Origin of the sequence: Parabacteroides sp. An277, from assembly GCF_002159645.1 — a bacterium.
In the GTDB taxonomy this organism is placed as follows: Bacteria; Bacteroidota; Bacteroidia; order Bacteroidales; family Tannerellaceae; genus Parabacteroides.
Genome location: NZ_NFJB01000008.1, coordinates 1 through 111,103, shown reverse-complemented (window position 1 = coordinate 111,103; position 111,103 = coordinate 1). Strand labels below are relative to the sequence as shown.

85 protein-coding genes and 1 pseudogene are annotated in these 111,103 nt (G+C 44.5%); 37 read left to right on the top strand and 49 right to left on the bottom strand.

Going from position 1 to position 111,103, the window contains the following annotated elements; genetic code table 11:
- The 8 genes from B5F77_RS04940 to B5F77_RS04910 form a co-directional block, all read left to right on the top strand.
- A partial coding sequence (locus B5F77_RS04940) for a DUF1573 domain-containing protein (RefSeq protein WP_162607954.1) occupies positions 1–359 on the top strand: 359 nt, incomplete at its 5' end.
- A gap of 47 nt (positions 360–406) precedes the next feature.
- Positions 407–664: a hypothetical protein gene (locus tag B5F77_RS04935; RefSeq protein WP_087328530.1), complete on the top strand. Its 258-nt coding sequence runs from the start codon at positions 407–409 to the stop codon at positions 662–664.
- A gap of 75 nt (positions 665–739) precedes the next feature.
- Positions 740–1,804, top strand: a complete 1,065-nt coding sequence (locus B5F77_RS04930; protein WP_087328528.1) for a BF3164 family lipoprotein — start codon at positions 740–742, stop codon at positions 1,802–1,804.
- 23 nt (positions 1,805–1,827) lie between these two features.
- Positions 1,828–2,334 carry a hypothetical protein gene (locus tag B5F77_RS15550; protein WP_140392815.1) on the top strand — a complete coding sequence of 169 codons (507 nt, stop codon included), beginning with the start codon at positions 1,828–1,830 and terminating at the stop codon, positions 2,332–2,334.
- 6 nt (positions 2,335–2,340) lie between these two features.
- Positions 2,341–4,290 (top strand): transglutaminase domain-containing protein, encoded by a 1,950-nt coding sequence (locus tag B5F77_RS04925; RefSeq protein WP_087328525.1) that lies wholly within the window; start codon positions 2,341–2,343, stop codon positions 4,288–4,290.
- Between the two features lies 1 nt (position 4,291).
- A complete protein-coding gene (lepB, locus tag B5F77_RS04920; protein ID WP_087328523.1) occupies positions 4,292–5,161 on the top strand; it encodes a signal peptidase I in 870 nt (289 codons plus the stop codon).
- A 3-nt stretch (positions 5,162–5,164) separates the two neighbouring features.
- On the top strand, positions 5,165–6,931 hold the full coding sequence (locus B5F77_RS04915; protein ID WP_087328520.1) for an O-antigen ligase family protein: 1,767 nt from the start codon (positions 5,165–5,167) through the stop codon (positions 6,929–6,931).
- A 115-nt stretch (positions 6,932–7,046) separates the two neighbouring features.
- Entirely contained in the window at positions 7,047–7,634 is a 588-nt protein-coding gene (locus B5F77_RS04910; protein WP_087328517.1) for a TIGR00730 family Rossman fold protein, read from the top strand.
- A 282-nt stretch (positions 7,635–7,916) separates the two neighbouring features.
- Here B5F77_RS04910 and B5F77_RS04905 read toward each other — a convergent pair whose 3' ends face one another.
- The 10 genes from B5F77_RS04905 to B5F77_RS04860 form a co-directional block, all read right to left on the bottom strand.
- Positions 7,917–9,047 carry a cyclically-permuted mutarotase family protein gene (locus B5F77_RS04905; RefSeq protein ID WP_087328514.1) on the bottom strand — a complete coding sequence of 377 codons (1,131 nt, stop codon included), beginning with the start codon at positions 9,045–9,047 and terminating at the stop codon, positions 7,917–7,919.
- Positions 9,044–10,306 (bottom strand): MFS transporter, encoded by a 1,263-nt coding sequence (locus B5F77_RS04900; RefSeq protein ID WP_087328510.1) that lies wholly within the window; start codon positions 10,304–10,306, stop codon positions 9,044–9,046. Before B5F77_RS04900 ends, B5F77_RS04905 begins: the two co-directional genes overlap by 4 nt.
- Before the next feature lie 2 nt (positions 10,307–10,308).
- Positions 10,309–11,226 (bottom strand): dihydrodipicolinate synthase family protein, encoded by a 918-nt coding sequence (locus B5F77_RS04895; protein ID WP_087328507.1) that lies wholly within the window; start codon positions 11,224–11,226, stop codon positions 10,309–10,311.
- A gap of 108 nt (positions 11,227–11,334) precedes the next feature.
- Entirely contained in the window at positions 11,335–11,913 is a 579-nt protein-coding gene (locus B5F77_RS04890; RefSeq protein ID WP_087328504.1) for an FKBP-type peptidyl-prolyl cis-trans isomerase, read from the bottom strand.
- Positions 11,914–11,919: 6 nt separating this feature from the next.
- Complete coding sequence (locus B5F77_RS04885) at positions 11,920–13,464, bottom strand: glycine--tRNA ligase (RefSeq protein ID WP_087328501.1); 1,545 nt, start codon at positions 13,462–13,464, stop codon at positions 11,920–11,922.
- Positions 13,465–13,507: 43 nt separating this feature from the next.
- The gene (locus B5F77_RS04880) at positions 13,508–14,263 is read right to left on the bottom strand and encodes a DUF6261 family protein (protein ID WP_087328498.1); all 756 of its coding nucleotides are present in this window, start codon (positions 14,261–14,263) and stop codon (positions 13,508–13,510) included.
- A gap of 307 nt (positions 14,264–14,570) precedes the next feature.
- The gene (locus tag B5F77_RS04875) at positions 14,571–15,563 is read right to left on the bottom strand and encodes an acyltransferase (RefSeq protein ID WP_087328495.1); all 993 of its coding nucleotides are present in this window, start codon (positions 15,561–15,563) and stop codon (positions 14,571–14,573) included.
- A gap of 18 nt (positions 15,564–15,581) precedes the next feature.
- Positions 15,582–17,861: a two-component regulator propeller domain-containing protein gene (locus B5F77_RS04870; protein ID WP_087328492.1), complete on the bottom strand. Its 2,280-nt coding sequence runs from the start codon at positions 17,859–17,861 to the stop codon at positions 15,582–15,584.
- 11 nt (positions 17,862–17,872) lie between these two features.
- A complete protein-coding gene (locus tag B5F77_RS04865; protein WP_087328488.1) occupies positions 17,873–18,454 on the bottom strand; it encodes a non-canonical purine NTP diphosphatase in 582 nt (193 codons plus the stop codon).
- 88 nt (positions 18,455–18,542) lie between these two features.
- Positions 18,543–21,212 carry a transglutaminase-like domain-containing protein gene (locus B5F77_RS04860; protein WP_087328484.1) on the bottom strand — a complete coding sequence of 890 codons (2,670 nt, stop codon included), beginning with the start codon at positions 21,210–21,212 and terminating at the stop codon, positions 18,543–18,545.
- A 107-nt stretch (positions 21,213–21,319) separates the two neighbouring features.
- On the opposite strand from B5F77_RS04860, the gene B5F77_RS04855 reads away from it, so the two are divergent.
- From B5F77_RS04855 to B5F77_RS04845, 3 genes are read left to right on the top strand one after another with little or no spacing between them, the layout of a single operon-like run.
- Complete coding sequence (locus B5F77_RS04855) at positions 21,320–22,429, top strand: lactonase family protein (protein WP_087328480.1); 1,110 nt, start codon at positions 21,320–21,322, stop codon at positions 22,427–22,429.
- Between the two features lie 9 nt (positions 22,430–22,438).
- A complete protein-coding gene (locus B5F77_RS04850) occupies positions 22,439–23,659 on the top strand; it encodes an MFS transporter (protein ID WP_087328477.1) in 1,221 nt (406 codons plus the stop codon).
- Positions 23,660–23,691: 32 nt separating this feature from the next.
- Positions 23,692–24,225 carry a methylated-DNA--[protein]-cysteine S-methyltransferase gene (locus tag B5F77_RS04845; protein WP_087328559.1) on the top strand — a complete coding sequence of 178 codons (534 nt, stop codon included), beginning with the start codon at positions 23,692–23,694 and terminating at the stop codon, positions 24,223–24,225.
- A gap of 315 nt (positions 24,226–24,540) precedes the next feature.
- On the opposite strand, the gene mtnA is transcribed toward B5F77_RS04845, so the two are convergent.
- The 10 genes from mtnA to B5F77_RS04800 form a co-directional block, all read right to left on the bottom strand.
- Positions 24,541–25,602 carry an S-methyl-5-thioribose-1-phosphate isomerase gene (gene mtnA, locus B5F77_RS04835; RefSeq protein ID WP_087328556.1) on the bottom strand — a complete coding sequence of 354 codons (1,062 nt, stop codon included), beginning with the start codon at positions 25,600–25,602 and terminating at the stop codon, positions 24,541–24,543.
- 5 nt (positions 25,603–25,607) lie between these two features.
- A complete protein-coding gene (locus tag B5F77_RS04830) occupies positions 25,608–26,207 on the bottom strand; it encodes a DUF3109 family protein (RefSeq protein WP_087328549.1) in 600 nt (199 codons plus the stop codon).
- A gap of 174 nt (positions 26,208–26,381) precedes the next feature.
- Positions 26,382–27,896 (bottom strand): 2,3-bisphosphoglycerate-independent phosphoglycerate mutase, encoded by a 1,515-nt coding sequence (gene gpmI, locus B5F77_RS04825; RefSeq protein WP_087328470.1) that lies wholly within the window; start codon positions 27,894–27,896, stop codon positions 26,382–26,384.
- Positions 27,897–28,099: 203 nt separating this feature from the next.
- Positions 28,100–28,264, bottom strand: a complete 165-nt coding sequence (locus tag B5F77_RS04820; RefSeq protein WP_239445733.1) for a hypothetical protein — start codon at positions 28,262–28,264, stop codon at positions 28,100–28,102.
- Positions 28,265–28,278: 14 nt separating this feature from the next.
- A complete protein-coding gene (locus B5F77_RS04815; protein WP_087328465.1) occupies positions 28,279–30,486 on the bottom strand; it encodes a peptidase domain-containing ABC transporter in 2,208 nt (735 codons plus the stop codon).
- 46 nt (positions 30,487–30,532) lie between these two features.
- Complete coding sequence (locus tag B5F77_RS15685; protein ID WP_162607953.1) at positions 30,533–30,670, bottom strand: hypothetical protein; 138 nt, start codon at positions 30,668–30,670, stop codon at positions 30,533–30,535.
- Positions 30,671–30,832: 162 nt separating this feature from the next.
- Positions 30,833–31,078 (bottom strand): outer membrane beta-barrel protein, encoded by a 246-nt coding sequence (locus B5F77_RS04810; protein ID WP_087328461.1) that lies wholly within the window; start codon positions 31,076–31,078, stop codon positions 30,833–30,835.
- Positions 31,072–31,206: a hypothetical protein gene (locus B5F77_RS16095; protein ID WP_255377028.1), complete on the bottom strand. Its 135-nt coding sequence runs from the start codon at positions 31,204–31,206 to the stop codon at positions 31,072–31,074. Before B5F77_RS16095 ends, B5F77_RS04810 begins: the two co-directional genes overlap by 7 nt.
- A 95-nt stretch (positions 31,207–31,301) precedes the next feature.
- Positions 31,302–32,705, bottom strand: a complete 1,404-nt coding sequence (locus B5F77_RS04805; protein ID WP_140392814.1) for an outer membrane beta-barrel protein — start codon at positions 32,703–32,705, stop codon at positions 31,302–31,304.
- The gene (locus B5F77_RS04800) at positions 32,702–33,586 is read right to left on the bottom strand and encodes a carboxypeptidase-like regulatory domain-containing protein (RefSeq protein WP_087328455.1); all 885 of its coding nucleotides are present in this window, start codon (positions 33,584–33,586) and stop codon (positions 32,702–32,704) included. Before B5F77_RS04800 ends, B5F77_RS04805 begins: the two co-directional genes overlap by 4 nt.
- 735 nt (positions 33,587–34,321) lie before the next feature.
- On the opposite strand from B5F77_RS04800, the gene B5F77_RS04790 reads away from it, so the two are divergent.
- From B5F77_RS04790 to B5F77_RS04775, 4 genes are read left to right on the top strand one after another with little or no spacing between them, the layout of a single operon-like run.
- A complete protein-coding gene (locus tag B5F77_RS04790; RefSeq protein WP_087328449.1) occupies positions 34,322–34,657 on the top strand; it encodes a hypothetical protein in 336 nt (111 codons plus the stop codon).
- On the top strand, positions 34,623–35,153 hold the full coding sequence (locus tag B5F77_RS04785; protein ID WP_162607952.1) for a hypothetical protein: 531 nt from the start codon (positions 34,623–34,625) through the stop codon (positions 35,151–35,153). Before B5F77_RS04790 ends, B5F77_RS04785 begins: the two co-directional genes overlap by 35 nt.
- Positions 35,077–35,688, top strand: coding sequence for a HAMP domain-containing sensor histidine kinase (locus B5F77_RS04780; protein WP_087328443.1), 612 nt, complete (start codon positions 35,077–35,079; stop codon positions 35,686–35,688). The genes B5F77_RS04785 and B5F77_RS04780 overlap by 77 nt, the downstream gene beginning before the upstream one ends.
- 1 nt (position 35,689) lies before the next feature.
- A complete protein-coding gene (locus B5F77_RS04775; protein WP_087328440.1) occupies positions 35,690–36,364 on the top strand; it encodes a response regulator transcription factor in 675 nt (224 codons plus the stop codon).
- Positions 36,365–36,474: 110 nt separating this feature from the next.
- On the opposite strand, the gene rnr is transcribed toward B5F77_RS04775, so the two are convergent.
- Positions 36,475–38,640: a ribonuclease R gene (rnr, locus tag B5F77_RS04770; RefSeq protein ID WP_087328438.1), complete on the bottom strand. Its 2,166-nt coding sequence runs from the start codon at positions 38,638–38,640 to the stop codon at positions 36,475–36,477.
- Positions 38,641–38,965: 325 nt separating this feature from the next.
- Here rnr and B5F77_RS04765 point away from each other — a divergent pair, with 325 nt between their 5' ends.
- From B5F77_RS04765 to B5F77_RS04740, 6 genes are all read left to right on the top strand, one after another.
- Positions 38,966–40,102, top strand: coding sequence for a hypothetical protein (locus B5F77_RS04765; protein ID WP_087328435.1), 1,137 nt, complete (start codon positions 38,966–38,968; stop codon positions 40,100–40,102).
- A 15-nt stretch (positions 40,103–40,117) separates the two neighbouring features.
- Positions 40,118–41,986 carry a DNA topoisomerase IV subunit B gene (locus tag B5F77_RS04760; protein ID WP_087328432.1) on the top strand — a complete coding sequence of 623 codons (1,869 nt, stop codon included), beginning with the start codon at positions 40,118–40,120 and terminating at the stop codon, positions 41,984–41,986.
- 307 nt (positions 41,987–42,293) lie between these two features.
- Positions 42,294–42,797 (top strand): pantetheine-phosphate adenylyltransferase, encoded by a 504-nt coding sequence (coaD, locus tag B5F77_RS04755; protein ID WP_087328429.1) that lies wholly within the window; start codon positions 42,294–42,296, stop codon positions 42,795–42,797.
- A 7-nt stretch (positions 42,798–42,804) separates the two neighbouring features.
- On the top strand, positions 42,805–44,397 hold the full coding sequence (locus B5F77_RS04750) for a S41 family peptidase (RefSeq protein WP_087328545.1): 1,593 nt from the start codon (positions 42,805–42,807) through the stop codon (positions 44,395–44,397).
- A 27-nt stretch (positions 44,398–44,424) separates the two neighbouring features.
- Positions 44,425–44,952 (top strand): chromate transporter, encoded by a 528-nt coding sequence (locus B5F77_RS04745; RefSeq protein ID WP_087328427.1) that lies wholly within the window; start codon positions 44,425–44,427, stop codon positions 44,950–44,952.
- Positions 44,949–45,500, top strand: coding sequence for a chromate transporter (locus B5F77_RS04740; protein ID WP_087328424.1), 552 nt, complete (start codon positions 44,949–44,951; stop codon positions 45,498–45,500). Before B5F77_RS04745 ends, B5F77_RS04740 begins: the two co-directional genes overlap by 4 nt.
- A 43-nt stretch (positions 45,501–45,543) precedes the next feature.
- Here the strand turns inward: B5F77_RS04740 and rbr are convergent, their stop codons facing one another.
- Positions 45,544–46,122, bottom strand: a complete 579-nt coding sequence (rbr, locus tag B5F77_RS04735) for a rubrerythrin (RefSeq protein WP_087328422.1) — start codon at positions 46,120–46,122, stop codon at positions 45,544–45,546.
- Positions 46,123–46,411: 289 nt separating this feature from the next.
- On the opposite strand from rbr, the gene B5F77_RS04730 reads away from it, so the two are divergent.
- Complete coding sequence (locus B5F77_RS04730) at positions 46,412–47,857, top strand: radical SAM protein (protein ID WP_087328420.1); 1,446 nt, start codon at positions 46,412–46,414, stop codon at positions 47,855–47,857.
- 2 nt (positions 47,858–47,859) lie between these two features.
- Positions 47,860–48,669: a glycosyltransferase family 2 protein gene (locus tag B5F77_RS04725; protein WP_087328417.1), complete on the top strand. Its 810-nt coding sequence runs from the start codon at positions 47,860–47,862 to the stop codon at positions 48,667–48,669.
- A 244-nt stretch (positions 48,670–48,913) separates the two neighbouring features.
- Here B5F77_RS04725 and B5F77_RS04720 read toward each other — a convergent pair whose 3' ends face one another.
- The 3 genes from B5F77_RS04720 to nadA form a co-directional block, all read right to left on the bottom strand.
- The gene (locus tag B5F77_RS04720; RefSeq protein ID WP_087328414.1) at positions 48,914–49,792 is read right to left on the bottom strand and encodes a YitT family protein; all 879 of its coding nucleotides are present in this window, start codon (positions 49,790–49,792) and stop codon (positions 48,914–48,916) included.
- 89 nt (positions 49,793–49,881) lie between these two features.
- Complete coding sequence (gene leuS, locus B5F77_RS04715; protein ID WP_087328413.1) at positions 49,882–52,716, bottom strand: leucine--tRNA ligase; 2,835 nt, start codon at positions 52,714–52,716, stop codon at positions 49,882–49,884.
- A 73-nt stretch (positions 52,717–52,789) separates the two neighbouring features.
- On the bottom strand, positions 52,790–53,725 hold the full coding sequence (gene nadA / locus B5F77_RS04710; protein WP_087328410.1) for a quinolinate synthase NadA: 936 nt from the start codon (positions 53,723–53,725) through the stop codon (positions 52,790–52,792).
- A 661-nt stretch (positions 53,726–54,386) separates the two neighbouring features.
- On the opposite strand from nadA, the gene B5F77_RS04705 reads away from it, so the two are divergent.
- Positions 54,387–54,920, top strand: coding sequence for an RNA methyltransferase (locus tag B5F77_RS04705; RefSeq protein WP_087328406.1), 534 nt, complete (start codon positions 54,387–54,389; stop codon positions 54,918–54,920).
- Here B5F77_RS04705 and B5F77_RS04700 read toward each other — a convergent pair.
- The gene (locus B5F77_RS04700; protein WP_087328404.1) at positions 54,915–55,529 is read right to left on the bottom strand and encodes a DUF4294 domain-containing protein; all 615 of its coding nucleotides are present in this window, start codon (positions 55,527–55,529) and stop codon (positions 54,915–54,917) included. The genes B5F77_RS04705 and B5F77_RS04700 overlap by 6 nt on opposite strands.
- A gap of 101 nt (positions 55,530–55,630) precedes the next feature.
- Here B5F77_RS04700 and B5F77_RS04695 point away from each other — a divergent pair, with 101 nt between their 5' ends.
- The 7 genes from B5F77_RS04695 (at position 55,631) to B5F77_RS04665 (ending at position 62,481) form a co-directional block, all read left to right on the top strand.
- Positions 55,631–56,437, top strand: a complete 807-nt coding sequence (locus B5F77_RS04695; protein WP_087328400.1) for a hypothetical protein — start codon at positions 55,631–55,633, stop codon at positions 56,435–56,437.
- Between the two features lie 30 nt (positions 56,438–56,467).
- A complete protein-coding gene (locus tag B5F77_RS04690) occupies positions 56,468–58,453 on the top strand; it encodes a helix-hairpin-helix domain-containing protein (RefSeq protein ID WP_239445732.1) in 1,986 nt (661 codons plus the stop codon).
- A gap of 53 nt (positions 58,454–58,506) precedes the next feature.
- On the top strand, positions 58,507–59,280 hold the full coding sequence (locus B5F77_RS04685; protein WP_087328393.1) for a radical SAM protein: 774 nt from the start codon (positions 58,507–58,509) through the stop codon (positions 59,278–59,280).
- 304 nt (positions 59,281–59,584) lie between these two features.
- Positions 59,585–61,132 carry a bifunctional response regulator/alkaline phosphatase family protein gene (locus tag B5F77_RS04680; RefSeq protein ID WP_087328390.1) on the top strand — a complete coding sequence of 516 codons (1,548 nt, stop codon included), beginning with the start codon at positions 59,585–59,587 and terminating at the stop codon, positions 61,130–61,132.
- A 67-nt stretch (positions 61,133–61,199) separates the two neighbouring features.
- Positions 61,200–61,619 (top strand): tRNA (adenosine(37)-N6)-threonylcarbamoyltransferase complex ATPase subunit type 1 TsaE, encoded by a 420-nt coding sequence (gene tsaE / locus B5F77_RS04675; RefSeq protein ID WP_087328384.1) that lies wholly within the window; start codon positions 61,200–61,202, stop codon positions 61,617–61,619.
- A 3-nt stretch (positions 61,620–61,622) separates the two neighbouring features.
- Complete coding sequence (locus B5F77_RS04670) at positions 61,623–61,835, top strand: immunity 17 family protein (RefSeq protein WP_087328380.1); 213 nt, start codon at positions 61,623–61,625, stop codon at positions 61,833–61,835.
- Position 61,836: 1 nt separating this feature from the next.
- Positions 61,837–62,481 (top strand): TatD family hydrolase, encoded by a 645-nt coding sequence (locus B5F77_RS04665; protein WP_087328377.1) that lies wholly within the window; start codon positions 61,837–61,839, stop codon positions 62,479–62,481.
- Positions 62,482–62,773: 292 nt separating this feature from the next.
- On the opposite strand, the gene B5F77_RS04655 is transcribed toward B5F77_RS04665, so the two are convergent.
- On the bottom strand, positions 62,774–64,441 hold the full coding sequence (locus B5F77_RS04655; RefSeq protein ID WP_087328371.1) for a nucleoside kinase: 1,668 nt from the start codon (positions 64,439–64,441) through the stop codon (positions 62,774–62,776).
- A gap of 80 nt (positions 64,442–64,521) precedes the next feature.
- Between B5F77_RS04655 and B5F77_RS04650 the strand changes: the two genes are divergently transcribed.
- Positions 64,522–66,207 carry a Na/Pi cotransporter family protein gene (locus B5F77_RS04650; protein WP_087328368.1) on the top strand — a complete coding sequence of 562 codons (1,686 nt, stop codon included), beginning with the start codon at positions 64,522–64,524 and terminating at the stop codon, positions 66,205–66,207.
- Positions 66,208–66,231: 24 nt separating this feature from the next.
- Here B5F77_RS04650 and B5F77_RS04645 read toward each other — a convergent pair whose 3' ends face one another.
- Positions 66,232–66,930 carry a SprT-like domain-containing protein gene (locus B5F77_RS04645; RefSeq protein ID WP_087328365.1) on the bottom strand — a complete coding sequence of 233 codons (699 nt, stop codon included), beginning with the start codon at positions 66,928–66,930 and terminating at the stop codon, positions 66,232–66,234.
- A gap of 213 nt (positions 66,931–67,143) precedes the next feature.
- Between B5F77_RS04645 and B5F77_RS04640 the strand changes: the two genes are divergently transcribed.
- Positions 67,144–68,643, top strand: a complete 1,500-nt coding sequence (locus B5F77_RS04640) for a potassium/proton antiporter (protein WP_087328362.1) — start codon at positions 67,144–67,146, stop codon at positions 68,641–68,643.
- A gap of 123 nt (positions 68,644–68,766) precedes the next feature.
- Here B5F77_RS04640 and B5F77_RS04635 read toward each other — a convergent pair whose 3' ends face one another.
- The 19 genes and pseudogenes from B5F77_RS04635 to B5F77_RS04550 form a co-directional block, all read right to left on the bottom strand.
- Complete coding sequence (locus tag B5F77_RS04635; protein ID WP_087328359.1) at positions 68,767–71,223, bottom strand: glycoside hydrolase family 95 protein; 2,457 nt, start codon at positions 71,221–71,223, stop codon at positions 68,767–68,769.
- Between the two features lie 150 nt (positions 71,224–71,373).
- Positions 71,374–72,471 (bottom strand): DUF6261 family protein, encoded by a 1,098-nt coding sequence (locus tag B5F77_RS04630; protein ID WP_087328357.1) that lies wholly within the window; start codon positions 72,469–72,471, stop codon positions 71,374–71,376.
- A 484-nt stretch (positions 72,472–72,955) separates the two neighbouring features.
- On the bottom strand, positions 72,956–74,221 hold the full coding sequence (locus tag B5F77_RS04625; RefSeq protein WP_087328353.1) for an alpha/beta hydrolase family protein: 1,266 nt from the start codon (positions 74,219–74,221) through the stop codon (positions 72,956–72,958).
- Positions 74,222–74,271: 50 nt separating this feature from the next.
- On the bottom strand, positions 74,272–74,781 hold the full coding sequence (locus B5F77_RS15965; protein WP_239445731.1) for a hypothetical protein: 510 nt from the start codon (positions 74,779–74,781) through the stop codon (positions 74,272–74,274).
- A 114-nt stretch (positions 74,782–74,895) separates the two neighbouring features.
- Positions 74,896–75,462: a hypothetical protein gene (locus tag B5F77_RS15960; protein WP_239445730.1), complete on the bottom strand. Its 567-nt coding sequence runs from the start codon at positions 75,460–75,462 to the stop codon at positions 74,896–74,898.
- Positions 75,463–76,905: a beta-galactosidase gene (locus tag B5F77_RS15955; RefSeq protein ID WP_239445729.1), complete on the bottom strand. Its 1,443-nt coding sequence runs from the start codon at positions 76,903–76,905 to the stop codon at positions 75,463–75,465.
- 157 nt (positions 76,906–77,062) lie between these two features.
- A pseudogene (locus tag B5F77_RS04615) lies at positions 77,063–80,098 on the bottom strand (glycoside hydrolase domain-containing protein).
- Between the two features lie 22 nt (positions 80,099–80,120).
- Positions 80,121–83,060, bottom strand: coding sequence for a glycoside hydrolase family 2 TIM barrel-domain containing protein (locus tag B5F77_RS04610; RefSeq protein WP_087328350.1), 2,940 nt, complete (start codon positions 83,058–83,060; stop codon positions 80,121–80,123).
- A gap of 6 nt (positions 83,061–83,066) precedes the next feature.
- The gene (locus tag B5F77_RS04605; RefSeq protein ID WP_087328347.1) at positions 83,067–85,724 is read right to left on the bottom strand and encodes a beta-galactosidase; all 2,658 of its coding nucleotides are present in this window, start codon (positions 85,722–85,724) and stop codon (positions 83,067–83,069) included.
- A gap of 85 nt (positions 85,725–85,809) precedes the next feature.
- A complete protein-coding gene (locus B5F77_RS04600; RefSeq protein WP_087328342.1) occupies positions 85,810–88,497 on the bottom strand; it encodes a beta-galactosidase in 2,688 nt (895 codons plus the stop codon).
- A gap of 444 nt (positions 88,498–88,941) precedes the next feature.
- Positions 88,942–89,682 carry a DUF4469 domain-containing protein gene (locus tag B5F77_RS04595; protein ID WP_087328340.1) on the bottom strand — a complete coding sequence of 247 codons (741 nt, stop codon included), beginning with the start codon at positions 89,680–89,682 and terminating at the stop codon, positions 88,942–88,944.
- 48 nt (positions 89,683–89,730) lie between these two features.
- Complete coding sequence (locus B5F77_RS04590; protein WP_162607951.1) at positions 89,731–92,130, bottom strand: glycoside hydrolase family 95 protein; 2,400 nt, start codon at positions 92,128–92,130, stop codon at positions 89,731–89,733.
- A gap of 87 nt (positions 92,131–92,217) precedes the next feature.
- The gene (locus tag B5F77_RS04585; protein WP_087328331.1) at positions 92,218–92,679 is read right to left on the bottom strand and encodes a hypothetical protein; all 462 of its coding nucleotides are present in this window, start codon (positions 92,677–92,679) and stop codon (positions 92,218–92,220) included.
- Between the two features lie 19 nt (positions 92,680–92,698).
- Positions 92,699–94,438 (bottom strand): RagB/SusD family nutrient uptake outer membrane protein, encoded by a 1,740-nt coding sequence (locus B5F77_RS04580; protein ID WP_087328328.1) that lies wholly within the window; start codon positions 94,436–94,438, stop codon positions 92,699–92,701.
- 6 nt (positions 94,439–94,444) lie between these two features.
- The gene (locus B5F77_RS04575; RefSeq protein WP_239445728.1) at positions 94,445–97,741 is read right to left on the bottom strand and encodes a TonB-dependent receptor; all 3,297 of its coding nucleotides are present in this window, start codon (positions 97,739–97,741) and stop codon (positions 94,445–94,447) included.
- A 211-nt stretch (positions 97,742–97,952) separates the two neighbouring features.
- Positions 97,953–99,656 carry a right-handed parallel beta-helix repeat-containing protein gene (locus B5F77_RS04570; RefSeq protein ID WP_087328324.1) on the bottom strand — a complete coding sequence of 568 codons (1,704 nt, stop codon included), beginning with the start codon at positions 99,654–99,656 and terminating at the stop codon, positions 97,953–97,955.
- Positions 99,657–99,685: 29 nt separating this feature from the next.
- Positions 99,686–100,597, bottom strand: a complete 912-nt coding sequence (locus tag B5F77_RS04565; protein ID WP_087328538.1) for a FecR domain-containing protein — start codon at positions 100,595–100,597, stop codon at positions 99,686–99,688.
- 429 nt (positions 100,598–101,026) lie between these two features.
- Positions 101,027–102,682, bottom strand: a complete 1,656-nt coding sequence (locus B5F77_RS04555) for an AMP-binding protein (protein WP_087328319.1) — start codon at positions 102,680–102,682, stop codon at positions 101,027–101,029.
- A gap of 22 nt (positions 102,683–102,704) precedes the next feature.
- Positions 102,705–103,286, bottom strand: a complete 582-nt coding sequence (locus B5F77_RS04550; protein ID WP_087328315.1) for an XRE family transcriptional regulator — start codon at positions 103,284–103,286, stop codon at positions 102,705–102,707.
- 146 nt (positions 103,287–103,432) lie between these two features.
- Between B5F77_RS04550 and xerD the strand changes: the two genes are divergently transcribed.
- The gene (gene xerD, locus B5F77_RS04545) at positions 103,433–104,356 is read left to right on the top strand and encodes a site-specific tyrosine recombinase XerD (protein WP_087328535.1); all 924 of its coding nucleotides are present in this window, start codon (positions 103,433–103,435) and stop codon (positions 104,354–104,356) included.
- Here the strand turns inward: xerD and B5F77_RS04540 are convergent.
- A complete protein-coding gene (locus B5F77_RS04540; protein ID WP_087328312.1) occupies positions 104,335–105,183 on the bottom strand; it encodes an MBL fold metallo-hydrolase in 849 nt (282 codons plus the stop codon). The two genes, xerD and B5F77_RS04540, sit on opposite strands and share 22 nt — an antisense overlap.
- Positions 105,184–105,296: 113 nt before the next feature.
- Between B5F77_RS04540 and efp the strand changes: the two genes are divergently transcribed.
- Positions 105,297–105,860 carry an elongation factor P gene (efp, locus tag B5F77_RS04535; protein WP_087328309.1) on the top strand — a complete coding sequence of 188 codons (564 nt, stop codon included), beginning with the start codon at positions 105,297–105,299 and terminating at the stop codon, positions 105,858–105,860.
- 217 nt (positions 105,861–106,077) lie between these two features.
- On the opposite strand, the gene rpsO is transcribed toward efp, so the two are convergent.
- A complete protein-coding gene (gene rpsO / locus B5F77_RS04530; protein WP_087328305.1) occupies positions 106,078–106,347 on the bottom strand; it encodes a 30S ribosomal protein S15 in 270 nt (89 codons plus the stop codon).
- A 152-nt stretch (positions 106,348–106,499) separates the two neighbouring features.
- On the opposite strand from rpsO, the gene typA reads away from it, so the two are divergent.
- Both typA and B5F77_RS04520 read left to right on the top strand, forming a co-directional pair.
- Positions 106,500–108,296 carry a translational GTPase TypA gene (typA, locus tag B5F77_RS04525; RefSeq protein ID WP_087328302.1) on the top strand — a complete coding sequence of 599 codons (1,797 nt, stop codon included), beginning with the start codon at positions 106,500–106,502 and terminating at the stop codon, positions 108,294–108,296.
- 286 nt (positions 108,297–108,582) lie between these two features.
- Entirely contained in the window at positions 108,583–110,925 is a 2,343-nt protein-coding gene (locus B5F77_RS04520; RefSeq protein WP_087328300.1) for a YCF48-related protein, read from the top strand.
- Positions 110,926–111,103: the final 178 nt, after the last annotated feature.

Sequence of the window (111,103 nt, the reverse complement as noted above, 5' to 3'; positions counted from 1 at the left end):
GTATAACGGTGAGTGAATTACCTGAAACTATCCTCGTTTCCAACCAAGAAGAATATGATATGGGGACAGTTGGAGAGAATGAGACAAAGGCGCAGCAAGTAATCTTGAGCAATAACGGTACGGAGATATTCAAGCTCAAAGGTATCACCACCTCATGCGAATGCACTACGACGAAACAAGAATGGACAGAAATCGCCCCGGGCGAAACGGCTACACTAACGGTCTATTACAAAGCCGAAGAGCCGGGCGATTTCTACCGTACCGTCACGATTTATGGAATGTGCCGGGGGAATCGCTCACTTTGTCGTTGGTGGGGAAGGTTGAATGATGGCAAGAATGCCCAAATAAGAATGAGATAGCCAGAGGAGAATCCGCTGGCATTTAATAACTAAACAACAAAATAATCATGGTAAAAAAAGTAATGGGCGTTATCGGCGTAGTCGCCGTATGCGCAGTAGCTGGTTGGAATTACCAGCAGAGTAGTAAAGACTTGAAAAAATTATTTGTCGAAAACATTGGCTTTAGTGATATAGAAGCTATAGCTATGTGTGAAGTTACAAATAAGAAAGGTGAAGTTCTCTTAAAATGCGATGGAGGAAGTACTTGTTCTACAACTAAATTTGGACACACACTAACTTGCGATGGGACAAAAGTAGCTCTGTAGTGTCCATAAAAAATATCATGTTGTTACAGGATGAGTTGTTTCATCCTGTAACTGTAATTCTATAGCAGATTAAAAATGAAACATATATACACATTATTTGTTGCATTATCTATTTTAACGGCATGTGATTCTTCTCAAAAGAAGGAGAGACTTACTATCTATATGGATAATGAAGTATTGAATAATAGTAAAACCATAGGCATTGACTCTATTCGCTTGCCACAAGAATTTATTTATGCACAATCATTCTTTGTGTATAAAGATAGTATATTGATAGTACAAAATAAGAAGGCAGAAAATGTATATTTCTTGGAATTCTATAATCTCTATTCTCAAGAAAAAGTAACAGAACTATTTCGATATGGGAATGGACCTCAAGAAATGTTAGCAGCCAAGATTAATATCAGCAATGATTTATTAATTGTAGACGATTATGTAAAAAAAGAAGTAGCATTTATTCCAATAGATTCTGTATTAAAAGATAAAAGATATACACCTGAAATTCAAGAATATTATGTAGATGCAAGAAGTGTTGTCCCTCATTTTGACGAAAAGATATTAGTGGATAATCCCAACTATTTCTCAGATCCGAACCTAAAGATAGAAACAGAAAATGAACCACGTTTCTTATTATATACATCCAAAGAATTTCAAAATTTACAAATCAAACAAGGCAAATATTATACCCGAAATGTATCGGCAGGAACCATCATACCAAATTATGATCACGATCGTATTCTTTATTTTAATTATCACCTGTCTGAAATTGAAGTATATAATACCCAATTGACATTGAAAAAACATTTATTAGGGCCTAACCAGTTAGATGCCAATTATACAGTTATAGATAATGAGCTTATATTTAAAAAAGTTATACCCTATTCATATTGGCAGTATTGTTGTGACAAAAATTACATATATATTATTTATGTAGGAGAACTCTGGAATGTAGAAACTGTTAATTTCCAACAGCTGCATGAACATATTCTCAAATTTGATTGGGACGGAAATTTAATACAAACATACAAAGTCCCTTGTTTCATAAACAACATATCCATGGGAAAAGAAAATGAGTATCTATATGCAACAGGATATAATGAAGAAGAAAATCCCATCTTACTTCAATTGTCATTGAAATAGTTCGTATAATAAACAACTTTTATATGAGACATTTCCTCTATGTATTATTGGCTATCGTATCATGTTCTTGTACGAATGATGCTCGAAATAAATTGAATAACAAAAAGATATCTTTTATTCAAGATTTTTATTCGAGTTCAAAAGTATGTGTTAATGTAGAAATAAGAGACTCTATCGCTAAGTATTATTCACAAGAACTAAGCGATTTAGAGAACACTTTGGTTTACATATTAAATGGAGATTGTTCAGTTTGTATTGGAGATTTAATAGATCTTCTCTCGTTATTAAAAGACGCAAATAATACATTGCCTGTCACTATTTTGACAACCGAAGAAAATATAGTGTCTGTACAATATTATATATCTCGTATTAGGTTGAATTTCAAATATGATATATTTTACCAATGTACATCAAAAGATACTGATTGCCTAAGTTTTTATAATGGTTCTGTATTATTCATGAACAAGCATAAAATTGTAAATGCTTTTTCATATATAGATTTTAAATACGATCCTAATTTTGAATATTAATATGGTATGAAAGTCTTTTTAATTTGTATAGGTATCATCATTAATCTCTGTTGGTTAATCTCTTGTCAACCCGACCGGCTTGACATTGCCTTGGAACTGGCGGGCGAGAACCGGGCGGAGTTGGAAAAGGTGCTGGCGCATTACAAAAACGACAAGCCGAAATATAAGGCTGCCCGTTTCCTCATCGAAAATATGCCGCACTGGTACGGATACGAGAATGCCGCGCTCGATTCCATCCAATGCGTATTAGCAAAAATAGAACGGGAGAAAAGGCATAACGGTACGCCAGAAGAATTAGCACGCTGGAAAAATGCGCCCTTCTATTCCGGCAAGCAATATGATGTATGGACGATCAAGGCGGAATACCTTATACGCAATATTGATTTAGCGTTCAAAGTCTATCAGGGAAAAGCGTGGAACCATAATCTATCGTTTGAAGACTTCTGCGAATACATCTTGCCCTACCGGATTGCCGACGAACCGTTAAGCGATTGGCGGGAGACTTACTATAACTATTACAACCACCTGCTCGATTCGCTCTATCCGAATGGGACGGACGTAGTGGAAGCATGCCGCATCCTATCAGAAGAACTGGGGAAACGTGGCTATACTTATTCCACAGACTTTTCGACACCCCATCAAGCTGCCGACTTTCTATTCAAACACCGTGTAGGGACATGCCGAGAAGTGTGCGATGTAACGCTTTATGTCATGCGGGCCTGTGGCATTCCTGTGGCTACGGATATTTTCGTGTATTCACCCGAATACCAACAAAACCATACTTGGACCGTAGTACGCGATACAACAGGGCTTTTCATTCCATTCGAATTTAACGATTACCACGCGGAACGTGGTACACAGGCTGACGGACGAAAACGGGGAAAAGTTTATCGTTCTCTTTATGGATATCAGAAAGAGCCATTCGCTGGCGTGACAAAAGACAAAACCGTCCCTGCACTCTTTCGAGATCGCCATCAAAAAGATGTAACGGTAAATTACTTTGGGGAAAACAAAGTAACCCTAACTATTGCTGATGAAAGCGAGAAGTTCGTTTATTTAGGTGTATTTTCTCCTCAGGAATGGATACCCGTAGATATTGCTCGGACGAAAGGAAAGAGAGCCGAGTTCCACCATTTAGAACCAGAAATAATCTACCAACCTCTCTATTCAGATGGAAAAGAATATCGCCATGCAAGCTATCCCTTTTTATATAAAGCAGGTGATTCGACACATATATTCAAACCATCTGACCAGAAAGAAACAGTAAGGTTATATCGGAAAATGGGTTTGTTCCGCACGTTTCGTATTTGCCTGTATGAACCAATTATCGGTTCACGAATAGAAGGCAGTTTGAATAAAGATTTTACGAATCCTATTCTATTACACGAATTTACAGACACCTTACGCTCTAATTACTATGAATTTACTATGCCTACAGACTTGCCGAAAATACGTTATGTCCGTTATGTCTCTCCACCAGGAAAATGGATGGAATTAGCTGATATAGCGTTCTACGAAGATACTTTGAAAAAGGCTATACCGTTAAAACGGTTAAACGAATTACCTGCACGTCCGCCCAAAGAATGGTATGATGCTATAACAGATGGCAAAATCCTAACTTACTTTAATTCAAGTGATACCAGTTGCTATCTAGCATATGACATGGTAAAGCCCAGAAAGATTCAAAAAATTGAGTTTTATCCACGAACTGACGACAATTTCGTCTGGCCGGGTGATGAATACGAACTGTTCTACAATGACGGTACGGCAGGCTGGAAATCGTTGGGGCGACAAGTGGCGGATGAACGGCGATATGTGGAATACGAAGTACCCCGCAACGCCCTGCTTTGGCTCCGCGACCGGACGAAAGGACGCGAGGAACAGGTCTTTTTCATCCGAGACGGAAAACAAGTTTTTGTAACGGATTTGCCACGGGCTAAGTTAATAGGAGAATAAAATGATACTGAAGAAATGGATAGACCGCCTCTTGGACCTAATCCTCTGGGCGGCAGGGTTAGTGGCGTTATGGATTGCCGCGCAGGTGTTCCTCTTCGCCTCGTTCCGCATCCCGAGCGACTCGATGGAACCGACGCTGGAGGCGGGAGATTTCGTGTTGGTGAACAAGCTGCTGGTGGGGCCGCGGCTCTTCAACCTCTCGGAGGCGATGGCGGGTAAGCGGGTAGAAATCCATCGCCTGCCGGGACTGCACCGGATTGCCCGAAACGATGTGCTGGTGTTTCATTTCCCGCATCCCGAAACGTGGGAACGTATCGAAATGCACCTCCTGAAATACTACGTGAAGCGGTGCATCGCCTTGCCGGGTGACACGCTCTCCATCCGCCAAGGGCACTATCATATTGCAAACTACGACGGCACATTGGGAAACGAGGCTGCACAAAATCGGATGGAACAAATGGACGAAACGGATTTCGCATCAGATGTGTACGCCTGTTTCCCTTACGATTCTATCTTAGGATGGAATATCCGCGAGTTCGGTCCGCTCTACATCCCTCGGGCAGGAGATGAAATCGAGATGAACCGCACGCATTACGTGCTCTATAAGAAAGTGATTGAATGGGAACAACGCGGGACACTTGCCTACCGCGACTCGACTGTTTACCTGAACAACCGCCCGCTTTCCCGCTACCGTTTTGAGCAGAACTACTACTTCATGAGCGGAGACAAAGCTGAAAACTCGCAAGATTCGCGCTACTGGGGTTTGTTGCCGGAGGAATACATCGTGGGAAAAGTCTGGAAGATATGGAAATCCATGGATCCTTATACAGAGGAATTTCGATGGGAACGGTTTATGAAAGGAGTGAAATAGATTATGAAGCGGATCATAGAAATCGGTTGGCTTTTCATCGCCTCGCTCTTTTGCTGCGGGTTGGCGGTTACTCCGCTCATTTCGGATGGGCACTTAGCAGAGGGACTGGTGTCGGGGCGCGTATTTTGGTTTCACTTAATAATGCTGCTAGGTTGTATCGGATTGTTACTGGGTATTTGGCTTGGTAGAGGTATTCGGTTTTCGGGAGCAGATGTAGGAATAATATGTTATGGTTTGACGGTTTGGATACACTACGACGAGGCTGCAAACCTGGCACCCGAGAAATTACTCATGGGCGGGCAACTGTTAGTTTGTTGGTTTGCCTTGCGTGTCTTATTCACGCAGCAACGTTTGCTGCGCCCTTACTTATGGGGATTATGGTTGACCGTCGGATTAGGTGAAGGCATATGGGGGCTGGCCCAACTCTATGGATATACTGCTTCTAATCATGCACTGTTCAACCTCACAGGTACATTTTTTAATCCTGGTCCTTATGCCGGTTATTTGGCTATATTGCTTCCATTAGCCTTCCACGGGACGTATGCCAGACAGCATCTCGTACGTTTATTCTCATGGGGTAGCTTCTTTGTCATCTTGGTCGTATTGCCTGCCAGCATGAGTCGGACGGCGTGGTTGGCAGCTGCGACAGGCGGATTATGGGTGTTCGTGGCGCATCATAGGACTTCTATCCTGGCATATATCGCACACCATCGAACGCGTATGGCTTGGACAAGCGTCTTATTGGTTGGCTTATGTATAACAGCCTCTTGCGCGCTCTATCATTTCAAGAAAGACTCGGCAGACGGTCGTTTCCTGATGTGGCATGTCGCCAGCGAAATTATAGTCGATAACCAGGGTATCGGTACCGGCTTAGGCAGTTTCCCAGCCCAATATGCCGAAACCCAAGCGCGTTATTTGGAGACCGGTATGCCACAAGAACGATACGTCGCTGGTTGCCCGCCGTATGCCTTTAATGAATATTTGCAAATCGGTATAGAGCAAGGTATCATCGGATTGATATGCTTTCTCTTTGTTTTGGGTTATGCAATGTATCAAGGCACGAAACAACAAGCGTATGGTGCAGTGGGTGCATTGGGATCGTTTGCCGTATTCGCATTTGCCTCTTATCCGCTCCAATTGCCGGATTTTTGGGTATTACTGACGGGGGTAACAGTCTTTTGCATTCCACCAGAAACGACCGGAAAAGGTAAGAACCTGTGGACATGGACACAACGCATCGCTTTTACAGGACTCGCTCTTTTCGGAATCTACAATTTCTGCCAAGCGAAACTCTATTATGAGGCTTACCGTTCCTGGAACCAAGTCCGCTCGCTGTATCATAACAAAGCTTACCAAACAGCAGTAACAGGTTATGAAAGATTATACCCGTGGCTGGGGCATCGTCCGGAATATGTATTTGAAACGGCTCGGTGTTTGGAGGAATCAGGTCAAGCTAAAGAAGCTATTCCCTATTTGAAACGAGGCACGCAACTCAGTTCAGACCCCATGATGTATTACGTTTTGGCGCAGTGCGAACAAAAAATCGGGCGCTATCCGGAAGCCGAAACACACTTGCTACATGCCATCCGTATCCTCCCCGAGCGCATCTATCCCTATTATCTTTTGGTTTGGTTATACGCCGAACCGGATTATAATCATCCCGAGAAAATGTCTGCCGCCATTGATACAGTCTTACACAAAAAACCGAAGATTGAAAGTACAGCCATTCGCGAAATGCGAGGAAAGGTTCGGAAACTCATCCAAAAGTAAACAATTAATAATAATAAACAACAAAACAATATACACAAAGTCCATTGGGACTGATTTTGCACATATTCTTTGTTTATCCTTATTTTTCTTTTAACTTTGCGCCCAAAACAAGAATATGAACGATATAAAAACAGTATGCGTATATTGCGCGTCGAGTACAAAAATCGCACCGTGCTATTTCGAGGCGGCACGCAAATTGGGCGAAACGTTGGCGAAAGCGGGTATCCGTATCGTCAATGGCGCGGGAAATATCGGGTTGATGGGTGAGCTTTCGGATGCAGCCTTGGCGGCGGGCGGAGAGGTCGTAGGCGTCATCCCGCATTTTATGGTCGAACAAGGATGGTGCCACACGGGACTGACCGAGGTAATCGAAGTGCACGACATGCACACGCGCAAACAAACAATGGCCCGGCTCGCCGATGCAGTCATAGCCCTTCCTGGCGGATGCGGTACACTCGAGGAATTACTTGAGATCATCACCTGGAAGCAATTGGGATTATATCTCCACCCGATTGTCATCCTCAACGTAAAGGGATATTTTGATCCGCTCCTGGCTATGTTCGACCGGGCAATTGCAGAAAATTTCATGCGGACGGCGCATCGGCAACTTTGGGCGGTGGCTAAAGACATCCCGACAGCCCTTCACCTCATCCATACCCTTCCGGATACAGACCCGGCTGTGCGGAAGATCGCAAAAATCTGAATCAACGTGTCTGTGCATTCACGGAAGCTCCAAACAACCTGTTTCAGCTGTCTGTGCGTTCACAGAAGCTCAAAAAATCATTTTTCAACCGTCTGTGCGTTCACAAATGCTTCGCGCACCATTTTTCGGCCGTTTGTGCGTTCACAAATGCTCCGCGCAACATTTTTCGGCCGTTTGTGCGTTCACAAATGCTCCGCGCAACATTTTTCAGCCGTCTGTGCGTTCACAGAAGCTCTGCGCACTATTTTTCAGCCGTCTGTGCGTTCACAGAAGCTCAAAAAATCATTTTTCGACTGTCTGTGCGTTCACAGAAACCATTTCCGCCGTGCGCACACCGGGTTTTATCTCCCCGTGAAGCACCCAAACCTTCCCATTCCAGACTACACACACCGCGCCTGCCTTGGCATATTGGGGCGAAACATCTACTACGCGCCATACACCGGTAGGAATATGATAGGCCAATAATTCCGGATTGAAACGATACCACGCCACAGGATGTCGCAAATAGTTCGCCGACTCTTCTCGGATTGAATCCGCGCGGGCAGCATCTCCAACTTGCTCAGCCAAGTAAAGTTGACGCGGACGGTCCAGTGCATCCGCAAATCGCTGCCAATTCACCCCACCACCGAAGAGCAGGCATGTATCACCCAATGCCACACCATATCCACCTGTCAATGTGCGCGGTGAATCGGCCAACGGCAACACCTCCCCTACCCGCTCCCATTCTTGTTGGGAAATTGCGTAGCGTAACAAGTCGGCCGAAAGCTGCGGAGGCATATCCCGGTCGCCTGGCTCGAATCCGCCCGCCAGATAAAGCGCATCCGAGGTTGCCAGCAACACAGGTTGTACACGAGCCGCCCCTGGAAAAGCAGGAAGCGCCTCCCACGAGTGCGTCTCCAAATCCAACGCATAGAGCGTCCGCCCTGGCTTTCCTCCTTGATTTCCACCCGTTACATATACCTTTCCCTCCGCATAAGCTGCCGCGAAATTGTCCATCGAGACAGGAAGCGGAGGATAATCCATCCGTGCCAATCGGCCTGAATCCTCTATGCGTAAAAGATATACGGCACGCATCGCTCCGTTCGCATTCAGCCCGCCCAAACACAAGACTCCCTCAGGAAGCGTAATGCTGGTGCCATAAGCCGTCTCTTCCGGAAGCGAACCGACACACCGCCACGCTTGATCCGCCTGTTTTGCCCATACAGCCGTATAATATTGTTTTACACCACCCTCCGACGCAGGAACATCCGGGAAATTACATCCGCCTGCCAAGAGCAAATAATCCCCCGAAACACCCGCAAACGGAGCCGATACAGCCTGGGGTACATTTCCTGAAAAAGAGACGCCTTGCGCCCAACCGCAAGCAGCCAGACACAAAGCGTAACATAAACATGAAAAAGTGCGTATATTCATTCGTCGTCCCTCTTTTCAATGGTTTTCGGGCGGAGGCAACATACTTGCATCACCAAAGCCACAGCCACTACGCCACCCAGCAGCGCGAAGTCTGTCCCCAAATGACCGCCGTCCATCGATTTCCCTAAGAAAGAGGTAATCGCCGCTCCGGCAAAAACACCCGTCATATTCATAATCCCATATGCCGTCGCACGGTAGCGAGGCGATACAAATTGGCAAAGAATCGGCATATTGTTCGCATCGAACATGCCAAATCCAATTCCAAAACAGAGGCCACCGCCCAAAATCATCGGTAAATTATCACCAAATCCCAGCATAAGCAGGGCTGGAATAGTCAATGCCAATCCGATACCACCCGTATAAATGCGTCCTCGGATATTCCGCTGTGCCCATTTATCAGACAAAATGCCTCCAAAAATAACACCGACGAACGACGAGAAAGCAATGGTAAAGGTAGAAAGCGGACCGGCCTCTGCCATCTCGATGTGCAAATTCTCGGCGAAGAGCGTAGGCAACCAGTTCTTCGTCGCCCAGCCGGGTAAACTCGAAGCTGCGAAATAAAACAAAATCACCCAAAAGGCCACATTTCCCAATACGACACCTAAACCGCCAAAGAGATTACGCGCCTTCGTCCCGGACTCCTTTTTCTTCGGCGCATTCCGGAAGAATCCGCTCTGCACGTCATGCAAGAAAATAATCAACACCAAACTATATAGGATACCGACCAAACCAAAGCCAAAAAAGGTGGTTTTCCAATCGTAGGCCGAAGCAATCGTTGCACCAAATCCACCTAAGGCCTGCCCCATATAGAGGCCGGTCATGTGCAACCCGACCGCCAACGAACGTGTCTTTTCGGAATGTGCCTCTGCAATGAGCGACAAAGCGGAAGGGATATACAACGCTTCGCTAATACCCATAATCGCCCGCAGGATGTAAAGTTGATGAAAATCTGAGCAGAAACCCATCATCAAGGTCACGAACGACCAAACAAACAAGCTCCCCACGATAAGCCATTTGCGGTTGATGCGGTCTGCAATCATACCCGCCACCGGACTCATCAATCCATACACCCAAAGGAAAACGGCCATCAGGTAGCCGAAATAGGTAGCCGATTGCAACTCTTCGATGTCGACCATCATCGCCGACTTCATGGTGGATAACATCTGCCTATCCATGTAATTCAGCAAAGCTACCACCCAGAGCAATCCCACGACTACCCACGGATAATAACGGTTATAAACTTTCGTATTTACAGGCATAATTAGAAGCGATTACAACGGTCAAAAAAACGGATTGCCTCTAATTCCTGCCGCATAGCCGCCTCTTCTTCGTCCGTCATATTACGGAAGGGCGTGCGGTTTTTACCTAAGTCTAAGCCAATGAGCTTCATGATACGTTTACCGGCCACGATATTGCCCCGGTAATGGCAAATCACATTAATAACCTCCTGCGCAAAGTTCTGCTTTTCGCGAGCTGTTTCGAGGTCTCCTTGCTTCCACGCTTCCAAGATACCTACTAATTCACGGCCATTATAATTGGTCGTACCACCGATACCTCCTTGCGCACCGCCCATGGCGAGGCATGGGAGAATCGTCTCGTCCTGCCCATGAAGCATATCATACTTCCCGCCTTTATACAAGCGGCATTGGTTGTATTCGTAGAGGCTTTCGTAAGTATATTTAATACCGGCGAAATTGGGAATCCGTCCGTCTACCGCCTTCAAGAAGTCGAACATCGGCAAATAAGCCCCGTTGAATGCCGGGATATGATAGAAATAGAAGGGAAGGGAAGGTGCGGCCGAAGCTATCTCTTCGCAATATGCCACCAACTCTTCCACGCGTCCAACCTTGGGAAAAGGAGTCGCCATCGCCCCGATGCCCCATGCACCTATCTCTTGCGCATGGCGGGCAAGACGCCGACTCGACTCCACGCACGTACTGCCCACATGCACAATCACCTTGAACCCATCCGGCACAGCCGCCATCCAAGCTTCCGCCAACCGGATGCGCTCCTCGTCCGTAAGCAAATATCCTTCGCCCGAAGAACCATTGATGAATACCCCTTTCAAACCATTCTTCGCCAACATCGCCGCATAGCGGGGAATTGGCTCGCACGTCACTTTTCCGTCGGCATCCAACGGTGTAAACGGCGCATCGATAAGTCCTGTTATTTTTTCCATGATATCTAATTTTTGTTCGCTTACAAATTTACACAAAAAAATGCAGAGATATAAAAAAAGCCGCCCATTTTCATCGAAAAACAGGCGGCTTTTTTCAAATATAGGGATTTATTGCTCTACAATATCGGCAACCTCTATCTGGAATACCAATGTCGTGTAGGGTTTGATGGTATCTGTACCATTTACATTGCCATTCACGCCATAACCTAATGAATAAGGAATCCAGACTTCCCAGATATCCCCTTCATGCATGTGCTGAAGAGCCGTGCTCCAACCATCCACAACATCCGAACCTACGGTAAATAAAAAAGGATCGTCATCGTTTTCCCGCAAACGGGAATCAAACACTTCGCCTTGCGAGAGGACGCTATCGCGATTCTGAATGTAGTTTCCATTCTCATCCGCAATAAAGCAACCCTTGTAATAGCATTCCACTTGGCTGGTGTAGTAGATTTGTTCCGTACCTTCACCTTTCTTCAGCACCTTATAAAGAATACGGCCATTGTTGCTTTGGGAATTGATATACTCGATGCCCTCGTCGTTCGCCCGTTGTTCGAACGCATTGACATTCGCCTCCCTCCAGGCTTCATCCACCGGTAGATACCAAGAATTACTATCATCATCACTACAAGCCACCAACGCGAGGCCTGCTATCCACATCACTATGAATCGCCAATACTTCTTCATCTTCACTTATTCTATGATTTTTTTCAACAAACTTCTCATGCTGACCTTTTCGGAGATAATGTCGTGCAGCTTATCGATGGCTACGCGCTCCTGCTCCATCGTATCACGGAAACGAATCGTTACGCAATTATCTTGCAACGTATCGTGGTCTACCGTGATACAGTACGGCGTACCGATAGCATCCTGACGGCGGTAACGCTTGCCGATAGAATCCTTCTCGTCGTACTGGCAACGGAAATCGAGGCGCAACATCTGCATGATTTCTTCCGCCTTTTCGGGCAGTCCGTCTTTCTTTACCAACGGCAATACGGCCAACTTCACCGGAGCCAATGCTGCCGGGAGCTTCAATACCACACGACTCTCGCCATTCTCCAAGGTCTCTTCGCAATAAGCACCCGCCATCACGCTGAGGAACATACGGTCTACACCGATAGAAGTCTCGATAACGTACGGCGTATAGCTCTGGTTCAGTTCCGGGTCGAAGTATTGAATCTTCTTGCCGGAGAACTTCTCATGCTGCGAAAGGTCGAAATTCGTACGGCTGTGGATACCTTCCACCTCCTTGAATCCGAACGGCATCTCGAACTCGATGTCCGTGGCGGCGTTGGCATAGTGCGCCAGCTTCTCGTGGTCGTGGAAACGGTACTTCTCGTCGCCCAAGCCCAATGCCTTATGCCATTTCAAGCGTGTCTCTTTCCATTTCTTGAACCATTCGATTTCTTCGCCCGGACGAACAAAGAACTGCATCTCCATCTGCTCGAACTCACGCATACGGAAAATAAACTGGCGTGCCACGATTTCGTTGCGGAACGCCTTACCGATTTGCGCAATACCGAACGGAATCTTCATGCGTCCTGTCTTCTGTACGTTCAGGAAGTTCACGAAGATACCCTGCGCTGTTTCCGGACGAAGATACACCTTCATCGAGCCATCGGCAGTCGAGCCCATTTCGGTAGAGAACATCAAATTAAACTGACGAACGTCCGTCCAGTTGCGTGTACCGGAAATCGGGCAAACAATCTCGCAATCCAGAATCAACTGGCGGAGGTCTTCGAAGTTCGAATCATTCATGTCTTTCGAGTAGCGCTCATGGATTTCATTCCACTTGGCCTGATGCTCGAGGACGCGCGGATTCGTTTCGCGGAACTTCGCTTCGTCGAACGCATCGCCAAACTTCTTCGCAGCTTTTGCTACCTCTTTATTTATCTTTTCTTCAATCTTTGCCAGATGGTCTTCAATCAACACATCGGCGCGATAACGCTTTTTCGAATCTTTGTTGTCAATCAACGGGTCGTTGAATGCATCCACGTGTCCGGATGCTTTCCAAATCGTCGGGTGCATAAAGATAGCCGAATCCAAGCCTACTACGTTCTCGTGCAGGAGCGTCATGCTATCCCACCAGTATTTTTTGATATTATTTTTCAGCTCCACGCCGTTCTGACCATAGTCGTACACCGCGCCCAAGCCATCATAAATTTCAGAGGAAGGGAATACAAAACCGTATTCTTTACAATGTGAAACTAATTTCTTAAAAACATCTTCTTGTGCCATAATCTATTCTCATTTATATTTTTCCCAAATGAACGGTGCAAAGTTAAGTGATTTTTTCGTCCTCGCCGCCCTCCGGGCCATTTTTTTCGTCCTCGCGGTTCTCTTTCATCGATTGCCGGAACTTCCGGACGCGGGTATGTTCGCGTTGCAAGGCGTTCAGCTGTGAAATCAGGTCTGAAAAATGGCCATCGCTTTCGTAAATTGCTGCTGCATTGATTTGCAAACACACCGTGCGGTAGGCTTGTTCCAACTGAAGACGAAGTTGCATGGCCTTACCCGGTTCCTGCGCGCCCTGCTGTTGCGATACGGCATGGTCGTACGCATCATAGGTTGCACTATGCACCTGCAGACGCACTAACCAAACCTCCAACGCAAGTAACCGGCATACCTCTTCTTGCTCTTCCAACCATTTCGTCAAGATATGCAAGTTCGTGCTCCGCTCCGGTTGCGACAGGGCTGCCACATTGCCTCGTGCCGTAATCTGCTGATACGCTTCTCGTGCCGCAGACGCTACTGCCTCGTCGGGATGCCCCTGCATCGCCTTGACATACGCACGAAGCAGACGCCAAGCCTCCGTGCGCCGCTGGTCCGCTTCCTGGAGCTTCTGCACCCCGTCCCCTTTATCGCGGAAAATAAAAGCATTCAGCGCATCCGAACAGACTTGCAGCCGACGAATAGCTTCCATCAGCCGTGCATGGTGTGTTTCCAACGCAACAAACCATTCCACCACCTGCTGCATCATGGCATTCAGCTCGCGTAGCGGCACCTTTGTAATCCGAAACGGTTCAATCTGTTCCATATACCCTTCTTCCCTGATTATTTTCGCCAAAGATAACCACAATTTTCTTTATTTCAGTCTCAAATCCAAGCTAAAATCACACTTCCTTATGGATTTTTCAAAAAAAGAAGTATTCAAGAACCTATTCTTCTATCCTATTTCAATTAAAAAACAATCAAAGAAGTACTTCTTCAGCTATACATTTTATAAAAAACTATTTTTGCATCCCTTCCTGAGTTGTATTTCAAATGAAATAGAAACGAAGAAGGGTGTTTTGAGATGGAATTAAGCCATAAAGAACGTCTTAAAGAGGCATGACAGATTCTTTTCAGCTTCGTATGAGTTCCTTCTGCGCCGTGAAATAAGGGAAGAAACGGATGGAAAAAGGAATCACCACGAAGCGCATCAGCAATGCGATGGCCACGTATGTCAAAACATATTGTCCGATTTCGCCCGCAAAGGAAAAAACAAAGCGCAACGGGGCGACGAAGAAGGTATGGAAACCCAACACGATGAGCGAATAGCGGCCCAAATAGGAAATAAGCGGAAGACGCTCCAACAGGCGGCAAAAGATAAGCAACAGGGCGATGCCCGCAAAGCCTGCCGCGTAATGCACCAAGAAAATATCGCGTACCTCTTTCGGAAAAAGAGCGCAACCATAGACGAAAGCGAAACAACCCAGACAAAGCAGCCAGCCCGTGCGCCGACGGAAGAGTTCCTTTTCCTGCAATATCCAACCCTTCGTCGCATAACCCACGGCAAAGAAAGGCAACGAGGCCAATGAACGGTCCAGGTAATAGGGCCAGCGTTCGGTCACAGTCCACGCCGTCACCATCGCGCAACCCATAAGGAAACAAACCGTCAGCCGCCATTTCCAATTCCGAATCCAACGATGAAGCAGGAAAAAGAGGATGTTCACTTCGAACAGCGAAAGAAGGAACCAGATAGGGGAATTATAACCAATATCCTCGCCGCGCCCCAGCTTGAAGAAAATGTCACCAATCATGCCCCAGCGAAAAGGTTCTTCCAGCAATCCCTTTTCATAGAAATGCAGAAAGTGGCAAACGATGCCCGCCGCATAGGCTGTCAAGAAGAAAAACAGATAGGGGATGATTAATTTGTTTACCTTCTTGAGGGAAAATTCTTTCAACCCACTATATTCTTTGAAGAAAATACCCGACAAGAAATAATAGAGCGGCATATGAAAAAAGCGCAAGGCCGTCTCCGGCGTAGTTTCAAATTTATGGATATGAATTAAAACGACCAATGAAATGCAAAGCCCCTTCGCCAAATCAATGTATTCTACACGCCGTGTTGCCATTTCTTCCCGCTTATGAATTTATTTAATGACCATAATCTTCGTCACTACGCTTTCTCCGCCCTCTTCCGTCGCAGCCATCACCAAATAAATGCCAGAAGCCACACGGCGGCCTTTCGAATTGCGGCAATCCCACGAAACTTGTCCCCCTACGGAGCGCGTTTGGTAAATCAGGTTGCCTGCCACATCCGTAATCTTCACAGTCGAGTTGGCCATCAAACCCGTAATAATCACTTTGTCGTCGAAATCAGGACGCACCGGATTCGGATAAGCATGGATATTGGAATAATCCTCCGTTCCCTCGGTTGCTTCGCCTTGGTAGGAAAGGACGCCATAACCATCCACGGCAAAGAATACTTGGCCCGTCTGCGGGTCGACAGCAATGCTATTGACTGTATTGCTGGGCAGAGGCGAATTGTCTGTTGTAAAATTCTCAAGGACTTCCGTCCCGTCGGCATTCACCAAGAAAACACCGGAACCATTCGTACCTATCCATTTCTGGTTACTTCCATCTACGGCGATACAATTAACCCGCACACCGTTAAGGAGGTAATCCGATTCGTCGGCCAATACAATACGGTTAAAGCGCAGGTTCTCCACATTGGACGTATTATAACAAACGATAGGTCCCATATTGGTACCTGCCCAAATATTCCCATCTTTATCTTCTACCACCGAGAAGTATTGCGTTGCATTCAAGACATTGCCTTGCGAATCCGAAACGGAAGCATAATAATGCGACACATCATCCGACTGATCCGCTAACGTACCATTATCATCAAAAACATACAATCCAGGCATATTGGTAGCGTGCTGGAGATTCACGAATTTAAGCCCACGGCTCGTAATAAGGACTTTGTCTACAATAGGAGCATTGGCAATTTCCGTTGCAAACCCCAACCATTCGCCCTCGGGCGTAAGTACCTTCACCGAAGTGTTAGCATTACAATTCGTCATCCAGAGATTTCCCTCCGCATCGCGCGTTACACCGCCGACACGGACATACTGATTCGGGTTGGAGGAAGAAGAGGTTTCCAGCCCGCTATTCCCGGAATGATACCAATTGACGACTGTGTCCCCCTCCAATTCCAACACACCATTGCCATAATAGGCCACCCAGATATGATTCGGGTCTGCCGGGTCGATCTCTACATTCAGCGCATCCTGCATGAAAAGTCCTGTTTGGTCTTGTATCTTGGTCTCATCGTAATTTGTCCATTGTCCATTTTCATAATACATAATATAAGTGCGACGCCAATAACGGTCAAGCCACCGTCCGCCGCCCGTAACCCAAAGGCGCCCGTCATGAATCTTCAATTCCCAAGCATAATTGCTCTTGGGACTATTAATCGTCAAGCCATCTACCAGCACAGCATACGAACTTCCATTTCGCTGGATACCCTTCAATCCATCCGTACCACATGCTAACCAATAAGTATCTGCTGTATGCAAAAAGCTGACGTCTCTCAACGAATTGATACCAGAAATAGTTTGAAATCCATTCAAATCAGAAGCAATATAAAGCGTGCTCGTCGAAAAAGCCATCAATCGCCCATTTTCCACTTTCATCCCCGTGAGACCCGTATCGTAAAGCAAACGGCGCACCGAACCATCTTGCAGGTAATATACCCCGTTTCCACCCACATACACACAAAGCGTTTGTTGAAAATCCGCGATTTTACTTATTTCGTCCACTGCAAATTGGTCGGAAGATAGTGGATAATCCTGCCAATTCGCCCTATCCAACAAATTATCGCTCAACGCTCCCCTGCTAACGCCCGAATCGGTAAGGGCATACAAATAACCATCGATGACGCAAACCGAACGAACCCCACCAATACGGTACGTATCTGCTATCTCTCGCTTATTCAGGTTCACCACAAGGATACCAACCTCTGCCGACAAATAAGCATAATCACCATAAAAGTAAATATCATTGATAGATTTATTTTGAATCGAACTGTTGTTTTTCAAATAAGGAAGGTTATAAATGCCGTCTTCACCCCATAAATCAATATTTCCGTTATTATACGCAATGACCAATGAATGCAACGAAGCGTTATAACGCAAAGCTTTGATTTTATTATCACTCAAACCATTCTTTCTTGAATAGGTTGTAAGGCTCTGATCATCTTTTCCATAAACATAAAGCGAACTATCGGCCACCGCAAAGACATAATTATTGGTCTCTTCTACCAACTCTGTTGTCCGATAAGCACGGTATATTTCCCACTTATCAAACTGGGCAAATCCCGGTAAAACCCAGCAAATCCACAACAATAAGATTCCCAATCTTTTCATATCTATCCTATTTACGAAATACTTGCCAAGAATGCCCCTAACTTACCCACTGCTTGAGCCCGATGGCTTATTTGATTCTTGACATCATTTCCTAATTCAGCAAAAGTCTTATCATATCCGTCCGGCATGAAGATAGGGTCATAACCGAAACCACCCTCACCTCTTTTTTCCGTCGTAATTTTCCCAGAAACAATACCCTCAAACGTATATTCCTTTCCTCCTATTGTCAAAGCGATTACCGTACGAAAACGAGCTTTACGATTCTTTTCTCCCGCCAAATTTTGTAACAACTTCTTCATATTAGCTTCCGAATCATGTCCGGAACCGGCATAACGAGCGGAATAAACGCCGGGCGCATTATGAAGGACTTCCACCTCCAATCCCGTATCATCCGCAAAACAATCCATACCATATTTTTCTTGGAGAAAATGTGCTTTTTGCCAAGCATTTCCTTCCAATGTCTCGGCAGTTTCAGGAATCTCCTCTTGGCAATGGATATCAGCTAAACTTACAATTTCTATTCCATAAGGAGCCGTTATCTGGCGGACTTCATCCAGTTTGTGTTGATTATTTGTAGCAAATACTAACTTCATCTTCTTTAACTTTTTATATAGAGAAAGAGAATGTGTACCATAAAACATGTACACATTCTCTTTTATAAACGGATATAACCGCTATTTATTATAACTTATGGATAACTTGCATCATCTGTGCACCCAATCCAATAGTATAACCTTGAGAAACAAATACCACCCGATTAAATGTATCAGCAATAATAAATATGGGTAATGTATTAGCATGTTCCAACTTCATTGCCTTTACCATTTCTTGTTGAATCTTATTGCCCTTGTCGATGCCATACACAATGGTATTCGGTAAATTACCAAATTCTTTCGCATCAAATTTCTTATACCCCTCTTCATCTGGGAAGAGAAGTACCATCTTGCGACCCCAACTTTCGAGATCATCTTTCACAGCAGCTATATCACGCATGGCATGATTGGTCGGTTCCTGGCGCGCACCCAAAATAGCTACTACATAATAACCTCGTCCCGTTGTATTCAAAATACTCGTCTCTTCGCCAGCCTCAATATTGAAGTACTTATTTTCCGAATTGAAGTTTCCTATCACTTGGATATCATCTTGGTTTTCACGCATGGTCAAGTCTACTTTCGTCGTCTCTCCTGGCTTGATGGTAAAGAACACCAACTTACTCAAAACTGTACCACTTGCCATACGAGTACCTGTCACCAATACATACGAACCTGCATCCAGTTTCGTACCTTCCTTCAAGAGGTTACTCCACGTAGCACCACCTCCCATGTCTACATCACCTTCCCGATAGCTCAAGAGTTGCAAACGACCGTCTACAATTTTTGAAATCGTGAAGTGAGAATAATATTTCGGATCTTCCAGCGACTTGATTGGTGTATAAGAAGCTATCAAAGTTCCCGTTTGAGCCGTTGTTTGCTCTGTCGCTTCAAAATCAATGTCCTGAATCTTTTCACCCATCAGTTGCACTTTACCTGTCACTTCATCTACCCGCGCCGGAATACCCAACGCACGAGATAAAGCTACAAAGAATATCTTGCACGAATGCATATCTGCTACACGCGACTTCCAAACGCCTTCCGGGAAGATAGGAGCGGCTCCTAAGTTACACTCCGCATCAATACGAATATTCTTCTTTACCCAATCAACTAGTTTCATCGGATCTTCCTGATAAGCCTTTGCATCAGCTTCCGGAACGGCTTGCTGGAAGAAGGCTTTATAAGGAGTCAACATCTCGTTAGCGACACGTGGATTCCGTATATATTCGCTAAAAATCTTGTCGTCAACACCTTCTGCTTGATGACTATTCTTCAAATGGTCATCCAATACAGCTTTCGAAACATCACGAAGATCTTTTGCCGAGATGCGTTGAAGTAAATCCACTGCTGCATCCAACTGTCCTGCTCCGGCTGCTTCTTTCAAAAACGCTTGAATTGTCGCATAATTACCACGAGATCCTACCAACAATTTCGTAGCCAATTTTTCATCCTTCAAGCCTATCTCTTTTGCCAAAGCCGAAGCTTTTGATTCATTAAAGAAAGTAGCTACATACGCATTACGAATAGAATCTTCTTGCGCCATAAGACGTGTGTTCTCTTCGCGTTGCTCAGGTGTCACTTCCGGCAGATTAGCTTTCTCGGGTGGTGGAACAATATCAAATTGTGTCTCAAAATCAGCTGCACTCGACTTATCCAATGCAATTGTCACCTCTGAATCTGTACCAAAAGAAATTTTCCCAAAACCAAATTTACCCTCTTTTGAAGCCCATACTAACATATCGCCTTTACCAGCACTCAAGAAAGTTTCGCCTTCGATATTCGTATGTTTATTAGCAACCGTATAGAACTCACCATAATTATATACTTTAAATTCAACGCGAGCTTCTGATACAGGCTTATTCGATTCATCAACAATCCGCACCGTCGCTTTAGCCGATTCTGCATAATTGTCAATCACATTGATTTCTGTATAAATAGGAGTTTGTACCATGACCTCCTCTGGCCCTTGATAACGACCGAATACTTTCGTATGCATTAACATACCCCGACTTGCCGGCGCATTAAACCAACCCAAGTTCAATACAGGTTCCGGTTCGCATGCCCCTAAGAAGTACCATTTACCATCTACCCACGCTTCTACCCACGCATGATTATCGTCTGTATGAGCCCAACGCGGCGTATAAACTTGCCGGGCCGGAATGCCAACCGCACGAAGTGCAGCTACGGTAAAAGTAGATTCTTCGCCACAACGTCCATAAGCCGTCTTGACAGAAGCTAACGGCGAACTGGTACGCGCGTCAGAAGGTGTATAAATAACTTTTTCGTGGCACCAATGGTTCACACTCAATACCGCATCTTTCAGTGAAAGACCTTTTACCCGATCTTTCAATTCTTTGTAAAATACCATACGGCTTTCATCGAGGTTCTCATTGTTTACCCGAATCGGAAGCACGAAATGACGGAAAATGTCTTCTGGTATTGTCTTCCCCCAAGGCATTTCCTCGCGAGCTTGAAACGATGCCTTCACGTTCTGCAGGAAATAATCACCCGAATAATCGGCTATATCCCCCACTGGCATGTAGGCATAGAGAAACTCAAGAGCCTCTTTCTCTGCTGGGCTCATGGGTTGGTTAAACACTGCAAACAAATCGCCCTGCGTGAGGTCGGCTTGTCTGGCCTGCAGGTCAGTTTCGACCTGCGTCCTGTACGCTTCGTCTGTAATGAAGTGCGACGACTGATTCTGACAGCTCGTCCACATGAAAAAAACAGACAATAATAGAAGTAACTGCTTTTTGTTCATTTTTAGGTTAATGAAAGTGATTTGTGCAAAGATAGTAAAAGAAACAAAAGATAGGACGCTTTCGGACAAGAAAAATTGTATTTTTGCATCCGTTTAAGGAATAGGTTATGAAATATACATGGATTAGATGGATTTTTCTCATGTCTGGAATCATCGGATTAACAAGCGCATGTACTCTTCGTACAAATCAATCGCCCAACGAAATAGCCCTATTAATAGGTACTTATACAAATGGAGATAGTGAAGGTATTTATTCCTTTCGGTTCAATCAAGAAACAGGAGAGGCAATCGTGCTTGATTCTGTGCAGGCAGACAATCCTTCTTTCTTGATATCCTCCAGCGACGGGACACGAGTGTATGCCGTGAGTGAAAACAATGACTCGACAGACGGCGTCTCGACGTATGCCTTCGATAAAGAAAAAGGAAAGTTAAAGTGGCTGAACAAGCAACTCACAGGCAAAGCGCCCTGTCATATCTCGACGAACGGGCAAATCCTCTTGACCGCTAACTACGAAGGAGGGTCTCTCTTGCTTTTCCCCTTAAGAGAAGATGGATGCGTAGAGGCAGAAGGAAAAACTTATAGAGGTTCGGCAAGTGGAGTAGATAGCCTCCGGCAAACCACGCCACACGTTCATTGCTCGCTTTTCACCCCTGATGGGAAACAAGTCATTATGACGGATTTCAGTGCCGACCGCCTCCTTTGTTTTGACCTATTGAACGATAGCTTACGGTTATGCGACTCTGTATTCGTTGAGGCCGGTTCCGGTCCGCGTCACCTTACCTTTTCTCCTAACGGAAAACAGTTATATTTAATCGGAGAATTAAGCGGAAACGTTTACGTTTATGCCTATAAAGATAGACGTTTACAGGCGATACAAACCATTGAATCCGACGAAGTCCATGCACGAGGTAGTGCTGATATCCATGTAAGTCCGGACGGACGTTTTCTCTACGCCAGCAATCGATTGAAACACGACGGCATTGCTATTTTCTCGGTCAATCCTTCCGATGGGACATTGACTCACATAGGCTATCAACCCACAAGCAAGCATCCACGCCACTTCAACCTGACGCCCAATGGCAAATATTTGTTGGTGGCTTGCCGAGACGATCATGTAGTCCAAGTCTTCGAGCGCAATGCCGAGAGCGGATTGCTCCGGAACACCGGGCGAACGATTCAGGTGCCCCACCCCGTCTGCATACAATTCATTCTTTAAATAATCCAGATGATAAACAAGGTATTCAATAAAATAAAGGGACATCCGCACTTGACGGACGGGACGGCATATGCCATCCTCTTTACTATCGGGACTTGCCATTTGCTGAACGACATGATTCAGTCGGTCATCCCGGCCATTTACCCGCTATTGAAAGAGAAATTTGGTTTTACCTTTGCGCAAATTGGCATTATTACATTGGTATTCCAATTGACGTCGTCGGTATTGCAACCTTTCGTAGGCCGATATGCCGACCGCCATCCGCAACCCTATTCTTTGGCGATGGGCATGTGTTTCACGCTTGTCGGCTTGGTCTCTTTGGCTTTCGCATCTGGTTTCTTAGTGCTCCTCCTGTCTGTAGCGCTGATTGGATGCGGGTCTTCCGTGTTTCATCCGGAAGCTTCGCGGGTAGCACAAATCGCATCGGGTGGAAAGAAAAGCCTGGCGCAATCCATTTTCCAGGTAGGAGGTAACGGAGGAAGTGCGTTCGGGCCTCTGCTGGCGGCATTAATCGTCATTCCTCACGGGCAACACGCCGTAGGTTGGTTCGCACTGGCGGCATTATTAGCCTCCCTCCTACTCACGCGCATCGGCTATTGGTATAGTTTGGTATTGAATGAGATAAAGGAACATCACCGCAAGCGTATCTTTGCTCCTTGCGCGCTTCCGGAGAAGACAATCCGCATGGCATTGGGTATTTTGGTCTTGATGATCTTCTCGAAATATTTCTTCAATGCTTGCATGACGAGCTACTTCACCTTCTACCTGATCGAGAAGTTCGACCTCTCGGTGCAAGCCTCGCAATATTGCCTCTTCGCGTACCTCGCGGCTTTTGCGATTGGGACGTTGCTCGGCGGCTTCCTGGGCGACCGCTATGGGCGGAAATATGTCATTCTCTTTTCCATCCTCGGGGCGGCTCCTTTTACGTTGGCGATGCCTTATTTGAATTTAGGCTGGACAATCGTCATGGCCATCCTGACGGGACTTATCATCGCCTCAGCCTTTTCCGCCATCGTGGTGTATGCGACCGATTTAAAGCCGGATAAAGTCGGGATGATAGCAGGCATCTTCTTCGGATTGATGTTTGGACTGGGCGGTATCGGTTCAGCCTTCTTCGGATGGTTGGCCGACCGGACGAGCGTCGAATATATCTTCCATGTCAGCACGTGGCTACCTCTACTGGGCATCGTGGCCGTTTTCCTGCCGGATGTCCGTCCGAAGAAATTGTAATGAATGTATTTTATAGGTTTAACCACGATAAAATGAAACAGAAAATACTGATACAGCGATACGCATCGCCCTGTGGCGGATTGTGGCTCGGTTCGTTGGGCGACCAGCTTTGCCTTTGCAACTGGACGAACGAAAAACATCCAGGTCGCGTAGACAAGCGGTTACAAACCTTACTGAAAGCGGAATACGAAGAGGCTCCTTCTGATGTCACGCAAGAGGCCATCCGCCAATTGGACGAATATTTCCGGCGCGAACGGACCTCCTTTACGATTCCCCTACTCTTTGTCGGTACCGATTTCCAGCAAGCCGTCTGGCACGAACTTCTCCAAATCCCTTACGGACAGACCCTCTCCTACGGCGCAATGGCCAAGCGACTGGGAATACCGAAAGCGGTGCGGGCGGTGGCGAATGCGAACGGGGCAAATGCCATTTCTATCTTCGCGCCTTGCCATCGGGTCGTCGGGAGCGACGGTTCGCTGACCGGTTTCGGCGGTGGCATCGAGGCGAAACGCTTCCTTTTGGCGTTGGAACAGGATAAACTTGGATGTCTCTGTCGCTTGCGCTGAATTCATTACCTTCCCAAAACGTTGGAAATGCCATTGCGTCCACGCAAAAGGCTTCCAATCGCGTTGAAAATGGAATTGTGTACACACAATGGGCTTCCAATCACGTTGGAAATGGAATTGCGTCCGCACAATGGGCTTCCAATCACGTTGGAAATGGAATTGTGTCCACGCAATGGGCTTCCAATCACGTTGGAAATGGAATTGTGTCCACGCAATGGGCTTCCAATCGCGTTGGAAATGGAATTTGGTCGACCCGCGACCATTTCCAACGTTTTTCAAGCACTGATTTCCCCAAGCAAAAGTACTTCCGGCGAATCAGAAATGCGTGAAGATGCCTTTTTCGGTGATATAGGCCGTGACGAGCGATGCCGGAGTGACGTCGAACGCAGGATTGTACACCTTCACCCCCTCCGGCGCCATGCGGTGGGCGTAATGCAAGTCGGTCACTTCGAATGCCGGGCGCTGCTCGATGATGATATCTTGTCCCGTCGGCGTGTGGGCATCGAACGTACTCGATGGGCCTAAGACATAAAACGGGATCTGGAAATAATGCGCCAACACAGCTAATCCGCACGTACCTATCTTATTCGCCACGTCGCCATTTGCCGCCACGCGGTCGCACCCGACCATCACCATGTCTATCAGACCTTGGCCCATGAGCGAAGCCGCCATATTATCGCACACCAACGTAGTATCGATCCCAAACTTCATCAACTCGTAGGCCGTAAGCCGTGCGCCTTGAAGCAAAGGGCGCGTTTCATCGGCATAGACCTTCGGAGCCAATCCCAATTCCTGTGCCCGATAAATGGGAGAAAGCGCCGTCCCGTAGCGGGAAACCGCCAGATGCCCAGCATTGCAATGCGTCAAGATACGGCTTCCTTTCGAGATAAGCGACACGCCATGTTTTCCGATTTGCCGGCACATGGTAATATCTTCATTTTTAATCCGAATAGCTTCTTCACGCAAAACATCTTTCAGGCGAATGAAATCTTCCGGCTTTACTTCCGCTAAACCAGAAAGGGAATGGTGGAAAACCGAAGTCATGCGCTCTATGGCCCAAGCGAGATTAACCGCCGTAGGACGGCTGGCCCGAATCCGATTGGCAATCCCTTGGAAATGCTTCTCCAACACTTCAGGCGAAGTGATAGAAGCCGACGTACGGGCAAAGCAGACATAAACACCGAATGCAGCCGCCACGCCAATGGCCGGTGCCCCACGCAAACGGAGTTTCTGAATTGCCTCAATTAAATCCGCTTCCTTATCTATTGTCAAATAGACCTCTTTGGCAGGTAATTGAGTCTGGTCGAGGATCGTGATTGAATCCTCGTGTTCATTCAAAACCACGGCATCGGGCAAGACAAATCTCTTTTCTTCCATCTGCATTAATATCTTTTTTCTTCTTCTCCCAAATACTCTTTTTGCCACTCCTCGGCGCAATCGCATAACATCTGATACCACTCAGCTCCGAACTTCCGAATCAAAGGCTCTTTCAGGAACTTATAAACCGGTACATTTTCCTTTCTTCCCAAGATAACCGCCGCCTTGCACACATCCCAGCGATGATAATTGACCGCCGTATACAAACCATAATTCCCAACGCGAATCGGGTAAAGGTGGCACGAGACCGGCTTATAGAAATCGCATTTCCCGGCACGGAAAGCCTTCTCGATGGCGCAATAGCAACATCCTTTCTCATCGTAACACGTAAACACGCAATCCTTGTTGTTTACAATCGAAGTGACCAAATCGCCCTCTCGGTCCGTGTACGCCACCCCCTGCTTCTCGATGACGGCCTTCGCCTCCGGAGAGAGCTCCTCCCACACGACCGGCAAGACTTTCTCCAGCTCCTTCACCTCATTTTCCTCCAACGGAGCACCCGCGTCGCCTTCTATGCAGCATTCGCCCCGGCAAGCCTCCAAATTGCACACGAATTTCTCGGTTATAATGTCAGAAGACACCACAATGTCTTCTATCTGAATCATCATCGTCGTTAAATTGAAAATTAAAAACAAGGCACGGAAACGGCGGATAGCCACTTTTCTAAACCTTTTAGAAACTTTCCCTGCGTCCAGCGGGATTTTCTAAAGGCTTTAGAAAATCCCTCGGTTGTGCCATCCGCGAAATCCGCGCCCAATTATAGTTAATATGAAAACGATTTACTTAATCAAATCTTTGCCCGTCATGTCGCCCGGTTGAGCCATGCCCATGATATGCAAGATAGAAGGAGCCACGTCGGCAAGCACGCCGTTTTCTACTTTGGCAGCCTTGTTTTCCGTTACATATACAAAAGGAACCGGATTCAACGAGTGAGCCGTATTCGGCGTACCGTCTTCGTTCAAAGCATGGTCGGCATTGCCATGGTCGGCGATGATGATTACCTCGTAATCGTTTGCCTTAGCGGCTTCTACGGTATCGCGTACACAATTATCGATTGCTACTACCGCCTTCTCGATGGCTTCATATACACCGGTATGGCCTACCATATCGCCATTCGCATAGTTCACGACGATGAAATCATACTTCTGCGTGTTGATAGCTTCTACCAGTTTGTCTTTCACCTCGTAAGCACTCATCTCCGGCTTCAAGTCGTAAGTAGCCACCTTCGGAGAAGGAACCAAGATGCGGTCTTCACCCTCATACGGAGCTTCACGTCCGCCATTGAAGAAGAAAGTAACGTGTGCATACTTCTCGGTCTCGGCAATGTGGAGCTGCGTCTTTCCGTTCTTCGAGAGGTATTCGCCCAACGTATCCGCCACATTCTCTTTCGGGAAGAGGATATGTACACCCTTAAACGAAGCATCATACGGCGTCATGCAGTAGTATTGCAATCCCGGAATCGTATGCATACCCTGCTCCGGCATATCTTGCTGGGTTAATACGATGGTCAGCTCCTTCGCACGGTCGTTACGATAGTTGAAGAAGATAATGGCATCGCCTTCCTTGATGGTACCATCGAAGTTGGCATTGTTAATCGGCTTGATGAACTCGTCCGTTACACCTTCATCATACGATTCCTGCATAGCCTGAACCATATCGGTAGCCTGCTTGCCCTTGCCTTCAATCAGCAAATCATACGCTTCTTTCACACGTTCCCAACGTTTGTCGCGATCCATGGCATAGAAACGGCCTACGATAGAGGCAATCTTTCCTGCCGATTGTGCGCAATGCGCTTCCAATTGTTCAATAAAGCCCTTGCCGCTCTTCGGGTCGGTATCACGTCCATCCATAAAGCAATGAATGAAGGTATTCTCGATGCCATATTCCTTCGCAATGTCGCAAAGTTTGAAGAGATGTTCAAGTGAAGAATGCACGCCACCGTTCGACGTCAAACCCATGAAGTGAATATTCTTTCCATTTTCCTTTGCATACGAAAAAGCCGAAACGATTTCCGGATTCTTCAGAATGCTATTATCTGCACAAGCGCGGTTAATCTTCACCAAATCTTGGTAAACGATACGACCTGCCCCGATATTCAGGTGTCCTACTTCCGAATTTCCCATTTGACCATCCGGCAAACCTACGTTTTCACCCGAAGCTTGCAACTCGGAATGCGGATACGTTGCCAACAGAGAATCCCAATACGGAGTCGGCGTGTTGAAGATGACATCATCTTTCTTGTGGTCACCAATTCCCCAACCGTCCAGAATCATTAAAAGCGCTTTCTTAGCCATAATTCTTAAATTTATAATGTTTATCTATCGAATCTTTTTCCGCCCGCAAAATTACACAAAAACCAACAAATCTCCACTATCTTTTCCCTATTTAGCACATCGATTTGAAAAGCAGCTTACCTTTCCGGAAAAACATAGTTATAATCGTCGCCGATTACAGTTGTCAATTCCGGAAATTACGCCGTGAATTGGAAGATTTATGCCTACAAAAATAAGCCCCCATACACCACCAAAAGCAACACAATGATAATGAACAAAATCGTATTTCCCCAACGGATGAGGAAAGGCGGCATTTGCCCGATGAGGTTGCGTACCTTTTCGCTCCGGAGTTCGATTTTCTCTTGCTCTTCTTGTGCTTTGCGTTTCATTTCTTTATAACTATTCATGCGCCTAATTCCAATTGATTCTTTACTAAATGATAATAAGCACCCTGGCGGGCGATAAGCGTTTCGTGCGTGCCGACTTCGACGATGCGTCCCTTTTCCAAGACTACGATTTGGTCGGCATGGCGAACGGTGCTCAGGCGATGCGCTACGATAATCACCGTCTTGCCGCGATAGAAGTCGGTGAGATTCTCCACAATGGCGCGTTCGTTGTTTGCATCCAGCGAGTTGGTTGCCTCATCGAAGTAGAGAAATTCCGGATTCTTATAGACGGCACGGGCAATGAGGATGCGTTGCCGTTGCCCCTGACTCACGCCTTGTCCGTCCTGCCCGATGATGGTATTGTATTTCAACGGCAGGCGTTCGATAAACTCCTCCACATTCGCAATGCGTGCCGCCAAAAGCAGACGGGCTTTGTCGATATCGCCATCATCTACAGCAATGTTCCGCGCAATGGATTCAGAAAAGATATATCCATCCTGCATCACCGCCCCGCATTGGTCGCGCCACCAACGGAGGCTGAATTGCTGCAAGTCGTTTCCGCCTACGGTAATCGTCCCTTCTACCGGTTTATAATAGCCCAACAGGAGTTTGATAAGCGTCGTCTTGCCACTTCCGCTCGTCCCCACGATGGCGGTGATTTTTCCTTTCGGAATGGTAAGCGAGACATCATCGAGCACTTTGGGCGAATGGATGCCTTCGTATTGGAACGTAACGTGATTCAATTGGATATCCCGCTCTTCGCCCGTAAAGCCGGTGATTTCCCGTTCGGGTGTCTCTTCCTCTTCGCGCTGGCGGATTTCGCTCATCCGTTCCAAACTGATTTGTACGTCTTGCCAGCCATAAATGAACTGGACGAACTGTTCGACCGGTGCGTTCAACTGCCCGATAATATATTGGATGGCAAGCATCATACCTAATGATAGATTCCCATGAATCACCGCCGTAGCCGCCACGACCGTAATCACGATATTCTTCACCTCATTGATTAAGATGCTGCCTGCCTCTTGACTCTGCTGGAGCTTCATCGCCTCAATATTGGTTTGGAACAAATCCGCTTGGATGTCTTCCCACTCCCAACGGCGACGGCGTTCGCAGTTCTGGAGCTTGATTTCCTGCATCCCGTTCAATAGCTGCATCGTCTTGCTCTGGTTGCGTGCCCGTTGCTCGAAATAGGTATAATCCAGCAGGCGGCGTTTCTTCAGGAAGAGGAAAACCCATGCGGCATAAAACGCACTGCCGAAGAGGAATATCAGGAAGATAACCAGGTTATAATAGAGCAAGACGCAACCGAACACCACAAAACTGAAGGCCGAGAAGAGCACGCTGAGCGTCTGTGCCGTCAGGAACCGTTCTACCCGCTCGTGGTCGTCGATGCGTTGCAGCAAGTCGCCCACCATCTTCGTGTCGAAGAACGCCATCGGCAGGCGCATCAGCTTAATCAGGAAATCGGACAGCAGCGAGATATTCACCCGCGTACTAATATGGAGCAGCATCCACCGACGGATAAAATCGACCGATGCGCGGCTGACCACCAGCATCAACTGCCCGGCTAAAATCAAGTAAATCAGATTCAGGTTCTTTCCTGCTATACCTTTATCCACAATCGCCTGCGTCAGAAACGGGAATATCAATTGCAGGATGCTGCCCAGCAGCAAGCCCAACAACAACTGCACAAAGAACGGTTTATAAGGCTTCACATACCCCCATAGGAAGCGGAACGGCTTCGGCATCTTGCGCCGCTCGTCCGGCTTTTCGTAAAAGGCAGGCGTCGGCTGGAGCGCCATCAGTATTCCTTTCTCCTCGCCCCGCGTCCGTGTGCTAATCCACGCATTGCGTACGGTCTCTTCGTCCAACCGTAACAGATTCTTGGCCGGGTCGGCAATATAAAACATCCGGTCGCCGTTCCGCTTCGTCTTCACATCATAAAGCACCACAAAATGCTCTTGGTTCCAATGCAAGATACAAGGGAAAGGCCGCTGCTCCACCACCTTCTCCAGCGTGATGCGCCCGCAGACCGTACGGAACCCCAGATACTCCGCCGCGTCGCTCATGCTAAGCAGCGAAACACCTTCACGGGTAACGAGGCACAACTCCTGCATCGTTTCCGCCGAATACTCCTTCCCGTAATATTTCGCAATCATGCGCAGGCAAGTCGCCCCGCACTCCATCGCGTCGGGCTGTTTGATATGGGGAAATGGTTTCATTGTTTTATGTTTATATTAGTCCATAACACAAATATTTCTTCTTTATTTACAAATCGGCCTGCAGCAACACCATGTTCGCAAAGGTAACCGGCTGTCCCTGCGCATCCGCCACGCGCCCTTTGAGCTGCTGGGCTTCCACAGAAACGGCCGTTAAGAAAGCGGCTAAAAGTAAAAAATACTTCATATCTGTCTTACTTTTTATTTTATATTTAATCTTCCTTTCCTATTTCCGTCGACACCAGACGTAGTACTACGTTCGATGCAAACGTAGCTCTACGTTCGGAGGTGACGTAGCGTTACGTTCATGCCAGACGTAGTACTACGTTCGGTCGAGACGGAACTTTCCTCAGAGGCGGTTCACATCGTCTTCCACTGTACTCTTGCCTCTGTACTTGCTCTTTATCTTCTGGTTGAAGCGGTAAATGAGGCTGATGGAATAGTTCCACATGTTGTAATCTTCGGTTTGCGTATAGGCCACATTGCCGGTAAGCATCCGCTCTTTGTATTTCGTCGTGCGGAAAATGTCGTAGGCATCGAGGCTCACGCTCAGTTTCTTGTCGAAGAAATCCTTTCTCAGCGTGAGATTCAGCATCTGTACCGGTTTGGTGAACTTGACTGCCCCGTTATCACCCGCGCATCCGCCACGCGCCCTTTAACAAGTTCTTGTCCTTTTGCGGTAAAAGCCATCAAAAGAGCAGCTAAAAATAAAAATTGCTTCATATCTATCTTCTTTTTTGTCCTACATATTCTTCATTTCTTCTAACGAAGGTCTTCGTAACGTTGCAAAGGGAGGCTTCGCTACTGCGATACCGGTTTTACAACTGTATGCCATTTTCCCGGCTTCCCTGAATCACATTCTCCAGTTTTATTTTTTTCTTCACATTCTTTCGGAATGTATAGCGGATTAATATCCAAGGCCGCCACGAGAGGTCTTGCATCCTCGACGCGGAAAAGGACTGGTACGTGTCGCTATACGTCCATACATCTGTATGCTGCGGATTGTTCATATATTGAACTGCAGCCGAGATGTAAAAGTTGGGTGCGAAGTTATAAATCAATTGAAGGTATGAATAAGACGGCGTATGGAAAGTGGTCTTCGACACAGCCGTGTACGCCTGATTCTGGTAATCGATGCAATAATCCAACGACCATTTCTTGTACTGCGCAAAGAAGCCACCGCCGCACGCGAAATATTTCCGCGCGTCCTGCCCTTCGTAATAATTCACGCCATGACCGGCATATACATAGGCGCGTCCCCAATCACCCATGCGGTAACTCAGTGTGCCGCTTACCGATAATGTCTGGTATTTCCCGGCATTTCGGTACGTGCTGATATAGATATCCTTTTCGCTATACCCATACGGTTCGACAATATCGTTGTAAAAGGTATATTCGAAGGAGGGCGTGATGTAAAATCCTTTCTTATTCCATGTATAAGAGGTGCTTAGACGATGTAATTGTTCGGGTAGCAAACCGGGATTTCCCCGCGTGACGACTAACGAGTCGGTTGAGGTGTTATAGGGGTTTAACTGTCCGATTTCCGGCGCATGGTTCGTCAGACGATAATCCCATTGCCACGAATTGCTATTATTTATGGCATAGGTTCCACTCAAAGCGGCACGCGGTTTGACGTAATGGCTCGTTTCATCGCCCGCTTTCAGCCAAAATCCTTCCACTCCGGCCGAGAGCATATAATAGAATTTATCCACTTTCCCGCTGTATGCACCATACACGTATTCGCTCCATTCGCGATGCTTAAAGATAGGATAAAGGCTTGTGGTTTGGTTGATTTTGTCGTTCACATAGCGCGTTTCACTGCCTATATTCAGACTATTCGCCTCCGTCACATCCCACGTATAATCCACATTCAACGTCCCGGAGAGGCGTTGGTTGTCGAACTGGTAAATATTCTGGTACCGCCAATCTACGTAGTTTTCATTCCGCTCGCCCTCGTTCGTGTTCCAATTCTTATTAAAAGCAAGCGTGGTTTCCAGTTTTTTGTTTTCAGCAAAATCATGCTTATGGTAGAGCGTGGCAGTCACTAAATTGGATTTGTCGCGATTGTCGACGAAATAATCGAACAACTGCTCCTGCTCGTCTGTTTGTCGGAAAGTCCCGTCACCGGTCGTGCGCGTCTTTTTATAGTCGTTCGACGCATAGATGTGGAACGCTAAATAATCTTGCTTGGAAGGCATCCATTTAAACAATAATTCACTCAAAAAGCGGTGGTTGTCACTCCGGCTCTTGCTGTTGTTTTGTTTGAAATAACTGGCACCTTGTTGCCAGTTTTCTCCAGCTCCGTGTCATCGTGGTAGGTATATTCTCCTACGCCTCGCCCATACAAAGAATAAGTGGCATTTCCCACTTCAAAATAGATGGCTCCCATGCCCAGGCGCAGGGGGACATCATGCCGCGTCATGACCTCGAAATAACGATAAGGTGCGCGTTTCTCTTTCAATTTGATATTTACAATATGTTTGGCACCTGTGCGGAGGTAACGTGCGCTTACGACATCCATCACCTCGACCGATTCAATGTCTTGCGGGTCTATCGGGTCAACGTTTGCATTCACTGCAATCCCGTTTACCAAGATAAGTGGTGTGGAACCATCTTCCATCGTGATTTTTTTCAAGGCATTGTTTGTCACCAAACGTGGAATTTCCTGTAGGGCCAAATAAGGGTCGCCACTTTTCTTAGCCTTTTCCGAGAGGAAGAAGCGTTGCCCCGTGGCCGTCCGTTCCACCCGGTCGTTTCGATTGGCGGTGATTTCCACTACATCCAAATTTACGTTCATCTCTTTTTCGAGGATAAAATCAAACGAAGTATCGCTTACTATTTTACGCTCCTTTTCCTCTATCGATGTGTATCCAAAGGCGGCTATTTGCAAGCCATACACGTCGGCCGGCACATCCCGGATTATGAACTTTCCCAATTCATCCGCCAACGTAGCTGCATAAATCGAGTCTGCCTTCAGCAACACCACCTGCGCACCCGGCAAAGCTTCATTCTCCGCATCACAAACCGTCCCGGAAAACACATGCTGCGCATGGGCTATCCACGTTCCGAAAAGGAGAAACAAAAAAGAGATACATATTTTCATCTTGTCTAATTTTTACATTCGTTTATATTATAAATACGCATCTATTTTTAGAAAGGTTGTATATCCCCTAAAAATATTCACTCTTTCGAAGAGTTTGAATTCCAAATTTCTTTTTGTATTAATTGATACTTAAAGATATACATCAAAAATTCTTTGTTACCCATATTCATTGCATCAAATGTACAAATTCGTTCGCCTTTATGTGCCATTAGTTGCTTATTACAAGGGCCTAAACACGCTGGAAACCATTTACATTCTTTACAATAATCAGGAACTATATCCTTGAACCAAGGAGTAAGTTTTGAGATATTCCAATTCCTCTGCTTCCATATGTTCTAAAACTTTAATAGGAAGCTCCATTAGATCCTTCATATGCTCATTTTTACTTATCATACCTACTCGTAAGCTTTTCGGTCTCCGCTCTTGTGGATTACGCAGCCACAAGTCCTGCATTATTTTGTGCCGGCCATAAAATAATCAGATTAATAATGAATTATCGAACATCTGGAATCCAGATATATTCGTCATATTCTTCAATATAAACCCAATATCCCCCTTTTAGGGCTTCCATTTCACTTTGAGATATTACCTCTAAATCTTTTTCGTCTATCATAATCTTCTTATTTTTAATTACACTGCAAAGTAAAGTCGGTTACATAATAAAATTCTCATTTTATTCTCACAAAATCCTAATATTCAAAGAAAATTATTACTTTTGCCCGAAAAGATAACGGAATGAAGAAAGCGACATACATATTTATAATAGGTCTTGTAGCATTATTTGTGTTGCAATCTATTTGGATTATAACATCTTATAATGCAGAGATAAGGAAAATTACTTCTGATGTAGATGAGATGTTAACACATGCTATTCAGGTTGAAGTAACTACACGCAGGATAGGAAATTATAAGGACAAAGATAATCCGAAGTTTGTCTCTAAAATAGTTAAGATGCCTCCCAGTATAGAAGAAATGAAAAAAGAAGGTTTGGATACAATTTCACTTAAAGAAGCCCAAAGTAAATATCGGAGAAACTATGTCCGAAATATTCACACAAACCTTGCAAGATAATCTCATTAAAAGAGGATTATTTATCCGAATGCACACTTTAGACAGCCTTTTCCAGTCTAATTTGGCGGAAGCAGGGCTTTCGCAAGTCCGTTATACTTTATATTTATATGATGCGGATAAAAAGGTGAAAGAAACGGTGGGCACGGAACAAGCCTATTTATTTTTGCCGTATGCAAAGACTGATATGAAACCCATTGGGACGAAGGGACAACTGTTCGTTCAAGGGAAAATGCAAATTCCACCTGCAGCCGTATTGCAACAGATGGCTTTTATTTGGATAACTTCCGTACTAATGGCTATTCTGCTGGTTTATTGCATGTACTATCAGTTTATCGTTTTGCAACGCGCTAAACGTGAATTAAAAGAACGCGAGAAAATAGTCCATGTAGCGATTCATGATTTGAAGGCTCCTTTAATCAATGTATTTACCATTGTGGATTACCTGGAAACGCACACAAAAGACGCGCAATTGCTCGATTTACTATCCACAAAGTAAGAAACGAGTACAAGGTTTAGTGACGATTATCGAATCGATGCTCAGCGTATTAAAGCGACAAAACCGGCTAAACATATCCGAAGTGAATTTACCGGAGACAATCCGGCAATGCGAACAAGAGGTAAAATCATTGTATCCGCAAAAGAAATACCATTTTGAAATCTTGAATCCGGAAGGAATTAGTTATTTTGCTACAGATGGTGTCCGCGTTGCTCGTTGCCTGCGCAATTTGTTGGAGAATGCCTTGAAATATTCCGACGAAGGCGTAAAGATTACCGTTTCATTGAAACATATGCAAAACCGGATCCAAATTGCTGTGCGCGATACGGGTTGGGGCATTCCCAAGAAAGCCCAAAAACGGTTGGGCGAACAGTTTTACCGCATTGAAAATAAGAATAAGCCTGAACGAAAAGGATTAGGTATCGGACTGAGCAGCGTCATATTGCTTTGTAAAGAACTGAAAGGCCACTTTGCTTTCCAAAGCGAAGAGGGGCAAGGTTCTGTCTTTTATGTAGAATTAGGAAAAGTAGGATGATATGGGGAAGAAGGTATTATTTGTAGAAGACGATATGCTGCTGGGTTCTTTGATTACACGCGGATTGGAGGAAGCTGGCATGGAGGTCTTGTTTAATAATTCTTTAATCAACTTGCGGCCTAACGTCATTTCTTTCCAGCCGGATTTGATTTTGTTAGATTTAGAAGTAGGATGCCAAAACAACCGAGAAGCCATTCCTTGGTTAAAGGCTGAATTCTCTACGGTAAAAGTGTTTATTGCTACATCGCATACGGAAGGTGAAGAGGTAAGCGCATGCCTTGCTGCCGGAGCGGATTATTACATCAAAAAGCCGTATCAGATACAGGAAATCTTAGCCCTTATCCAACGATGGATTCCGGATGCCAATGCGGAAACACAACCTGCTCATTACACGTTAGGAAATTATTTGCTGAATATAGAAACCCATGCGTTGGTATTCCGTCCCGAGCAAAAGGCAACACAATTAAAACCCAAAGAATTTCAATTGCTGTACCTGCTATTGGAACATAAAAACCAAGTGGTCAATAAAAATACCATTTTACAAAGAGTATGGAAAGGAGATTCGGCAGATGATAGCTTGAACAATTGCATCAGCGCTTTGCGAAAAGCGTTAAGCCAAGACGAACAGGTGAAAATTGAGAACCTGAAAGGGGTTGGATATTTGCTGAGAATTTAAATTCATACTTTAATACCTTCGTAATCCTGTGAAGAGATCCTTCATAACGTTATGAAGAAGGCCTTCATAACATTATGAAGTGAGGCTTCACTACTTTCTCATCATCTCCATTATTTCACCAACTGGAAATCCAATTGTTTACGGGCTAAATTGGCATTGGCCACGCGGATGGTGATGGGGTCGCCCAGCCGGTATTGCCGTTTCGAACGTTGGCCGATCAGACAATAACTTTTTTCATCGAACTCGTAGTAATCGTCGTTGAGGTCGCGCATCGGGACGAGGCCTTCGCATTTGTTGTCATTCAATTCGACGTAAATGCCCCATTCTGTCACGCCCGAAATCACGCCATCAAACACCTGCCCGAGCTTATCGCTCATGAATTCCACCTGTTTATATTTGATGCTTGCCCGCTCGGCATTGGCCGCTACTTGCTCCATCGCCGAACAATGCTCACAAAGCTTCTCGTATTTCTTTTTTACCACGCTTCGCCCACCCGCCAAATAACGTTCCAACAAGCGATGCACCATCATGTCCGGATAGCGGCGAATGGGCGACGTAAAGTGCGTATAATAATCGAATGCAAGTCCGTAATGCCCTATGTTATCGGTCGAATATTTGGCCTTTTGCATCGCTCGGATAGCAACGGTTTCGATAAGGTTTTCTTCCGGTTTGCCCTGCACCTCATCCAGAAGCGTATTAATGCCTTTCGAAATATCTGTCTTCTTTCCCTCCGTGCGGAAACGATAACCAAACCGACGGATAAAGGTGGCGAAGTTCTCCATCTTTTCCGGGTCGGGTAAATCATGTACACGATACACAAAAGCTTTCGGCGTTTTTCCACGTGGAACTTTACCCACAAATTCCGCCACCGTACGGTTCGCCAGCAACATAAACTCCTCGATAAGTTTGTTCGCCTCTTTCGAGACTTTAAAATAGACACGAAGCGGCTTGCCCTTTTCATCAATTTCAAACTTCACCTCATACCGGTCGAAATTAATGGCTCCATGGATAAATCGTTTAGCCCGAAGTTTTTGCGCTAAACTATTGAGAGCAAGAATAGCCTCCTTACAATCGCCCTGCCCTGTCTCGATGACCTGTTGCGCCTCTTCATACGTAAAACGGCGGTCGCTTTTAATCACCGTCCGGCAAATACGGGAATGGATGATTTCCGCTTCAGCATTCAGCTCGAATATCGTGGAAAAGCATAGCTTCTCTTCCTTTGGGCGAAGCGAACAAATCTGGTTGCAAAGCCTCTCCGGGAGCATCGGAATGGTACGATCGACAAGGTAAACCGACGTGGCACGTGATTCCGCTTCTTTATCAATGATGCTTTCCGCCTTCACATAATGCGTTACATCGGCAATGTGCACACCCACTTCCCAATTTCCATTTTCCAGCTGGCGGGCAGAAAGGGCATCGTCGAAGTCCTTTGCGTCTTTCGGGTCGATGGTGAAAGTCAATACCTTGCGGAAATCCTCACGGTCTTTCAAATCACTTTTCGAGATTTTTTCCGGAATACGGTTAGCCGCCCGTTCTACATTGGCTGGATAACGGTAAGGCAAACCAAACTCTGCTAAGATAGCGTGCATTTCCGTATCATTATCACCCGATTGTCCTAAAATATCAATCACCTCGCCCAACGGATTCTTGGCATTATCCGGCCATTCGAGGATACGAACCACCGCCTTTTCGCCGTTCTTCCCGCCATTCAATTTATCGCGCGGAATAAAGATATCGTTTGCCAACGTACGGTCTTCGGTTATCAAGAAAGAAAGCCCGTTTTGCACTTGGAGTTTACCCACGAAGACACGCTCTTTCGATTCCAAAATCTCGACTACTTCACCCTCAGGTTCTTGGTTTTTCCGGCGGGCAAAAAGCTGGACACGCACCTTATCGCCATCCATGGCATGCGCCGAATCACGTTCGGCAATAGCTACCGCCACGCTCCCATCGTCGGGAAGGAAAGAATTACGTCCGTTGCTCCGGCGTATAAACGTACCTATCAATTCCGTCACCACGCGATTATATTGATAACGCCCACGATCCACCTCCTTCAAAATACCACTCTCTTTCATTTTCTCCAGCAACGAAGCCACTTGGAGTTTCTGCACTTGGTTTTCGGCTCCTATCTGCTTGCTCACCTGCTTATAATTCATAATTAAGCCCGGAGAACGTTGGAAAGCCGTCATGACAAGACGCAGCATCTCTTTCTTTTTCATTCGTTTGCCATCGTCTTTCGTCCGTTTATTTTTCTTTTTGCTATTCTTTTTTGTCATAATCCAATCGTTGTATAAAGTTTGTCAGCTCGCTAAAAATAGCGAGATAAGATATATCCTTCCCTACAAAGGTAGTATGTTTTCTCCAATATTCTCATGCTTTCTCCGTTTTTCTCCCGATAAAAAAGAAAAAACACTTATAAATGTGTCCAATTACAGGCATAAATGTGTCCGTTGACGCCTATAAATCCTACATCTATAAACGATGAATTTTTCACTCTACAGGAAAGAATGCATATACTTTTTCTGGGCGAAAATCCTAACTATGTCCGCCATATCTCCGAAAAAATACCTAACTTTGTCTCTTCAAAGCAGAAAATCGAAAATGAGCATACAGATAAAAGAAGTAACAACGCGTAAAGAACTGAAGCAATTCGTGAAGTTCAGCATCGATTTGTATAAGGGCAATCCCTATTACGTTCCGTGTTTGATTGAAGAAGAGATGATGACGCTGGACAAGGAAAAGAATCCGGCATTTGAAGTGTGCGACGCTATCCTATTCCTAGCCTATAAAGAGGGGAAAATAGCCGGACGCATTGCTGGTATCATCAACCGGGGAAGTAACGAGGCATGGGAAGAGAAACGCGCTCGCTTCGGGTTCGTGGATTTTATTGACGACGCGGAAGTAGTGGATGCCTTGTTTAAAGCTGTTATCACTTGGGCAAAAGAAAAAGGCATGACGGAATTGCATGGTCCGATGGGATTTACCGACATGGACCATGAAGGCATGCTGATTGAGGGTTTCGACCAATTAGGCACGATGGCTACTATCTACAATTATCCCTATTATCCCAAACACATGGAGCGGATGGGATTCGAAAAAGACCAAGATTGGCATGAGTTTAAGATATTCGTCCCGCGCGAAGGTATTCCGGAAAAACATCAACGCATCGGCGAAATCGTACGGAAGAAATATGGATTATCTATCCGCAAGTTTAAAAACAAAGAAGAGGTCATGCCGTATGCCCATAAGATATTTCATACGTTGAATGCCGCCTTCGAGCCCCTTTACGGCTTTTCGGCTTTGACAGAGAAGCAAATCGATTATTACATCAATATGTATATCCCGATGTTGCGTTATGAACTGGTGACGGTCATTACGCGGGATGCAGACGATGAAGTGGTCGGATTTGGCATTTCGCTTCCCAGCCTCTCGAAAGCGATGCAAAAGGCAAACGGACATTTGTTCCCATTCGGATGGATTCATCTATTAAAGGCATTAAAGTCGAAACCCAAAGTAGTGGATTTATACCTGACCGGCGTTTTGCCTGAATACCAAAGCAAGGGTGTAAATGCACTTCTGTTCAACGATTTGATTCCAGTCTACAACCGATTAGGTGTAATCTATGCTGAAAGCAATCCGGAGTTGGAAAACAATAATGCCGTACAAGCTCAATGGAATTATTTCAAGCGCGAACATCATAAAACGCGGCGGGCGTTTATCAAGAAAATAGACAATTGACAATTAAAAAAATAAATGGATAATGAGCATTTGACATTTGATTCCAACTCCGCTTCCTATAGTGATGAAGACATCAAGACGCTTGATTGGATGGAGCATATCCGCCGGCGTCCGGGCATGTATATCGGAAAGCTGGGTGATGGAAATTCGGCCGACGATGGCATTTATGTCCTCCTGAAAGAGGTATTAGACAATTCCATTGATGAATATATGATGGGATTTGGCAAGACCATCGAGGTCATTGTGGAAGAGGGTACCGTATCCGTGCGCGATTATGGGCGTGGCATTCCATTAGGTAAAGTGGTGGATGTATCGAGCAAGATGAATACCGGCGCGAAATACGATAGTAAAGCTTTCAAGAAGTCCGTGGGATTGAACGGCGTCGGTATCAAAGCTGTTAATGCCCTGAGCAGTTATTTCCTCATCACCAGTTATCGAGACGGGGAATGCAAACGGGTGGAATATAGCAAAGCCATTATCACGGAAGAATCGGCTATTCAACCGACGGACGAGCCCAACGGTACTTCTACCTATTTTATTCCCGATAAAGATATCTTCAAAAACTACGAATACAAAGACGAGTTCATCGAACCGCTATTAAAAAATTATGTATTCCTCAACTCCGGTCTTACGATTCTATATAACGGGAAAAAGTTCTATTCCCGCCATGGTCTGGTCGATTTGCTCAACGAAAATATGACGACCGAACCGCTTTACCCCATCATCCATCTGACGGGCGAAGACATCGAAGTCGTCATTACACATAGCAACCAATATGGCGAGGAATATTATTCGTTTGTGAACGGACAACATACCACGCAAGGCGGTACGCACCTCTCCGCGTTCAAAGAGGCTATCGGGCGCGTCGTCAAGGAGTATTACAATAAGAACTTCGAATATGCCGACATCCGTGCGGGTATCGTAGCGGCTATCAGCATTAAGGTAGAAGAACCTGTGTTTGAAAGCCAGACAAAAACCAAACTGGGTTCCAAAGATATGGGACCTGACGGTCCGACCGTAGCTAAATTCATCAGCGATTTTCTCAAGAAGGAACTGGATAATTACCTACATAAAGACGCGGAGACTTCGGATATCTTGCTAAAAAAAATACAGGATTCGGAAAAGGAACGCAAGGCCATCGCAGGCGTGACGAAACTGGCACGCGAACGGGCAAAGAAAGCCAATCTCCATAATAAGAAACTGCGCGATTGCCGCATTCATCTGAATGACTCGAAAGGAGATAAGACGGAAGAAACGAGTATATTCATCACCGAGGGGGATTCGGCCAGCGGTTCCATCACCAAGAGCCGCGACCCCAAATTCCAAGCCGTGTTCAGTCTGCGGGGAAAACCGCTCAATAGTTATGGTCTCACGAAAAAAATCGTGTATGAAAACGAGGAGTTCAACCTCTTGCAAGCGGCTTTGAATATTGAAGATGGATTGGATGGATTGCGTTATAACAAAGTGATTATCGCGACCGATGCCGATGTGGACGGGATGCACATCCGCCTCCTGCTTATCACATTCTTCCTTCAGTTCTTCCCGGATTTGATTAAGCAGAAGCATGTCTATATCCTGCAAACGCCGCTCTTCCGCGTGCGCAACCGGCAAAAGACGATTTATTGTTATAGCGAGGAGGAGAAACAGGCGGCTATCAAATCGCTCGGCAAGAATCCGGAAATCACGCGCTTTAAAGGATTGGGGGAGATTTCGCCCGACGAGTTCCGTCATTTTATTGGTAAAGACATCCGCCTCGACCTCGTCTCAATGAAGAAAGAAGACGCCGTCAAGGAGATGCTCGAATTCTATATGGGAAAAAATACGATGGAAAGACAGAATTTCATCATCGATAATCTGGTCATCGAGGAGGATATTATCACGTGACACGCTAGAAGCGTTGCTTCTTCCTTCACGCTACGCAGCGGCATGCTAGAAGCGTTGCTTCTTCCTTCACGCTGCACGGCGGCATGCTAGAAGCGTTGCTTCTTCCTTCACGCTACGCAGCGGCACGCTAGAAGCGTTGCTTCTTCCTTCGCGCTACGCAGCGGCACGCTAGAAGCATTGCTTCTTCCTTCACGCTACGCAGCGGCACGCTAGAAGCGTTGCTTCTTCCTTCACGCTACGCAGCGGCACGCTAGAAGCGTTGCTTCTGCGATAAAACAGAATAGAAAAGAAAAAAATAGAAAAACAGATGAAAACAACAGATAAGAACCTACACGGACGCATCGCGCTTTTCCCCGGTTCGTTCGACCCCTTCACCATCGGGCACGATTCGCTGGTGAAGCGCGGACTGACGTTGGCCGACCGGGTGGTCGTCGCCGTAGGCATCAACGAGAAAAAACAAAATTATTTCCCGGCGGAAGAACGCTTGGCAGTTATTCGAAAACTTTATGCGGACAATCCACGTGTAGAAGTACGTAGCTACCAAACCTTGACCACCGATTTGGCACACGAAGTAGAAGCAGATTTCATTCTGCGCGGCATCCGTTCGGTTATCGACTTTGAATACGAAAAGACCATCGCCGATGTCAACCGGACACTCACCGGCATCGAAACCGTTTTCCTGCTTGCCGAACCGCAATACGCGCATATCAGTTCCAGTGCCGTGCGCGAACTCTTATTTTTTGGAAAAGAGGTTTCTGCTTTTCTGCCTGAAAGAATGAAAATAGAAGGAACACATATTTTTCTAACATGATATGAATATGAAACGCATTATTTTACTCATCTTTTTAACGGGCATCGCCTGCGCTACGGCATGGGCGCAAAAACCGGATATGGAAGCGCGCAAGCTCCAAATAGCGCTTTATGCCGTGTCGAACTTATATGTCGACCCGACGGACGAAACGAAACTGGTGGAAGACGCCATCACAGGTATGCTGGAAAAACTCGACCCGCATTCTACTTATACGGACCCCGAAGAGACAAAAGAACTGACGGAACCTTTGGAAGGAAACTTTGATGGTATCGGTATCCAGTTCAATCTCCTCACCGATACGGTGTATGTCATTCAAGTAGTGCCGGGCGGTCCTTCCGAAAAGGTCGGATTGATGGCTGGAGACCGCATCATCGAAGTAAACGACACCGTAATTGCCGGCGTGAAAATGAAAACGACCGATATCATGAAACGACTCCGCGGACCGAAAGGATCGGAAGTACGCATCAAAGTGAAACGAGGCGGCGAAAAGGAGCTACTCGGCTTTACCATTACGCGTGGAAAAATCCCAGTCTATAGTATCGACGCGGCCTATATGGCAGATAAAAATACAGGTTATATCAAATTGAACCGCTTTGCCGCTTCGTCGACTGACGAATTTCGCGAAGCTATGAAGAAACTGGAAAAAGAGGGAATGAAAAACTTAATACTCGACCTGCAAGGGAATGGCGGCGGTTATCTGAACATCGCTATCGAATTGGCAGACGAGTTCCTCTCGAAAGGCAAACTGATTGTTTATACGGAAGGCACGAAACAGAAAAGGCAAGATGCCATTTCGACCCTCAAAGGCGATTTCGAAGAGGGACGCTTGGCCATCTTGGTGGACGAATCTTCGGCCAGCGCAAGCGAGATTCTCGCAGGTGCCGTACAGGATTGGGATCGCGGCGTGATTATCGGCAGGCGCACTTTCGGGAAAGGATTGGTACAACGTCCCTTGCCGTTGCCAGACGGTTCGATGATTCGACTCACCGTCGCCCGTTATTACACACCGACTGGACGTTGCATTCAAAAACCATACGAGAAAGGCAAAGGGGAAGATTATGCCCACGACCTCATCGACCGTTATAACCGGGGTGAGTTGATGAGCGCAGACAGCATCCATTTCCCAGATTCGATGAAATATCAAACGCTCCAGAACCATCGCACCGTATACGGCGGAGGCGGTATCATGCCGGATGTATTTATCCCGATCGACACGACCCGTTATTCGGATTATCACCGTGATTTAGTCTCGAAAGGATTGGTCAACCGCGTGGCGATGGATTATCTCGACCAGCATCGAAAAGAACTCATGAAGGCGTATAAAAAGCCTAAAAAATATAAAACGGAATTTGAAGTAACAGATGAAATCCTCACCCATCTCCGTGATTTGGCCGACGAAAAAGAAATCGCCTTTAAAGAAGAGGAATACAACCGCTCGCTCCCGCTCATCAAGCTCCAGATAAAAGCGTTGATAGCTCGCGATCTCTATGAGATGACGGATTATTTCTACATTATCAACGATGTGAATGAAAGCTATCAAAAGGCATTAAACATAATGAAAGACGATGCGGCTTATAACTATATTCTCCGTCATTCATAACGGTAAATTTGTCAATCCATAATTGAAATGTATTGGACTCTGTTTCTGACGTTCGTTAAAATCGGTACCTTCACCATTGGCGGAGGCTATGCGATGATTCCGCTCATCGAACGCGAAATCGTAGACCGCGGTTGGCTCAGCAAAGAGGATTTCTACGACCTCTTTGCCGTCACCCAATCGTTGCCAGGTATTTTCGCGGTGAATATTTCTATTTTCGTAGGCTATCGGTTACGAAAGAAAATGGGAGCCGTCTGTTGCGCATTAGGAACGATTCTTCCCTCTTTCCTGATTATCTTGGCCATTGCCCTCTTCTTTACCCATGCTCGTGAGAACGAATGGGTAGAGAAGGCTTTCAAGGGACTGCGCCCGGCCGTAGTCGCATTGATTGTAGTTCCTTGCCTCACGGCGGCTCGCTCAATTAAATTAACGCACAAACAACTGGTGATTCCCGTCGGGGCGGCCTTGCTTATTTGGCTCGGTGGTATTTCTCCGGCTTGGATTATCTTAGCTGCTATCGCTGGCGGTTTGTATTATGGATTAAAAATAAAGAAATGATTTGGTTCCAACTATTATACGTTTATTTAAAAATCGGCATTTTAGGATTCGGCGGAGGTTATGCGATGCTTTCACTTATCCAAGCCGACGTGGTGGACCGTTACGGATGGATTTCGCTCCAAGAGTTTACGGATATCGTAGCCATCTCGCAGATGACACCCGGCCCGATTGGCATCAACAGCGCAACCTACATCGGCTATACAGCCATCCTGAACGCTGGTTATCCGCCCGAAATCGCCATCCTCGGTTCAGTGCTGACGACTGTTGCTGTCTGTCTGCCGTCGTTTCTTCTCGTGTTGTTTATCTCTTACTATTTCGCGAAGTTCCGTCACAACCAATATGTAGAAGCAGCGTTTCTCGGACTACGTCCCGTAACTGTCGGACTCATTGCCGCTGCCGCACTTCTTTTGATGAACCACGAGAATTTCATTGATTACAAGAGCTTCCTTATCTTTGCCGCCGCTTTCATCCTCACGTGGAAATTCAAGGTACATCCCATCCTTATGATATTGATAGCCGGCGTAGCAGGGATTGTGTTGTATTGGTAAAATTATAAAAAAAGGAGACTTGACGGTCTCCTTTTCTTTTCGTTTAATAATTCTGCTTCATCGGCTCGAAGAACGATTGCGGATGCAAGCAAGCGGGGCATTTCTGCGGCGCTTTCTTCGATTCGATAACAAATCCACAATTGCGACACTGCCAGAGGATGGCTTCGTCACGCTCGAACACCTTCTCGGCTTCTACGCGAGCCAAAAGCGTGCGATACCGTTTTTCGTGCTCAGCTTCTACTTTGGCAATCATGCGAAAAGCCGTAGCAATTTCGGTAAAGCCCTCTTCATCGGCTACTTTCGCAAATTCCGGATACATTTCCGCCCATTCTTCGTTTTCGCCTGCCGCAGCAGCAGCCAGGTTCTCTTTCGTCGTGCTGATGATGCCAGCCGGATAAGAAGCGGTGATTTCTACCATACCGCCTTCGAGGAACTTAAAGAAACGTTTTGCGTGTTCTTTTTCCTGTTCGGCCGTTTCCATGAATACGCCGGCAATTTGTTCATACCCCTCTTTCTTGGCTACGCTGGCAAAGAATGTATAACGACTTCTGGCCTGCGATTCGCCTGCAAACGATTTCAACAAATTCTGTTCGGTCCGTGTACCTTTGATGCTTTTTTCCATGTTTCTCTAATTTATATAAGTTATTAAATCTATTTATTTCGCTTTATCTTTACAACAGACAAAGGTAAGGATTAGTTTTAGAAAACGCTTCTTTTTATTTCCTATTTATTTTTATGAGGCGATAGAGAAATTCAATGAATGTCTCAAAAGGAAAAGAAAAAAGGAACGTTCCAGACGGGAGGACGCCTTCCGAGGGTCCCATTTGTAAAGTTTCGTGCAAAAAATAACCGACGTATCGGATTTCTCCGTATCTTTAGCCGCTGAGAATGGTGATAAGACTTAAATAGATATGAAAATAACTTTTTTGACCCCGCCGTCGTTAGACAACCATAAGCCCGCCGAACGCACGGCTGGCTGCACGCGCGTGGTATATAATATGGTAAATATATACGAGCTAACCGTAGCCGCGTTGTTGGAGAACACCGGCGAGGATGTCTGCTATCGAAACTTTGTATTGGAGAACGCCACATCAGAAGCCTGCTTTGACTTCCTTCGCAAAGATGATAGCGATGCCTATTTTTTCTGGACCGTGAATTTGTCTATCCCGACGGATACACAGGTGGAGCGATTCATTCATCAGCAGAATCCCGATGCGTGGTGTATCTTCGTAGGTCCCGGCGCTACCTATTTCACGGAATCTCTCCTGACGCATCCTAAATCCATTGTCGTACGTGGAGAACCGGAAGAGACCGTGCGTGATTTGGTCGAACACCTCCGAAGCAAACAATATTGGCAAGGAATCAAAGGTATATCCTACCGAGACGAAGAATCGGATACGATTATCCATAACGCGCCGCGCCCGCTCATTCAAAATCTGGATGAACTGCCCTTCCCCGCAATTCATTTCGTCAATGGCTATGAGTTTTTCAACCCAAAACTAAAAGTCGCGCCTTATATGGCGATGGTAACCTCGCGGAACTGCCCGTTCCATTGCATCTATTGCGTGCCGAGCTCGCTTACCTTCGCACGAGAGATTGAATACAAAAAAGCACATGATGGGAAGAAACCGCCTGTCGGTTTCCGGTCAACAGAAAACGTCATCCAAGAAATCGAACTACGCGCCGCACAAGGGTTCAAAGCCATTGGATTCATGGACGATAATTTTATCGTAACTGAAAAACGTCTGCAAGCAATTGGCGAAGCGCTGAAGAAGCATGGTATCATCTGGGGTTGCCAAGCGCGCGTTGATGCCATCACCGAAAACACGGCGGCTATGTTGAAAGAATATGACTGTAAATATGTGGATTTAGGAGTCGAGTCGTTCAACAACGATATATTGAAATATATTAAGAAAGGTATTACTGAAGCACAGATTTACGAAGCCATCGCGTTGCTGAAACGCTACGACGTGCCGGTCAAGCTGAATATCCTCATAGGTACAAGTCCATTGGAGACGAAAGAGACCATCCGCGAGACACTCCGTAAAGCCAAGGCGTTGAAGGTAGACCAAGTCATGTTCAACATCGTCTCTCCCTTCCCAGCGACCGAGTTCTACGAGTTGGCGAAGACGAACGGATGGATTGAAGGAGGCGAGTATGTGCCGACAGACGTACAGCGCAATTCTATTCTGAACTACCCTAATCTCTCCTCCAAACAGATGGAGCAGCTCTTGTTCTGGAACAACTTCCAGTTCTTTCTGTCGCCAGCCTTTATCTGGCACAATATACGGAAGTTTTCCTCTTTCCGTGAGTTTCGTGCGGCCGCAAAAGCATTATGGATTAAACTATTTGGATAAAGATGAAAGAACTGAGCGTCCTATTGATTACATGGAATTCCGAACAGTACGTCCAATCTTGCCTTAATTCCTTGTTGAATGCAATCGAAGAGGTCGATTATGAAGTCATTATGGTGGACAATGGTTCTACCGACCAAACGTTAACTATCCTTGAAACGTATGTATCGGAGCGCATCAGCCTTTATCGCAACCCACAAAACTTGGGTATAGCAAAGGCACGCAACCGAGGATTGAGACTCGCTACCGGTCGCTTCATTTGGATTCTCGACATTGACACCGTCATCGAGCGTAGTGCATGGACAGGCATGTCTGCCTTTATGAATACGCACCCGGATTGCGGTATCTGCGGCTGTAAACTGTACAATTCGCTTGGACAGGTACAAGAGAGTTGCCGCCACCACCCTACCGCACGTTACAAACTCTTCAACATCTTACACGCCCTGCTGAAACCGATACCTTTCCTGAAGCAACTCGACCGGCAGATTGTCCGCCTCAACGAGTCGCAATTCTACCACACGCAGATAGCACGCAACGAACCATTCGAGGTAGAGTACGTTATCGGCGCGTGCCAACTCATCCGGCGCGAAGTGGTAGAAGACATCGGACTGCTGGACGAACATATCTTCTACGGTCCGGAAGATGCCGACTATTGCCTGCGGGCAAACCGTGCAGGATGGCGCGTCTATTACCTACCCAACTACGCATTCCAGCATGATTATCAGCAACTAACCAACAAACGGTTCCTCTCTAAGATGAGTTGGCTGCACCTCAAGGCGCTACTCTACTTCTTCATTAAGCATCGTCGTTTCTAATCACTCGAATAGACAATACTGACTCACCCGAACGAGCGACTTCCTTACACGTCCGATACCTTAAAAGGGTCAGGTATGATACCCCATCGAGTTCAGGTGCAGCACACCATCTGGATCAGGTTGAACACCCCACCCTGATACGGTGTTTCTCATTCGAATAAAGAATGTGGCATTATACGAACAAGAAAGGGTATGTTACACGTTCGTGCACACACCCTTGCCTATCTAAACTGGTGAACAAATTCTATGTTTTTATCGGGTCGAACCCTTCGCCATACACGCCGCGCGTAGGTGTCTGAGAAATGAACGCCTTTGGATCGATACTCTTGATAAAGCGGAAGATGGTGACAGACTCAGACTTGCGAACAATCACCAGCAACACCTTGATAGGCTTCCGCGTGTAGCCACCATGCCCGTCGAGGATAGTACAACTACGATCCATATCACGAATCACGCGGTCACATATCTCTTCATATTTCTCTGAAAAGATGAAGAACTGGACGGACTCGCGGTTACCATTCACGATTTGATCTATCATGTAATTGCTGACAACCATCTCAACAAACGCGAAAACAATCTTCGTTACATCGTGGAAGAGAAAATAGGAAGAACCGATGATGAAGAAATCCAACATCAGCATCGCACGGCCGATGGAGATGTTCTTATACTTCGTAATAATCATTCCAATAATATCGGTTCCACCCGTACTGCCATTCGATGAGAAAATCAATCCCAACCCAGCTCCACAGAGTGCACCACCGATGATGATGGACATAAAAGGTTCACCTTCGATGATAGGACCATCGAGTACATTTTCGAAAAGCGACAATGAAAGCGACAACGCAAATACGCCAAAGATGGTCTTCACCAGAAATTTCCAACCTAATATCTTCAAGGCTATAGCCAAGAGGAAGATATTAATGACAAAATAAGAGACTGAAACCGGAATCGTCTCAGCAGATGCAAAGAAAATCAACGCACACAGACCACTCAATCCGCCCGTTACAATCTCATTCGAGAGGATAAACCCATTGAAGCCGAAACCATAGAGTAACGTTCCAAACAGGATGACTGCATAATCCCGCACTTCGTATTTGCGTAATTGTGATTTGATAAAGCCCATAATTGTATAATTAAAAATAAAACACAGAGGCACAGAGACACGGTACCTATTAAATTTTTCTGTGTCTCCACGTCTCTGTGTTTAAAATATTACCCTAAAACGATATTGACAATTTTTTTCGGTACGACGATGACTTTCTTAATACTCTTACCTTCAAGCCACTTCGCCGAATATTCATGTGCGAGAGCTGTTTTCTCGACCTCTTCCTTCGACATATCTGCCGGAAGTTCAAGATTGAAACGCACTTTACCATTGAAAGAGATAGCGTAGTTCGCCGTATTTTCAACCAAATACTTCTCATCATACTGCGGCCACTGAGCATCGCATACAGTCGTATCGTGTCCTAACTCATGCCACAACTCTTCAGCGATATGCGGAGCAAATGGAGCTATGACGATAACCAACGGTTCAAGGATAGCCCGTTTCGTGCATTTCAAGCTACTCAATTCATTTACGCAAATCATGAAAGCACTGATAGAGGTATTATACGAGAAATGCTCAATGTCGTACGTTACTTTCTTGATGAGCTTATGCAGCGACTTTAGCTCCTCGGCTGTCGGCTCACCGTCTGTTACCTGCAACGTATCCTGATTGCCATAGAACAACGCCCAGAGTTTCTTTAAGAAACGATGCACGCCGTCAATGCCATTCGTATCCCATGGCTTAGATTGTTCAATCGGACCAAGGAACATTTCATACAGACGCAATGTATCCGCGCCATACTTCTCGACAATCACATCTGGATTCACCACGTTGAACATCGACTTCGACATCTTCTCGACCGCCCAACCACAAACGTACTTGCCATCCTCCAAGATGAATTCGGCATTATTATATTCAGGACGCCATGCCTTGAATGCCTCGATATCCAACACATCGTTCGATACGATATTCACATCCACGTGGAGCGGCGTCACGTCATACTGATCTTTCAAATTATAAGAAACAAAAGTATTCGTGTCTTTGATGCGATAAACAAAGTTAGAACGCCCTTGAATCATACCTTGGTTAATCAACTTCTGGAATGGTTCTTCCTTGACGCTAATTCCTAAATCATGCAGGAACTTATTCCAGAAACGAGAATAAATCAAGTGACCTGTCGCGTGTTCCGTACCACCTACATACAAATCGACATTCTGCCAATACTCATCCGCCTCTTTCGAAATTAACGCCTTGTCATTGTGCGGGTCCATGTAACGAAGATAATAAGCCGACGAACCAGCGAAGCCTGGCATCGTATTTAATTCCAACGGAAACACGGTCTTATTGTCGATGAGGCTGTTGTCCACAACTTCACCTTTCTCCACATTCCAAGCCCACTTCGTTGCATGCCCCAAAGGAGGTTCGCCGTTTGCTGTCGGCTTGAACTGGCTTACTTCCGGCAATTCAAGCGGCAATTTACTCTCGTCAATCATATATGGCATACCGTCCTTGTAGTAAACCGGGAACGGTTCACCCCAATAACGCTGGCGAGAGAAGATAGCGTCGCGCAGGCGGTAGTTCACCTTCACACGACCTAAGTTGTGTTCCTTTACATATTTCTTAGTAGCGGCAATCGCCTCTTTAATCGTCAAACCATTTAGATTCAATTCACAATACGGTGTAACGCCTGCCTTGGGAGAATTCGTAACGATACCTTCCTTGGCATCGAAGCTCTCTTCCGAAACATCGCAGCCTTCCACCAAAGGGATAATCGGCAAGTTAAAATGCTTGGCAAAGGCATAGTCGCGACTATCATGCGCAGGCACCGCCATAATTGCACCGGTACCATAGCCAGCCAATACATAATCACTAATCCAAACAGGAACGGCATCGCCAGTAAACGGATTGATGGCATACGATCCGCTAAACACACCCGTTACTTTTCGGTCTGAGATCCGCTCGCGCTCAGTGCGTTTCTTCGTACGGTCGAGATAAGCCTCTACCTCTGCCTGCTGTGCTTCAGTTGTCAATAACGGAACTAATTCGCTTTCCGGAGCCAGCACCATAAAGGTAACGCCGAACATTGTATCGGCACGGGTTGTGAAGATGGTAAATTCCAAATCACTATCTTTTACCTTGAAACGCACCTCAGTTCCTTCCGAACGACCAATCCAGTTACGCTGCGTTTCCTTCAGCGAATCCGTCCAATCGACCGTATCCAATCCATCCAACAAACGTTGTGCATAAGCCGATACGCGCAAGCACCATTGGCGCATCTTCTTTTGTACGACTGGATATCCACCGCGAGCCGACACACCGTCGATGACCTCGTCATTCGCCAGCACCGTACCCAGCTCGGCACACCAGTTCACCATCGTCTCGCCCAAGTAGGCAATACGGTAGTTCATCAATATCTCTTGCTGCTCTTTTTCACTCTTTGCCTTCCATTCGTCTGCCGTGAAGCTCAGCTCCTCCGTGCAAGCCACGTCCAACCCCTCCGTACCTTTCTCTTCGAAATATTCGATAAGTTGGCTGATAGGTTTCGCCTGCTGGCAACCATTGCAATAATAGCTATTAAACATTTTCTGGAAAGCCCACTGCGTCCAATGGTAATAATCGGGGTCGCAAGTGCGTACCTCGCGGTTCCAATCGAACGAGAAGCCAATTTTATCCAATTGTTCGCGGTAGCGGTTGATATTATTTACGGTCGTAATCGCCGGATGTTGTCCTGTTTGAATCGCATACTGCTCGGCAGGCAAACCATAGGCATCGTATCCCATCGGATGCAACACATTGAAGCCACACAACCGTTTATAGCGAGAAAAAATATCAGAAGCAATATATCCAAGCGGATGCCCTACGTGCAAACCAGCTCCCGACGGATAAGGGAACATATCTAATACATAATACTTTGGCTTTTCGTTAATCTCTACCTGATAGACCTTGTTGGCGATCCAATACTCACGCCATTTCTTCTCAATGTCTCTGAAATTATATTCCATATTTGGTTCAACCTTTTTATATATTCTTTTTAGCTTGCAAAAGTAATGATTTTATCGCACATATAATAATATATTACAACCCCAAACGAGCCGAGATCTCCAACATACGCCGAATGGGACGCACCGCCCGTTCGCGTATTTCTTCGTCTACTTTAATCTCAGGTTGTTCCGTCAACAAAGCCTGGTAAAGCTTTTCCATCGTATTCATACGCATAAAATTACATTCATTGCAAGCACATGTGGCATCTTCGGGAGGAGCTGGGATAAACAATTTATCCGGACAAGCCTTACGCATTTCGTGAAGCACACCACTCTCGGTAGCTACTATAAAAACATTGTTTTCCGAAAGTTTGACATGTTTCAGCAATCCAGCTGTCGAACCCACATAATCCGATATTTCTACAATGTATCTACGACACTCTGGATGACATATTACCTCGGCAGACGGATGTGTTTCCTTCAAGGCCAATATCTTTTCCAACGAGAATTGTTCGTGTACATGGCAAGCTCCATGCCATAACAACATGTTCCGTCCCGTTAATGCATTGATGTAACCTCCTAAATTCCTATCCGGACCGAAGATAATCTTCTCTTCTTTCGGGAGGCTTTCCACGATTTGCCGCGCATTGCTCGAAGTAACCACAATATCCGTCAATGCCTTGACCGCTGCACTCGTATTGACATACGAAATAACCGTATGCCCTGGATGCTCTTGAATAAAGCATTCAAACTCGTCTGCCGGACAACTGTCCGCCAACGAACAACCGGCTTTTTCGTCCGGCACCAGCACCTTCTTTTCCGGACAAAGAATCTTGGCCGTTTCACCCATGAAATGCACACCGCACATGACCAATACATCCGCATCCGTCTTTTCCGCCCATTGCGCCAACGCCAAGCTATCTCCCACAAAATCGGCTATATCCTGAATCTCCGCCTCTTGGTAGAAATGCGCCAAAATCACTGCATTCTTTTCTTTCCGAAGTTTATTTATTTCTTCCCTTATATCCATTGCCTTATACGTTTACAATTACCTTGCAAAGGTAGATATAAATCGCGATTTATAGGCTCGCGCGATGAGAAAATGCTTTCCAAAAACGTTGGAAATGGAATTTCTGACAGAAATTTCACTTTCAACGAGATGGGAAGCCTAATTTCCAATGGAAATTCCATTTCCAACGTTTTGGGGTCTATTTTTACTTTTTATTCTATCCCTCGAATTCACCAGTTAAGATATTCACAACATCATTATATCTATATCTTTTTTCTCTTTTAATTTTAAAACTAAAAAAGATGATAATATAAGTCGGTTGATGGTGTTAAAACTTTTCGGATATTTTGTTTGGTAGTTTAGTTATCAAACGAAGTACCCTCTTTTTCCTATATTTATAAACAAGTTATTCATCTCCTTAAATATTGGAAAAGAAATATTTGGATAGGGTAAGAAAGGATACGTTTATAAACCGGATGTGAATAAGAAAAGAGGCGGTAAAGCAGGAAAAAGTAGTGGAAAGAGGACGTGAATAGTTCGTCATAAAAATGTGGACAGTTTATTTGGAGATATAGAAAAGGAACATGTATAGGTAAGATTACGGATTGTGCAAGGATTATTTTTCATTATCTTTGCACGAGTTTTAAATAGGTTATTAACTCTTATGACAAATCTATGAACGATGCGCAAACTAAAAGTAACTGAACTGAACAGATTGACACCGGAAGCTTTCAAGGAGAGCCGGAAAATACCCTTGGTGGTGGTACTTGACCATGTGAGGAGCTTGAACAATGTAGGTTCTGTTTTCCGTACCTCGGATGCTTTTCGTGTGGAAGCTATTTATTTATGTGGTATTACGGCTTGTCCGCCTCATGCCGAGATTCACAAGACAGCTTTAGGAGCGGAAGAAACGGTCGATTGGAAGTATTTTAACGATACGTTGGAAGCGGTTGAAAACTTAAAACAAACAGGCTATACGGTATGTGCTATCGAACAAGCGGAAGGTAGTGTAATGTTAGATAACCTCTTGTTGGATAAAAACAAAAAGTATGCAGTGATATTGGGAAATGAAGTAAAAGGTGTTCAACAAACCGTGGTGGATAGGTGTGATATGTGTATTGAAATCCCCCAATATGGGACGAAACACTCGCTTAATGTCTCTGTGACGGCTGGCATTGTAATATGGGATTTCTTTCAACAATTAACCTGTTTATAAAGCTCCGCTTTCCACTAAGAGGACAATTTGTTCGATTTGTTTGTCTTTTCCCTGTGGGTCATATTCCATCTTAAGGCTCGCCCCAAACATACCGGCAAATAGGTTCCAAAATCCTGCCCGAAAAGGACCGAGGAAAGCTTTGACCAGTTGATAACTGGATTGATTGCATTCGCGGTCAATGAGTTTTATCAATAATTTACCTTGTGAAAAGGTAAGTTTTTTCAGTTGAGGTTTGTATTCTGCAAAGAGTTCTTTTTCCATGCGTTTGAGATGCGCCTGTCGGTCAGCTTCATCCGGCATGGTTTCGATATATTCGTATGTTTCGATAAGCGTATCGTACACCATCTTGGCATAAGGAAGCGTTTTCTTCACGTCGCGTACTAATTTCCAATAGCGAGCTGCTTCGCGTTTATTTCGAAAACGAGGTTTAGGAAACACATAAAGCGAACGCAAACGGATAACCGCCAAAGTATCTTTTCCTTCTACCGTAGCCCGGTAATATCCTTCAGGCAATACGTTCATCTTCACAGGAGGTTGTTGTCCTTTCAGCGAAAAAGAAACACATCCTAAGAAGATAAAAAGGAAGAAATGTAGGATTTTACGTTTCATAGGGCGCAAATTTAGCGACAAAGTTGAGAAAGTATGCACAAAGAACGCTAAGAATTATTTATCTTTGCAATCAGAATTAATAACTTCAAAACCGTAAGGCTATGAAAAAATGTATTTTTATCTTCGAAATCATTTCTCTATTTTCTTTGGGAGCAACCAATTCGTTGCGCATATCTGATATGCGTTCCGGTGCAATGGGTGGAAATGGCGTCACACTTTCTTATCTTTTCAACCCTGCCATGCTCGAGTTTTCCACAGGTTCTGTTCTTTCTATTGATTATTTTAATCGTTATGCAATAAAAGAATTAGGGACGATTCAGGGAGGTTTTCAATATCCAAATTCTTATTTATCAACGGGTGTTCAAATCGTGTCGTTTGGTTATGAACAGTATAGGGAAAACTTAGCACGCGTGGCTTTTTCCAAACGTTTAAATGCACAGTGGGCTTTGGGAATTAGTTTTCAATATGCTTGGATTCAATCCGAATTGTATGAAGAATCACCTTCACGTCTTTCTACAGATATAGGAATGGTGTATAGTCCGGTTGAAAATTTACTTATAGCTGTTTCTATGCGTGATTTACCCTCTATTCGTTTATCAGTTAAAGATAGAAGTATCAATAATTTTCAATTATATAATGTTGATTTTGGTATTCACTGGTATGTTTTAAACAACTTGTTAATAACAGGCTATGTAGGTATAGAAGAAAATATTCAGGTACAGGGAGGATTCGGTATGGAATATTATGTTTGGGATTATTTCGCCTTGCGTGGCGGCATACAGGCTCATCCTTTTCTTCCCAGTTTCGGGGCAGGATTTCGATGGCAACGCTTCGGAGTCGATGTTATGGCTATTTGGCATACGACGTTGGGAATTAGTTCAGGTATAGGTTTGTCTTATTCTTTTTGATGGGAGGAGTGTAAAATGCGGTTCATAAGTATGTGTATAATCTGGTTTATTTTTAGTGATATGATTCATGCTCAGGAATCTATTTTGGTTGATAAATGGAAAGAATATATTGAAGATTGGGCAGATGATTCGGAAAACGAAGCGCAATTGGAAGTTCTTTATGCCGACCTTTCGAATCTTTCGGAACATCCATTTGATTTAAATGAAGTCACTGGTGAACAACTGGCTCGTTTGCCTTTCTTGACAGATTATCAAATCGCGCAGTTCTTACGTTATCGGAAACAGGTGGATAGGTTAGTTTCTATTTATGAATTAAAAGGAATTACGGGTTGGGATTATCAAACCATTCAACTGGTATTACCCTTTGTGAGAGTCGTTGAAAAAGGGGTGGAAAAACGCGGGATAACGTGGAAGAATCTGTTGAAATATGGACATAATGAATTATTACTTAGATATGACCGATGTTTACAATCAAAAGCAGGATATGGTTCATTTTCTGATTCTATCTTGGCGAAATATCCAAATCGAAAATACTTGGGCGAACCTTTTTACCTCTCTTTGCGTTATGCGTATCAGTTCGACGACCGTATTCAGGCGGGTTTTGTGGCAGAAAAAGATGCAGGTGAACCTTTCTGGACAGATGTACACAAGGGGGTTGATTTCTATTCTTTTCATTTTCTACTTAAAGAACAGAGGGTGTTGAAAACTCTAGCTTTGGGTGATTATAAAGCTTCCTTCGGACAAGGGTTGATTGTAAGCCAAGATTTCACACCGGGGCGTTCCGCTTTGGTGGCGCAAGCCGAGCGAAGGAATAATGGTTTTCGGCGGCATTATTCCACAAATGAGCAAGATTTCTTCCGGGGTGCGGCGGTTACATTAGCTTGGAAAGAGATGGAAGCAAGCCTTTTCTATTCATATCGGAAAGAGGATGCGGCTATCGAGCGGGATACGTTTCCTTCCATCCAAAGTAGTGGATTGCATCGTTTACGCCGTGATTGGGAGAAAAGACGGGCGTTAAATGTACAAGCCATGGGCTTGAATCTTCGCTGGGCTAAGCCTCATTTCCATGTGGGGATAACGGGACTTTATTATACGTTCGGGGGAAAAGTTTTTTATCCTCAAGAAAGATTAGATAATCGGTTTGCTTTCCGGGGCAAATCCAATTTCAACATCGGTGTGGATTATATGTGGAGAAATCGGTGGGGGAAGCTGTATGGCGAGACGGCTATGTCTCGGAATGGAGCAATGGCTACTTTAAATGCATTACTTCTTACGCCTGCCTCTTATTTTTCTTTCCTTGTTTTGCACCGGTATTATGACCGGCGTTATCAAGCTTTGTTTGGAAATGCGTTTGCTCAGAATTCGTCGGTCGAGAATGAACAAGGTATCTATTTGGGATTACAATGGACGCCTTTCGGTCATTGGAAAGTTTCGGCGTATGCGGATTTTTATCGTTTTCCTTGGTTGAAGTATCAAGTGAATTATCCTTCGACAGGAAAAGAGTATATGGTACGATTGGATTATACGCCGAATGAACAACTCGCTGCTTATGTACGCTATAAACGTAAAGAGCAGGATGAAGTTGGCAACACGGAGCGTATGCGTGGGCAGGTTTCGTATGTATTAAAGCGTGCTTGGTATCTGCGGACAGCGGTAGATATGAGTTTGGTATCGGGGGATAAGGGTTGGCAAGTGTCGCAAAGTGCGGGATGGAAACCTCCGCGCGTGCCTTTTCGCATGGATTGGCATGTGGCTTGGTTCCAGACCGATAGTTATGCTACTCGTATTTATTCGTACGAGAAGAATATCCTCTATGCGTTCTATATGCCCTCTTTCTATGGGAAAGGCGTGCGGGCTGCGCTGACTTTCCGGTGGGATATCACCCGCTACTTGATGTTTTCCGGCAAGATAGGGCATGTTTGGCAAATGGATCGTGTAACCATTGGAACAGACGCTGAGCAGATAGACGGAAACCAAAAAACGGATTTATCTCTGCTGGTGCGGTACAAGTTCTAAGAGAAAGACGTATCTTTGTCTGGCTTTTGCTTTGATTTAAATGTAAAAAGGATATGTTGTTGTTTGATGAAATTATTTACGGACCGGTGCATAGCCGCCGGTTGGGGGTTTCGCTGGGCGTGAACCTGTTTCCGTCGGATGGGAAGTTGTGTACGTTTAATTGCGTGTATTGTGAATGCGGATTCAACGAAGACCGTCGTCCGCACAGCCGGATGCCGCGTCGCGAAGAGGTACGCGAGCAATTGACCAGGAAACTGGACGCGATGCGTGCGGAGGGGCTGCTTCCGGATGTGATTACCTTTGCCGGAAATGGCGAGCCGACGCTCCATCCGGATTTTGCAGGTATTATCGACGACACAATAGCTATCCGTGACCAGCATTGTCCTTCGGCCAAGATTGCGGTGCTTTCCAATTCGACCATGCTCGACCGCGAGGATGTTTTCCAAGCTCTTTGCCGTATCGAAGATAATATCATGAAGCTTGATTCGGTACTCGACGCGCGGATTCGCCAGATTGACAATCCCACCCAGCCGGGATTTTGTTTCGAGAAACTGTTGAAAAACCTCTGCCGCTTTGAAGGGAATGTGATTATCCAGACCATGTTCCTGCGTGGCGAGCGCGACGGCGTTTCGCTCGATAATACAACTGAAGAGGAGATTGCCGGTTGGCTCAATGCGTTGAAGCAAATCCGTCCGCGGCAAGTGATGATTTACACCATCGACCGCGAGACACCGCTCAAGTCGCTCCGCAAGGTCTCGCCCGAGGATTTGGACGCCATCGCGGAGCGGGCACGCCGCGAGGGGTTCGACGTTACGGTGTCGTATTGAGGGAGCAATCTGGACAGGCAAGAACGATCTTCCGCAAACCGCCGGAGGCCTCTTTTGTTAAAGAATGATTTTCTTTTAAGCTCCGGAGGCCTCCTTTTGTGAAAGAACGTTTTTCTTTTAGCTTCCGGAGCCCTCCGGCGGCTTGCGGACAATCTTCTTCGGCTTTCCGGAGGCCTCCGGCGGTTTGCGGAAGATCGTTCTTGCCTTTAAGAAACGTTCCTGTTTATTGAAAACGATGGTTTTATATACGAAAACCCCTTTTTCTTCCGTTAAGTAAAACAGCATATAGAAAAATAAGAGGACAATGAAGAAAGACAAGATACTTTGGGCAGACGACGAGATTGATTTGTTGAAACCTTACATTCTTTTTCTGACGGAGAAGGGCTATGAGGTAGTGCCGGTCGTGAGCGGGCAAGATGCAATTGACTTCTGCCGCGAACAGACATTCGACATTATATTCTTGGACGAAAACATGCCGGGGTTGACTGGGCTGGAGACTCTTTCGCACATCAAGGAAATCGCGCCGAATACGCCGGTCGTGATGGTGACGAAGAGCGAAGAGGAACGCATCATGAACCAGGCCATCGGAAATAAAATAGCCGATTATCTCATCAAGCCGCTCAACCCGAACCAGCTATTGTTGTCTATCAAGAAGAATGTGCATAAGAATGTGATTATTTCGCAGACCACGACCGAAAGTTACCAGCAGGAATTTGCCCGCCTTGGCATGCGGATGCACGATTCGCTGACGGCCGACGAATGGATGGAACTTTACAAACGTATCGTTTATTGGGAACTGGAACTGGAAAGCAGTACCGAGGGCGCGATGAAGGAGATGCTCCTCATGCAAAAGGAGGAAGCGAACAATGCCTTTGGCAAGTTCGTGAAGAACCATTACGAAGAGTGGATTATGCATCCCGACGACCGTCCGCTGATGAGTCCCGACCTCTTCAAGAAGCGTATCTTTCCGCTTCTCGACGCGGGCGAGAAGGTCTTTTTTATCTTGATTGATAATTTCCGGATGGACCAATGGCGCGTGGTAAAGGATTTGCTGGCGGAATTTTATACCTTCGACGAGCATCTCTATTATAGCATCCTCCCGACCGCTACGCAATATGCTCGCAATGCGATTTTCTCCGGACTGATGCCGGTACAAATCGAAAAGCTCTTCCCCGATTTGTGGGTCGACGAGGAAAGCGAAGAGGGTAAGAACCTGAACGAGGCACCGCTCATCCAGACGCAAATCAACCGCTTCCGGAAGAATTATACCTTTTCGTATAATAAGGTCTATGATTCGAACTACGGCGAGAAGTTGCTTGGTATGATTCCTTCGCTCTTGAAAAACCAACTGAACGTGATTGTGCTGAACTTCGTTGATATGCTTTCGCATGCCCGTACCGAGAGCAAGATGATTCGTGAATTGGCGCAAAGCGAAGCGGCCTACCGAAGCCTGACCCGCTCGTGGTTTCAGCATTCCACGACATGGGAGCTCTTCAAACGCATCGCTCGGACGGGATATAAAGTCATCGTCACGACCGACCATGGCACTATCCGCGTCGATACGCCCGTCAAGGTCGTTGGAGACCGCAATACGAATACCAATCTCCGCTACAAGCTGGGGAAGAACCTCAATTACAATCCGAAGGAGGTATTCGAAATCCGCAATCCGGAGCGCGTGGGGCTGCCGTCTCCCAACCTGAGCACGAAGTATATCTTCGCTACCGGCCAGAATTTCTTCGCCTATCCGAACAATTACAACTATTACGTCTCGTATTATAAGAATACGTTCCAGCACGGAGGGATTTCGATGGAAGAGATGATGATACCGTTTATTTTAATGGAAGCGAAATGAAAAAACTCCGTCTCTCTGTCTCCGTGTTCCAATAAATCATTACTTTTGCGTGTCAAATAAAAAGCGTATGCAAACGATTGAGATTAAAAGCTTGGATACTATCCGGGAAGCCGCGAAAGCATTTGTGGCGCAGATGGACGACCGCACCGTGTTTGCTTTCCACGGGAAGATGGGAGCGGGAAAGACGACTTTCATCAAGGCTATTTGTGAGGAACTGGGCGTGGAGGATGTGATTAACAGCCCGACCTTCGCCATCATCAACGAGTATCGCTCTTCGACGACGGGCGAATTGATTTATCATTTCGACTTTTACCGCATCGCCAAATTGGAGGAGGCGGAAGATATCGGGACGGAGGATTATTTCTATAGCGGCGCCCTGTGCTTCATCGAGTGGCCGGAGAAGATAGCGGATTTGCTTCCGGGAGACGTGGTAGATGTGACGATGGTAGAGAACGAAGACGGCACGCGGACCGTCCGCATCGAGTAACGCATGGCGCCTTCCGAATATTTTATCCTGATTCTTTTCATCGCCTTGGGGCTCTTCTCGCTTGTAGCGGCTATTTGGAATATCGATTGGTATTTCCAGACCGACGGCGCGCGGATGTTCGTCCGGCGGATGGGGCGAAACGGGGCGCGGGTGTTTTACGCGCTCTTGGGTTTGGCGCTCGTGGCGTGTGGCGTGGCAGGTTTTATTATTTGGTGAAATGAAATACATGGATATCCATACCCATGGATTGCCGGAAAGAGAGACGGGCGAAGCGGTGTATTTCCTGAATCGCATCGTGGGAAAGGAGCGCTTGTCCGACGAGCCGATGCACATGCCTTTTTCCGTCGGGATTCATCCTTGGTATATCGAGGGCGACGGCCGGGCGCAGTTGGAGGCGTTGTGGAAGGTCGCACGTTTGCCCGAAGTCTGGCTGATAGGCGAGGCCGGGTTGGATAAAAACAGCCCTGATTTACCGTTGCAACAGACTCTTTTCGAAACGCAAGCCCTCTTGGCGGAAGAGCTGCGCAAACCGTTGGTAGTCCATTGCGTCCGCGCGTGGCAAGAGCTGTTGGGTTCTTATCGGAAATTGCATCCTTTGTCGGCTTGGATTATCCACGGGTTCCGTGGCAAACGGGCCTTGGCGGAACAGTTGCTCAACGCGGGATTTTACCTTTCCTTTGGCGCGCATTTCCAAGCCGAAGCGTTGCAGGCTGCCTATCCACACCGTTTTTTCCTCGAAACGGACGAATCCCCGCTTCCCATCCAAACGATATACCAACACGCAGCCGATTCCTTGTCGCTCCCGGTCGAAGAGGTCGCGGAACAGGCGGAAAGGAATTGGGAGAAATTGACAATGATATAATCCTTTCACCTTATCTTTTTAAAGAAGGAAGAAAAAGGCGTCCGACAATGTCGGAAAGCTTCCCAGTCTTCCGGAGAAGGATTCCGACAATGTCAGAAAGTTTCCCAGCCTTCCGGAGAAGGATTCCGACAATGTCGGAAAGCTTCCCAGTCTTCCGGAGAAGGATTCCGACAATGTCGGAAAGTTTCCCAGCCTTCCGGAGAAAGATTCCGACAATGTCGGAAAGTATCCCGGCCTTCTGGAGAAAGAAATCCATTGCGAATTTACCATCGGAAAAATCCTTTGTGATGGGTTAATATTTGAAACTTCCGCCACCCAGGAACTCGCGCAAGAGCGACGTCTTGGGCAAATCCTCCTCTTGGATGTAATTGAAATAGCGAAGGAAACGAAGCAGGCGGTAAGCCTCGGCATTGGCGGGCGAGTTCTCCGGGACGTTCGCAAGGATAGGTTCGGCATATGGACGAAGGGCCGCCAGTTCGTAGAGCATGGCGCTGTTGAACATCGCGTCGGCCTGCTCTTGGTAGGGGAAAATCCAGCGGTCCTCGCCCCGGCGCACGCTCGACCAGCGCAGGATGGTCTCTTCGGCCGAATAACCGCGGAAACGGTAGTCGCGCACGATGCGGCGCAGAAGGCGATTGTCGGTCGTCGGAATCCAGTTGTGGTTGTCGAGCGAAATCGTGGTCAGCGCCGAGACGTATACATAATATTTATAAGAGGCGTCGATATAGGAGGTAAGTTCCGGGTTCAACGCGTGGATGCCCTCAATCACTAAGATGGAGTTCTCTTTCAGTTTCAATTTCTTTCCGCGATAGACCCGCTTGCCGCTTTCGAAGTCGAACGAAGGCATGTCAATCTCTTCACCGGCGATGAGGCGTTTCAAATCAGCGTTGAAATAAGGGAGGTCGAGGGCGTAGATAGATTCGAAATCATATTCCCCCTGTTCGTCTCGCGGCGTATCTTCGCGATTCACGAAATAATCGTCGAGCGAGATACCCACGGGATGGAGCCTATTGGTGGCCAATTGTACTTCCAGGCGTTTACACGTAGTGGTTTTGCCCGACGACGAAGGACCGGCGATGAGGACGATGCGCGTACCCTGTTTGTATCGCTCGGCGATTTGTTCGGCAATGCGGGCGATTTGCTTTTCCTGCATGGCTTCAGAGACGAGAATCACCTCGGAGGCGTGCCCCTGCTTGATAGCCTGGTTTAAATCCCCCACGTTTTCCAAATCCAAAGCATGGAGGAGCGTAAGATGCTCTTTGTAGACTTCATACATTTTGTTTTGGATGATTTTGGGAGCCAATTGCGTCGGGTCGTTCTGCAGCGGGACGCGAAGCAGGGCGCCATCCAAATAGGGTTCCAAATCGAATACCGGGACGTAACCAGTCGAGGGAACCAAGCTCCCGTAGAAATAATTCACATACCCGTCCAATTCATAATACGAAGTATAGAGCATGCCGCTGGTCTCGATGAGATTGGCCTTGTCGTGCATGCCTACCTCGCGGAAAAGCTGGATGGCGTCGGGTGTCCGGACTGTATGCAAATGCAACGGGATATCCGCCTCGATGATTGCCTGCATTCGGTTCCGAATCCGTGCCAACATCTCCGCATCCGCCTGTTGGCCGTTATGGATTCGGCAATAGTAACCGCGCGAAATGGAATGTTCGATAAACAAATCTGCCTCCGGATATACATCGTGCACTGCCTTCGAAAGAATATAACAGAGCGAACGTACATACGTCCGCATACCCGAAAGATTCGTATAATCTACGAACTCGATGTCTTTTGGGCGCCAGCAGACATACGTCAGGTCTTCCGTCTTATTATTTACTTGCGCGTTCATCGGACAGTAGGGAAGCGGTTCGCCTACGAGCTTATAAATGTCCAACAACGTCGTGCCGATGGGTACTTGGTAGCTTTTTTGCGTATTCTTGCAATAAATCGTGATGTAGTCTGTCATGGAATTTTAACTTTTTCGTAATTTTGTGCTACTAAAATAGGAATATTAATCGGATAAACATCCACTTAAACGTAAATTAAATGGAATACTCTTTTTTTGACCTCTTGCGCTTGATAGGATCATTGGCCTTGTTCCTATACGGCATGAAGATTATGAGTGAAGGCTTGCAGAAGCTTGCCGGAGACAGCCTTCGTAAAATTCTGACGGCTATGACCAAGAATCGGGTGACGGGTGTGTTGACAGGTATGTTGATAACCGCCTTGATTCAATCCTCTTCCGCTACTACGGTAATGGTAGTTAGCTTTGTAAATGCCGGACTTTTGACGCTGACACAATCCATTGGCGTCATCATGGGAGCCAATATCGGAACCACCGTGACGGCCTGGATTATTTCAGCATTGGGCTTCAAGATAGATATATCTGCCTTTGCATTGCCCTTGTTGGCCTTGGCGCTACCTCTCTTCTTTTCAGGTAAAAGTTCTCGGAAGTCGGTCGGGGAGTTCATTTTCGGTTTCTCTTTCCTTTTTATGGGATTAGAGGGATTGAAAGCCAATGCGCCAGACTTAAGTGCGAATCCCGACATGCTGGCTTTCGTCCAGAACTATACCGATATGGGTTTCTTCTCGATTTTACTTTTCCTTTTTATCGGAACGGCATTGACCATGATTGTCCAAGCCTCAGCAGCTACGATGGCGATTACCTTAATCATGTGCGCGAATGGGTGGATTGATTATCATTTAGGCGTAGCTTTGGTTTTGGGCGAGAATATTGGCACAACCATTACGGCAAACTTGGCTGCTTTAACGGGGAATATTCAGGCACGAAGGGCCGCTTTGGCGCATTTGATGTTTAATGTCTTTGGCGTCTGTTGGGTATTGGTGGTTTTTTATCCGTTTACGGCAGGCGTTTCTTGGTTCGTCGAAAATGTAATGCATGTGAGCGACCCATCTGTTGCTGTATCGTTTAAATTGGCTGCATTCCATACCGCTTTTAATATTAGCAATACATGTATTATGATTTGGTTTGTAGGCTTGATTGAAAAAACAGTGTGTGCTTTTATCAAAGGAAAGCCGAAAGACGAAGAATACCGGCTGCGCTTCATTACGGGTGGTATGCTTTCGACGGCCGAACTTTCTATCCTGCAAGCCCAAAAGGAAATTGTCTTGTTTGCCGAGCGGACGGCGCGCATGTTCAACATGGTCAAATCGCTTCTGTATGAAAAAAACGTGGATACGTTTACGAAAACCTATAGTCGCATCGAGAAATACGAAAATATCAGCGACCGCATGGAGGTGGAAATAGCCAATTACCTGACGCAAGTTTCCGAAGGTCGCCTGAGCTCGGAAAGCAAAGAGGAGATTCGCGTCATGCTTCGTGCCGTAAGCGAGATAGAGAGCATTGCTGATTCGTGTAACAACTTAGCACGGACGTTGAAACGGCGCAACGAATTTAAATCCTCTTTTACGCCTGAACAAAACGAGCATGTCGAACGGATGTTTTCTCTTGTAGGCGAAGCATTGGAGCGGATGAACATCATCTTCCATAAATCTGAACTGACACACAATGATATCAATGTCTCTTATAACATCGAAAATGAAATCAATAATTACCGGAATCAACTCAAAGCACGCAACATAGAGGATATTAACAACAAGCGTTATCAATACCAAGATGGTGTGTATTATATGGATATCGTGAGCGAGAGCGAGAAATTAGGTGATTATGTGGTGAATGTAGTAGAAGCATTAATAGACAAACGGATTTAATTATTTGTTATCTGTTATCTGTTTTTACCACATATAGTGTTGTTTTAATTCTTGTCTTAGCTTTTGGGTTTGCTGGTGGGTTACTTTATCCATCCAAGCCCAAAAGCGAGGGCTATGGTTCATCTCGCGCGTATGACAAAGCTCATGCAGAAGAATATAATCGATTAGATGCCAAGGAAGTTGCATTACGTGGCACGAAAGGTTTATGTTTTTCCCTCCCGAACAACTTCCCCATCGCGTACGGCTATTGTTGATGCGCACCGATTCAAATTGGAAACCATGTTTTTTGGCTAACGATTTCAAACGGGAAGGCAAGTACTTTTGGGCATCGTGGCGTAGGGCGTTTATTAATATCTGGCGTAAATCCTTTTGTACCTCCTCGTCTGCAAAGTTGGTTTTCAGCGGACAAGTAATGAGCAATAATCCTCTTTTTTGGAGAATGTAGTATTCTTTTACGGGGCTTAAGACGATATTGACTTTGAATGTTTCTGTTTCAATACGACAACTTTCGTCTATGAGAGGAAAGGTTACTGTTTTATCCAGTTTTTCTCTTAGCTTTTGTTTGTTGCTTGTGATTAAAGCCAGCAATTCTTTTTCGTTGCCTTGTTTGGGCATAACGCCTACGACTTTTCCTGATTGAATCTTTACGATATAACGTTTCGCACGAGGATTCGTCCGGATGATGACCTTACCTAAAAGGTTGTCTTCGATGTACTTTTCCATTTTTTTCTTAGAATTATTTTTCAAAGGTAAGGCTTTTTCTGAAGAAAGCCTTGGCTTTTCAAATAAAATTAACGAGAATCGAAAAGAAATATAACGATAAACGAAAACGATTCTAACTATAAATGGAAATGATAATAACTATATTTTTTTCGGTTTTCAACTTAAACCTTTTTTGTCTTTCGCTTGTTTTACTTATACATTAAATGAAAAAATATGATGCATAGTCCGGAGAAAATATTGTTTGCGAGCTCAATATTATTGATATTGAGCGTATTTGCAGGAAAGGCAGGGTATCGTTTCGGGTTGCCTTCGTTGTTGTTATTTTTGGGTATTGGAATGGCGTTTGGAAGTGATGGCGTAGGCATTCAGTTTGACAATGCTAAGGCGGCACAGTTCATAGGCATGTTGGCTTTAAGTATCATTCTGTTTTCAGGCGGAATGGATACGAAATTGAAGGAAATCAAGCCTGTAGCTTCGCAAGGTGTGGTATTGGCTACATTAGGAGTATTGTTAACAACCTTTCTAACAGGTGGTTTTATCTATTTGATATGTCATTATTCAACAGAATATGCGACATTGACTTTGCCCGAATCGCTTTTGTTAGCAGCGGTAATGTCTTCTACTGATTCGGCTTCGGTATTCTCTATTTTGCGCAGTAAAGGCGTATTGTTGAAAGAAAATCTTCGACCGACGTTGGAATTGGAAAGCGGAAGTAACGACCCGATGGCGTATCTTTTGACACTCATCCTTATTGCTTTTATCCAATCGGGCGGAATGAGTATAGCGGAAGCGGCATGGATGTTGGTACTGCAATTGGTGATTGGGGCGATTGGTGGCTTCTTGTTGGGAAAGGTAGCGGTTAGGATTGTGAATCGAATTAATGTAAACAATGCATCGCTTTATCCTATTTTGATTCTGGCATTTGCATTCTTGACTTATTCAGTGGTGACTCTTTGTAAAGGGAATGGTTATCTGGGAGTTTATATTGCCGGGTTGGTATTTGGCAATTCGAAGATAATTCATAAACGGAGTATCGGTACGTTCTTTGATGGTTTTACTTGGTTGTGGCAGATAGTAATGTTCCTTTCGTTGGGATTGTTGGTTAATCCGCACGAGTTGCTTCCTGTGACGCATATTGGATTGGGAATAGGTATCTTTATGATTGTGATAGCACGTCCGGTGAGTGTCTTCCTTTCGCTCTTACCTTATCGGAACTTTTCGTGGCGGGCGAGGTTGTACATTTCGTGGGTTGGATTGCGAGGCGCGGTACCGATAATCTTTGCCACTTATCCTTTGTTGGCAGGTATCGAACATGCGCAATGGTTCTTCAACATCGTTTTCTTTATCACCATTTTGTCTCTTTTGGTACAAGGGACAACGGTAACATACGTGGCTCGCTTGCTTCATTTGATAGATAAACCGGAAGCCAAAGAGGAATTTGGTATGGAATTGTCGGAAGATATTCGAAGTGTGATGAGCGAAATAGATTTGACACCGGAAGTTTTGGCACATGGAAATCGGTTGATGGATTTGAATCTACCGGATCATACATTGGCAGTAATGGTGAAACGCGATGGACGTTATTTTATTCCAACGGGTAAAACCGTTCTTAAAGCCAATGATAAATTACTAATGATATCAGACGATGATAAAGCTCTTTTGCAATCTTACGAGATGCTGGGCGTTAAAGATTATACATTAAAACAGAATTAATCATAGGCGGAAAGCCTTTATATCTATTCTATCAACAAACCCGGGCGCCTTGCCTGCTGTGTAGCAAGCAAGCGCCCAAAAACTTGTTGATTATTTCCTTCAAAAAGCTGAATCTATTAGAAATTATTGCAAGCTCAACGTGCCTCCTTGGTATGTGAGTGTGTATATTTCCCCAGCTTGTGTGTCAAATTCTAACTTTTTGCCTTGATAATGTATTTTACAAGGACCTCCCGAACCAGAATGGATAATTGCCTTCACCAGGTTATTATCTTTCCAATATATGTCGACAATGAAGTTACCTCGTGCACGAACTCCTGTCAATTCCCCTTCGTGCCAGACAGCCGGTAATGCAGGGAGTAATTGGATAAAACCGGCATGGCTTTGGATGAGCATTTCTGTCACACCTGCTGTTCCACCGAAATTACCATCTATTTGGAAAGGAGGATGCGAATCCCACAGATTATGATTTGTACCATTCTTTAAGAGGTTACCATAGAGTCGGTAGGCACGGTCTCCATCTTGCAAACGAGCCCACTGATTTAGTTTCCAACCCATACTCCATCCGGTAGCTCCATCTCCGCGATGTTCCAATACGACGCGAGCGGCATGTGCCAGTTCTGGAGTAGTTACAGGCGAGATAGTTCGTCCTGGGTGAAGACCATACAGATGATTTACGTGGCGATGTGCATCACGTGGGTCGTCTATATCTACAGACCATTCCATTAGTTGACCATAGCGTCCGATTTTGTAAGGAACCAAATTGTTTAATACATCCTGCCATTCCTTACGCTCCGCATTATCTACTTGCAGTATCTCACTGGCGGCAATGGCATCTAACAGAATTTCCCGGATAACGCCATGCGAGAAAGTTGCTCCTTCATCAATTGGTCCGTGCTCAGGAGACGTAGATGGAGCAGCCGTATAAGTTCCGTCCGGTTTATGCCACAAATAGTCGACAGCAAATTGGGCTGCTCCCTTAATCATGCTATAGGTATCTTGTAGGAACGCTTTATCTCGTGTATAATCGTAATAATCCCATATATGGGTAGCCAGCCAAGGTCCTGCAACAGGAGAAAAGTTCCATGACATATCTTTATCTCGCAGAGGAGAAGTAAATCCGAAGATATTCGAGGAAATGGAAGTTGTCCAGCCTCGTGCACCAAAGTATGCTTGAGCCGTTCGTTCTCCTGGTTTTATTTGTGTACGGATAAAGTCTATTAGCGGCTCTTGACATTCAGCTAAATTCGTAGGGCAAGCTAACCAGTAATTCATCTGGATATTGATATTATTATGGTAATCTACTCGCCAAGGTCCGTCTACATTATTATGCCATACACCTTGCAGATTAGCAGGTAAATTACCGGGTCGCGAACTGGCTATCAAAAGGTACCGTCCAAATTGGTAGTATAGTGCTTCCAAACCATAATCTGGAGCGCCGGTACGGTAGCGGGCCAGTCTTTCTAGCATAGGTAAATCATCTGGATTTTCCCACGAAGGATTTAACGTCAGCTGTGTACGACTAAACAGATTATTATAATCTTGATAGTGCTCATCCAACAGTTCGGAGAAGGTCTGTTCTTTAGCTTTATCCATCCATTCTTTTGTCGTTTGTTTTGGATCGATACCTACATACGTCTTTGGATCCTTAAAATCTGGGTCAAAGTTCATTTTATAATCGGTATCAGCCGTAACGAGGAACATGACTTCATCTGCATTTTCTACAGTCAGGAGTCCCTTTTTATCTGCTTTTACTTTACCTCCCTTAGCTATGGCCTGTATCCGCACTACGTATTCCATCTGATTATTATCCAAACGAGCTATAAAACAAAGTCCGTTCTTTCCATCTACTCGAAATTTTCCTTTCGATACAGGATTGGGCATATACGTAAACTGTAGATTTTGCTTTCCTTTTTCTGAAGCCGAAAAGCGCATTACCAGCATGTTTGAAGGATAGGAAATAAAATATTCCCGTTTATAACAGGTTGCTTGGTGGCAAAAACTTACTTTAGCTATAGCAGAATCCAGTGAGAGGGAACGCTCATAATCCGTTATATCTTTCTCCTCTATTCCTGTTTTTATGCGGAATTCTCCGGCAGTAGTAAAACTACCGAATCTTGACGGCTCTTCCCCATCCGATTCATACGCTACCACACCATTAAAGTTATCCTGTGTTAGCTGCGCAGCCTTTTTCTGGTCTCCATTCATAAAGGCTTGTCTGATTTCCTTTAAAATAGCAGCAGATTCTTTATTCACATTCCAATAATAGGAAGCTCCTTTCGTGGTATTGGGTCCCCCACGCCAAAGTGTCTTTTCATTAAACGTAATTCGCTCGGTAGCAATCGAACCTATTATATTAGCCCCCAGGCTTCCATTACCAATAGGGAGAGATAGGTCTTCCCAGAAACGATCCTTATTTTGTCCCCCACTACCTGCTGTAATAAGCTTTTCCTCTCCTATCCAGACTGTCTCTGCTTCCGGATTGGGTTGATTAAACCAGATACGCAATCCTTTTGGATAGCTGGCATACAAGTTAGCACTAATTGCTAATAAAAGACTCACTGTCACTAATAACTGTCTCATCGGTCATTCTTATTATAAAGTTTGCATACATACATTTAACATAAGTGTGCGCCTCCTTTGTAAACATCGGAGACACACACTACAAACTATTAACCATCTAATCTCATTTTATGAAGACATAAAATACGAATAGTCTTAATTTAAATTCGCTTATATCAGTTTGATATATTGCGGGTAGGTCACTACGACAGGTTCCGCAAGCGGTGGATTACCCTCACCATTATAATAGGTTTCAATACGAAACGAATAATTACCCTCTGTCAAATCAGACACCATACGAAATTCTATACGCGTATCCGTATGTAAGCTAATAGATTCGGTTTTTATTTTTTCATCTATTTCAGAATCAGGCCATTTCAAAATTAAATCGCCTGGACCATCTCCTGCTGCATTCAAGAGATACAGATTTTTCCCTTCTACTACTGTCATTGCATCTCTTTTAATCTCGAGTGGGTTATCTGGATTTCCACCCTCCTTTTGGTAAATAGCCGTAATTTCTGGCGTCTTTACTTCCGGAGTAGGTTCATCCCCTTCATCTTCTTTATCATTCATAACCGTTTGTCCTAACACCCGCTTTTTATAGCGCAGGATAAGCGAATTCTGTTCAGCAACAAAGTCCGCATATTCCTCTTCCCCTTCTACCAGGATTAACGCATTAATCATTTTCATTAGCGCACGATAAGCCTTATCTGTAGCAGTCCGCGCTTTTCTTACCGCTCCTACTTCCCGCGACTTATTTTGTATATCACGAAGTTTAATAAGTGAGGCAGTCTGTTCATTGGCTTTCTCCAGTTCATTTACCACTTCAGTAAGCGACAAAGCAGCCACCTCATCTACATATTTTTCCTTCAAATCCCCTACAAAATTACGCAAATCGCCTGTCAGCTTATCCAATTGCGATAATGTATTAATCCGATAGTCTTTGATGTGTTGCATTAACACCTTAGCAGCTTCTGCCATAGCAGGAATAGTAATACCTACCATCGCTTTTACAGCAGTCCGATAACTTCTGTATACATCCCCTCTCCATTTATCTGAGGCCACAATATCATCTGTACTCAGATTTTTCATAGAGGTTTTATATACTCTATCCTCTTCATTATATGAGCCTTCATAAGGTGTCAGCTGTTTCGTACATTTAGAGGATACTTTCTCATGGCCTTTAGCCCTTTCCAATGTTGTGTAATGGAACTCTGCATGAGCACCATTTGTCAACGCTTCTAATTTTAATCCATTAATTTCACTCATGTTTTGATATAATTTTTGTTAGTGCTACAAAGATAATAATCTATTTCAAATATAACAACTCTTTTGCTGATAAAATATTTGTTAAATATTTAGATAAGCTGAATAGCTGTTTATTCAATAAACCCAGATATATTTTAATAGTAGCCTAAAAAATCATATAATCTACTCAAAGTAAATAGTATAAATAGAAATAAGATGAAGTTATCTACCTACGATAAATGATTTCGCTATTTATGAAATGATACTATCAACCCATGGTAAATAGCTTCGCTACAAATATAGCTATATCATCAACCTATGGTAGACAATACCAAAATATAAAAAAGTATATCATCAACCTGCGGTAAATAGTACCGCTATAAATATAGCCATACCATCAACCTGCGGTAAATAATAACACTATAAATGTAGCGATACTATCAACCCACGGTAAATAGTACCGCTACAAATGTAGAGATACCATCAACCCCAGGTTCTTGTTTAATTATTTTTGCAATTGCTCCTTTTTACCAAAGCCTATTTTCTCCAACCAAGGAAAAACCCATTCATTTTTATAGTAATGATTAGCCGGGTCTACATTCACCAGCTTAAAATAACTATCACGGTCTAAGCCTTCGGGAAGGCTATCGAGCTGATGACGCACGGTCGGATCTGCAAACTTTGCATAATGATGCATTTCTACCTGGGATGGATGGCCACTCAGCTCATACGCTCGTTGTACCAACTCAAAGTCACGATCCAGACCGCCTTCCGTGAGTAACAAAGGCCGAGGTGCCAGTGCAGCCACCAAATCCGGAAAGTTAAAATATTTCCAGAAATTTGGAATCAGATGGCGAATAGAATTAGGAAATGGACGACGTCCATCAGCCATCGGATAAGTCATGACGCACGCCCTTTCCTGGGTTTGGCAGAGAAAATCATTATATATGAAACCATAAATCGACGGGTCGAGCACACCCAGTACCATCAGCGGTTCCGTCCCCAACGAAAAACCACTTACCAAAATACGTTTTGCATCTATATACGGCTCCTGTTTCATCCAATCCAATACCTGTTTATCTAAAAAAGCCGCATATCCCAAATAGCTCCAACCCATTTCCAATAGCATACGCGAGACTACATCATAATCAAAATCTCGCCCCCGGTCATACTTCTCCAGGTCAGACGATTCGCCCGCTGCTGGATTATCCACGGCTACAGCAATATATCCCCGCTTTGCAAAACTACGCGCCATCGCTACCTTATCCGATTGATAATTATCATTTAATAGCGGAACTATCCCCGGCTCACCAGCCAATCCCTCTTTACTCATATTAGCCCCTGGGATACAGAATACCGCAGGCGTCGGCTTTTCGATAGAATCAGGACGCAATACTAAAAAGGTACAAACCGCTTTGGGCAATGGATAAAACTCCCACTTTTCCAATACATAGCCGTCGCGGGGTTGGCGAGAGATACAGATAGGCGCTTGCTCCGGCTGATAATCCGGAAAACACATCAAGGTTTTCATAGCTTCAGCTACTTCCCTTTGCCAATTTACCATCTCTTCACGTGTAAAATCTGGACAAAACGCCAAGCGAGGCTTCAGGTCTTTCATCAACTGATGTGCAATGGCATACGAACTACCCAAGCGTCCGTCTGGGCGAGTTGACCGAATGACAGCTTCTTCTGCTGGGTTCCAACTATCCTGTGCCCGCAATCCAGTTAGCGACAAGAGGGCACAACAACCAATTAGAAGTGTATTTTTCATCTTATCTATGTATGTCTGGTTAATACAGACACAAATATAGCGAAAAATACCTACTTACGGACTACCTGGAAACGATATTCTTGCTTTACATTGATACTTTTTAAAGTAGGATAGACACAATCGGCAGGATTAACCTCCTTCTCAAAGTAAATCGGCACATCCGCCGATTCCAATCCCTTGATGCGGATTACCAACGGATTCACATCCGCCGCCTCTTGTAAACGGTCTACGCTAACAATCCAATCCGTTCCGTCATAATAAGAATCAGCTATTAATTGTTCATTTTGATAAAAGTTAGCTACATCACCCCGGTAATCGATATACAAGCGCGTCTCCTCCTCCCCTCCTACCGGACGTGGTACATAGGCTTTATATACAGCCAAATGCTCTTCCGGAGCATATGACAAAGGCGAACGTTTAACCTTGGCTATTTGCGCCGGTTTTTTATCCGACGAGAGCCAAGTTGCATCCGTATTCCATAGGATACGTTGCCCGTTCTTAAGCAAGATTTCCACCTCAGCCGCGATAGGTTGCTCCGTATGAAACGTAACCGTATTCAAATTTGTCGTTAATAGCTTCGTTACATTCGCCAACTGATAATCACCCGCCAGATGAGATTCTATTTGAGTTCCATTTATTTCACACGACGCATGGCCAATAGAAACGTAGCGTAACTAGGCCTCCTCTATTTCCGAGAAGGTATGCATACAAAATACGCGGGTCAGCTCCTCTCCTATTGCCGGCGCTATATAATCAGCTTCAGACAAAGGAGATACCATCTGTATTTTAGCCCTCAGATTTCGCGCTTCACCTTGAAAACATTGGGGAGCCATAAAACCGCCATTTTGGAAGAACGAAACCTGTGCGGAAGGCGATTCATCTATCAACGTTATGTTACCCTTATCCACTATCAAAGCAGAAGACGTAAGAGCTACGAATTCCTTCCCATCCAGTTCCCCTTTCCAAATTTGATCCGATTCCTCCTCTGTTAAAGTAACCAAGCGTACCACACTCTCATCTGTCTGCTTAATTTCCACCAGGCAATCCCTCCCCGCATCCAACGAATGGATAAAATACCCTTGCTTTTCCTTTTGGCAAATACCCTTGCTTGTTTGAATAGCTGCGATATTTTCTTCCGCTAAAGCATATTCTGCTGGAATAGCATCATCTTCAAAGAAGAAATAGGTACGATTCTTTCCCTCTTTCACCCAGCAAACAGGTTGCGCCGTAGCATATTTCAACTAAATACCCCCTAACTCCAGGTTGAAAGGCCAGAAAAAGTAAGTACCACCCTTTACTGTTGTCTTCTGGCGCGGCATACGGATTGTCTCCTCCTTCAGCTTGACGGTAAATTGAACCTTTTTGTAATCCTCCCTATCATGTTTATACAGATAATTTGAACAGAAAAGATAACCTTTCTTCCCATCGGAACGAACCGCCCATTGCAAATTTTCGCGCTTTTGATTCGAGGTAGGCAGATAGGCTACCATCGAAGCCAAATCCGTACCCCAATCATTCATAAAGTAATTATATTTCTTTACCTCTTGCATCACAGTGCCTAACGTTCCGTACTCTCGGATGGGAGCCTGATAATCATAACTAACACGTGGTCCAGATGATTGCATCGTAGTCGCTTTCCCTATAGGGTTCGTTCCGCCGGCATACATGTAATACCCCATTAAATTGGCACCGCATCCCAGACGAAGATTAATCATTTCGCCAGCCATCTCTTCCGGGACTACCGCACGTCGCTGGTAAAAAGCTGTCGTACCGACACCAATTTCGCAGGTAAAGAAGGGAGAGTCATTACCCTCGCCACTCAGTGACTCTACATCTCCATCCAATTTGATAATATCCGTCCCAATATTATCCGACAAACGATTATAGGTAAAAAACTCGAAGTTTCCTGTCGGGATTTCTTCTTTGCCATGCGCTGTCCACGGAGCTTCGATATAAAAACCAGCGTATGGGATAATCTCACCCTTCGGATATTCGCTATCCATCCAATGCGTCATAGAATAAATCGGTACGTCGAAACCTATATCTACTGCCATTTGCTTCAAAGTAGTCAGGTGTGGAATGATCTGTCCATGTTTTACATATTCATTTTCCAGTTGAATAGCCATAATCGGACCTCCATCCTTATAAAGCAACCCACGTACCTGCTCAAAAATAGATTCGTACCATCTTCGGCTATAGGCTAAATAAAGCGGGTCGTTCGAACGTGTCTCTAAGTTTGCATTATTCACAATCCAGTCCGGCAAACCACCGTTACGAATTTCCGCATTGCAATAAGGTCTGATACGAAGATGGACCTTTAATCCTAATTCGTCGCAAAGCAAGATAAAACGGCGAAGGTCCAAATTACCCTTCCAAGAGAGCTCGCCCTCAAACTCTTCGTGTAAGTTCCATATACAATAAGTAGCAACAATATTAATCCCCGAAGCTTTCATCTTCAGTAAAGCATCCCGCCAATAACGCGCATCCATCCGATTATAGTGGATTTCTCCCATGACAGGCAAAAGAGGCACTCCACCCTCTTCCATATACAAATTATTTACCCGAATTTCCTTCCCAGTTGGCCCCGGATTTCCCAAATTCAAATATTCAATTTCCGGATATTGGACTTGGGATAAGTCTATTTTATGTTGGGCAGAAGCACTCCCTACCGCCAATATCAACATACAAAAAAGTGTTTTTCTGTTTATCATCTTTTTCTTCTAATGAGTATGCAAAAGTACACTATAAAATAGATGGGTGTCAATGGACAAAATTATGTTAGAGTTGGATAATCTTACGATTTAGCAATACATTCGCCTATAATCCATCGAAACGCTTTTTTTAACGCCTCCCAACATAAATCAACCACCCTTTCCTTGGTGCTACTTCTATTTCATCGCCCATAGTCCAAGTCTTATGCTCTTGGAACGTTGAGATTTCCGGAGCAACCAAAGGTTCAGATAGGTTTACCCCTTTCAACTTCTTCTTATCAAACACCAAACGGACCCTCTTTACCTCGTCCGTGTAGTTGCCGATAGACAATAAGAGGCGATTATCCTTTTCGTATACAGTCACTTTGACCGCATCGTCCGTCGCTTTCACAGGTACATCCTTTTCCCAATAACCTATCATCCGGGAATCGGCTATGCCAAACTCATCCCATATCTTCCAGATAGGACGCGGGTCGCATATAACGCCTTCCGTAAACCAAGGATGCCGAACCGTCATTCCATACTGCATACCCAACCATTTGTTTCCGCCCCGATGCAACATATCGCCCATCAATCCATACGGGATACCCGACGATTCCACCAACCAGTTGGCCGGCGTCATTTTATCGTAAATAAAACTCTCACCAAACCATATTTTATCTACATACGGGAAAAATTCCATATACTGGTTAGCCGGTCCTTTCGAGAACCCGGTATTCGAATGCAAGTCGATAATGCAACCTGGCTTTACCTCATCCATGGCACGGCGCATCCGTTGCAAAATATCCCGGCCAAAGGAAACATCGTCCAGATAAATCCCGTCAATATCCAGATTCTTTACCATCCAGCGCAACCCCTCTATATAATAATTGTACCACCGGGAATTATCTTCCGTAGTAAGTAAAGCCGCATCGGCCGTTATAGGCATATCGTTCTCATCAAAATGCTGATACCATTGGGGCGTATAACCAGACACCAAATGCTCGCGGCACCAAGGGAAGCCGCCGCCATCGCCCCCACGTAATATTTCCGTGCCCAAGCTCCTGATAGCCCACAATTCCGGAAATGCGCTGGTCAATTCACGCAACGTATAATACAATTTGACTTTGCAGCCTTTCTGATGCCATTCCCGGATAAAAGGTTTCAACGTATCTGTCACCAAGAACGGGTAATTGATGTACGGATTATATTTATTGGCATGATGGATATTGATAATCTTAACACCAGCCTGCACATCCTCGTCCGTAGGTCTCGGTGCCGCGCCATTGTGATAATAGCGGTCTTCGAACTGGCTTTTATGATTCAAAGGCTTAACCGGCGTAACCGTCAAGGCAAAATCAAACCGAATCGTATCCGATGCCAGCAAATGCCGTGCCCCGCTATACACCGTTACCAACGTCTGCTCCTTTTCCTGCTGAATCCGGAACCCGCCTTTCCCTTCGTTGTCCCAGCTCTTGGGATAAGCCGGACGATACGCATTCAACAAGGGACCTGAATAATTACTTCCGCGTAATTCGCAATGGATGCCGGCGTGGGCATTTCCTATCCAAAAACTATCAAACGGCCATAGCTAATTGGCCTGTTTATTGACAGGTATCGACACGCCATGATTATCGACAGTCGTCACCGGCGTATTCCATTTGCCATCATAATAGGCAGGCGTATCCTGCCCCGGAAGTCCTGCTCCCAAGAAATAACTCCCCACGCTATTCTTTACTGGCAATTCCAACCGGATATCCTTGATTTGTAACTCTCTTTTCGGAACAATGGAATAGACATAATTCATCCATCCGTCAAACTCCATCCGAACCGTGCAAGCTATATCCATATCCGCATCCCCGGCTTTCCAAACGGCAGATACATGGGTTGAAGCCTGTTCCTCTAATTGATACCGGGCCTCATAATGCTTTATCCCCTCCGCTGTTTCTACTACGAAACGAACCGGAGACTCCAAGACAGGAGTATCCCAAGCTGTCACCTGCTTCGGCAAAAGGCTCTCCTTATCCAACGCGACTTCGCGTCCCAAACAAGAAAAAACGGAATTGCGGAATTGCACAGCCTCATACGGCCGTGTCACCTCGTCTGCCTCGCCCAAAGTAGAATTTAACCAACGCAAACGGCTATGTCGCCAAGGTTCGTTATCGCCCCGGTCGGCCAGCACATCTCCTTCGATGCATATCGCAATCTCCTGCTTCTGTTCCCCTTGCTCACTTTTTATGGTAATAGTGCCAGTATATGTTCCCAGCTGTACATTCTGCGGTATATCCACTCCAAACCACAAAGGCTGTACGCTATCCCGTGCTACCGTAACCTGCTTTCGGAATGGTTTGCCCTGCACATTTATCCCTTCGGTATTAAAACAAGTAATGGCAGAAGCGGGAATACGTGCTTGCCCGGAGACCAAGTCCGTTGCTTCGTAAGTCAGTCCGCCCAGCACCGCATCCGGACTCCACACTCCTATCTGGAAAGCATAATACTCATTTGGCTGCGCACCTCCCCGGAATGCCTCCCCTTGCTTATGCTCCATCCACCTCTGAGGTAAATAGTGCTTCATCCGAATAGGATATTTACGGTCTTCCGGAAACAGATAAAACGCCTGGGAGCAAGTTTTACGGTATGCTTCCGTCTCCGCTTCCGTCGCAATTACCTCCATCGGATAAAAACTATCGAATGCCGTGCGAGATTCAATCCGCACCACCTCCGCCTCTTCCGGTTGCCCCGTTAATGCGTCCCAATTGGATTGTAAGACAGGGCTGTCCGGCAAATAATCGCCATAATAAGCCCCGTAACCTTTCTGAACCGTATATGGCAAGTAATAAAAATAGTAAGTCCCGGCCTCCGAAACCGGTCCGAAGAGGATACGGCATTCCTCGTTATCAACCTTCACCTTCTTGACGTTCGGAATCGTATCTCCAGTTTCCGCATTGACAAGCAAAAACCGGCGGCTTTCCGGCGATTTATCCGGACGACGCCATTCCATATCCAGACTTACCACCGAAGCCGCCTTCGGGACTTCCAGCACCGCCCGATGATTCCCGAAACTTTCTGCCCAAGGCATAGCAGCCGTTCCATACACATACTTTCCTTTCCCTGCATCCGTCTGAGCTGCCGAAATGTAAATGTATTTTAGTACAATAAAGATGATCAGGTAAATTTTTGTTTTCATATTTTGCTATTTATACTTTTATTTAAAACTTAATCTGTAACCATCCTGCAAAATCACCATCTTCCGCCAAATAAGCATCCAAGTACTTCGTTCTATTGGCATCATAATTCAAATAAAATTCATTCCCTGAATCAGAATAATTTGCTACCAAGAAAGTAATTCCTTCAGGAAGGACCCAAGCCCGGAGATGTTGCTTCCCGTTCGATTCTATCGTAAGCGTATCTCCAGCTTCAGAAATGAACCGCCCTTTTATCAGATGCTGTTTCGTCGACCTGAAATCATTAGAACCATATTCATTTCCATCCTTATTGAACCCATGTTTAGGAATTGTCCTATCCAACAAATAATTCGATTGGGTTTCCGGATAGAAAGTTTTTGCTGTCCCTTCCGTACGTCCAATATGATTCTCTGGGTAAACACTCCATAAGCCTTTTCTCTTCCACCACAATGTATTATAGCTCTTAGGAAGGGTAAAACCAACGCCTATCTGCCGGATTTTATTACCTAATTTTGCCAAGTTCAACACATAATTCACCCTCATCCGATTCATCCCATCAAAATGATATTCCAATTCCACCGGATTATCGCCATATTTGCCTCGGACTATAATCACAATCCCATCCTCCTTATCCTGCAACGTTTCCGACAAGAATGTCCAATCAGACAGAGGAGCAGAAGCAAAATGAGCTTCACCTGTTGATTCCTGCGGGATATAATCTATCACCTCGTTTTCTTTCAAATGGGGAATCGCGTACATATTCAATCCTCCGCTTATTATCTCTTCTCCTCGCTTCCGTATGGAAGACAAGACTCCCGAATTGCGATTAAATACATATTGAATATCCTTAGAACAAATCACATAAGTAGAATCTGTAGACATAACTTTCACATTTCCTTTCCTTAATTCAGGCATCAGATAATAAGCACGATAATACCTCGGTACATTCCATCTGGATATTTCAAATCCACGGCGGTCTTTCATTATTAATTCGAGCGTATCGCCCCTCATAATATGCGGAATACACAATGTACCTTGGTCTCCGGGAGCAATATCGGCTGAAACTATCCCTTCTTGATTCCCATCTTTCCAAACTATATCCACTTGATTTGCATTCTGTATATTATAACGATTTTCCAAAGCCACGAATGTATTCCCGCCGGATATTGAAAAGTTCTTACTCAAAACGACCAAAGGAGCATAACCCATTTTCATGTGCCAAAATTCCGGCTTTTCCCGACGGAAACCATCAACAACGCCCCACGGACCATAACCACACGGTTGATTTCCTTCAGGATAAAACATCTCATCATTACAACCCCAAATACCCAAACCGGCAATTGAAGGCGATTCCTGCATAAAATCCACGAAATACTTTAAGTAATCACCCCACATATCCCGTAAACCCGGATCTGTGATATTTTCTGACGTATTATAACAATTCAAATGCAATGCCTCCCCAAACGTAATAGGACGAAAATAATTTTCAAAAGCCATCAATCCTTTCCAACCCGGATAATGTTTCGTTCCTATATCCGTAGCCTTAATGATTCCATGCGTTTCAGAATGGGAAAACTTAACCGGAATTTGAGGAGTTTCTTCTTTCGCAAACAATAAACAAGGATAAAACTTCGGACTCCATACACTTTCATTTCCTAACGACCATATCAAAATGCAAGGATGTTCCCGGTCTCTTAATAACATAGAGGTAAAACTATAAAAGATTTGTCGCATTCGGTCATACGTATCAGGAGCAGATTCCCAACAAACAGGAGCTTCATCTTCCACAAAGATACCATATCTATCACACAAATCCAGCATATAGCTATCCGGCGTATAATGGGAAGTACGAATAAAATTACAATTCGCATCACGCAATTGTTTTATATCATCATGTAACAATGCCGTATCTTTCAATGCGCGACCATCGTAAGCTCTTATATCATGTCGTGCAACACCTCTCAACTTCACAGGAGCATTGTTTACATATAACACATTACCCCGCTTTTCAATCTTCCTAAAGCCAATATTTTTCTTCAATACTTCTGTTTTTACCCCTTTATCCAATAAAGAAACTTCTACTGTATATAAAAAAGGTGTTTCAGCATGCCACAATACAGGATTCTTTATGAGAATCGTGTCCATATCTTTTATCGGAAAGACCTGATTAAATACCTCTTTCGAAGACAAAGATAAACCTTCTATGCCTCGCTCCTTAATCGTTACTTGTATTCGGGTATTTTTCATGCTCTTCGATAGCGATGTCTGTATATTTACATAGCCTTCATCCAGATTCTCCGACAACGATGCTCGGCAATACAAATTATTTATATGCTTTTGAGGTAATGCGATTAATTCTACATTACGCAAAATGCCACCTACTTGATGCTTGGCATAATGAGATATTTTAGAAATATCACTTGCCAATGATTCACTCCGCACATAAAGCATCAGTTTATTAACTCCCGGTACTAAAAACGAAGTTAAATTCATCTCAAATTGCGTCATGGAACCTTGATGCGTACCCACCAAGCGACCATTCAAATATAATTCACACTCACTTTCAACCGCTCCAAAACGTATCAAAACCTCTTGTGTACTCCAATCAGAAGGAAGTTCAAACTCTTTATAATAACCGGCCCATCCACCCGGTTCTACTTTAAACGACTCCATGTACCATTCAGAAGGTACAGAAGTAGGAGACCACTCCTTTCCCGGATGTTGGATTCCATCCCTCTGTTCCTTTCCCAAACTTGCAAACAACCATTCTCCACACAAGGAAACAACCGGTTGTTTCACATCTTTCACCCAAACCGGGACCGGCGTATGCCTTACGCTTATATCCCGTTTTAAATCTACATAAACATCTTTCGCTTGTTCAGAAGTAAAAAGCGAATCCTTGTGATAAGCATTCGCACAAACACTTACCACAAGGAATAATAATATACTTACGTATCGCATCATCTTTATTTACTTTACCTTAAACCGATACTCTTGCTTCACCTCAATCCCGGAAATCTTGGGATAAACGCAATCGGCTGGATTGACATTCTTTTCGAAATAGATAGGTGCGTCGGCCGATTTCAAACCGTCAATGCGAATAATGATCGGATTTACATCTGCTGCTTCCTTCAATCGATCCACACTGACAATCCAATCCGTACCATCATAATAAGAATCAGCAACCAATTGTCCGTTTTGATACAAATTCGCTACATCACCCTGATATTGAATGTACATACGCGTCTCTTCCTCCCCTCCTTTCGCACGCGGAATGTTCACTTTATACAAAGCCAAATGTTCTTCAGGAGCAAAAGCAGCCGGTTTCTTTCCTGGCGAAGTTACTATCCGCACCGGTGTTTTGGTTTCAGAGGTAAGCCAAGTTGCATCCGTATTCCAAACAATTCGTTCGCCATTCTTGAGCAAGATTTCCAACTCTGCGGCAATGGGTTGGTTGGCGACGGCAAATACAACACGGTTTTCTTTCGTATTAATCTGGGAAGTTACGTCTGCCAACCAATAATCGCCCGCTTGATGAGCCTGAATTTCCTTTCCATTGATAGCACACGAAGCATTTCCGGTTGATGCGTAATGCAAATAAGCACGTTCCACATCCGAGAAGGTATGAAGCGTAAACGAACGCTCCACATCTTTTCCCTCCGACGGCATAATCCATTCGCTTTCCGCCAACGGTGCAAGCGAATGATACGTCGCTTTCAGGCTTCTCGCTCCACCTTGGAAATTCCTTTCTTGAAATTTACCTCCCTTATAGAAAGAAATCTCTGCCTGCGGAGCATTGTCAATCAAGGTCATCTCATCTTTATCTACAATCAACGAAGAAGTACTCAAAGCCACAAACTCTTTCCCCCGGATTTCGCCTTTCCAGAGTTGGTCAGACTCCTCTTCTGTCAAGGTTACGAAACGTACTTTCTGCCCATCCGCTTTCGTTATCTCAATCACACAATCTGTTCCTGCCTCCAATTGATTAACGAAATAACCCTTCTTCTCCTTCTGGCAAACACCTTTCGATACGGTTACATTCTTTATGCCTTCACCAGCTATGGCATATTCACCTGGAATCCCGTCATCCTCGAAGAAGAAATAGGTCATATCCTTACCCTCTTCCAAAGAACAAACAGGTTGTGTAGTCGCATATTTCAACAAGACATCGTCCAGATTCTGATTAAACGGCCAAAAGAAATAGGTACCACCTTTCACTGTCGTCTTCTTTCGTGGCATACGGAAGGTCTCATCTTTCAATTTCACGGTGAATTGTACATTCTTAAAGTCATTCCGCTCGTGCTTATACAGATAATTCGAACAGAAAAGATACCCTTTCGTCCCATCCGAACGAACCGCCCATTGCAAATTCTCCCGGTCTTGATTTGAAGTTGGCAAATAGGCCACTGCAGGAGCCAATGCCGTCCCAAAGTCATTCATGAAATAATTGTATTTCTTTACCTCCGGCATTACTTTTCCTAACGTACCGTATTCACGAACAGGAGCTTGATAATCATAACATACACGCGGACCTGACGATTGTGTCGTAGTTGCCTCTCCTACCGGATTCGTGCCGCCGGCATACATATAATATCCCATCAGATTGGCACCACATCCCAAACGCAAGTTAATCATCTCACCAGCCATTTCCTCAGGAACAACCGCACGCCGTCCATAGAAAGCCGTTGTCCCGACACCAATCTCACACGTAAAGAAAGGTGAATCATTATTTTCTCCGCTCAACGATTCCACTTCGCCATCCATTTTGATAATATCTGTCCCAATATTATCCGATAAACGATTATACGTGAAGAACTCGAAATTACCCGTTGGAATTTCCTCTTTCCCATGTGCCGTCCAGGGAGCCTCAATGTAAAAACCGGCATACGGAACGATTTCCCCCTTCGGATATTCGCTATCCATCCAATGCGTCATCGTATAAATCGGTACATCAAAGCCTATCTCGACCGCCATCTTCTTCAAAGTTGTCAAATGCGGAATAATCTGCCCTCGTTTCACATATTCATTTTCTAACTGAAGTGCCATAATCGGGCCTCCATCCTTATACAACAAACCTTCTATCTGCTTATAAACAGCCTGATACCAACGTCGGCTATATGCCAAATAGAGCGGGTCGTTCGAACGCGTCTTCAAATTTTTGTTATTGACAATCCAATCCGGCAAACCTCCATTCCGAATCTCGGCATTGCAATACGGACCAATACGCAAATGCACCTTCAAGCCCAATTCCTGGCAAAGCATCACAAACCGGCGCAAGTCCAAATTTCCTTTCCATGAGAGTTCACCCTCAAACTCCTCATGCAAACTCCAGATACAATAGGTCGCCACGATATTAATCCCCGATGCCTTCATCTTTAGCAACGCATCCCGCCAATAACGCGAATCCATCCGGTTGTAATGAATCTCACCCATCACAGGAAGTTGCGGTACGCCGCCCTCATCCATATACAAATTATTCACCCGGATTTCCTTCCCCGCAGGTCCTGGATGTCCCAATTTCAGATATTCAATCTTGGGGTATTCCACACGACTTAAATCAATTTTGTATTGGGCCGAGGCACTCCCCACCGCCAATAACAACATACAACAAAGTGCTTTTTTGTTCATAATATTCTTTCTTTTATTTAGTTGCAAAAATACATATTAAACATATTGATAAAAATAGACAAAACATTGACGGATTTGGATAATCTTACGGTTTGGGGGCTTTTGTTGATAATTTTAAAGGTAATACATATTCTTGTTCCATGTGAATGTTACGTATTACGGGTTGTAAACAATCTGTACGGGAAATATTTTTTTCGAAATATATTCCAGAATCAATTGATTTTAATCCATTAATACGTATAGTTAATAAGGGATTTTCTTCAATTAATTTTGTGTATCGATTTAATCCAATTATCCAGTCTGCGCCATTAATAAATACATCGTGAATAAGGTGTTGTCCCAAGTATGCATTGGCAACGTCTCCTGTTGCATTGATATAAAGTCTAGTAGCTATATCAGGACACATATTAGTAGGTAATGCTACTTGAAATACAGCTAAATGTTCACGATCATCATATTTTGTAAGTTTGTGAATTGGAATTTCAGTTTTTACCGGAGTGTGTCCATCTGTATCATACCATAACTCATCTGTATTCCATAACCAACGAGTACCATTTGCTAACAATACTTCTATTTCAGCCGTTATCCCTTCTTGGGTATTGCCTGTTTGAAAACAGATTTCATTCATACCAATGCGACAGGCTTTTGATACATCTGCATAACGATAACCTTGATAGTTAGAAGTTGCTATTTCTTTCCCATTGATAAAGACTTTCGTTTCTTCTGTAGCTTGCATGCGCAAATAGGCATGTTCGATAGTCGACATGCTGCGTGCATCGAAAATACGCTTCACAATATTTCCTTTTAAAGGACGGATACACAAAGCTTTTTCCATTGGAGGCACAATTACAGCTTTTGCTTTTCGTGAAATATATTCTGATGAATAAGTTTGGGTTGTAAACTTCCCTTTAGTAAACAAATCAATGGTTTGACTCGGATTTTCTGAAGCAATAAAAATGTCATTTTTATCGAAATAGATAAATGATTCGCTTAGACTGACAAATTTTTTCCCATTAACTTCTCCTTTCCATATATAGTCCGATTCTTTTTCTGTGAGTAAAGTGATGCAAATGGATGAACCATTTTTAGCCTTTACTTTAATTTGGCAATCTTTTCCGGCTTGTAATTCATCAACAAAATAAACATCCTTTAAGCGTTTTACTTTTCCATTTAATGCTTGGACATCTTGTACATTTTCTGTTTTGAAACAAAATTCGGCAGGAATGCCATCATCTTCGAAAAAGAAATAATAACGTGTATCATTTTCGTCTAAATAACAAATCGGTTGAGCTGTTGCATATTTCAGAATAATACCTTGTAAATCCAGATTGAATGGCCAAAAGAAATAAGAACGGTCTTGAATCGTTACTTTTTTATGTGGCAAACAGATTTTTTCTTCATTTAAATCCAATTCAAATTGTACGTGATGATATTCTTTGCGTGGATGTTTGTGTAAAATATTAGAACAAAATACATAACCACTTTTTCCATCTGTACGGACTGCCCATTGTAAATTTTCACGATTCTGATTTGTTATGGGTAAAAAAGCACGTTTTAATACCAATTGACTACCAAAATCATTCATGAAATAATTTAATTTTTTTGCTTCTTTTAAAGCTACCCCCATTTGTCCAAACTCACGAATCGGAGCTTGGTAATCGTTACTTATTCGAGCTGTTGCACGAGCCGTTGTATATTGTTCGGCTATGGGATTCGTTTGACCTACATACATATAATATCCCATTAGATTGACGCCACATCCCAAACGGAGATTGATATTTTCACCAGCCATTTCTTCAGGTACTACGGCGCGGCGCATATAATAATTAGGAGAACCAAGTCCCATTTCACAAGTGAAATACGGAGAATCGTTGGTTTCATCGTCTAATGTTTCTACCTTTGCATTTGTTTTAATAAAATCATTTCCTATATTATCTGATATTCGATTGTAAGTGAAGAATTCTTGATCAGTAGTAGGATTCTCTTTGTTGCCAAAACTAATCCAAGGGGTCTCCAGATAATATCCTGCATAAGGAATGATTTCCCCTTTTGGATAATCACTCATCATCCAGTGTGTCATGGAATATACAGGTACGTCGAAACCTACTTCTATGGCAATTTTCTTTAGAGCCATCAAATGAGGTATTACCATTCCTTCTGTTACATATTCGTTTTCTAATTGAATGGCAACAATTGGCCCGCCATCTTTATATAATAAACCTTTTATTTGGTTGAATAAACTCTGATACCAATATCTTACATAGTTCAAATAAAGAGGATCGTTTGTACGGGGTTTTAATTTTTTGTTGAATTCTATCCAGTCGGGAAAGCCTCCGTTTCTGATTTCGGCGTTGCAATAGGGACCTAGTCTTAAATGTACTTGAAGCCCTACTTCTTGACACAATTCTACAAATTTACGTAAATTGTTCCTTCCACTCCAATCTTGCCTTCCTTCAAATTCTTCATGAAGGATCCATAAAGTATACGTAGATACAATATTAACTCCAGAAGCTTTCATTTTCATTAAAGCTTCTTTCCAGTAGCGTTCGTCCATCCGATTATAATGGAATTCTCCCATTACTGGAAGTTTCGGTTTCCCTGCTTCTTCCCAGTAAAGATTGTTTATTCTGATTTCCCTACCTTTTGGTCCCGGATTTCCCAATTTTAGATACTCAATCTTAGGACATTCAATACTACTTAAATCAATTTTGTATTGGGCAGATATATTCCCTGCTACCAATAACAACATACAACAAAATGTTTTTACGTTCATGATATTCTTTCTTTTTAAATTTGTTGTTTATAATACTTTTATGAACCTCTTCCCCAACACTCTCCCTATCGGTAAGATTGAGGGCACGGCGTATGACCCTTATACCGTTCCATTTTCAAAACTTTTTCGTACCTTTGAGGCGCAATAAGCCTCCTTTCTGTATTAAGTTCGACAATATGGAGGAGGAATCCGGGGAGTTGCCAGCTTGCTTTGACTGCGAATCAACATAAAGCTGCAACTCCCTTTTTCCAATCTCTTTCTTTAGAAATTCTGCTTCACTACCTCAGGAAAACAAGGTGGAGTATTTGCCTCGTCTTCCTTGGTAATGCTTCCAAGGCACTCTTGGTAATACTACCAAGACACCCTTGGTAACGCTTCCAAGGCATCCTTGGTAACACTACCAAGACAGGCTTGGTAATGCTTCCAAGGCATCCTTGGGAAATTTTAAACCAACGTTACGTTGTAAGTCAGTGTACGCGGAGTCTTCAGCACGGTACCACCATCCGAGAAATAAGTCTCAATTTCCAGGCGATACTTGCCCTCGGCGAGGTCATTCGGCACGTTGAATACCACGCGGGAGGGTTCGTTGTAGAGGACGTCGGTCACAACCGTCGGCACTTCCAGGTCGCTGACCAGCCGGATTTCGTGCAGCGTCACACCGTCCTTCTGCACGCATTTGACTTTCCGTCCGGAAACCTCTGCCGCATGGCCGCGGATGAGCGAACCGTCCGTCTTGCTCGACTGTAAGTCCTTGACCTGCAGTATTACGGCACCGCCCAGCTCCTGTTTTTCCACAATCTCAAACTTGACTTCGCCCAACGCCTCGCGCAAAAGCGCCGTACCCGACACGTTGATAGAGAGTTGCACGCCCTCGCGCGGTTCGCCCTTCGAGTTGAAGACGCCCGAAATGGAGGGTTTGTAAATAAAGTACTCGCCGGCAAACATGTTGCCATTCAGCAACATCTCGACGATTTTCTGCTCTGCCAGTTTCTCGATGTGCTCGACCGTTTCCGGGCGGTACTCCGTGCGCTCGATGGAAATCTCGTTCGCCACGTCCGCAAACGTCTTCGTACTTCGATACTTCTTGATAGACGCCGTGTAATCCTCTTTGTCATCCACGGTGATGGTGTTTTCACGCAGCGTAAGCGGCCACATGAATTCACGGCCTTTAACAATTAGGACCATAATGTTACGAATTTAGAATGTTTATAAATCTGTTAATTAACTCACTGTCTAAATAATCATTGTTTTCGACTGATAAGGAATTTGTTTTACAAAACGTTTTCCGTTCATTACAATTTCTATCGAAGGATTGCCCTGATGCCTGTCGTTTTTAATAACAAGTTTTGTTATTTTGGCATCCTTCCATTCCATGTCAATTTCAAATCCGCCACGGATTCGCAATCCGTAAATATGTCCGGAAGGCCATTCTTTGGGTAAAGCTGGCAATAATTCTATGACCATCAATCCTTGTTCGTTCAGGTTATGAGATTGCGCTAGCATTTCGCATACGCCAGCTACATAACCCATATTGGCATCAATTTGGAAATTTGTGCCTCCACTTAGCAGATTGGGGGAAAGTCGCTCCATCGATCGTCGGATGAATTCGTATGATTTTCCTGCATTCCGCATTCTGGCCCAGAAGCTAATTTTCCAGGCTAAGTTCCATCCCCCGCTACTGGGTCCCGGCTCGAAAAGTTCAAGCGTCCTTTTTACAGCTTGGATATAATCTGGATTGTTTTGTGCAATTAAATGTCTTCCTGGATGAAAACCAATTAAGTGGGATAAATGATTTTTATTATACCCTTTAGGTCTGTCCAATCCAATTTCCATCCATTCTTGTATTTTCCCTTCTGGGTCTATCCAATAGGGTCGGGTATGTTGTAGTAAATCTTTTGTTTTGTAATATAAGGCATCCCTTATACCCAACGTATCACAGGTAGCAATGAAGTTCAAGAACAATTCCCCGTTCAAAGCAATATCTTCTGCGGATTCTTTAGCGCAAGAACCTTGGTATCCGTTCGGAGTGATAAAATTCGCTTCCGTAGAGACTGCATACGGTGGAACATAGAACCCTTCTACATCTTTTTGTAACCAATCAACAAGAAATTCAACAGCTCCTTTCAAGATAGGATATGCCCTTTCTTGTAAAAATACCTTATCCTGCGTATATAGGTAATGCTCCCACAAATGCATAGTTAACCAAGTTCCTCCCCCTGAAAAATTAGCCCAACAAGGTTCTCCTTCATAATTACCCACGGGAGCGGATTGCCTCCATAAATCAATATTATGATGGGCTACCCAACCATTACAGCCATAATTAATGCGGGCTGTTTCTTTTCCTGTTTGGGATACTTCTTGAATCAAATCCAATAACGGCTCATTACATTCAAATAAGTTTGTAGGCAAGATAGGCCAATAATTCATTTGTGTATTGATATTGACTGTATAATTGCTACTCCAAAGCGGACGAATATTTTCATTCCAAATGCCTTGTAAATTTAAGGCTTGTGAATGGGGCCTTGAACCGGAAATGGCTAAATATCGTCCCATTTGAAACGCCAATACAGGTAAATAGTTATTTTCTCCTTTTTTAAAACTATCAAAATACATTTCTATGTATCGATTATCTTCTTCCTCTCCAAGAGAAAAATCCAATCGATTAAATAATGTTTGATAATCAGAAATATGCGTATCTAAAAGTGCATTATATGTTATTCCTTCCAGTTTTTCCAAATCATCATACGTTCGTTTTTTACAATTAGCCCCTTGTACGGAAGGTGATTTATCAAATCCATTAAAACTTGTCCGTGCAGCAAAGTATATAGTGGTACTCGTTGCATTTTTGATTTGTAGTTTGTCTTTAAATGGAATAATTTTTCCATCAGTCTCTGCTATTTGTAAACATGCAGTGTAGTTCATGCCTTTTCCTTCATCGAGATTGTCATAAACAACAGGATTTTCTGTATTTAGATAGTTAGGATCAACATGCTTTGGCGCTTTTCCATAAGCTTCTATTAGATTATCATTTATAAAAACTTTCCGTTGGTGTTTTCCAGATATACCCATATTAAAATTCAATGCACCAGGTTTATCAGCCTCTAAACGGAGAACAATTACTTGATTAGGAAAACTGGAAAAATAAGAACGCTTATAAGTAACGTCTCCTATTTTGTAAGAAACTTTAGCTATAGCTCTATTTAAATCCAATTCCCTTACATATTCAGTAGGTGTACCATTCTCTTCAAATGCAATATCTATATTAGCCAATGGTTGGTAAGACTGATTGTATGGACCTTGCATTTGCTTAGCCAGCTGATCTGCTAACTGATGTTCTCCTTTTCCTAATGCTTTCCTAATTTGGGGTAATACATCTTTGGCTTTTGGATTATTCCAATTTTTAGGCTCTCCAGACCAAAAAGTATCATCGTTGATTGATAATTTTTCTTTAAAGACATCACCATATACCATAGCTCCTAACCTACCGTTCCCTATAGGTAACGCTTCTCCAAAATTTGTTGCCGGATGTTGATATTTTAGGACAAGGGAATTTTCAGAATAACAAGGTGTAATCACATTTCCTAAAAAACAAATGATTAGATACAACAATTTACTATATTTCAGTGTAATCATAATATAGCTTAAAAATTTAGTCGTTTTTTTGAGGATCCAAAAGGAGTATCTACTATCTCCTTTTGGCATCCTTAAAAAATAAATATATTACTTATTGAAGCTATCTATCCGAATGGTCCAATCAGCCTTATCTCCATTTCCAGCGGTTACCGTATAAGTAAACTCCCTTGCCGAGAAATCAGACGGAAATTCGCCCATGACCGGTGCGTTGCCTACCGGCGTAATGCGGGCTGCTGTCGAGGCATCCACATTGATTGCCAATGTGCTTAACGAGACTTGGTTGCGAATCTCTTCTGTGAATACATCTGTAGCAGCGGGTACCGTAATGGTGCAAACCGCCTCTTGGGCGGTAGCATCAATACTGTTTTGCACACTCATTTCCATAACGTGCATTTGCTGGTTGGTTTCATCCCACCAACGATATTCGAACCGTACGTTCGTGATTTCGTTCAAGTCGTATGTTTCTAATTCATCCAATCCGGCTTTCAAGCACGACGTGTTCATCAAAGCCAATGCGATAAAAGTCAAATAAATATATAACGTTTTCATTTCTATTGTTTTTTAATGATTACCAACCTTCATTTTGATCCAACGACGGATTATTCACACGTTCGCTTTCCGGAACTGGGAATAAATAACGCTTCGTCGTAAATACACGTTCGTTGAAAGACCGCTGGTCTGGCAACTCGATGAACTCGAAGCTCTTTCCATCTTCTGAAATACTTATAGCCTGATGTGTCTTGGTCAACTCTTCCACAATCGGTTTTCCATCGGCTTTGCCCCAACGCAAGAGGCTCCAATAACGGTCTCCTTCGTGTACCAGTTCGACGCGGCGCTCGCGCTTATAGGCTTTCCAAGCTTCATCCGAAGTCAAAGTCGTAGGGAGTGCAGGCAGGCCGCCATGTACCGTGCGGGTTTTGTTGATGTATTCGATAGCTACAGGGATATTGTTTTGCCGTAGCATGACTTCCGCATAATTCAAATACGAACGTCCTAAACGTAACACAATGTAGTGGTAATTCGTTGGGTTTGTATTCAACAACGGTTTGGCTGTATAAACGCCTTTGCGGTAAATATATCCAGTGATGGAAGTACCCCAGATAGAACCTACTTTGCTACCCCAATGCAAGTTGCCTTTGTCACGCATGGTAATAAGGCTGTTGAAATACATGGAGGAATCTTGTACGATCGTCGCATAAAAACGGGCATCCCTGTTTTTATAGATCGCTTGCGATACGTAACCGCCGTGCTGCTGGTAATTTTTGTAATAGCTGGTTTCATCCCAGTCCTTTGCCGTACCGTCTTCGTCGATTACTTCATATTCCGAAACCAAATCTGAGGAAGGGAACATAGCGATCCAACCTTCAAAGGCATCATTTAAATCTGGCGTAGCAAAGTCAGTTTTTTTATCATTGGATTGGTTCGGCACCAAGTATTGCATCCATGTAGCATCAAAATTCGTGTTGTTTTCATGACGCCATTGTGCCAATATGATTTCTTTGGAACCTTGCGAATGGTCGAAATCATTGAATAGGCTCTCGTAATTCGTATCCAATTCGTATTGCCCCAATGCAAAGAGATTTTCACTTGCCTCTTTTGCAATGGCATAATATTCATCTTGTCCGTTTTCGATGTAGGCTGCCCCGTGCAAAGCTACTTCGGCCATTAAGGCATAAGCTGCGCCTTGCGTTAACATACCTGTTTCTGCTGTAACGGGAAGATCCGGAGCAGCTTCTTGCAAATCTTTCAAGATGAAGTCATACGTATCCTTCACTGTATTTGTTCGGGGTAATTCCATATTTTCTTCTGGGGCAAGTACTCGATCGACAATCATCAGTTTTCCAAACAAACGGGCACGGCTAAAATAAATCATCGCACGCTGCATCTTGGCTTGTGCAATCAAATACGCTTTGTCTTCTTCTTGGAAAGTTGTATTTTCAGCCATCTTTTCTAATGTTAGATTACACTTGCGGATGTTTTCGTACACGTCGCCTACTTTATCGTCGCTGCCACCGCCACGTGGATTCCAACCAACATCAAAGTAGCGGTCTATTTGCTCTTTGTTAACGTTTGATGCGGTTCCATCATCCTGAATCACATCATTGTCTGTCCATTTATCCTCCCAAATCAATGTGCCTGTAGCATAATTCAAAGAAGGATATAAGAAAGATTGTGCTAACTCGACGCTTTCCCAAACTTCATTTTCAGTATAAGCATCCAATGGCCCTTTATCCAAAACGTCACTACATGCCGTACTGCCCATTACCAAAGCTACGGCCATCATTGTTTTTACTAAGCTCTTTTTCATACTCGTTTAAAATCCTACTGTTACACCTATAGAATATGTTCTCTGTACCGGATAGCCTCCATTCGTTGAAGTGGTTTCCGGGTCAAAATAATCTGATACTCCTGATATCGTAAATAGGTTGGCTCCTGTCAAATTTACTTTACATGCCGTCAACCAATTGACATTTTTAAGCAATTTGTATTTGAAGTCGTATTCCAACGTCAAGTTCTTCAGGCGAAGGAAAGAAGCATTCTTCAACCAGAAGGTAGATTTTTCCTTATTGTTTTGTCCATTAACATTGGCATCCAATGAGATTCTTGGGAAAACAGCATCCTGGTTATCTTCTCGCCAATAATCCAATTTATAACTTTGTACTACATCTTTTGATGCTGTACCTTGTGCTGTGACCCCCATTTCCATATGTCGTTTACCTGTTCCATAGAATAAGCCGGATAAAGTAAATCCTTTGTAAGATAAAGTAAAGTCAACACCATAGGTGAAATGAGGTGTCGAAGGCATGCCTACGCGAACTTGGTCTTCACTATCTATTTTGCCATCACCATTGATATCTTGATACATGATATCGCCCATCTTTGTCTCGGTAGAAGCCAAACGACGCGGATTGCTTAATATTTGTTCTGCACTTTGGTATAATCCATTATCGATTAAACGGACATCATAATAATCTGTCACATGTGTGCCTCGTTTCCATGGATTTAATGTTGTAGATTCGGCTTCATCTTGGTTCTTTACATACAAATTGTTGTAGTAGGTCATATTTGTACCCACTGAATAATAGAGTCCAGAAGGCGTTTCGTCTGACCAACTCAAAGAAAGTTCAAATCCTTCGCGACGCTGTTCTGTATCTGATTTGATTTGAGGAAGTTCAGCACCCAATGGCTCGGAATATCGGTCTTTCGGACTAACTAAACCTCCTTTTGTCACATAAAAGAAATAATCCGCAGAACCTTTCAAACGATGATTGAAGAAAGCAGCATCAATACCATAATTCAACGAATTACGCGTGTACCAGCTTAACAATTCCGGTGAAGTCAGTTTACCTTCATTAAATCCAGGCTGTAGATTTCCGCCGATAACAATCGCATTTTCTGATAAATTGTATACAGACAAATAACCAAATCGGTTTACTCCTGTTTCGGTTCCCATTTGCCCGTATGAACCACGTAGTTTCAACAAATCAATATTCTCTCGCTGAAGATTCTGGAAGAAAGGTTCTTCCGTAATGTCCCAACCTAATGCTACGGATGGGAAAAATCCCCAGCGGTGCCCTGGCGCGAAGTTGTCGGAGCCATCATAGCGGAAGCTACCTTCGATATAGTAGCGGCTGTCGTAATCGTATTTTACACGCCCGACTAATCCCATACGTCCGCCTTCTTCACCCGTTCCATAATTTTGCATACTGGTACTCGAACCTGCAAACAATTGATCTACGTTGGTAGAAAGATAGTCACGGCGTGAAGCCCAAAATTCGGAACCATTATTTTCTGCAGCTGTGAAAACGAACTTGGCATCAATCGAATGGACATCCGCAAATGTATTCAAATAGCCTGCGCTTAATTCGAAATTGTAAGAGTCTCCAAAATAGGCTTCCTCCTTTAAACTGGGTTTCTCTACTTCCAACAAAGAGCCATCTTTATTGTATTGGGGGGCGCGTGCCGTGAACGTTTTCACGTGTGAAGAGTTCAATCGATAGTTGAACATGGTTCCCAATGTTAATCCTTTCACCCAAGGAAGCGCCCAGTCTGCCGTGAATTGCATGTTTACGTACATCCCGTCGTTCTTATAATATCCAGAACGTTCATCCATTTCCATCATAGGGTTATCAGAGATGGTGGCTAATGTCCCGTCCTCATTATAAGCTAAATCTAATGGAGAGCGGTTCATTAAGTGATCCCAAATAGAAGTATTGTCGTATTGAGGTCTTTTTCTTTTTTCATACGCTGCATTGACATTAACACCGACTTTCAAACCTATTTCTTCAAAAGTCGTATTAAGATTACTGCGTAAATTATAACGTTGATAGTTCAATGCATCTGAAGTGTACAAACTACCTTGGTCGAACATACCTAACGAAATATAATAATTTACATCTTTCTGATTTCCTGTTAAGGATAATGAGTGACGATATTCAGGTGCAAAACTCTTTAGTCCTAAATCATACCAGTCAGTATTCGGATAGGTATAGGGGTCAGATTGATTCCGGATAATCTCCATTTCTTCTTGACTAAACTGGTAAAATTCTCCGTATCCGTCATTCTGAGCAGCTTGGTTTTGAACACTTGCGTATGTATACGAATCTACTTTATCTGGCAATATGGTAGGTTGACTGTATTGGGCATTGAATGTATAGGTAATAGCCCGTTTACCTTTTTTACCTTCTTTTGTTTTTACTAAAATAATACCATCAGCAGCACGAGATCCATACACAGCTAATGAAGCTGCATCTTTCAATACTGACAAGCTTTCTATATCATTGGGGTTTAAAGTCTGAAAATCCCAAGCTTCACTGATGACACCATCAATTACATAAACAGGATCTCCGCCACCACGAATAGAAATTTTCGGTTCTTTACCTGGTTCTCCACCTTGGTTTTGAACAATTACGCCTGAAGCTCGTCCTTGCAATGTAGATGTCACATTCGCAAATGGTAAGTCTTGCAATGTTTCACCCTTTACCGAAGTTACTGCAGAAACCAACTTTTTAGCTGAAGTCTGCCCATACCCAATCACCACTACCTCATCCAGTGCTTCCGAATCTTCGCGCAACTCTATCGAGAAAGAGTCTTTGCCCCTTACGGCAATATCTTGCGTATTAAATCCTATATAAGAGATTTGCAACACGCCATCTTCCGGTACTTCTAATGTGAATTTACCATCCATGTCGGAGATGGTACCGTTGGTAGTGCCTTTTACTACGATATTTGCACCAATGACCGGGATGCCTTGCGGGTCGATGATGGTTCCGGTGATGGTTTTCAGTTTCCCGGTAGGTGCTTTTTGTTGTGTAATCTTGCGCACCACGATATTCTTCCCTTGAATGTCATACGTCACGCTTTGTCCGTCCAATATTTGCTGGATGACGGTACGCACATCATCATTATCCGCAGAAACGGAGATACGTTTCTGTGTGTCCAAATCTTGCGAGGAGAAAACAAAAGAATAACCGCTCTTCTTTTCCAGTTCATCCATCGCTTGTTTCACGGTTACATTACTCATTTTCATGGCAATGCTTTGTGCGCTTATTGTTCCGGTCAGGCAACAACAAGCAACTGCCGCACATACGGCTTTTCGAATACAAGTCATAAATGTTAGATTTTTTGTGATTAAAAACTTTTGATAACGGACCTTTCCAAGAAGAATTTATACTTTTGCATCATCTTCTTTTGGGTCCTAATCCCAATACCATTAGGCTAAAAGATTTTGTCGAACCGGAGAATGGGCCAGATTCTTCGGTTCTTTTTATCTTGCCTTTGCTTTGATTCATGTCTGTTCCTGTTTCATGTTTTTCTTTGTTTCATGGTTCTACATCCAGTTTATTATTCTCGATTTTTACTTGTTGGCAATCGGTTGTTCGTATCAATTGCTCCAAGTTCGTTGCTTTCTTTATTTGGAATAAATTATCTGTGATTTCCAATCCTTCTACGGATTTGGCGGAAATCGCATCTTCATTGATTAATTGAAAACGGTTGTTTTGAATACGGATATTCCGATGGACGCAACCTTCGTTCCGATCGTTTTCCGGAGCGATGTTAATAACCGGCGTACCGCATTCAATGAACCGGTTATTGCGAATCGTTATATCCTTTACTTTTCCAGATTCAAACCAGCTTCGTCCATCATCGGCAATCAAAACACCGCTCATTTGCATCCGGAAGAAGGTGTTGTTTTCTATCAGCACCTTGCGTTGGGTGGTTACTAATATGCCACGGGTTGGAATTCGAGCAAAATAGTTACCACGGATGATGACTTCTGGTGTATAAGTTATGTTTTCCAATAATAATGCCTGTATTTGTCGGCATTTATCGTTGATATTTTGGCTGAATGTAACGATGATTTCCCGGGAGTTCTTCATCTCAGTCTCTTTTACCTCGGCGCTTGCCACGGGAAGTAATGTATGCGCGTCGATAAATTCTACTTCATTGCCGGGAAGGAAAGATTGGAAACCATGCGTTTGCGGATGCATATAGCGGACAAGCACTTGGTTTGGAGCCAACCATTTCTGGACAACTAAATGTGTGCCGTGTACGTTAATGGGGTCGTCGTGAGCTCCTACGAAACGGGAATTTTCAATCCGGATTGTCCCTTTGCATCCAGAGAAATGGGCGAAGTCTGCAAATCCGGCACATGTCCGTCCGCTTCCTGCTTCCGGTTCAAAAGCCAAATGGCGATAGGTTATATTCTCCGACATCTGGCTTAGCACGCCGAAATTACCCAAGAAGGCGAATTGCACCTCTTCAATCGTTATATCCTTGCTATATTGGATTAATCCGCACACTTCATCACGGATACCGTCGCGCATCTGGAATACTTCACCCACAAAAGCTTGTGGTTTCTTTTTGTATTCGAAGCGAAGCACGCCCGGTTCTATTTCGGTTGCTTGTTTCATATCCGAAAGGGGAGACCATCCGCGCCATGTAATATCCTTTGTCGAATCATATCCTTGGGCAATTCCTCCGTCCAATTGCCAGCTATCGCCTACGAACGCAAACTTTCCATCCTTGATTTCATAACGGGATTGCGGATGGATGCGTACTTCCATGTATGTATCGCCTACTTCGCTTACCGTCAGTTCCGGGACGGTCGGGTCGGCCGAGGTGACGGTTAGGTTCCGTAGGGTAATGTCTTCGCAATGGTCGATAACGAACGTGGTAATTTCACCATGGCCTACCAATCGTGCGCCTTGTCCATCAATCGTGATGTGCTTCAGGTCTTTCAGCCAAAGCCCGATATGTTTCGTTTGGTCCGGGTTCTCTTGTTCGGACGTAGTATTAGAGGCGTAATACACTTGCTGGGAAGCTTTTGCCCGCGAGAGGTGATAATCGCGGTTCTGCAATTCAATCACGACCTCCTCGCCGGCATATTTCCGAGCCTCGTCGATAGCCGCTTGTAGTTTTTGTGTCATATCGCCCGTTTCTGCCGGGACAAATATCCGCTGTTCTGCTTGGGCTATGCCCCATATCCAACAACAAATTCCTATAAACCAGAATGTTTTCCTCATGATATTGTTTTGTTTTATATTTTGTTATTTCATTTCAATATAATTGTATCTCCTTTTACGACATAGGATACGCGGCCGGTCGACGACAAGATATTCAGCACGTCGTATATACTATGTGTCTGCCGATTGAAACGTCCGTAGAAACGAGCCGTTTCCAATGCGGGATTCGCCAGTATGATTTTTACGTCGTAATACCGTTCCAGTTGGGCTGCGATGTCGGGAAGGAACTCTTCGTCGAATAGCAGCACGTCGTCGGTCCATATCTTTGCCTTTTCTACCTCTGCCGCGATGATTTCCATTTCGCCGGTTGCCTTGTTGAGTACCATCTTTTCCGCGGGCGCCAGGTAGCGTGTTTCCATGGGTTGCACATGGTTGTCCAGCGCTACTTTTCCCTCCAGCAAATCGACTACCGCCGTTTCATCTTCTGGGTAGTTACGAAAGTTGAATTTCGTCCCGAGCACCGTCACATCCAGTTCGCGTGTATGGATGGCAAAGGGTAATTTCGCATTCTTTTTCACTTCGAAGAAACCTTCGCCCTCGAACTCCAAACGGCGGTCCGTCATGCCAAATCCTTGCGAATAGACCATCCGTGAACCGGCGTTGAGCCATACTTCAGTCCCATCGGGCAATACCATTTTGGTTTTCGAGCCCAACGGAGCCTCCACTACGATGTCGGCAAAGCTGCGTTCCATCTGCCGTCCACCTTGGTAGTAGGAGGTAACGGATACAATGACCAGCAATGCCACGACTGCTGCCGCGTAGTAGAACCATTGCTTGTACGGCCTTTGTGCGTGTTTCGTTAAACCTGTCCGTTGTTGGAAACGCTCGTAGGCCGCCATCGCGTCGAATGGCGTCGTGTTGTCGGCTGTTGAGGCGGCAAACCAAAGTTCCTCGTCGGTTGCCTGCGTAGGATTTTCGTATGTATTTTTTTCGTTATCCATAATCGTCTTTGCATGTATGACAAGCCAATTGTATTCCCGGGTAGTGAAGGTACTCATTTTTTTTCGAAGAAATTGAAAAATTTTTCGGGTTTATGCTTTTGGCGTATGATGGGCTTCTATTTGTTTTTCGCTGAAAAGGAGAATTTTTTACCGGAAATGGTTTTGCAGTTCTTGCAAAGTGAATTTTGGCTTCCGGAACAGGCTTTGCACGGCTTGCAAAATGGAATTTCCTCCACGAAACAGGCTTTGCACGACTTGCAAAATGGAATTTCCTCCACGAAACAGGCTTTGCACGACTTGCAAAATGGAATTTCCTTCACGAAACAGGCTTTGCACGGCTTGCAAAATGAGATTTGGTCGACCAAATCCCATTTTACACAAAATAGAAAGTCTTCCCGTGCCTCTGGATGGTATTCCTACTTTCTTTCCTTATACCGGCGTGATGCCTTGCTCGGCAAGCAATTGCAGGCTGAGGTCTTTCAGTTTGAATTTCTGTATTTTGCCGCTGCCCGTCATAGGGAATGCATCGACAAAGAAGATGTACTTCGGGATTTTGTGACGGGCGATTTTTCCGCGGCAGAAGTCCTTCACTACGTCGTCGGTCATCGTCGTGCCCTCTTGCAGGATGATGAACGCGCCGACCTCTTCGCCATATTTCTTCGACGGTACGCCGGCTACTTGCACATCTTTCACGCCCGGCAGGTGGTAAAGGAACTCTTCCAATTCGCGCGGGTAGATGTTTTCGCCACCCCGGATAATCATGTCTTTGATGCGACCCGTGATGCGGTAATAGCCCTTCTCGTCTTTCACGCCCAGGTCGCCGCTATGCAGGAAGCCGTTCTGGTCGATAACCTCGACGGTCGCTTTCGGATTCTTGTAATAACCCTTCATGACGAGGTAACCCTTGCAACACATTTCACCCTGTTCGCCCACAACGCATTCTTCGCCCGTTTCGGGATTCAACACCTTGACTTCCGTGAAAGGATATTCCTTGCCGACCGTAGTGCAGCGCTCTTCGAAGGGGTCTTCGATGACAGAGTGCGTCATGCCTGGCGAACTTTCAGTCAGGCCATAGACGCTGGTGATGTGCGTAATGTGCATCTTCTCCGTTACCGCGCGCATCAATTCAATCGGGCAAAGCGAGCCGGCCATGATGCCGGTACGGAGCGAAGTGAGGTCGAACATCGAGAACATCGGATGATTCAGCTCGGCGATGAACATGGTCGGGACACCATACAAAGCCGTGCATCGTTCCTTATGGACAGACGCCAAGACGACGAGCGGATCGAACTTCTCGACCATGACTTGCGTTGCGCCATGTGTCAAGACGGCCATCGTAGCCAATACCACGCCGAAGCAATGGAAAAGCGGGACGCAGCAGCAGAGTTTGTCCTCCGGCGTATAGTGCATGCCTTCGCCCGTGAAGTAACCGTTGTTCGTGATGTTGCGATGTGTGAGCATAACGCCTTTCGGGAAGCCGGTAGTCCCGGACGTATATTGCATGTTTACGACATCGTCCATCGTAACTTTCGCTTTGGCCTCGTCGAGCTTCTCGTCGCTGATGTTCTCGCCCAGCAGTAAGAGTTCCGGCGTATTGTACATGCCACGATACTTTTCCTGCCCGATATAGACCACGTTCCGCATTTCCGGGAAGCGTGTACTACGGAGGTAACCACGTTGTGAATTGCGTAATTCGGGGAGCATGGTGTAGACCATGTCGATGTAGCTACCGTCGAAGACACCGTCGGTGATACACATCGTATGGATATCCGCGTTCTCGACCAAATATTCCAATTCGTTCTGTTTGTAGTTTGTATTGATAGTGACAGCTACGGCACCAATCTTGGCCGAAGCATAAAGGAAGGTGAGCCAATCCGGGACGTTGGTCGCCCAAATCCCGACATGCGTCCCATGTCCTACGCCGATAGCCATCAATCCTTTGGCCATGCAATCCACGCGATAGTTGAATTCCTTCCAGGTGAAACGCAAGTCACGGTCCGAGTAAACGATATATTCTTTGTCTGGTTGTTTTTCCGTCCAATATTCCAGCCATTGGCCGACGGTTTTATTCTGTAATTCCAGCATACATTTTTCTCCTTATATATTATTAATAGGGTGTATAAATGACACCTAAGATACGCGCTGGCTCGTTGCCTGCCGCATGTACATGATGCGAGACGATGGAATCATAGTAGATACTATCCCCTTCTGACAATTGATAAGTATTTTTCCCATAAAGGATTTCGATACATCCTTGCAGGACATAGATAAATTCTTCGCCTTCGTGTGAGGAAGGAGTAAACGCTTCGCCTGGAGCTGAAGGTGCTACTTCGATGAGGAACGGTTCCATGTGGCGGCCCGATTTATCTTCTGCCATCGAATAATAGCCCATGTGCTTGCGGCCTTCTGTATTGTTGTTGGTAAAGCCGATGCCGTCGCCAGTTAAATCTCCTTTGCGGCAAACAACTGGTCCCAGTTGCGATTGATCGTCTAAGAAGGTACCTAAACGTACGCCCAGCACGCGCGCAATCTTGATGAGCGGTGCCAACGACGGGAAATCCACGTTTTCTTCGATACGTTTGATTTGTTCTACACTTAGGCCAGAGCGTTCCGCCATTTCTTCTATCGACAATCCTTTCGATTCCCGGATATGTTGGATCTTTGATCCGATGATTTTGTTGTCTTTCATTTCGTATTACTTTTAATTTGACGCCAAAAGTATATAAAATATTTCGATTTGCAAAGAATGTGTAGGATTTTGCGCGAATGTATTTTTATGTAGTTAGGTTATTCAGAAATTTGTATCTTTGTCTACAATTGAAATGGATGGACACGATGGATAAGCGGGTAACAGAAGAAATGGTCAGTAAATATAAGATGTACTTGCGATTGGAACGGTCTCTTTCTGCTAATACTATCGCGGCTTATCTGGATGATTTGGCGAAGTTGTTGCATTTCCTTGAGGAAGAAGGATTGGAAGTGCGCGAGGTGACTTACGAAGACTTACAACAGCTGGTGGCTGGATTACATGATATTGGGATTCATCCACGCTCGCAGGCTCGCATCATCTCAGGTATTAAGTCGTTTTATAAATTTTTGTTGATAGATGGTTATATCCAAACGGATCCAACGGAATTGCTGGAGACACCCAAAGTAGGCATGAAACTTCCGGAAATCCTCTCGGTGGAAGAGATAGACCGTATCTTGGCTTCTATCGATTTGACTACGGCGGAGGGTCAACGGAACCGTGCCATGCTGGAAGTATTGTATAGTTGTGGATTGCGCGTTTCGGAATTGATTTCGCTCCGAATTTCGGATATTTATCCCGAGGAAGAGTTTATTCGTGTCGAGGGAAAGGGTTCGAAAGAACGCTTGGTTCCAATTTCCAAAACGGCACTCCGCGAGATTCAAAATTATCTTTATTACCGAGGCGAACAGGTTGTGAAACGAGGTGCGGAAGATATTCTTTTCCTCAATCGGCGAGGTGCCCCCTTGACACGTGTGATGGTCTTTATCATCATTAAACGGCAAGCTGAATTGGCAGGTATCCATAAAAATATCAGTCCACATACGTTTCGTCATTCGTTTGCTACGCATCTCTTGGAGGGTGGTGCGAATTTACGGGCTATCCAAGAAATGTTAGGGCATGAAAAAATCACTACGACTGAAATCTACACTCATATTGATCGAGAATTCCTTCGGCGGGAAATATTGGACCATCATCCGCGTAACCAAAATTACAAAGGAGGGTCGGTATAAACGATACTTTCTCGTTCGGGAAGGAATAGTCCATTCGTTGTCTGTTTTACCCGTGAGGAAAGGGTATATGCATCATGACAATAAACGATACGATGGTGATGAAAAACAGCTTCTTTCAATAACATGGTTTTCTCGTCGTACGAAATGGTTGGTGAAAGATCGTAGGCTGAGATCCATTCGGGGGAAAGACTGGCAAAGAGCGGAATCACATCACCAGCAAAGACAAGCGTTTCTGTATCGGTCTCTACATAAGGTACAATTTGTCCTGGCGTATGTCCATCAGCCAGACGAAGCGTGAGGTGTGGGTAAATCAGCTGGGTGTGGTCGATAAGCTTCAGCATTCCGGCATTCTCTATGGGTTTCATGTCTTCAAGGAAAAACGAATTGCGTTCCAGTGGATGCGGTTCATGAAAATTCGTCCATTGCGGTTTGCTAACCCAATGGATGGCATTGGGAAATGTAAGTTGCAGCTGGTTGTTATCGTCTCGGTAAGTACAACCTCCGCAATGGTCGAAGTGCAGATGCGTTAACACTACATCTGTAATAGTTTCCGGTTTGATACCCAGCATCTGGAGTTCTTCTTGTATGTCTTTTAAACCAAAGAAACGATAATAAGATAAGGCTTTTAGGTGTTTGTTACCAGCTCCAGCATCTATTAAAATATATCGCTCACCTATTTTTACCAGCATCGAACGCATAGCTAAAATGCAGCCGTTCTGAGCATCAGATAAATACTTGCGGTTCCAAGCTGTTTTCGGGATAGCTCCGAACATGGCTCCGCCGTCGGCATAAAAATATCCTGTATCAAAAATGGTTACTTTCTCCATAATTCATGAATCTTTCTGCAAAAGTGCAAAATAAAATTGGTATATGTTGCAGAAAATCGTATTTTTGCAGGCGAAATTCATAAACAGGAAAATAACTTTATACAGATAAGAATATGATTAACTCACAAGACATCAAGAAAGGGACTTGTATCCGTTTGGACGGAAAGCTTTATTTTTGTGTAGATTTCCTGCATGTAAAGCCGGGAAAAGGAAATACAATTATGCGTACGACACTGAAGGATGTAGTAAAAGGCTATGTGATTGAACGTCGTTTTAATATTGGTGAAAAATTGGAGGATGTACGCGTAGAGCGTCGTCCGTACCAATATACATACCGCGAGGGCGAACATTATCATTTTATGAATCAGGAGACATTTGAAGATGTCATCATCGATAAGGATTTGATCAACGGTGTGGATTTTATGAAAGAGGGCGAAGTGGTAGATGTGGTATCGGATGCTTCGACAGAAACGGTGCTTTATGCCGATATGCCTGTAAAAGTACAGCTTCAAGTAACTTATACCGAACCGGGTATCAAAGGTGATACAGCTACTAATACCTTAAAACCAGCTACGGTAGAAACGGGAGTTGAGGTGCGTGTTCCGCTCTTTATTAACGAAGGAGAGATTATCGAAGTCAATACGCAAGACGGTTCATACGTAGGTCGCATACGTTGATACGGTTTTATACGATATTTTTATATTTTGAAGAAGCTATTCCACTCAAAACAAGGAATAGCTTCTTTTTATTGACAAGCAATCTTCTTTTGGCGATTAATAAATGAGTTATAAAGAAGGAGTGGACGACACAATGATAACTAGGGAAAGGAAATAAAAAAGCCGCCCCATTTTACAACGGGAACGGCTTTCCAGTTATGAGCTCTATACAAATTAATTACTTTCTGATATTTAGCTCGCGGATGATAGCACGATAACGTTCAATATCAACCTTAATCAAATAATCTAACAAACGACGACGCTTACCGACCAACATTTTCAAGGCGCGTTCAGTAGCAAAGTCCTTGTGATTCTTCTTTAAATGCTCCGTTAAGTGGGAGATACGATACGTGAACAAGGCAATCTGGCTCTCAGGAGAACCTGTGTTCGTAGCCGATTTACCATACTTTTCGAACAATTCTTTTTTCTTTTCTGAATCCAAATACATGGGTTTAATACTTTAATAAATTAATACTATGTTATTTAAGCGAGTGCAAAGGTAGGTATTATTTTTGAATCTGCAAGTATTTATGCCAAAAAAATTCTCCTTGCAAGAATTGAATAATTGTAGTAATTTTGCGCCCAATAAATTTGTATTCAATGCAAAATATCAGAAACATCGCGATTATCGCGCACGTAGACCACGGGAAAACAACACTCGTGGATAAGATGTTATTGGCTGGAAAGCTTTTCCGTGAAGGGCAAGCTGAGCCGGATCAGTTCCTCGACAGCAACGACTTGGAACGCGAACGTGGAATTACGATTCTATCCAAAAACGTGTCTATCAATTACAAAGGGTACAAAATTAATATTATTGATACGCCGGGGCACGCAGATTTTGGAGGAGAAGTAGAACGCGTATTGAACATGGCGGACGGTTGCTTGTTGCTGGTAGATGCTTTCGAAGGCCCGATGCCGCAAACGCGCTTTGTCCTTCAGAAGGCTATTCAAATCGGATTGAAGCCGATTGTAGTGATTAATAAGGTAGATAAACCTAATTGCCGTCCGTCGGAAGTGCAGGAGATGGTGTTCGATTTAATGTTTAGTCTCGATGCGACCGAAGAACAACTGGATTTTCCTACTATCTATGGTTCGGCTAAGCAAGGTTGGATGTCGGATGATTGGCAAAAACCAACCACAGACATTACCGCTCTTTTGGATGCCATCATTCAGTATATTCCAGAGCCGCAAACATTGGAAGGTCCATCTCAAATGTTGATTACTTCGTTGGATTATTCCAAATATGTAGGTCGTATTGCTGTAGGTCGTGTACACCGAGGCGAATTACGCGAAGGGCAGGATATAGTGCTCTGTAAACGAGATGGCTCGCAGGTGAAGTCGCGCATTAAGGAGATTGATGTGTTTGAAGGTTTGGGGCGTACAAAAGTGCGTTCGGTGCAATCAGGTGATATTTGTGCTGTGGTTGGTATCGAAGGATTTGAAATCGGTGAAACAATTGCCGATGCGCAAGAGCCTGAAGCTTTACCTACAATTGCCATCGACGAGCCGACTATGTCGATGCTCTTTACTATCAACAACTCGCCTTTCTTCGGTAAGGATGGCAAATTCGTTACTTCTCGTCATATCTATGAACGCCTGCAGCGTGAGTTGGATAAGAACTTGGCTTTACGGGTGCGTCCGACGGATTCAGCTGATTCTTGGTTGGTGTATGGTCGAGGTGTACTACACTTGTCTGTGCTCATTGAGACTATGCGTCGCGAGGGTTACGAGTTGCAAGTCGGTCAGCCACAGGTTATCATTAAGGAGATAGATGGTGTAAAGTGCGAACCGGTTGAGCAATTGACTATCAACTTGCCGGAAGAATGTTCCAGCCGTATTATTGATATGGTAACGAAGCGTAAGGGAGAAATGACTATGATGGAGAGCAAGAACGGACGGATGCACCTGGAGTTCACCATCCCGTCGCGTGGTATCATTGGATTGAACAATGCTGCCCTGACGGCTTCTGCCGGTGAAGCTATTATCGCTCACAGGTTTTTGGAGTACCAGCCATGGAAGGGTGATATCGAACGCCGTACGAACGGTTCTATTATTGCCATGGAAACGGGTACGGCATACGCTTATGCATTGAATAACCTCCAGTCACGTGGTCGTTTCTTCATTGCTCCAGGCGATGAGGTTTATGCCGGTCAGGTGGTAGGTGAGCATACAAAGGAGAACGATTTAGTGGTGAACGTTACTAAATCTAAGAAGTTGACTAACATGCGTGCCTCAGGTTCAGATGAAAAGGTATCGCTTGCACCGCCCGTTGTCTTTAGCTTAGAAGACGCATTGGAGTATATCAAGAATGATGAATACGTGGAGGTTACGCCGAATTATATGCGTATGCGCAAAATCATCTTGGATGAAACAGAACGCAAACGTGCATCAAGATAATCATCTCTAAGTAGGATTTTAAAAAACACAGTTGTCTTTACCATAAAATACAACTGTGTTTGCGTCAAAAGACAGTTGTGTTTAGCCATAAAGACAACTGTCTTTTTTCATAAATACAACTATGCTTTGGAAGAGGGTCAGTTATGTGTTCAGAGAGGCATGACTGATTTTTTATAACATGGAGCAGCATTTGAGTGGAAAAATCCATCTCCTATATACGAAGACTTAATTAAAAAAACACTTTAATTTAAAAAGGCATGAAAAATGGATTACTGTTTTGGCTGGAATGCTTATATCCAGTTCTTTGGCTGCGCAAGTGTATTTGCGCAATGATGGTTTACAGGCGACGGGAGTTGCAAACGATGGTACAGCCGTTGGCCTATATGGAGAGAATGGTTACTATTATCTGTGGAATCCACAAAAGAATCAAGTGAAAAACATAGGAGGCATTACTGCCGGAAATGGGTTGGGTGGATTTGCGACTATTTCTGCTGATGGTAAGTACGTTTCGGGATTGACTCCTATAACGCGGAAGGTGGAAACTCAAATGGAGCGGATTCATCTGACAGATGACGAGAGTTTTACGGTAACGGATATTGTACCGGTAGGGACGATGTTGTATGCTATTACCAAATCAAAACCGGATGGTGGAAATGGTATGATTTTAACCAGTTCGGATAATGGGAAGAATTGGAAAAGGTCGGATGTGAATTTAGCGGGAGTTGGTTTAGAAACAATATCTGTATTGAATGATTTTGTATATATTGTGGGAGGACATGCAGGCGGGTTGTTTGCTACTGTCAATGGTGGAACGACATGGTCTGTTTTACCTCAGGCTATTGCATCAGAGTCTGTAGAGGTTTACCGTTCAATAGATTTCCGAGATGAGTATCATGGGATTGCTGTCGGTTTGCTTCAGGGTGGCAAATCCTTTATTTATCATTCGCCAGACGGTGCAGAAACTTGGGAGAAAATAGCATTCGAGGTGGAAGGTACGCCTGTCTCTGTTTGCCATACGCCTAATGCGTTTTTCTTAGTAACAGATAAGGGGAAGATTTATAAATCGGATGAGAGTGGAGTGAATTGGGAAGAAATAAAAGACGCAAAGAACTCTTTGCGTAAAATCTCTTTTGGGGATGATAAAGTGGGCTTGGCAATTGGAGACAAGATTGCCTTACATACGACTGATGGTGGAGTGACATGGGATGAGTTGGCTCTTCCTAAAGCCTCTTCGTCGGATTGGTATGATGTGAGTTGGAAAGATAATAGAACAGTATATATCTCTGGTTCAGATAATACAGTTTGCTTGTCGGAAGATGCTGGCGAGACATGGAGTGAAGTGCAATCAGATTATACACAAGACAATACGGATTTGTATGCGGTATATGCAGGAAATGCTTTGGTGTTGGCTGGAACGCAATCTAATTTTTATCGTCAACGATTCAATGATGAAGTGAAAGTGTACGAAATGGCCCGTTATAATAATGATTTGGAGCAATGGCAACCGTTGGGTAATTTAGAGTATATAGATAAAACGGACGGAATTATAGGGGCAGGTTATGCTGTGTCACATGATGGTAAGTCGATTATCGGGAATACATACACCGTATCAAACGAGAATACTTCTTCTGCACAAATAATCACACATGCAGTAATTTGGAACGAAAAAGATGGTTTGGTGGATTTAGGTAGTAAATATGCTTCGTTGGGGCGTAGTGCGCGAGCCGATGCTGTGAATAGTGATGGTACTGTAGTTGTTGGTTGGCAGGATAAACGCGGTCCATGGAAAGCTGCTGTTTGGCGTAAAGGAAATGATGGTAAATGGAGCGAAGGAAAACCGATTTTGCTGGACCCTTCAATGAGCGAAGAAGTAGAAGAAAACCAAATGGATTGGGCTATGGCTGTATCTCCGAATGGAAATTGGATTGGAGGAAAAGGACGAGTAACCAAAACTGGACCTCTTTCAGTCAGTACAACACAGCATCAACTTAGCGAACCATGGATTTATAGCGAAAAGACTGGTGTAATCCAATTGGGCATGTTGGATGATGCACCTGCAGAAAGTGGATTCCATGGATATGTTAGAGGGGTAAATAACAATGGTACAATGGCTATCGGTTACTTTATGACAAGTGATTTGGTTAGCGATTATAATATGTGGCCGTTTATTTGGACAAAAGACGAAGGCATACAAGACCTGAATAAATATGTCCAAAATACGTTGAAACAGGATTTAGGAACAGTTCATTTAGTCTCTGCTTTGTCGATGTCTGAAAACGAACGATTTATTTCGGGGTGGGGCGTTGATACTTCCGATGGACAAATAACGGCATTCGTTATTGACTTATCTGGAGCTGTTACAGCTAATGAATCTGCTGATAGTCAATTGGAGGAAATAAAGGTAACTTACAATCGGACTAATCAATTCTTGCAGGTAAATGCTCCGGCGGATATAGATGCTACATTAACCTTATATGATATGCAAGGAAAAATAATCAAGACGCAAGCGGTTGTTTCTTCCGAAACATTCATTTCTGTATCTAATATCCCGGCAGGAATCTATGTTCTCCATTTTGTCTCTTCTGATGGGAAAAGTATAAAAACAGAGAAGTTGAAAATTGCAGACTAATCTATAATATTAAGAGGCGAGAACGGCATAAGGTGGTTCTTGGCTCAGTAGAAATTTAGTGGGAATATACATATAGTTTTGCAATACGGAATAAGAAGAACTTCTTGTCTGCAACCCCTCTGAGGTTTGCTCTGAATAGTTTGATTTTAGCGTTGAAAGACTCTGCCATCGCATTGGA

What these genes read in the sequence shown, in the direction of transcription:
- B5F77_RS04935 (WP_087328530.1), top strand. Translation starts at nt 407, where the DNA reads ATGGTAAAAAAAGTAATGGGCGTTATCGGCGTAGTCGCCGTATGCGCA.
- B5F77_RS04930 (WP_087328528.1), top strand. Translation starts at nt 740, where the DNA reads ATGAAACATATATACACATTATTTGTTGCATTATCTATTTTAACGGCA.
- B5F77_RS15550 (WP_140392815.1), top strand. Translation starts at nt 1,828, where the DNA reads ATGAGACATTTCCTCTATGTATTATTGGCTATCGTATCATGTTCTTGT.
- B5F77_RS04925 (WP_087328525.1), top strand. Translation starts at nt 2,341, where the DNA reads ATGAAAGTCTTTTTAATTTGTATAGGTATCATCATTAATCTCTGTTGG.
- lepB (WP_087328523.1), top strand. Translation starts at nt 4,292, where the DNA reads ATGATACTGAAGAAATGGATAGACCGCCTCTTGGACCTAATCCTCTGG.
- B5F77_RS04915 (WP_087328520.1), top strand. Translation starts at nt 5,165, where the DNA reads ATGAAGCGGATCATAGAAATCGGTTGGCTTTTCATCGCCTCGCTCTTT.
- B5F77_RS04910 (WP_087328517.1), top strand. Translation starts at nt 7,047, where the DNA reads ATGAACGATATAAAAACAGTATGCGTATATTGCGCGTCGAGTACAAAA.
- B5F77_RS04905 (WP_087328514.1), bottom strand. Translation starts at nt 9,047, where the DNA reads ATGAATATACGCACTTTTTCATGTTTATGTTACGCTTTGTGTCTGGCT.
- B5F77_RS04900 (WP_087328510.1), bottom strand. Translation starts at nt 10,306, where the DNA reads ATGCCTGTAAATACGAAAGTTTATAACCGTTATTATCCGTGGGTAGTC.
- B5F77_RS04895 (WP_087328507.1), bottom strand. Translation starts at nt 11,226, where the DNA reads ATGGAAAAAATAACAGGACTTATCGATGCGCCGTTTACACCGTTGGAT.
- B5F77_RS04890 (WP_087328504.1), bottom strand. Translation starts at nt 11,913, where the DNA reads ATGAAGAAGTATTGGCGATTCATAGTGATGTGGATAGCAGGCCTCGCG.
- B5F77_RS04885 (WP_087328501.1), bottom strand. Translation starts at nt 13,464, where the DNA reads ATGGCACAAGAAGATGTTTTTAAGAAATTAGTTTCACATTGTAAAGAA.
- B5F77_RS04880 (WP_087328498.1), bottom strand. Translation starts at nt 14,263, where the DNA reads ATGGAACAGATTGAACCGTTTCGGATTACAAAGGTGCCGCTACGCGAG.
- B5F77_RS04875 (WP_087328495.1), bottom strand. Translation starts at nt 15,563, where the DNA reads ATGGCAACACGGCGTGTAGAATACATTGATTTGGCGAAGGGGCTTTGC.
- B5F77_RS04870 (WP_087328492.1), bottom strand. Translation starts at nt 17,861, where the DNA reads ATGAAAAGATTGGGAATCTTATTGTTGTGGATTTGCTGGGTTTTACCG.
- B5F77_RS04865 (WP_087328488.1), bottom strand. Translation starts at nt 18,454, where the DNA reads ATGAAGTTAGTATTTGCTACAAATAATCAACACAAACTGGATGAAGTC.
- B5F77_RS04860 (WP_087328484.1), bottom strand. Translation starts at nt 21,212, where the DNA reads ATGAACAAAAAGCAGTTACTTCTATTATTGTCTGTTTTTTTCATGTGG.
- B5F77_RS04855 (WP_087328480.1), top strand. Translation starts at nt 21,320, where the DNA reads ATGAAATATACATGGATTAGATGGATTTTTCTCATGTCTGGAATCATC.
- B5F77_RS04850 (WP_087328477.1), top strand. Translation starts at nt 22,439, where the DNA reads ATGATAAACAAGGTATTCAATAAAATAAAGGGACATCCGCACTTGACG.
- B5F77_RS04845 (WP_087328559.1), top strand. Translation starts at nt 23,692, where the DNA reads ATGAAACAGAAAATACTGATACAGCGATACGCATCGCCCTGTGGCGGA.
- mtnA (WP_087328556.1), bottom strand. Translation starts at nt 25,602, where the DNA reads ATGGAAGAAAAGAGATTTGTCTTGCCCGATGCCGTGGTTTTGAATGAA.
- B5F77_RS04830 (WP_087328549.1), bottom strand. Translation starts at nt 26,207, where the DNA reads ATGATTCAGATAGAAGACATTGTGGTGTCTTCTGACATTATAACCGAG.
- gpmI (WP_087328470.1), bottom strand. Translation starts at nt 27,896, where the DNA reads ATGGCTAAGAAAGCGCTTTTAATGATTCTGGACGGTTGGGGAATTGGT.
- B5F77_RS04820 (WP_239445733.1), bottom strand. Translation starts at nt 28,264, where the DNA reads ATGAAACGCAAAGCACAAGAAGAGCAAGAGAAAATCGAACTCCGGAGC.
- B5F77_RS04815 (WP_087328465.1), bottom strand. Translation starts at nt 30,486, where the DNA reads ATGAAACCATTTCCCCATATCAAACAGCCCGACGCGATGGAGTGCGGG.
- B5F77_RS15685 (WP_162607953.1), bottom strand. Translation starts at nt 30,670, where the DNA reads ATGAAGTATTTTTTACTTTTAGCCGCTTTCTTAACGGCCGTTTCTGTG.
- B5F77_RS04810 (WP_087328461.1), bottom strand. Translation starts at nt 31,078, where the DNA reads ATGCTGAATCTCACGCTGAGAAAGGATTTCTTCGACAAGAAACTGAGC.
- B5F77_RS16095 (WP_255377028.1), bottom strand. Translation starts at nt 31,206, where the DNA reads ATGAAGCAATTTTTATTTTTAGCTGCTCTTTTGATGGCTTTTACCGCA.
- B5F77_RS04800 (WP_087328455.1), bottom strand. Translation starts at nt 33,586, where the DNA reads ATGAAAATATGTATCTCTTTTTTGTTTCTCCTTTTCGGAACGTGGATA.
- B5F77_RS04790 (WP_087328449.1), top strand. Translation starts at nt 34,322, where the DNA reads ATGAAGAAAGCGACATACATATTTATAATAGGTCTTGTAGCATTATTT.
- B5F77_RS04785 (WP_162607952.1), top strand. Translation starts at nt 34,623, where the DNA reads ATGTCCGAAATATTCACACAAACCTTGCAAGATAATCTCATTAAAAGA.
- B5F77_RS04780 (WP_087328443.1), top strand. Translation starts at nt 35,077, where the DNA reads ATGTATTTACCATTGTGGATTACCTGGAAACGCACACAAAAGACGCGC.
- B5F77_RS04775 (WP_087328440.1), top strand. Translation starts at nt 35,690, where the DNA reads ATGGGGAAGAAGGTATTATTTGTAGAAGACGATATGCTGCTGGGTTCT.
- rnr (WP_087328438.1), bottom strand. Translation starts at nt 38,640, where the DNA reads ATGACAAAAAAGAATAGCAAAAAGAAAAATAAACGGACGAAAGACGAT.
- B5F77_RS04765 (WP_087328435.1), top strand. Translation starts at nt 38,966, where the DNA reads ATGAGCATACAGATAAAAGAAGTAACAACGCGTAAAGAACTGAAGCAA.
- B5F77_RS04760 (WP_087328432.1), top strand. Translation starts at nt 40,118, where the DNA reads ATGGATAATGAGCATTTGACATTTGATTCCAACTCCGCTTCCTATAGT.
- coaD (WP_087328429.1), top strand. Translation starts at nt 42,294, where the DNA reads ATGAAAACAACAGATAAGAACCTACACGGACGCATCGCGCTTTTCCCC.
- B5F77_RS04750 (WP_087328545.1), top strand. Translation starts at nt 42,805, where the DNA reads ATGAAACGCATTATTTTACTCATCTTTTTAACGGGCATCGCCTGCGCT.
- B5F77_RS04745 (WP_087328427.1), top strand. Translation starts at nt 44,425, where the DNA reads ATGTATTGGACTCTGTTTCTGACGTTCGTTAAAATCGGTACCTTCACC.
- B5F77_RS04740 (WP_087328424.1), top strand. Translation starts at nt 44,949, where the DNA reads ATGATTTGGTTCCAACTATTATACGTTTATTTAAAAATCGGCATTTTA.
- rbr (WP_087328422.1), bottom strand. Translation starts at nt 46,122, where the DNA reads ATGGAAAAAAGCATCAAAGGTACACGGACCGAACAGAATTTGTTGAAA.
- B5F77_RS04730 (WP_087328420.1), top strand. Translation starts at nt 46,412, where the DNA reads ATGAAAATAACTTTTTTGACCCCGCCGTCGTTAGACAACCATAAGCCC.
- B5F77_RS04725 (WP_087328417.1), top strand. Translation starts at nt 47,860, where the DNA reads ATGAAAGAACTGAGCGTCCTATTGATTACATGGAATTCCGAACAGTAC.
- B5F77_RS04720 (WP_087328414.1), bottom strand. Translation starts at nt 49,792, where the DNA reads ATGGGCTTTATCAAATCACAATTACGCAAATACGAAGTGCGGGATTAT.
- leuS (WP_087328413.1), bottom strand. Translation starts at nt 52,716, where the DNA reads ATGGAATATAATTTCAGAGACATTGAGAAGAAATGGCGTGAGTATTGG.
- nadA (WP_087328410.1), bottom strand. Translation starts at nt 53,725, where the DNA reads ATGGATATAAGGGAAGAAATAAATAAACTTCGGAAAGAAAAGAATGCA.
- B5F77_RS04705 (WP_087328406.1), top strand. Translation starts at nt 54,387, where the DNA reads ATGCGCAAACTAAAAGTAACTGAACTGAACAGATTGACACCGGAAGCT.
- B5F77_RS04700 (WP_087328404.1), bottom strand. Translation starts at nt 55,529, where the DNA reads ATGAAACGTAAAATCCTACATTTCTTCCTTTTTATCTTCTTAGGATGT.
- B5F77_RS04695 (WP_087328400.1), top strand. Translation starts at nt 55,631, where the DNA reads ATGAAAAAATGTATTTTTATCTTCGAAATCATTTCTCTATTTTCTTTG.
- B5F77_RS04690 (WP_239445732.1), top strand. Translation starts at nt 56,468, where the DNA reads ATGTGTATAATCTGGTTTATTTTTAGTGATATGATTCATGCTCAGGAA.
- B5F77_RS04685 (WP_087328393.1), top strand. Translation starts at nt 58,507, where the DNA reads ATGTTGTTGTTTGATGAAATTATTTACGGACCGGTGCATAGCCGCCGG.
- B5F77_RS04680 (WP_087328390.1), top strand. Translation starts at nt 59,585, where the DNA reads ATGAAGAAAGACAAGATACTTTGGGCAGACGACGAGATTGATTTGTTG.
- tsaE (WP_087328384.1), top strand. Translation starts at nt 61,200, where the DNA reads ATGCAAACGATTGAGATTAAAAGCTTGGATACTATCCGGGAAGCCGCG.
- B5F77_RS04670 (WP_087328380.1), top strand. Translation starts at nt 61,623, where the DNA reads ATGGCGCCTTCCGAATATTTTATCCTGATTCTTTTCATCGCCTTGGGG.
- B5F77_RS04665 (WP_087328377.1), top strand. Translation starts at nt 61,837, where the DNA reads ATGAAATACATGGATATCCATACCCATGGATTGCCGGAAAGAGAGACG.
- B5F77_RS04655 (WP_087328371.1), bottom strand. Translation starts at nt 64,441, where the DNA reads ATGACAGACTACATCACGATTTATTGCAAGAATACGCAAAAAAGCTAC.
- B5F77_RS04650 (WP_087328368.1), top strand. Translation starts at nt 64,522, where the DNA reads ATGGAATACTCTTTTTTTGACCTCTTGCGCTTGATAGGATCATTGGCC.
- B5F77_RS04645 (WP_087328365.1), bottom strand. Translation starts at nt 66,930, where the DNA reads ATGGAAAAGTACATCGAAGACAACCTTTTAGGTAAGGTCATCATCCGG.
- B5F77_RS04640 (WP_087328362.1), top strand. Translation starts at nt 67,144, where the DNA reads ATGATGCATAGTCCGGAGAAAATATTGTTTGCGAGCTCAATATTATTG.
- B5F77_RS04635 (WP_087328359.1), bottom strand. Translation starts at nt 71,223, where the DNA reads ATGAGACAGTTATTAGTGACAGTGAGTCTTTTATTAGCAATTAGTGCT.
- B5F77_RS04630 (WP_087328357.1), bottom strand. Translation starts at nt 72,471, where the DNA reads ATGAGTGAAATTAATGGATTAAAATTAGAAGCGTTGACAAATGGTGCT.
- B5F77_RS04625 (WP_087328353.1), bottom strand. Translation starts at nt 74,221, where the DNA reads ATGAAAAATACACTTCTAATTGGTTGTTGTGCCCTCTTGTCGCTAACT.
- B5F77_RS15955 (WP_239445729.1), bottom strand. Translation starts at nt 76,905, where the DNA reads ATGTTGATATTGGCGGTAGGGAGTGCTTCTGCCCAACATAAAATAGAC.
- B5F77_RS04610 (WP_087328350.1), bottom strand. Translation starts at nt 83,060, where the DNA reads ATGATGCGATACGTAAGTATATTATTATTCCTTGTGGTAAGTGTTTGT.
- B5F77_RS04605 (WP_087328347.1), bottom strand. Translation starts at nt 85,724, where the DNA reads ATGAACAAAAAAGCACTTTGTTGTATGTTGTTATTGGCGGTGGGGAGT.
- B5F77_RS04600 (WP_087328342.1), bottom strand. Translation starts at nt 88,497, where the DNA reads ATGAACGTAAAAACATTTTGTTGTATGTTGTTATTGGTAGCAGGGAAT.
- B5F77_RS04595 (WP_087328340.1), bottom strand. Translation starts at nt 89,682, where the DNA reads ATGGTCCTAATTGTTAAAGGCCGTGAATTCATGTGGCCGCTTACGCTG.
- B5F77_RS04590 (WP_162607951.1), bottom strand. Translation starts at nt 92,130, where the DNA reads ATGATTACACTGAAATATAGTAAATTGTTGTATCTAATCATTTGTTTT.
- B5F77_RS04585 (WP_087328331.1), bottom strand. Translation starts at nt 92,679, where the DNA reads ATGAAAACGTTATATATTTATTTGACTTTTATCGCATTGGCTTTGATG.
- B5F77_RS04580 (WP_087328328.1), bottom strand. Translation starts at nt 94,438, where the DNA reads ATGAAAAAGAGCTTAGTAAAAACAATGATGGCCGTAGCTTTGGTAATG.
- B5F77_RS04575 (WP_239445728.1), bottom strand. Translation starts at nt 97,741, where the DNA reads ATGACTTGTATTCGAAAAGCCGTATGTGCGGCAGTTGCTTGTTGTTGC.
- B5F77_RS04570 (WP_087328324.1), bottom strand. Translation starts at nt 99,656, where the DNA reads ATGAGGAAAACATTCTGGTTTATAGGAATTTGTTGTTGGATATGGGGC.
- B5F77_RS04565 (WP_087328538.1), bottom strand. Translation starts at nt 100,597, where the DNA reads ATGGATAACGAAAAAAATACATACGAAAATCCTACGCAGGCAACCGAC.
- B5F77_RS04555 (WP_087328319.1), bottom strand. Translation starts at nt 102,682, where the DNA reads ATGCTGGAATTACAGAATAAAACCGTCGGCCAATGGCTGGAATATTGG.
- B5F77_RS04550 (WP_087328315.1), bottom strand. Translation starts at nt 103,286, where the DNA reads ATGAAAGACAACAAAATCATCGGATCAAAGATCCAACATATCCGGGAA.
- xerD (WP_087328535.1), top strand. Translation starts at nt 103,433, where the DNA reads ATGGATAAGCGGGTAACAGAAGAAATGGTCAGTAAATATAAGATGTAC.
- B5F77_RS04540 (WP_087328312.1), bottom strand. Translation starts at nt 105,183, where the DNA reads ATGGAGAAAGTAACCATTTTTGATACAGGATATTTTTATGCCGACGGC.
- efp (WP_087328309.1), top strand. Translation starts at nt 105,297, where the DNA reads ATGATTAACTCACAAGACATCAAGAAAGGGACTTGTATCCGTTTGGAC.
- rpsO (WP_087328305.1), bottom strand. Translation starts at nt 106,347, where the DNA reads ATGTATTTGGATTCAGAAAAGAAAAAAGAATTGTTCGAAAAGTATGGT.
- typA (WP_087328302.1), top strand. Translation starts at nt 106,500, where the DNA reads ATGCAAAATATCAGAAACATCGCGATTATCGCGCACGTAGACCACGGG.
- B5F77_RS04520 (WP_087328300.1), top strand. Translation starts at nt 108,583, where the DNA reads ATGCTTATATCCAGTTCTTTGGCTGCGCAAGTGTATTTGCGCAATGAT.